This is a genomic window from Brevinema andersonii, from assembly GCF_900112165.1.
In the GTDB taxonomy this organism is placed as follows: Bacteria; Spirochaetota; Brevinematia; order Brevinematales; family Brevinemataceae; genus Brevinema; species Brevinema andersonii.
Window position 1 is genome coordinate 1 of record NZ_FOKY01000003.1, and the last position, 87200, is coordinate 87200.

Consider the following 87200-nt stretch of genomic DNA (forward strand, 5'->3'; position numbering starts at 1 on the left):
TCTTTAAATTTCCGAGGGTATTAGGAGGATTTTGGAAGCCTAAACCTCCTTTCTTATAACTATAAGTATTGATAAATACAGTAGTTAAACATTTTCTAAACATTTTCAGAAAGGAGAAAATCTATGTCGTCGGTTATGAAGTTAAATTTTCATAAAATTTCTCTTCGTGTATAGGTATATTCTACTCTTAGAGTATTTAAGAAGAATAAGAGGGATGAAAATATCCTATGTCGTCGGTTTCTATCTTGTTTTTCCCTCCTAATACTGTTATATATTATATCCTTTAAGTCTCAAACTAAACTTTAAATAATCTCATACTAAACTTTACATAACAACCAGGAAAAATTAAATATAATCCTTTTAGAATTGTTTTGTTGCTTTAAAATTTTTCATAAAATTATTTTTTGGAATAATTAGAACGATAGCTTCTAATATGTTATTTATATTAGTCTTTATTAAAACAAACTTTATCCCACTACCCTAATAAACAATATCCTTACCCATACCTTTATACAAAACAATATTTCTTCTCAAAAACAAGAACACAGATATAATATCTTATTGACAATAAAAATTTTTAGAAATATCTTATATATAAAGGAGGCAAATATGAAACCTAAATTAAAAGTAGCTCAATACGGATGTGGAAAAATGTCTGTTTATTCTATGAGATATGTCATAGAAAAAGGTGGAGAAATTGTTTGTGCTTTCGACAGAAATCCTGAAATTATTGGAAAAGATATTGGTGATATTTGCGGGATGCCTAAAACAGGAGTATATGTATCTGATATTAAAGATATCAATAATATTTTTCAACAAACAAAACCACAAATCTGTATGATCATGACTATGAGTTTAATGCAAGATGTTAAAGATACATTTTTAGCTTGTGCAAAAAATGGAATTAATGCTATTTCAACATGCGAAGAAGCAATTTATCCATGGAATTCTTCGTATCAAATTACCAAAGAACTCGATGAAATTGCTAAAAAAAATAATTGTACACTATGTGGTTCAGGATATCAAGATGTATTTTGGGGCAACTTAATTACAATATTGACAGGGGCTACTCACAAAATTAACAAAATCAAAGGTTCTTCTAGTTATAATGTTGAAGATTATGGTATTGCTTTAGCTAAAGCTCATGGAGCAGGATTGTCATTAGAACAATTTGCAAAAGAAATTGCTGCTGCAGACAATATTTCTGATGCAGAAAGAGAAATGTTGATTCAAAAAGGAGAGTTTTTGCCTTCGTATATGTGGAACCAAAACGGCTGGCTTTGTTCTCAACTAGGACTTACAGTCAAACGGCAAACACAAAAATGCATTCCTCAAATCTACCCTAAAGAATTAAAATCAGCAACCTTGCACATGAATATTCCTGCAGGATTTGCTACAGGAATGTCTGCCGTAGTGACAACAGAAACAGAAGAAGGAATCATTATCAAATCGGAATGCATTGGAAAAGTTTATGCTCCGGAAGAATTTGACAAAAACGAATGGACTGTTTACGGAGAGCCTGATACACATGTTGTAATTTCGAAACCTGCAACTGTAGAACTTACTTGTGCAACCATAGTAAATAGGCTTCCTGATGTAATTAACGCACCTGCTGGTTACTATACAACAGAAAAAATGCCTCCTGTACATTATAAAATTAAAGACTTACCAGAATATATTAAATAACAAATATTTTTTAGATATTTTTGAAATCTTGGGGAATCAAAAGCTATATCAACAGAATTAAGAATATCTATTAACTGATGTAATTCTGCATATTTTTGTGCTTCCTACATACGGGGGCCAGTTAGAACAAGCATAGTAACAGATCTCACATTCCCTAACAAAATTTTCCATTTGTTCAATCAAATTCACCAACAGGAATTAAAAGATAGTTTAGATGGTAAAAATAAATATCAATATAATCAGTTCCTATTTTGGATAAACTGTTATTTAAATCTTTTTGCATTTCTTGTTTAGACATGAGGTTTATATTCATGGTATTAAGATTCGGATACCCACCTTTTGTCATAAAGGATCAGTTGGTCTCTTTTCCTATGTAGAGAAAAAGCCAACCACCAATAAAACGTTCCACTTCTATTGAGTTCTGAACTAGTCCAATTAGAATATACACTAGCCGTATCAATACAATTTCCACCAGCATCAATAAATGGATCCAGCAATCTAAAGTCTTCTTGACCATTCTATGATAATCCCGTATTACGGTACCTAAAATTTAAAGAAGAAATTTTCAAATAGTACTCCACCATACGTCTATTTCACTATAACAATATAAAATACATTAGGATTATTTTTAAAAGTATTTTGAATAAATAAAAACTCTTTTTGAAGAGATTTTTTATCATAATGGAGCCAAACAGTATCATCTTCTTTAAAAATAGTATTGATAAGGTGGATTACTAATTCAAAATTCTGGTAAGCATGTACCATCCAAACATTTTTCATAAAAATCTCACTATTTGCTTATTTAATCTGAAGCTTCAAAGAAATTTTATTTTATTATATTTTTTCGCTGTGTCAATCCATCAAAAGGTCTGGATAACTTAAATAAAATTTTAAAAACGTTTATCAAGATCAATTAGTAAGAAATTTGCAAAATAATATTTAATATGATATATTATACAAAATTATGAAAGAGAATTTATGCCCAATATTATTCATCGTGAAAATATACTATCATCCTTTGCTGTTGATGCTTATAAAGCAGGTCATTATCTTCAGCTACCTGCTAATGCTCAAGCAGCACGTTTATATTTGGCTCCGCGGTGTGCATTGTCTGATTATTCAGCTCAGTATATTGTATTTGGAGTTAAATATTTCATAGAAAAATATCTACTTACCCCTATCACAAAAAAAGATATTATAAATTCCTTAAAAATATGGAATCACTTTAATATCAATAATACAACATATCCCTTTCCTGAAGACGGTTTTGAACATATTATAGAACATTATAATGGATATTTACCGATCACTATCCATGGCGTAAAAGAAGGACAAATTTTGGATCAGTATAATATACCGCTATTTACGATCAGTATAGATGATTCCCGATTAGTTTGGCTTCCTGGCTTCATTGAAACGGCATTTCAAAGGGCTATCTGGTATCCTTCAACTGTAGCTAGTATTTCTTTTACTGTAAGAAATCTTATATATAAAGCATACAAAAAAAGTGTTGATCCAGAAGTTTATGGAAGTCTAGATTATAGTCTTCATGATTTTGGAGCACGAGGAGCTTCTTCAGGAGAAAGTGCATCTATCGGTGGTTTGGCCCACCTACTGAATTTTAATGGTACCGATACTATGGAAGCTATCTTATTAGGACATTATTTATATAATATTCCGGTAGAGGAATTAGCATGCTCTATTCCTGCTTCCGAACATAGTACGGTAACCAGTTGGGGAAATGATATCCATGCCGAAAAAAAATCTCTGCTCAACCTTATTGACGTATGTCATCACTCTCAAAGCAAAGTATTTTCTTTTGTCTCTGATTCCTACAATTTTTATGAACTTATCGATCAAGTTTGGGGGGATCCTTACATTATCTCTTTGATTCAAAATTATGGCTTAACACCAGTTGTTCGTCCGGATTCCGGAGATCCTCAAGATGTTATACTATATGCACTAGAATCTCTGAGTAAAAGCTGGGGATACAGTATTAACAGTAAAGGTTACAAAGTATTAAACCATATCCGCATTATTCAAGGTGATGGAATGAATCTTGATAAAATAAATAAATTAATTAATGCTATCTTAACATATGGATTCTCTATAGAAAATCTAACCTTTGGTATGGGAGGTGGCTTGTTGCAAAAACATGATCGTGATACTATGAGCTGGTCAATGAAGATGTATAAAATAAAAATCGATAATGTTTGGCATGATGTTCAAAAAAGGCCATTGACTCAAGATAATAAAAAAGCTTTCAATCCTGCTAATATTGTTGATGATCAAGATTGGGTTATCCATTATAAATATGATTCTATATCTGCTCAACCAAAAATATATCAAGAATCATTTCAGCAGATTCGTTTGAGAGCAAGAAAAAACAGCCTCTTAAATTAGTAAGGACTATTTTTCTATTTTTAAAGTACTAATTTACGTTTGAACTTTATATATGATCACAAATACTTAATGTAGAATGTCGGTGTGATACCAAAATAATAGTTTTATCCTTACAATGTTCCTTTAAAGACCAAAGAATAACACTTTCATTCAAACTGTCTAAATTACTCGTTGGTTCATCAAGTAATAAAATCTCACTGCTATGTAAAAATGCACGAGCAATCCCTAATCCTTGTTGTTCGCCTCCAGAAAGCATTTCACCTAGTTCTCCTACTTTACTCTGATAAGCATTAAATAAATAAGTATCTTGGAGTTACATAAGCAATATGTTGCCTTAAAGAATTAGTATTAATATCTTTTACAGGTATCGTTCCTATTGAAACTTTACCCAGCTGTGGATCATAAAAACGCATAATCAATTTAAGTAATGTCGATTTGCCACTACCACTTTTACCTTCAACTCCAAAAACCCTAGCTTGTTGTATTTTCAAATTGAAATTCTCTAAACATTTTCAGTATTATAGGCAAAATACATATTCTCAATATCGATATCAAACGAACCCAAATTTAATCCATTGGATTTTTCTGCAATCAAAGGTTTTTCTTCAATAAGATCAAAAACACGTTCCCCACTGGCAAATATTTGTAGAAGATTGTTGGATAAATTGCTTAAAAGTAACTACCATACAAAAAGAACTAATCAAACACACTAAGAATACCAAAAATCCTGTCAATGATAATTGATCAGATATATTAAGATAAACACCACTAAATAACATAACCATCGAGAAAAATAATACTGCAGTTTATGGAAATGCTTTAGTTAAACCTTGATGTTCTTTTATTTTTTCGACGCTTTTATTAGCAATCTTACCTTCTGCCTATTAGCAGCTTGGCCAAAAAGAATAATTTCACTCAACCATATAAACTTTCAAGAAAAGCAGAATTAATATCTCCGATATTTTCCTGATATTTTCTCCCAAAACCACGGGATGCTTTTGCAGTAAAATAAGCGATAATAGGCTTTAAAGGAGCTACAAATTTTAATAAACTAATCATTATATTTAAGCCATTTCGTTTAATAGGGGTGAACTGAAATTGGTAATTCCCCTTTGAATAGATAATTCTTATGCTTGACAATAGAAAAATGCTTCATCATTAATTCCTTATCCATAGATTTTAATTCATAGTCATTGACTAAAATAGACCCATCTTTATAAGGATAAAATCCCATAACAAGAGAAGCAATTGTTGATCTTCCGCAGCGGGTTCCCCAACAAGTGAAATAAATAACCCATTAGGAATTGTCAAATTAATATCCTTAAGAATAGAACGGTCTTCTGTATATGAAAAATTAATATTTTTAAGATTGATATTTATCTTCCCGAGAGAGCATGATATATTTTGTTTTTCTTCTACAGGCATATCAATAACTTGATAAATTTTACTAGCTGCTGGTAACTCCATTCATTGCCACATGAAAATATATTAACCTAACAAACGTAAAGGAATAAAAAATTTCCCCTGATAATAGTATAAATTACTGCTTGAGACAAACTGATATGTCCAGCTTGGAACTCTAGAAGAGCAAAAATAATACCTATTGCCGTACCTAAATCAGAAATTAAATCCATGACAGTAAATGAATTAAGTTGCATAGTTAACTTTTATAGTAATTCTTCGGAAATGTTCTGCATCTTGATTTATTTCTTGATTTTTGTAGGCATCATCTTGATATATCTTAAGTGTTGTTAATGCCTTCAGATATTTAGCTAGTAAACGCTTGGCAATTTTGTTTACTGCAATAATAGATAAAGGGATAAAGGAACACAAATAAGTAAAATAATCAATACCTTAATACTGAAAAACGAAAGAAAAATAAATAAAATAATAGACGCTAATAAACTATAAAAAAGCTGAGGTAGGTATAAACTGAAATAAATTTCAATTTGTTCGATACCTTCGCTGGCTATCTGAGTAATTTGTGAAGTAGACACTTTACTATTATGTCCAAGACCAAAATTCAATAACTTTTCGTAAATTTGATACCTGAGCAATGTTTTGATTTCTATACTAGCATGATAGGAATATTTTGTTCCTTTTATACTCATCATATAACGTACCGCAATAGACAAACAGATAAGAGTTAACGTCAAAAGAATATCTTTTTCCGTGATTGTTCTCATATATAATTTTTTGAATGAGAAAACATATGGAAAATACCACAGTAATATTAAATACCAAACTAACACAACTCATCAAAACTGATAAACAGACACATTTCATAACTTGCGGTGATGATTTATCAAACGTCTGTCCATCATAAAAAACTCCTTTAAATAATTTTCTTTATTTAACAACTAAATAATATTTGTATGATTTGGTTATAATATATTGTAAAAAATATATTTTTTCGAAATCAAGAAAAAAATAAAAATATTTACCTGTAAGTAATTAAAATAAATTCGAATAGTAAAAATATTATTTTATGCTTAAACTGCCTATTAAGACTAATCTATACTTCTATAAGCATCAGCCATTAGAGAGTCTTTATGATTCAGATTTTATTTATTATATTAAGGTACTTTATCTTTAGAATTAGGAATTTTAGGGATTTTTCTACCTATTTTACCGACAACTCCTTTCTTGCTATTGACTGCATATTGCTATGCTTGCAGTTCAATGAGATTTTATCATTGGTTCATTAAAACCAAAATTTGAATATATTGCAATTTACATATTAGCAAAAAAAAAGATATAGAACATTTAAAAAACTAGTTTCAAGACTTTATAAAAAATACCCCTTTTGGGGTATTCTAATTAATGATGATTACAACCACAACCGCAAGATCCATTCATCCTAGAAGATACAATATCCCAATCAATAATATTCCAGAACTCTTTAATATAATCGGGTCGACGATTTTGATATTTCAAATAATAAGCATGTTCCCAAACATCCAGTCCTAAAAGGGGGAAAAATCCATCCATAATAGGAGAATCCTGATTAGGTGTACTAATAATACTTAATTTCCCATTTTTGTCCATCATAAGCCATGCCCAACCTGATCCAAATCTAGTTTTAGCTGCAGTTTCAAACATTTCTTGAAATTTTTCAAAAGAACCAAAATCTCTTTCAATTAATTTTAAAAGTTCACCTGTAGGTTTAGCTCCGTTATTTTTTTTAAGAAGCTTCCAAAATAAAGTATGATTATGGTGACCTCCAGCATTATTGCGCACTGCCATCCGAATATCTTCAGGAACACTTTCTATATTAGCCAATATCTCTTTAAGAGATTTATCTGCCCATTCAGGATGCTTCTCCAAGGCCGCATTTAAATTATCTATATAACCTTTATGATGCTTCGTATGATGTATTTCCATAGTTTTTGCATCAATATACGGTTCAAGAGCATCATAAGAATAACCTAATTCTGGTAATGTAAACATAAAATATCCTCCAATATTTTAATATATCCTTATTATAATAGAAATAAATAAATGAATCAAGATTTTTCTATTATTTTCTATATTTTTGAAAAAAATATTTTATCAGCTATAATATACAATTATGGAGATAACATGATTAATTATCAACAAAAACTTATTAATTATTTTTTTGAATACCTGCAGTTCAACACCCAAAGCAATGAAACAGCAAAAACTATACCCTCAACAAGTGGGCAAATGGAATTAGCACGTTATATTTTCAAGCAGCTGCGTGATTTCGGTATACAGGATGTGTCTTTAGATGATCAAGCAGTACTAATTGTAAGAATAGATGGTTCTATTCCAGGACCTACTATTGCCTTTTTATCCCACTTGGACACAGCTGATATTGGTATGAATCCAGAAATACAAGCTCAAAAAATTCATTTTACAGGTAATGAAATTATCCTTAACTCTGAAAAAAATATTATTATGTCTCCTGAACTTTTTCCTGAATTATTGCAATATTTAGGAGAAGATATCATTTTCAGTACCGGCACAAGTATATTAGGATGCGACAATAAAGCTGGTTTAGCTGTACTGACCACACTAGGAGAATACCTTATTCGAGAAAAACCTGAACATAGTACTGTTATTTTGATCTATGTGCCCGATGAAGAAATAGGATTATTAGGATCTCAATTATTAGATACAAAAAAAATTAATGCTGATTTTGCTTACACTATTGATGGCGGACCTTTGGGAGAATTTGGATACGAAACATTTAATGCAGCAAGTGCAGAAATTACGATACAAGGCATCTCTATACATCCTGGATCAGGAAAAGATAAATTAGTAAATCCTATTCTTATTGCTAATGATCTTATTAATCAGTTTGATCCTTTGAATACACCAGAGCATTCGGAAGGCAGAGAAGGTTTTTTTTGGATTCATGATATTACAGGCAATCCCACACAAGCAAAAATCGAACTGATTATCAGAGATTTTGATCTGAAAGAATTTGAAAATAAAAAACAATGGCTTCGATCTGCCATCAAAGATATATCTCTCCGCTATCCTAAAGCAAAAATTGATTATCAAATTACAGACAATTATGCTAATATTGCTAACACGCTACCGTCAGACCGTCGATGCATTGACTTGGCGATGCAAGCCATGGAAAATCTAGGAATAACAGTTTATACTGAACCTATTCGAGGAGGTACAGATGGCTCTATTCTATCAGCAAATGGTTTAATTACTCCTAATCTTTTCACGGGTGGGCACAATTTTCATTCTATCTATGAATTTCTGCCTATTCGATCGTTTCAACAATCTTTTGAAACAGCAGTGGAAATTGTCAAACTGGCAAAATACTATACAAAGGTAGAAAATGATCCAAATTTCAAAACTCAGTAAAAGTTACGCCCATCAAGAAATTTTATCGGATATATCTTTTACAATACATAAAGGGGAAAAAATCGGATTAATCGGACGTAATGGGCATGGAAAAACTACATTAATCCGTCTTCTAACCGGTATAGAATCTCCGGATTCAGGAAATATTCTATTTCCAAAAGATTATAAAATATCCTATTTGAAACAAGAGCTTAATTTTACAGAAGATACAATTCTCAATGAAGTATTATCCGCAATGCCTGATAATGAATCTAAAGAAATCTGGAAAGCAGAAAAACTCTTATTCGGATTGGATTTTTCCGAAGATTTGTTATTCCAACCACCTAAAGTTTTGTCAGGCGGTTGGATGAATCGTTTAAATCTTGCTAAAGTTCTAATCAGCAATGCAGATATGCTTTTACTAGATGAGCCTACAAATCATCTGGATATTGTGACTTTGCATTGGCTGATTGATTTCCTCAAGTCTTGGCGAAAAGAACTCATTATCATTTCCCATGACAAATCTTTCATCAATGCCGTCACCAACCATACTCTTGCAATTCATCGAAAAAAAATAAAAAAAATGAAAGGCAGTGTCGAAAAAATGTATGAACAAATCACTTTGGAAGAGGAAGTACACGAAAAAACACGACTGAATAATGAAAAAAAACGTCAGAGTATGGAAGATTTCATTGATCGCTTTCGAGCAAATTCCAATATGAGCGGCAGAGTTCAATCACGTATAAAATCATTGAAAAAACAAGAAAATATCAAACAATTAGAAAAAATACACAATTTGGAATTCAAATTTAATTTCCAACCGTTTGAATATAAAAACATAGGCAAAGTTACCGATTTAACATTCGGTTATGATGATACCTTGCTTATTAAAGATTTATCGTTTGAAATCGAAAAAGGAGATAAAATTGCCATCATAGGTAAAAATGGAAAAGGAAAATCCACTTTATTAAAACTATTAGCTGGACACTTACAGCCGATTTCAGGAGCTATTAAGCTTCATCCTAAATTACTATCAGGATATTACGGACAATTGGGAGAACTAGAACTTCATTCTGGCAACACGATTGAAGAAGAAATTTTATTATCCATGAAGTCAGGGGATAAAAAAATAGCACGATCTCTAGCAGGTATTATGCAGTTTGAAGGGCCTCTTGCTTTAAAAAAAATTCATGTACTATCAGGTGGAGAAAAAAGCTCGTGTCCTCCTAGCGAAACTTATAGCTACACCAGTTCAATGTTTATTTTTAGATGAGCCTTCGAATCATCTGGATATGCAGTCAATAGATTCATTAATTGAAGCGTTAGAGATTTTTCCAGGAACTTCTATTTTCGTATCTCATAATAGATCAATCCTCAATATAGCAACAAAATTAATCGTATTTGATAATAATATGCCTTATGTTTATCGAGGAACATATCCTGATTTTTTAGCAAATCATGGATTTGAATCAGAAAAATCTAGTAATAAAATAAAAGACAAGAAAAAAAAGAAAATACCACAAAATTCTAAAGAATCAAAAAAAATATTAAAACAAGAAATTCAAGCATTAGAAATGGATATTCATCAAAAAGAAATAGAAACTGGAATTCTCCAAACACAATTAGTTGAAGCCAGTGTAACAAATAAAAGTGAAATGATCAAAACTATTACTAATAAAATAAATATAATTAATGCAGAATTAGAAAAAAATTATATTTTATTATCTCAAAAATATGATACCTTAGAAAAATTTCAAGAATAAAATTTATTCTAACAAAAAAATACCAATTTTCTCTAACGACAAAGAAGGGGTTTTTTTTATTTCTTCAAAAGAACCAGCCATATGAATTGCTAGTAAATTAGGCATGACCAGTCGAATATACATAAATGATAGAGTTCCTTGATAATCATAAGAAAATATTGCCTCATTAGGATTGAGAGCTTGTATAAGGGTAAGACGATAAGTATAATGTTTTTCATTTTGAGTATTTTTATTATAAGGATATATTGAAATAGAAATATTATTGCTAATAAATGAAGCAGTAATTTTTTCAATAACTCCCTTACCTGTATGTTTATAAAATTTCAAACGCCAAAATGTATTATTGAGATTGGATAAAAGACTAATAGAATTTACTAAGTCAGGAATATGAGAAGATTTATATGTAGTAATGAAACTAATATTATTGGTAGTATCTATTTCTGGATTATTATTTTGAACAGTAGCCTCATACCCCATACTATATCCATATAACGGTAATATACTTAATAAAAAAAAGCATTGTATCTTCATTGTTATTCCAAGTTTAAAATTCTATTTTATATTATATATTATTTTTAATTTTTAAGCTAATATTTTATTATTGCCTACAAAATCAGGCTACTTATAAAAAATTAAAATGTACCTCCTAAATTGAAACCATAGTATAATGCTTGTTTAGAGGCTCTTGTATAAAAAGTTCCAAAATTAAAACTGAGCGAAATAGAATTTTCAAACTTATAATGATATCGAAATCCCATATTCGCCTCGAAAGAATATCCAAAATGATTTCTCAAAAAGGCAGAAGTATCGGTATTATTTTTGAGAGGATCTGTATAACTGTCTACATGAATACTACTGATGACTATCCCTGAAGCTATATTCATATTGCCCGTCCAGCCCATACCGATATGATCTTTACGCTTATCGAACATATAAAAACCGAATCCTACTTGGGAAAGATATGCAAAAGATGAATCTTGAAATCCAGAAATCGGCATATCGAGTTTCATAGATAACAGCATTTTATTTCTGAAATAAAAATATACAGAGCTACCGGCAAAAGTTTCAATATCCAATACTAAAACTGGAATAGTCCCGCCTCCTAAAGAAGTAATCCCACCTACTCCCATAGTCAACGCCATTTTCGGCATAGGCTTGTACGCCCCTATGGAGTAACCCATCGTAGGTATTAATAAAAATAACCATACTCTTTTCATGCAGCCTCCTTAAGTCTAGACTTTATAAAAACAGCATTAAGAAGGGATATCTTAATGCTGTTTTATGAAAAGTGCATTAAATTATGCTCATTATACTAAAAATAAAGTTCAATGTCAACCCTATTTTAATAGCAAAGCTATCTTGCACTTAATCAAGGCATTGGCAAAATTTAAATGAGATGTTATAATTTTAAGCATAAATTTTCAAGCTCAAGGAGCTTAATAATGTTCCAAAAACTCAAAAATATGACAATTGGAGCTGTAGCTACTTCTTTAGGAGCTGCTACCCTAGCACAAGTTTATTACTTAACAGGCGGATTTTCCTGGTTACGTCATTTTTTTATGTGTTTTGCCGGTTTTATGGCATCTCTTGCAATGTTAAGAGTATTACTTTTTTTTCCCAGTTAAAGAAGAGAATATAAAAATCCTATTTTAGCCAGTCTATATGCAACAATTACTATGTGTTTGATGTTGTTTGCATCCTATCTACAACTTTATTTCCCATGGTTTTCTACGTTGTTATTTTTTTTGCTGTATGTGTCTATATCATGCTAATTATTATTTTTATTTTTTATCATTTTATCCATAATTTTAATATAGATAAATTTTTGCCAAGTACTTATGTAACTCCCTTAGGGCTTCTTGTATCAACAGTAGTAGGGTATGCCTTTTTTCCCGATTTTTGGTACGCTCCATATTCATCTATGGTATTATTATGTATTTTTTTATGTTGATGCTCTTAATTTACAGACTTGTAACAAGACCTGTTCCTGTATCACTTATCCACACCAAAACTATATTATTAGCACCATGTTCACTTTGTGTTCTTACTTATCTTAATTTTATTTCCATTGATAATCTAAAAAATGCAGTTAATTCAGAATTTGTTCTCATTCTATACGGTCTCGTATTTTTATCTCTTGTTTATATTTTGACCCATCTTTTCGATTTTTTTCTATTGCGTTTACTCCAGGATTTGCAGGATTAACATTTCCTATGGCTATTGGCACTTTAGCTTCAAGAAATGTTGCTTTATATTTTATGAACATTGAAAACAGTTCAACCTTGGGAAACATTATCATGAACATTATGGGAATTCAAATGTTTATTTCAACAGCTTTCATTGGCATAGTACTTTTCAATTTCAAAAAGATTTTTCTTGATTCTTTAAAATCCTAAAGCAGTATATTATTTTACTGGATTAATTGACAAAAATAAAATAATATATTATATTATATTAATAAGTACCCTTACTTAAGGAGCATTTAATGCTTAGAATATTAATATTGCTATTTTTTGCTATGCCAATCTATTCTCAAGCTGATTTATCAGGATATATATTCAGCAATCAGACTGTGACTTATGAGATTTCAAATACTACTTGGAAATTAAGTATTCATGATCCAGTTACTAGGTCCATTAGTAATGTCAGAATGGTTATAGGATATCGTGATTCTAAGCTTACAAATATTAACAATATAGAGTTTACTATATTGACGCCTAGTAATCAGGTATGTCCTTATTTGTTAGTGTTTAATACAACAAACGGAACAAAATCATTTGTAAATGTTGTTGGTAGTAGTAGATTACAAAGTAAGTTTTTAGTTTTTGAATTAATGACAATGATGTCTAATACTAATAATTATCTAGATTACATTAATACTAAGATAACAAATACAGATATTGCTGATTTAACTACTCAAGAAGAATATGCTACAGAATATTAATTATAAAAACTACAAAGAAATATGTCCCATTTTCTCTTTTTTAGTTTTCAAATATTTTTTATTATGTTCATTTATTGTGCTATGCAGAGCTATTGGAACCACAGGAATTTTCATATTTTTTATATATTCAATTTTCTTAGGATTATTACTGAGTAAACGAATAGAATTAATATTAAAATATTTTAAAAACTGATAAGCTATCTCATAAGATCTCAAATCATCAGAATAGCCAACAATATGATTAGCTTCAATTGTATCAAATCCTTTTTCTTGTTCTGCATAAGCTTTTATTTTATTGAATAATCCAATACCTCTGCCTTCCTGGCGTAAATAAATTAACAAACCCTCACCCTCTTCTTGAATTTTCTGTAAAGCATGATGCAACTGCTCTTTACAATCACAGCGTAAAGAATGCATAATATCACCTGTAAAACACTCCGAATGAATGCGCACAAGAAGATTTTCTTTATTTTGAATATTGCCCTTACTTAATATGATATGTTCTCTATTATCTATGGCATTACTAAAAGCCCAAATTTTAAAATCTCCAAACTCCGTTGGAAGTTTTGCTAGAGATTCTAATGTAATTAATGTCTCATTTTCTACTCTATATTTAACTAAATCTTCAATAGAAATAAGCGGTATTTCCAAATCCCGTGACAAAATTTCCAGTTGAGGCAATCGTGACATTGTTCCATCAGCATTAATAATTTCACAAATAACTCCAACTTCACTAAACCCACAAATACGACATAAATCAATAACAGCCTCAGTATGCCCGCGCCGTTCTAAAACCCCATTCTCTTTAGCAATCAAAGGGAAAACATGCCCCGGACTATAAAAATCAGATGCTTGAGAAGAAGCAGAAACCATTTTTTTTATGGTTGCTGTCCTTTCAAAAGCACTAATGCCTGTCGTAGAACCAATCATATCAATACTTTGGGTAAATGCGGTCATATGGGGATCTGTATTTGACAATAATGTCAGTCCTAATTGTTCTGCCTTATTTTTAGACACAGGAGTACATACTAAGCCTTTCCCTTTTGTGATAAACAAATTCATAATTTCCGGAGTTAATATATCCGCAGGAATAACAAAATCCCCTTCATTTTCACGATTTTCATCATCTACAATAATAATCGGACGACCTAATTTAAGAGCACTAAGAGCACTTTCTATTGTATCCATAATTATTTCCTTAATTTATATAAATCCATGTTTTATTAATGACTCCTTAGTTAAAGAAGTATTATTGTAAGATATTAATTTTTCTAACTGCTTGGCAATGATATCTGTTTCAATATTTACTGAATCACCTATTTTTTTCAATCCTAAAGTAATATTCTTTAATGTATGTGGAATAACAGATATCGAAAATAAATTTTTTTCTTCTGAAATCACCGTTAAACTCGCTCCATCGACAGCAATTCGCCCTTTTTCAGTGATATATTTTCCATAGGGGCTAGGAACAGAAATCTGAAACACAGACGCTATACCATGTATTTCCATTTTTTGAATAATACCCGTACAATCTACATCTCCAAGTACTAGATGCCCTCCTAAAAAGTCTTCCATAGTTAATGATTTTTCTAAATTTACCCAATCACCTGTACAAGCATTCTTAAAAGTGCTGCGGTTGAGGGTTTCAAACATCAAATCTGCAGAAAATGAAACATTATCAAACGAAATAACAGTTAAGCAGACACCAGATGTAGAAATACTATCTCCTATTTGGATTCGCTCCAAAATTTTAGATGCAGTAATAGTTAATTGTAATCCTTGATTAAGATGCTGAATTTGAGTAATTTGACCCATTTCTTGAACTAATCCGGTAAACATAGTTTCTCTCCAAAAAATAATGCCATATTATCTTCATCGCCAGGAAATAGTTTCCATAGAACATTATTCAGTTTTAAACTCTGATTCATTTCAGAACAATTTTGTCCAGACATCAAAGTATATGCTTTATTATCGCCTAGAATTCGGGGAGCAATAAAAAATACACCACCATCCGCATAATTACCTCTTAAAATCCTCGATATTAACCCTGTACCAGCTTCAACCAGCAAGGAATCAATACCTAGTTCTGCACATTTCGCAAGAATAAAATCAACAGGAATTTCTTGATCATGATAACGGATAACTTGAGCCCCTGCATTTATACACTGAACAATATTGATATTATTTGTATATTTTTCACAGATAAAAAGAATAATCTTATCAGGATTTTCCTGAAAAACCCTGTATTCTATGGAACATTCACCTAATGGATCAATAATAACCTTAAAAGGTTGATTAATAGCAGTTTTTGATGGCAAACGCACATTCAATTGAGGATTGTCATACTTTATCGTACCGATTGCAGTAAGAATCCCACTCATACGGTAACGGAGTTTATGCACATACTCCTGAGCCATTTTATTACTAATCCACTGCGAATGTCCAGTTTTGCATGCTATTTTACCATCTATTGTAATAGCATTTTTTACATACAAAAATGATTTTTGTTCCGTAACATATTTAAAAAAAGGAGCATTTAACGACCTACATTTGTCATTAAGAATTCCTATTTCCACCTCTATGTTAGCATCACGTAATTTTTGTACACTTTGACCTGCAACTAAGGGATTAGGATCCAGACAAGCAATAAATACCTTTTTTATTTTATTCTCTATAATCAAATCAACACAAGGTGGAGTTTTACCATAATGAGTACAAGGTTCTAAAGTGACATAGAGATCCGCTCCGGTTATACTTTGATTGGCACTAGCAATTGCATGAACTTCGGCATGAGGACCACCAAATTTTTGATGATATCCTTCACCAATTATGTTGTTATTCTTAACAAGAACAGCACCAACTAAAGGATTAGGAGAAGTTTTATTAATTCCCTTAAGAGCTAAATCAAAAGCTTTTTGCATATAATAAGAGCAAGAAAAAGATGTCATAATTATTTTATTTTACTAAGCAAAGACATCATTTCTAATAAACCTAATGCCGTATCAAATCCTTTATTTCCTGCTTTGGTGCCGGCACGTTCTACAGCTTGTTCGATTGTATTTGTAGTTAACACACCAAACATAATAGGCATTTGATGTTCCAAAGAAAGCGATGCAATCCCTTTAGAAACTTCAGCACATACATAGTCGAAATGCGGTGTACTGCCACGAATAACAGCACCTAACGTAATAATTCCATCATACTTTTTAGTTTGTGCTAAACATTTAGCAGCTAAAGGAATTTCAAATGCGCCTGGTACCCAGACAATATCAATATTTTCTTTAGAAACATCATGACGAATTAAAGCATCTTTTGCACCCTCAAGAAGCTTTGTACCAATAAAATCATTGAAACGTGATACAATAATGCCTATTTTTACTGTTTTACTTACTACAAATTCACCCGAAAATACCATATCATTCCTCATAAATTAATAATATGATATTATATATTAATACAAAATAAATAGCAAATAATTTGACAAAACTACCATAAATCTATCATAATATACAATGCGATATACAAATCTCGTTTTTTTAAATATTTTCATTTTTACTGTATTTTGGGCACAAAATAATATGGATCATTTTTCTCAGATAAGAAGAAATTTACTGGGAACAAAATATCAATATATTTTATCTTTCGAAAAAAAACAAAATGAATATTTTTTAGATGAAAAGGCAAGTACAGAAGATCGATTGGTATATAGAGGAAATGTCTTAGATGAAAATGCAAAAATTATTTATTTATTTCGTTTTCAGCGACTAATCGGGTTTATGTACATATGGGAAATTAACAAACAAAACAATTTTTTTATAGAACAACTGCAAATACTATTAAAAAGTAAATATCAAAATAATGGATCGAAAACTATAAAAACTAGTCAAGGTGAAATTTTTTATTACTTTTATTCCACTGCTGAACAGAAAGAAAAACACGAAATGATACACATTAATTTAGAACACATTTTATTTTCTGATGCGAATAATAAAAAAATTATTATTTTAGAATTCCAACCTTATGATGCAGATTCACTATTAAAAAATAAAATTTTAAATGAAGATATATAGGAGTTAATCAATGACTTTTTATTTAAAATCATACCCAGATGCATTACATCAATTATTTGTTTCAACAACTGTAGAGGAAACAAATAATGCTTTTTCCAAAGCTATCCAAAAGATTCAAAAAAATTTTCAATTGCCAGGTTATCGAAAAGGAAAAGTTCCAGCGGAAATTATTATTAAGCATAATCCTCCGGAATTGCCTTCCTTAGTTTCAGAAGTATTTACAGAAAATGCAGTTGAACATCTACAAAAAAACGGAACGAAATTTTATGGACGTCCTCGTTTTACACCGCTAAGCGGTTTAGATCGCAATAAAGAATTTATGTTCAGCCTCGTTTACGAAATATATCCTCATATCATTTCTTATCCAGATATTAACAATGAAATCTTCGAATACGAAGAGTGTACGGTCAGTAAAGAATTTATAGAAAAAACTATTTGCAAGCAAGCAGGCCTTACTCAAAAAACAACAGGAATTATTTTAGAAGATGATTTAATAACTGTCGAAATAAAAAATCCTGAATATACAGGAGATAAAAAAATTGCTATCTTTGATGTTCAGAAACTTTCTATACTAGCCGGTCACAAAACAGGAGATACTATAGAAATACCATTCGATGAATTGAGCGGTTATCTACCTGAATTTTTAGGAAAATTAAATGATCCATTAAAGGTAGAATTAAAAGACATTTCCCGTGTCAAAGCATGGGATCAAGTAACAGATACAGAAATCGGAGAAAAAAGTCCCTTTAAAACCAAAAATGAATATTTCAATACAGCAAAAGAACAATTAGAAAATATTGCTAAGCAATATAATAACACTCAGAAAACCGAATCATTATCAAAAAAAATCAGTGAAAAAATAACTATAGACCTACCCAAAAGCTTGTGGCTGAACAATTTAAAAGAATTAACCATTAAATTAGCAGAACAAGAAGTTATCAGAAAAGATATGCCATTGAATTTTATTTACCAAGATAAAGAAATCCAACAAAAATTTCAAAATTTACCTATTCAAGCAGAGCAAGGATTAGCATTTATACTTTGGTTGGATGAAATGATCATAAAAGAAAAAATTTCTCTTAATAATGAAGAATTAAATTATTACTTTTATCGTCATGCTCAAAATCAAAATCTATCCATTGAAGAATTTAAGAAAAAATTACACTTTGAAGATAAAAAATCAATAGAATTAGAAGCTTTACGCGAAAAAATGGTTAGTTATTTGTTAAAAAAACTGAAATTTCAAAGATCATCTTCAATAGAACTATCAGAAATATGGAAAAAAGAAAAAAACTATAGATAAATAATCATTAATTATTACTTTTTTCCATTTCTAATAAAAATGATTTTATTTCGAGACCGCCACGATACCCTACAAGACCACCATCATTACCAATGACACGATGACATGGTAAGAAAATAGGTAGAGGATTGCAGTTATTTGCAGCACCCACAGCACGATATGCTTGTTTTTTTCCAATCTGATAAGCTATGTCTTTATAACTTCTTGTTTCTCCATATGGGATCTCAGTTAAAGCAAACCATACATCTTTCATGAAGCTTGACCCATGAAAGTATAAAGGCAAAGAAAAATTCTTAAGTTTTTTATCTAAGAATTCATTTAGTTGAACACTAGCTTGCCATAGTAATTCTGTTTCCTGAACATCACAATCTAATGAAGGCAGATCATTATGAAAATTCAAATTGATGATCATACCATTATTTTCTACGATGCCTATCTTTCCAATTAATGTATTATAATACCATAATTTTTTCATTTTATTCAACTTACAGAATTTTCATGCGAAAATCATTGGCCATAGTAAGCATTTTTACCATGCTTTCTTAAATAATGCTTGTCAAGAATATACTCGGGAAGTTTAATATTACGATTCAATAACAGAGTAGAAAAGCCCATTTTTGCTACTGTTTCTAACACTATAGCATTTTCAACGGCTTTATCTATATTTCCCCCCCAAGTAAACGGGCCATGACCTGCTAATAAGCACGCCCCCATTTTTAAGGGATCAATTTTTTTCTTTTCAAACTCTGAAACAATTTTTACTCCTGTATAATATTCATAATTTTCTTCTACTTCTTTTTTAGTTAAGAAGCTCAAACAGGGAATATCTCCATAAAAATAATCCGCATGCGTAGTGCCTTGAACAGGTATATCCAAACCTGATTGAGCCCATGCTGTGGCATATATCGAATGTGTATGCACTACCCCTTGCACTTTATTTCCCCACTTTTTGTAGATTTCTAAATGAGTAGGCATATCTGAGGAAGGTTTTAATTTTCCTTCGACAACCTTTCCATCCAGGCCTACAATTACCATATCTTCACTTTTCATGGTATCATAAGGGATACCGCTGGGTTTAATGACAAGGAGTTCGGATTTCTGATCAAAAGCGCTCGCATTCCCCCAGGTGAGAATAACCAAATTCTCCTGTACTATTTTTTTGTTTGCCAAATAGACTCTTTCTTTTAATTCTTTAAGCATAAAGGTTCCTCCCAGAGAAAATTTTTCACATTATAACTTTACTTTTCAAAAATTTCAACGATAAATAATAAATAAAACATAATTATATAAACAGCATAAAATTAAAAAAATAATATCAAAATAAAAGAAATCACTTTTAATTTTTGAGATTCAAGATATAATTACTAATTAATATGAAAAATAGTATCATTGGAGGACAAAATGGCCAAAATAGATGAAATCACAAGAGAATCTTGGATTTTAAATACATTTCCCGAATGGGGTACATGGCTCAATGAAGAAATTGAGCAGGAAAAAGTCATGCCTAATACTTTCGCTATGTGGTGGCTAGGGTGCACAGGAATATGGATAAAATCTGAACATAATACAAATTTATGTATAGATTTTTGGTGCGGAACAGGCAAACAAAGTCATGATGGTGGAAAAATGAAAAAAAGACATCAAATGCAACGTATGTCCGGATGCCAAGAAATTCAACCTAACCTTAGGAATCAGCCTTTTGTTTTGGATCCCTTTGCTATCAAAGAACTTGATGCTGTTTTAGCTACACATATCCATTCAGATCATATTGATCCTAACTTAGCAGCAGCAGTAATGCAAAATTGTGATTCTTCCGTAAAATTTATTGGGCCAAAAGGATGTGTGGAATTATGGACTAGTTGGGGAGTACCTGCAGAACGTTGTATTACTGTCAAACCTGGAGATACAATAAAAATAAAAGACATTGAAATCATGGCTCTTGATGCTTTTGATCGCACATGCCTTGTTACTGCTCCCGCTAATGTAGAATTGGCAGGCAAACCTGTGTTGGAAATGGATGATATGGCTGTTAATTATTTGATTAAAACAACAGGTGGCAATATTTATCATTCTGGAGATTCACATTATTCCAACTTTTTTGCAAAACATGGAAATGAACATAAAATTCATGTTGCATTAGGAGCATTTGGAGAAAATCCAAGAGGCATCACAGATAAAATGACCTCATCAGATATTCTTCGCATGGGAGAAAGCTTAAATACGGATGTTATTATTCCTGTTCACCATGATATTTGGACTAATTTCCAAGCAGATACCGAAGAAATTGTTGTTCTTTGGAAGATGAAAAAAGATCGATTACAATATAAATTTCATCCCTTTATATGGCAAGTTGGAGGCAAGTTTGTTTACCCGAATGACAAAGATAAAATATATTTTCAGTATTACAGAGGCTTTAGGGATGTATTTTCTGTAGATACAGATGTTCCCTTTACATCCTTTTTATAAAAGGAGGTTATTATGAATATAATATTAAATATTTTTTCATTTTTTACTAACAATATCCTTACGAAACCTGAATTCTTTATTGGCTTGATTGTACTTATTGGTTATATATTATTAGACAAACCCTGGTACGAGTCATTAAGCGGTTTTATTAAAGCAACAGTTGGTTACATGATTTTAAATGTAGGAGCTGGAGGTTTAGTAGTAACATTTCGACCTATTCTTGCAGGATTAAACGACCGTTTCAATCTAAATGCTGCTGTTATCGACCCATATTTTGGTTTAAATGCCGTTAACGCAGCTTTAGAAAGTGTTGGGGTCGTTACTTCGTATACTCTTATTGCTTTACTTTTTGGATTTTTTTGGAATATTTTCCTAGTTGCTATGAGAAAATATACTAAATTAAGAGTCCTTTTTGTAACAGGGCATATTATGGTCCAGCAAGCAACTACAATAACTTGGTTAGTATTTTTTGCTGCTCCATCCCTTAGAAACACAACAGGCGCTGCTCTTGTAGGTTTATTAGTAGGAACTTATTGGGCTGTATTTTCAAATCTTACAGTAGAACCAACCGAAAATTTAACTGATAATGCTGGATTTGCGCTAGGTCATCAACAAATGCTGGCAGTCTGGGTAACAGACAGAATTGCTGCAAAAATGGGAAATCCCGAAAAAAATCTCGAGAATATAAAATTACCTGGCTGGCTGCATATTTTTAATGACAGTATAGTTTCTTCAAGCATTATTATGGTACTTTTCTTTGGAGTTATTATGAGTATTCTTGGTGAAGATTATATGCGACAGCTAGATAAAAATTTTGCTAACACAGTTTCTTTCCCTATTTACATTCTATCCAAATCTCTCCTATTTGCTGTATATTTGCATATTCTGAGGGAGGGAGTACGAATGTTTGTTGCTGAAATGACTGAATCATTCCATGGTATTTCTAGTAAACTGCTTCCTGGTGTTATGCCTGGTGTTGATTGTGCTGCTACTTATGGTTTTACAACACCAAATACCATTTTATGGGGATTCATCTTAGGAGCTTCTGGTCAATTTATTGCAATTGCTGGTCTTTTAATATTCAAATCTCCTATCATGATCATACCAGGATTTGTACCGTTATTTTTTGACAATGCAACCATTGCCGTGTATGCTAATAAAAGAGGAGGAATCCGTGCAGCAACTTTATTACCTTTATTTACAGGGATTTTCCAAGTTTTAGGAGGAGCATTTTGTGCTTGGTATTTCGAGCTCTATAAATATGGAGGTTGGCATGGTAATATTGACTTTTCAACTCTTTGGCTCGTTGCAGGAATATTTATTAAAGTAGCTCCCATAGCCGGATCTGTTACTTTAATTCTACTAATGCTTATTATTCCTCAGATTCAATACAAAATTTATAAAAACACTTACTGGAAACATGGAGAATAAACCATTTAAGGAGTATGTTATGAAAATTTTAGTTTCTTGTATTAGTGGTATGGGATCAAGTCAAATGATTAAAATGAAAATTAACAATGTGTTAAAAAAATTAAACTTAACTGCCTCTGTGGATCACATGGCAATCGGAGAAGCTAAATCTGCAGCCAATAATTATGATGCTGTTTTTTGTTCACAGGCTTTAGTGGATAATTTTAAAGTATCAGGAAAAACTAAAATTGTAGGGCTTAAAAATCTACTTTCAGAAACAGAAATTGAAGAAGCTTTTAATAAAGCCGGATTAATACAGGGAGAATAACATGTCTATACCATTATTACAATTAGCTTTAGATAATACATCTCTTGAAGATGCATTAACAAGTACCCGAATTCTTGCTACAGAATTAGATATTATCGAAGCTGGTACGGTACTTATGACTACTGCAGGAACTCAAGCATTAAAAGCTTTACGTGCATTATATCCGGACCATATTATTGTTTCGGATATTAAAGTAGCAGATGCTGGAGCTTTGTTGTCAAAAGTTATGATTGGAGAATCGGGAGCAAATTGGATGACGGTTATTTGTGCTGCACCATTAGCCACCTTTGAGACAGCACTAAAAGAAGCTAAAAAATATCCTAAAGGTGATATTCAAGCTGAATTATTTGGCAATTGGACATTTGAAGAGGCTGCAGAATGGAGAAAAATAGGCATTAAACAGGCTATTTATCACAGAGGAAGAGACGCCCAAGCAGCAGGTCAAACATGGGGAGAAGATGATATCAAAAAAGTTTCCCAGTTGGCGGATATGGGATTTGAAATGTCCATAACAGGAGGCTTAGAAATAACTGACTTAAAATTATTTAAAGGAATACCAATTAAAGCATTCATTGCCGGAAGAACTCTAAGAGATGCACCTGATCCCATAAAGGCAGCCCAGAGTTTTAAAGAAGAAATGCATAAATGGTGGTCTTAAATGTCTTGGATTGGATTATATGAAAAAGCTCTTCCTGATGAATTTTCATGGAAAGAAAAATTATTAAAAACAAAAGAATTAGGATTCGATTTTATCGAGATATCAATTGATGAAAGTGATGAACGTTTAAGCAGATTAGATTGGTCTCTTGAGCAAAAAAGAGACTTAGTTTATTTATCTCAAGATATTGGAATTCCCATAATTTCTATGTGTCTTAGTGGCCATCGACGTTTTCCTTTTGGCTCAAAAAATCCTGATATTGTTGCTAAAGCTCGTGAAATTATGAATAAAGCATTTGATTTTTCTTTACATTGTGGAATTAGAAATATCCAAATGGCAGGATACGATGTATATTATGAAGAAAGTACTATTCAATCCAAACAGCAATTTAAAGACGAATTAGCTCTTGCAGCAATAAAGGCTGCAGAACGGCAAATAATGATTTCTATCGAAATTATGGATTATCCGTTCATGAATTCCATTACAAAATTTGATGAAATTACAGAACACATTCACTCACCTTGGCTCACTGTTTATCCCGATGTAGGAAATTTAACAGCATGGTGGAATAATGTAGCTAAAGAATTAAAAACTTACATTTCAAGAATTTCTGCAATTCATCTGAAAGATACATTACCAATCGGACCAAATAATTTAGGTCAATTTAGAGATTTAGCTTTAGGTCAAGGAAAAGTAGATTTTATAGAAGTATTTCAAATTTTAAAAGAAGTAAATTATCAGGGAGCTTTTGTCATCGAACTATGGGCAAACGATGCTACACAATATCAAAAACAAATCATTGACTCTTTGAATCTCATCAAAAAAGCTATGCAAAATGCCGATTATGTTCCTTATAGCTCGAAAAATTAAATTTTATATCATACTTTTTTTGAAAAACTTAATAAAAAAATCAATCTTAATAAATTCAGATGATGAGATAGAGACGTAATTTTACTGGGCACACTATCCTTCGGATACGCTCTTACGGTAGGAATTTCAATAATTTTATATCCTAAATGTTTAGCTTGTACAAGAGGATAATAACAATATTCATAACTCTGATAAAAATCACTAAACCAGTTCATTTTAGGATCAAGAATAAATCTCCTTGAAAATGCTTTATAACCATTACAAGGATCTGAATACCATCGCTTAGCACCTAAACTCACCATAGGGGAAGCAACAAATTTAATAGCTAATTCACGAAGAATAGGAGTATTAATCCCATACCCTCCTTTACGATAACGCGTACCTTGGACCAAATCAAATCCTTGGCTAAGAGCATCTAAAAATAACGCCAAAGTATCTGTTATATTATCTTTATCATTACCATCAACCATAATAACACCATGATATTTTTCCTTCATTGTTTCATAAAACCCAATTTTTAATTGAACAGCTTGACCTTGTTTTTTCTCATCTTTTTTAATAATCAAACCACGCGCACCATAAGATTTGACAATTTCAGGATTTGAAGAATCATCAATACTATTACCATCACAAATAAAAACATCACATAATTCAAAAATATTGGCTTCTTTCATCTTTCTCATTTGAGAATGAAATCTCTCTGCTTCATTAAGCACAGGAATAATACAAGCATATATATTTCTTTTAGGAAAAAATATATGTTTTTCATAATTTGCTAAAAATACATTCATCATGACACCCTTTTATTCTGCATTAGTGTGAGTGGAATGGATATTACACCTAAAAAAATACCCATCCAAAAATAACGATAATCGGTAGAAGGAGATACCCAAAATAACAAAAAATTATTTACTACCCAAGGAAATAAAATAATAAGATTTTTCCAATCACCATAAATAATCCAATAAATACTACAAAAAATAAGAAATAAAGTGTTCATCCAGAGAGGAAAAATTATTAAATTAATATCATTTAATCTACCAAAAATATTTCTTATTTTATTTATAATAGGATTATCAAAACGAGAAATTATACCAGCACTTTTAGGCATTCCTATAAAAGGTGTTAAAAACATTTGAGTTTGACTGTTCCAAAAAGGATCCCAAAAATTCAATCTTGTTCTAAAATGTATCAGAGGAGATCCTGCCCATAATTGCCAATAATATTCAAAATACTGCTTTTTGGAAGCAACTCCTTTTTCTAAAGTAGCTAAAGATTCAGGGGATGCTTCCCTGACTTCCCAAAAAAAATTATTCACAAAAGATGTTCCATAATTTTTCCATATACCTTCATTAATAGTTTGAGCAAATTTTCTTACATTCGGATGCAAATGATCTTGCACGCCATACAAATATGCTGTATTAATAGGCATAAAAATCATATTATTTCTGTTATTCGTTACAGAACTCTTATGAACATTTAATACCCTATAAAGCATGCCATAATTTAGTAACAGCACCAACATACAAGCAAACAGCGGAAGCCAAAAAATTTTAAAAGACCGATGAACAAAAGCAAAACATAAAAGTATTAGAATTCCTATGAAGCTTATTACAATACCATTAATTCTAAAAACCGTAGATAATCCAAATAAAATTCCTATATTTACAAGTATATAAGTTTTTGTACGGTATCTCGGATAAAGTATAAAATTTAACATAAAATAAACAAGCCCAAGAATAACAATAGTAAAAGGAATGTCCTTCCAAAGCGTTACAATCATAATACCAGTATTGGGCATGGCAACTATCGCCCCAAACAGACTTTTAATGAATTTACCAGACAGTCCTTGCTGATAGAAAAAATTCATCCAAACAGCCATAATCCATGAAAACATAATAAGTTGAACCAGACTAATAATAGCAGGAGTATCCCATATTTTTATTAATATTTTCTGAATAAAAGTGTAGGCAATACTATGATAATCTGTTATATAATTATTCTTTATTTCTTCCCATGTCTCAAAAGAATCAGCAGACATATTTGCCGGAAAAAAAATGATCCAATAGACAAGTCCAATCATCAGTATCAAAAAAAATGATTGCCAAAAGAACTTAGGAGATGGTGATATACGAGGACTATAAAAAAATTGAGTCAGCAACTGATGTGTCACAATGAAAAGTCCAATATAAGGAATAATTAATGACGACCATAACATAATAAACAAAATGAGATTCTTAATGGAAAATATAACAAGTTTATTTACAGGAAAAAATAGTTCCGTCAAGCTCAATGAACATGCTGTACAAAAAGATAAAAAAACTACTAACCAAAATACATACTTAGAAGGATCATAAATATTTACATAAGTTTGAAGAGAATGATATTTTATTAATAAAAAAATAGTGATAGAAATAATACTAAAAATAGTAATTAATAGATATATCATAAAAATTTTTCCTACTATTAGTTTTTTTTATTATGAATAAAAACCATACCTACCATGATAATAAGCATTGGCAACCCGATCCAAATATACCTATATTGAACCGCTGTTGAAGCAGCAAAAAGTGATAAAAAATTACAAAACCATGGCACTAATAGCCATAATTTTTGTTTATTTTGATAACACAAAATGTATAAAATGATGATCAATAACAAGAATGTATAAAATCCACCTCCTATAAAGTATAAGATCGATTTTGTTTGTAAAAAATGATGAATTTTCATGATAAAATCAGGACGTCTGAAATGTATGTTAATATTAGGAGTTTCATAATTATTTGTTTTATCCAAAGTAGATACTAAATATAAACCAATTGCAGAATCAGGAATATTAATACTCCAAAAGTTGGCTATAAGATTCAAACGTGTTCTTAAATTCAATTTAAAATCATAGCGCCATAACGAAAAATATGTTAACATGATATCCTTTTTACTCATCTCATGATAAACTACAGAATTCCATCGTTCATTGGTTGAATTAAGTAAAAATAATGGTACATTATGAAAAGGATTAACAGGGCAGGATTCATTCGAAGTACTTATCCATTGGACTGTATTACCACTCTTTTCCACCCAATCCCGAGCAGCTGGAGAATGCAATCCTGATCGATAAATATAAGAATTACTAATAGCCGTTACCACAAGAGAAGGCAAATTTTTACTTCTATCTGGCCCTGTTTTTGTTAAAGTCCATATTGTCTGATAAGCGGTATAAGATATAATCAATCCTAAAAAAAAGTATAAAATTTTACGTTTAGTTGGACGGTAAAATAAAATAAAAATAATGATCCCTACAACAACTATTATGCCGTTTTGCCTGAAAAAATGTACTAATGGTGTCACTAGGCCAAATATAAAAATTAATCTTCGATCGTAACGGTCATTAAAAACAATCTGATAAATAAAATATACTAACCAAACAATAACAAGGCTATAAGGAACATCACGGAAAAGATTGACTATAAAAATCGCTACAGGAGGATATAAAGCAAATAATCCTGATGTAATCCATATAATTTTTCTTGAAATTTTTTTTCGATAAAACTCAGTAGTCCATAAACTAAATACCCAAGCGGCAAATAATACTTGACTTAAAATAGGGAAAAAAGGATTAGGAATAATTTTATAAAATATATTTAAAATCCATAAGAAAAAAGCAGAAAAATAATTATTAAATTTTTTATATACAATAGAATGCAATAAGAAGAAAGAATCAACATTAAAAATTCCCGGAAATACAAGAATCAAAAAAACAGTCCAAATAATCGCAAACATTATAAAAGATTGACAAAAAAAAATTTTTATGTGTATCGAATCTATTTTTTCTTTACCCTGAATCAAACGGCTTTTTAGTAAATCAATTAAAATAAAAATACTAATAATAAATGCAGACATTAATATTGTCATGATAACAAAAACTAAAATTCCTAGCGGACTAACCATAAAAATTGCATCTTTTGGTAGAAAAAAATTATATCCTAAAACAGAGAATGATCCATACATCCCTAACAACAATATCCATAAAATTTGACGACGATAATTTAATATAGCATCTTTATTCAACAATAGGATAAAACCAGAAAATAATATAATATATAATATAAATACTTCCATTAATTTTTTTCCTCTACATTGAGATAAGCATAACGACGTTGTTCAAAAGTATTCCGTTGAATATAGTGGATCATCAATCCTGTAGTTAATAAAAGTAAAGATAACAAAAGAAAAGTCACAGCAAAAATCAATGTAGGAAAACGAGGAACAGCTGATATCTTAAGAAATTCAATCCAAATATCTATAATCCAATATAGTCCTAATATCCCAAATATTGAAGCAATACCTCCGAAAAAGGTGATTGGTTTTTCGTTTGTGAAGAGATAAATTATTGTTAATAGGATTCTTATCCCATCTTTTATTGTATGAAGCTTGGATACAGAACCTATCGGTCTCGCTCGATAAGGTATTTGAATTTCACTTGTGGGCAACCTCATTTGATAAGCAAAAATACTCAATTCAATTTCTATTTCAAATCCTTTTGAATGTCCCGGAAAACTTTTCGCATATCGTTTTGAAAATAAACGATATCCGCCAAGAATATCCGAACATTTATTTTGAAACAAAAAATTTGCCAAACCAGTAAGAATTTTATTTCCCCAAGCATGCCCATATCGATACGAACTTTGCGAATCCGCCACTCTTATTAAATTTAACATATCTAAATCTTCAGAAATAAATTTTTTCAGTGCATCAGGAATAACTTTCATATCACATTGATCATCCCCATCAGCAATAATATAAATGTCCGCATCAATTTTTGTAAAAGCATAACGAATTACATTCCCTTTGCCTTGATAAGTACAATTATAAACCGTTGCTCCAGCCTTTTCAGCCAACTCAGCTGAATTATCCGTACTATTATTATTAATAACATAAATAACAGCATTAGGAATAGTAGATTTACAATCTTTTACCACCTTTACAATTGTCAATTCCTCATTATAACACGGAATAATAACAGCAATACGCCTTGGTTGCACACTGCAGCCCCCTTTTGCCTTTTTGTCAAATTTTTATGCTATCTTTTTTACATGATCTTATCGAAGATCACTGAGAAAAATAACATTTTCACCTAATAGTCCTCTTTCATACATTTCTGGTAACGGAGCATACATTTCATTAACATCATTATAGAAAAAAAACTTTTTTAAATTAGTTGAAGTCGTCATGTATAATGATGAAGCGTAGCCACCTATTACAGATATTTTATCAGAATAAAACCATAATATTGCTTCCATAGGAAGAACACCAGGCAATGTAATAACGTCAGGAGGGCTTTGGTTATACGCTGGATGAGGTTTGAAAAAATAAGCATATGTGGGACCATAATATTTTTTCACCAAAGCTACATATTGATCTGTTTCATCTCCATAAGGATTTTTCCCAGTAATAATAACATTACTTCGACCGGTATCAGTAAAAGCCTGGTCTATTGTTTTCCCGCCTAGTTGCTGATAGGTTTGAGTTAGTTTAAGCATATTCTTTAAAGAATTCTGTTCTGCCACAGGTAAAGCTGTATATAACTTATAAGGATTTAATTTCCAAATATTTTTATTATGCTGAACGGAAAGATTTTTAAAAAGAGACAAACTTTTTGTACCCAATAACTCAGGCCACTGCAGAACTAAAACTGCATTTTGTGAAACAAAAGGAACAACCGGAAAACTATAGCACCAAGAATCGATAAAGGAGCTCCCCCCTATTTTTTTATATTGTTGGTAGATATTACTAATAGCTTTTACATCACGGTTCCAAACTGTTTCGCCATTAGCAGCTCCATAAGAATTTTTAAAAGTCACATATGTTTGTGTCCCATCAGATAATAATCTTAAAAATACATTATCTTCACTTACTCCATTTTCAAAAAATAAAGAAACAATAAGATCCGCACGTATATCATCAACAAAAAACGTATAAGTCGCATCAGGATGACTCGCTTGAAGCTCCTTAACTTTATTTTTAAATATTTGAATAGCGTCTTCATACGAAGATCCTAAAGCCAACATTTGTACATGTGCAGGAAGATAATTAGTATCATAAGTAGCTTTGCGTTCTGAATATAGAAATGATTCTTGAGTATGAGAAAACATATTAAGAGCTATATAAAGTGCTGGAAGTGTTGCTCTCGTAAAATAGAAAACATAATCAGAATTTGGAACCCATGCGGATCTTTCAGGTTCAATACCAGTAATAGGATAATATGTCTTTATATTACCTTTATTAGGATTATTTACTTCATTTTTTGCCGAGCATCCAGATAAAAATAACAATAATATACTATATGCGATATAACGTTTTAACATATACCATTCTCAAATTATTTTTTATATTATATATTATTTTTCATTGTTTGTCTACAGTATATTAACCATTGACACATTATTTTTTCTATGATATAATAAAAAATAGTTTGGAAACTTGATAAAATAGAGGGGTATGTTATGATATTACTTACTGACCTGGCCGGTTAAAATCAATGTTAAGTATTGTAGTTCCGGTTTATAACACACAAAAATATCTTCGAGAATGTTTAAATAGTTTGGTCAATCAGACTTTAAAAGATATCAAAATCATTATTGTGAATGACTGTACTTTGGATAATAGTGAAAAAATAATTCTAGAATATGCTTATAAAGATTCTAGAATCACTTATATCAAACATAAAGTAAATCTCGGGTTAGGAGGAGCTAGAAATACTGGTATTAAAGCAACAAAAACACCCTATATCACATTTGTTGATAGTGATGATTTCTTGTCTCTTGACTGCTATCAAAATATGATAGATCTAATAAAAAGCAATAATGCCGATTGCGGCGTATTTTCTGCAGAGAATTTTGACGATGAAACAGGAGAAATATTAGATAATCCTTATTTCGACCTAGCTGACAAAGTAGAATACTGCACAGAAAGGAATATTTTTTCTTTTACTTCTACCGCTTGGAATAAAATTTTCAAAACAGATGATATCACAAAAAATAATATATGGTTTCCTAACCACCTCTACCATGAAGATGAAGAATTTTGGTTTAAATATGCAGTAAAAGTACAACCACTTATTGTTTCTAGCAATACACCTTATTACTATTATCGTAAACGCAGCAATTCAATTACCAGTAATAATCTTGTTTCGTGGAAAGACCTTCCTGAAATTTTATCGAACACTTATAATTTTTTGATAGAAGAAAATTTATTTCAGCAATATAAATATGCATTTTTAGTAATGCTTCAAGGATTTTATTTGCACAAAGCCTGTTTCAAAAAAAGTGATTTAAAAAAATTCGAACATAAGTTTCATTTTTTGCTCAAAGAATTGAATTTAAAAGAAGAGAAAAGTACAAAAGAAAAATTAATCATTACCATGAAAAAACTTAAAATCTATCCTATCATTCATGCAGCATATCACATACTGAAAAAATGCAAGGATTAGATTATGGCTCCGATTATTTCTGTTATTATTCCTTTATATAATAAAGAACAAGATCTACCAAGATGCATAGAAAGTATTCTTTCATACACCAGACATCCGATAGAAATCATTATTATTGATGACGATTCAACCGATAAAAGTTGGAATCTGGCACAGACTTATTGTCAACAGGATCCTAGAGTCCGAGCTTTAAAACACCAGTATAATAAAGGTACATATGCTACACGCGAAACCGGTATCAGAGCAGCATCCGGACAATATATATTTTGCGTAGATCCTGATGATTGGATTAATAATAAAAGTTTTGATGCAGCTATACCTTATATCAAGAAAAATATCGATATTATTGTTACTGAATGCGTCTTTCTCTATCCCTATCACAAAAAATATTATAAACATGAGGACCAATTTCTCAAAAATGAAGAAATTCTTAACGCTTACACTTCACTTCGAATAGAATTATGGAATATGATACCAAAATTTATCAAAACAGAACTAGCTTTGCACGCACTTAATGAGTTAAATATTAATAAATATTTAACCATGAGTGAAGATTTGTTATTATTCTTAACAATTTGTATTTTTGCCAAAACATGGTGTAGTATTAAGATTAAAGCTTATTACTATTGGATTAAAGGTGAAGACAGCGCTACTACAGGCAAGAAAAAAATGGATAAAATATTACAATATATCGAACAAACTAAATATATACTATGCTGTTTGGAAGAAATTTTTGAAAAATATGGACATCCAGCGGATCAGCTTATCCCTATAAAGATGGCACTATTTAATTTTTACCGTAATCAAATGGAAACATCAGAATTAGATGATAAATCACAAACTATTATTATAAAACATATGTTTGATTGTGTAGGAATACTGAATGCATATAAATCGATGCTCACCTATGGAGTCAATACAGATTTTACAAGCTCCATCCGAATGCTCAATCAATTATTACCTGCTGGTTCTATAAGAAGAAAAATCATAAAAACAATTACAAAAAAAATATGGTCTTTTTGTCGTTTTTTAAACTCATTCAAGAATTAATCAAAAGCAATTAAAATCTACTCTATATTTATACCCTAAGGAGATTAAATAATAAAAAAAAATTTTTTCCCATTAATAAGATATTTTGTGCTTTTTATTGAGATGCTCTATTCAGAAAACAATACCAATAATACTAACAATATCGAAATTGGAGATGCTGTTTTTTCGACATTTCCAAAACAGAAAAAGCTACAACCGGAATTGTACAGGAAATCGGTAGCAGAGATTTGAGTGTTTTGTATGCTGATAAAACAGATATTCTACACGTTATTATGAAATACCCAAGGAAGTTGTTATTCTCAAGAAACATAAGGAGTAAAAAGGTTCAAACAATAAAAATACGAAAATGTTAGAGGCAGCAATGATATTTATCACGGAAAATCGGCACAAATTTCTGTTGATCATTAAGAAAATAAATTTATTGGGCAAAAATAAGAAATTACAAAGTTTAATGCATTTTTGGCAAAGGACTATTCATATGAGATTAAACTTTAGATATGGACATTTAGGTAAAAGAAATAGCATCTTACCTATGGTTTCGTTTTTTAACTATCCTTTAAACTAAAAGATTTTAGCTTTAGAATCGTATCAAGTTAATCTTTTTTGAATAAATACTAATCTAATTATCAATATCATTTTATTAAAAATAAAAATATATTTTGACAATAAATTGCAAATATGCTATAATTTTAAAGGATATAAAATCAATATTAAGGAGAGTGTAATGTCAGAAGATATTTTCTCAAAGTCTTGTGATATTTGTGGAATACAGCCAGCAGTTCTCCTTTTTAGAGTTTTTGATGGTAAAGAAGTATTTCATCAAGGACTATGCCCTCAATGCGCATTAAAAAAATTTTCATCTACAGATATTTCTGAATTGAATGCTAATTATCCCAATATGTTACAAGCAATAAACGAAATGAAAAATATCCTATCCGCTATAGTAGGACATATTGGAAAATTAACAGAAAATGAAGAACCTACTACAAAAGTATGCCGTGTATGTGGACATCCTGCAGAAGAAATTAAACGTTTTGGAAATGTTGGTTGTTCTATATGTTATGATGAGTTTCATGATATCATTAAAGAACGTCTTATCAAAAATAGTTATGGATCAAAACATAAGGGACATATTCCACAAAGATATCGCAAGCAACATTTTGAAATGTTGGAATTAGAAAAATTACAATTAAAACTTCAAGCTCTTTTAAGAAAAGAAAATTATGAAGAAGCTGCAAAAATTAGAAATCGCATAAAAAAAATACAAAAAATAAAATAGAACATGGAAAAAATTATCCTTCCAAAAATACGTTCTCATGCATTCTCAGCATTAGATAATATAGTATTTTCTACACGTGTGCGGCTTGCTAGGAATATAGAGGCGTTACCTTTTCCTGCTTATCTTCCACAGGCACAAAAAATACAAATCGAAGATCAGTTTTCTGATATCCTATCAAAAACAGATTCTTATACGTCTATTAATAGCATAAATATATCAAAATATAATAAAAAACAAATCCTTAATATGGAAAAGGATTTGATTATTACAGAAGAATTTACTGAATTTGGAGACATTTTTTTCTTCGACAAAAATGCTGAATGGATCTTTCTACCTAATGAGAAAGATCATATTAGAATTTTCGGTATTGATTTTGGCTCCAAGGCAAAACCCATCTATAAAAGAATATCTGAAATAGTTAATTCAATAGAAGAAGAAATTCATTTTTCCTATCATTCGGAATTCGGTTATACAACTGCTTATGCTAATAACGCAGGAAATGCATTATCTGTTTCGTATTTACTAAATTTAGCGGCATTAGAAATGGCTAATCTTACATCATCACTAGCAACTTTATGCCAGGAAAGCGGTTATCAACTTCAACCTTTCCATGGACTAAAAAATTCCCAACTTTATTTTTTTAAAAATATAAGTAGCTTTGGTATCAGTGAGCTAGAATTAATCGATAAAATGCAAGAATTTTTGAATAAAATACATTATAAAGAGCAGGAAGTAAAAGAAGAATTACTTTCTAAAAATGGAGATCATGAATTCCTGATTGAACATTTACTCCATATGATCAATCAAAAAAATATCAATCAAACAGAAGTTATAGAAGTTATTGCTTTGGCAGAAATGTTATGCGGGGTTTCTACCAAAATATCCAACCGTGACGAATGGAGAGCATTAATATTTCGCCTTCATTCAAATAGCAGTATTTTTAATTCACTCTCTTCCAATATTGAAGAAATAGCTGAATACAGAGCTCAGTTATTACAACAAAATTTTAAAAAGTTAATTAAAATAACAACATAGCTTAAAATGAGGAAACAAAATATGCAAGATATTTCTCAAATTTTGAAAACGCGATTAACCATGTTTGCAGTTATTATCTATACATTACTGTCTATATTCACAGTAAGATTGATATATCTTCAATTGTTCAAAGGTTCTATTTTTAAAGATAGAGCAGAAAAAAATCAAACCCGCAGTTTACGTATACCTTCTTACCGCAGTATTCTTTATGACAGAACCAAAGAATTAAAATTGGCATACAATGAGCGATCATTAGCACTAACAGTGATTGAAGCTAATTTACCAAAAGATCCGATCGAACGCACTGTATTATTCACTAAAATGAGCCAAATATTAAACGAACCTGTTGAAAAAATTACTGCTACAATTCATGATGAATTTATTGATCCTTACACTCCTATTGTGATAAAAACACAAATTTCACCGGATATTATTTCACGTTTTGCCGAAAAAATTGACGAATTTCCCGGAATCTTCTGGGAAAATCGTCCTAAAAGAGTCTACCCATTCAATATGTCAAGTTTTCATGTGATTGGATATACTGGAATTATTAATAAAAACGAGTACAGCTCGTTAAATGCTGTAGACGAATATTATTTAGGTAGCATCATAGGCAAAAGAGGTATTGAAAAACAATATGACAAAAATATTCGTGGCAATTCGGGGACTTTATTGAGATCCGTAGATGTTCGAGGCAATGTTTTACAACAAGATGTTTTCAAAGAACCTATACAAGGAGATCATCTAGTTTTAACCATCGATGCCAAATTACAAGCTAAAGCTCAGGAATTACTGCAAGAAAAAGTTGGTGTTGTAGTCATTAGTCGTGTTACTACTGGAGAAATCTTGGTACTATTAAGTACTCCTTCCGTAGATCCTAGTATTTTTGCTCCTGATTCCATAGAAGGTAAAAAGCGTTTTCAAGAACTATCGATTGATACACAATATCCATTTTTAAACAGAGCAATACAAGGAACTTATTCACCAGCTTCTACTTTCAAATTGATATCAGCAGCGGCATTTATCAAAGCAGGAATTGATCCTTATAGAAAGCATGTATGCACTGGATCTTACCAAATAGGAAACCGTGTATTTCGTTGCACTGGCGTACATGGAGCTGTAGATATGCGTAGTGCTATTGCTTATTCATGCAATAGTTATTTTTATTATTTTTCGCAAATTGTCGGACATAAACCAATCTTAGAGATGGCCAAAGAATTTGGCATTACAGAAAAAACTTATATTGATCTGCCTGATGAAAAAAATGGCTTTCTACCAAATGATGCTTGGTTCAAAAAAATACATAAAAGAAACTGGTCACAAGGCGATTCAGCAAATATCGTAATTGGTCAAGGAGATGTTCTCGTAACACCTTTAGCACTCAATCAAATGACTGCTATCATTGCCAATGGAGGCACTATTTTTCGTCCTTATATCCTTAAAGAACAGCTAAATTTACGTGATCGCAGTGTTATTTGGTCGCAAACTCCAGAAGCACGAAAAACGGTAAATATTCCCCCAGAAACAATTAATATCCTTCAAGAAGGAATGGCTCGAGTCACTAAAAGCGGTGGGACAGCAGGTTGGATCAATACTCCTTATCTGCAAGTTCCTATTGCTGGAAAAACTGGAACAGCTCAAACAGGTAATATAAAAAATAATGGTCTTTTCACAGCTTATGGACCCTATGGTCAAGAAAATGTATCTAATGCTATTGCAATTACAGTACTGTTAGAGCAAGATCGAACAGGAGCCGCGGTTTCTATTGCTGCAAATCTATTTAACTACTATTTTGGAACTCTTTACCCTGAATTAAAAAGCAAGATCAACAGGAGAATATCTTGAAAAATATTTTAAAAAAAGGTAGTATCTTATATGTTATTATACCTTTGATCCTTTCTTTTATTGGTATTTTGTTTATTTTTAGTACAGGGCAATTGGAGCACGGAAATAATACTAATTTATATCTAAAACAGCTTTTGTGGGTAGGTTTAGGAATTATCTTTGCACTCTTCATTGTATCTATTGACTATTATTATATTGTAGAAACATCGTTTATCTATTATATTTTAGGCATTATTCTATTGGTTTTCACGTTGTTAGTCGGCAAAGAAATAAAAGGAGCAAAAAGCTGGTTGGGTATGGCTGGATTAGGGATCCAAGCATCAGAAGTCATGAAAATTTGTTATATTCTTTTCTATGCTAAATTTTTAAGTAGTAAATCGAATACCGAATCTAACTTCCGCACTTTAATTTTTGCCTTAGGGATTTTAATCATTCCTCTAAGTTTGGTATTATTACAACCTGATTTAGGTACTAGTATTGTTTTCATATCTATTTTTATAACAATGACAATGGTAAGCACTAAAAATATTTCAATTATTCTTCAAGGATTAATTACAGGTTTATTAATGGTAATTCTTACATTATGTTATGCCTATTATCAATTCTATTACTTAGCTAATTCTAACAATTCTCCTATTGCTATCCTTGATATTTTATTATTACCTAATACTTTTTTTGCTATAGCTACTATTTTATTGGTTTATACTATTATTACTTTTGTTATAGAATTATTTCAACCTATTACTTGGATCAATAAATTTACTACTGGATCATTTATTATAGGAATTAGTTTTCTTATGTCAGGAATTGCTACAAAAATTCTCAAACCTTACCAATGGAGCAGATTATTGGTCTTTATCAATCCTGAATTTGATCGTTTAGGAGCTGGATATAATATTATTCAAGCACAAATAGCTATTGGATCTGGAGGTTTTTCCGGACAAGGATTTTTTAATGGAACACAAAATTTAAGACGTTTCCTGCCGGAAAAACATACAGATTTTATCTATGCTATTATCGCAGAAGAAACAGGCTTTATAGGAAGCTTTTTAGTGGTATTTCTTTATATTATTTATTTTAGCATGATGATTAAAATTATTTTTTCTGCCAAAGATATAGAAGGATCTTTTATCGCTACCGGTATTTTTACAATGTTTGCTATCCATACTATTATCAATATTGGTATGAATTTAGGAATTGCACCTGTTACGGGATTACCATTACCTTTTATCAGTTATGGAGGTTCTTCATATATTACTTTTATTATTGCTGCAGCATTATTACTAAATATTTATAATAGGAGATTTATCCATTAATATATTACAAATATTACAACTTTTCTCCTATTGCTTTTCCAAACTCTTTTAATATAGTTTTAGCTTTATTATTAATATTTTTGGGAACTTCAATAGTTGCTTCATAAAATAAATTTCCTCGTTTATGAGCACGTAAATCAGGTAACCCTTCTCCTTCTAGCTTTATTTTTTGACCTGGTTGAACACCTTCTGGAAGTTTTACTTTTTTCTTTGATTCTAATGTATGGACTTCTACTTCTCCTCCCAACACAGCTTTAGCGAAACTTAAAGGTAATTTTGCATACAAATTAGAACCTTCACGCACAAATTGCGTATTGTTACGAACATTCAAATGTATATATAAATCTCCACGTGGACCATTTAAAGGAGCAGCACTTCCTTCCCCACTAACACGCAATCTCATACCATCTTCTACACCTGCAGGGATAACTACTGATACTTTACTATTTTTTTGTTGAATACCCTCACCATGACACACAGGACAAGGATCTTTTACTGTCTTACCTAAACCATGACATGTTGGACATGGCTGCGTAATCGCAAAAAAACCTTGGCTTACTTGAATACGTCCTGACCCATGACATGCAGCACATATTTCTGGCTGGCTCTTAGATTTCGAGCCAGTACCATCACATGTAGAACATATTTCCATTCTTTTAATTTTTAAATCGACCGTTTGTTTACGTAATATATCTTTCAATTCTAGGGATACAGAAGCTTCCAGATCTGCACCTCGAACTTCTGGAGTTTGATGAGAAGCCCGTCCTCCAAAAAAACTTTCAAAAATATCTTCAAATCCGCCACCAAAACCACCACTGCCTGTAAAACCACGAAAAATATCTTCAAATCCACCAGGACCGGCTCCTCCTGTTTGAAATGCAGCTTCTCCGAATTGATCATACATTTTTTTCTTTTCCGGATCGGACAATACTTCATAAGCTTTTCCGATTTCTTTAAACCTTTCTTCCGCATCTTTATTACCCGGATTTCTATCAGGATGATACTTCATTGCTTGTTTACGGAATGCTTTTTTTATTTCTTCCTGACTGGCACCACGGCTAATCCCTAATAATTCATAATAATCTGCCATACACACCTTTTTATTTTATTATTTTATATGTATCATGCACAACAATATTTCGATGGTCAAGTTTAAAAATCAAGGAGTAGTTATTTTACTCCTTGGTGTTAGAAAAAATAAATCATTATTCCTTATCTTTATCAATTACCTCTGCATCGATAACATCATCTTCTCGTTCATCTGATTTATGGGAAGAATTTTGTTGAGCTGCTGCCGCCATTTGCTGATATACTCTAGCTGAAACCGGTTCTAACGCTTTCATAGCCGCTTCAATAGTATTCATATCATCGCCTTCGATTGCTTTTTTCAAATCTGCATTCTTTTCTTCCAACTCTTTTTTATCTGTATCTGAAATTTTATCTCCTTCTTCTCTGAGAAGTTTTTCAATTCCATAAGAAACAGAATTAGCCTGATTTTTTAATTCAATATTCTCTCGCACTTTTTTATCATCTTCTGCATTGACTTCTGCTTCTTTTTGCATGCGTTCAATTTCATCTGCCGATAACGTGCCCGTAGATTCAATTCTGATTTTCTGTTCCTTGCCAGATCCACTGTCTTTAGCAGAAACATGCAGAATTCCGTTAGCATCGATATCAAATGTTACTTCAATTTGAGGAATTCCTCGAGGAGCAGGTTGTATACCTTCCAAATTAAAGTTGCCTAAGGTACGATTATCTTTAGCCATAGGGCGTTCGCCTTGCAACACTTGAATTGTAACTGCAGTTTGATTATCTGCAGCAGTAGAAAAAATTTGAGACTTAGATGCCGGAATAGTCGTATTTCTCGGAATTAAAACAGTATTTACATCTCCTAATGTCACAATACCTAAAGAAAGAGGTGTAACATCAAGCAATAAAATATCATTTACTTCTTTATTTAAAACACCAGCTTGAATAGCTGCCCCCAAAGAAACAACTTCATCAGGATTGACACCTTTAGATGGTTCTTTTCCAAAGAAATTCTTAACTAAATCAACGATCAAAGGCATTCTTGTTTGTCCGCCAACCAAAATGATCTCATTAATATCTGATTTGGAAATACCAGCATCTTTTAAAACCTGCTCACAAGGAGAAATAGAACGTTCTACAATAGGACGAACAATATTCTCTAGTTCGCCGCGAGTCATATTCATTTGAAGGTGTTTGGGACCAGATGCATCAGCTGTAATAAATGGTAAATTTATTTGTGTATCAGCTTTGCTGGAAAGTTCTATTTTTGCTTTTTCTGCAGCTTCCTTCAACCGCTGCATTGCCATAGGATCTTTGGATAAATCAATTCCCGACTCTTTTTGATATGTAGTAATAATATGTTTAATTATAGCATTATCAAGATCATCGCCTCCCAAATGCGTATCACCATTGGTTGCTTTTACTTCAAAAACGCCATCACCGATCTCTAAGATAGAGATATCAAACGTTCCACCACCAAAATCATATACAGCAACAATTCCTTCCTTATTTTTGTCAAGACCGTAAGCCAAAGCTGCTGCAGTAGGTTCGTTAATAATACGTTCTACTTCTAAACCAGCGATTGTCCCAGCATCCTTGGTGGATTGGCGTTGTGAATCATTAAAATATGCCGGCACTGTAATCACAGCCTTATGGATTTTGCCACCAAGATAAGATTCTGCAGCCTCTTTCAATTTAGTCAAAATGAAAGCACTGATTTGTTCAGGAGTCTGATCACCAATACGTGTTTGAAATACCACATTATCATGAGGTCCCTTTTTGATTACATAAGGCATATGTTCGTTACTTACTTCTTCAAAACGATGACCAATAAATCGTTTTGCAGAATAAATAGTATTTTCAGGATTTGTAACCATTTGATTTTTCGCAGGAGCACCAACTAAAATATCTCCTTTCTCGGTAAAAGCCACAATAGAAGGCATTGTACGAGCACCTTCTTGGTTTGCAATCACTACAGGTTTACCGTTCTCTATCACAGAAACAACAGAATTTGTTGTTCCCAAATCGATCCCTATAATTTTTCCAGACATGATTTCATCTCCTTGATAAATTTTTATTATTGTTGTTTTTTCTTAGCAACTTTTACTTTAGCGCTTCTCAGGACAACGCCACCTAATTTTCTTCCTGTTTCGAAAACTTCAGTTACAGTCATTGGATGTTGTCCATCATCCGTTTCTTCGATCATTAGTGCCTCGCTTACTTGAGGATCAAATTCATCTCCCACTTGAATTTCTATTTTTTCTAGTCCAGTATTCTTAAGTATATCTTCAAACTGAGCTAACACTATAGAAATGCCTTGCTTTAAGGATTCAAGATTATCAGATGAATCAGCAGCTTTCAAGCTTCGTTCTAAATTATCAACTACAGGAAGTAAATTTTCTATCAAACCGCGGACAGCATACTTTTGGAATTCTTCTTTTTCTTTTTGTATACGTTTTCTATAATTATCAGTTTCTGCAGAAAGACGCAAATATGCTTCTTTAAGCTCTTGTTTTTCCTTCTCTAAAATACTTAAAAGATCTGTATCTTCTTGTTCTGAAATACTTTCTGATGTTTGTTCTTCTGGTTGTGCTGATGATCCGTTATTTTCTTCAATAATATTTTCTTGTTCGGGCACAAATGCCTCCTCAAAAATTTTCCTTTCATCAAAAATATAGCAATTCTTATGCCAATTGACAAATTTATTTATAATATCATCACCTTAATGAAAAATATTCCGATATTTCTATTAAGATTTCTATTGAGGTGAATAAGATGATACAAATTATTTTTATTTTTTTGCTATTTCCAATAACAATTTTTACACAAACTAATGCTGACAATACTACCGCAACAAATAATAGTAAACAAACTCAGCTAGACCAATGGAAAGAAACATTAAACTTTGGAATTTCTACTCAAAGATTAAACACCGTTAAACAGATCCGTTCCTCTAAAGCGACAAATAGTATAGAAATATTACAAGAACAATTTCTCAAAGACGATAATCGGACCGTAAAGGAAGAAATAATCTATACATTCATCGATTTAACTAACGATAATTCTGAATTTTGGAAAAAAGTTTTCAGTAAGGAAAAAGATTTAATTGTACTTCAACGCGCAGCTTTTGCGATAGAAAAATTAAAAATTGGATCAGCAGGACCTGAAATTTTTTCTAATTTAAGTATCCAACTCTCTAACACTGAAGCAATACGCTTCAATGCTTCAGCTGTAAGAGCTCTAGGAGAAATAAAATTTCAAGAAGCATTGCCAATTATCATTGAAATAGCAACAAATAAAGATCTTCATCAAGATCTAAGAGGTTCGGCTGTTGTAGCTGTTGGTATGTATCAAGATGCAGCACAAATCCCATTACTTGAAAGCATTCTTACAGATAGTTTTGAATCTCAATTCATCAGACGTTATGCCGCCTTAGGTATAGGACGTACAGAAAGCACAAATGCTGTTGCTATTCTTAGTCCTATTGCCGTGAATGAAAAAGAAGCTCAATCGGTTCGCTTGAATGCTGTTTCCGGATTAGGATATATTGCTAACGATGAAACCATTACCATTATGGAACAACTCACCAAAAGTGATGACACAGCTTTAAGAACTGAAGCTATTAAAAGTTTAGGAAAAATGAAAGCAACAAATGCACAAGAAATACTAAAATATAAAGCAATGAAAGATCCCGAAGCTATTGTACGCAGAGAAGCCAAAAAAGCTCTTCAGGAAATGGGAATTAATTTATAGTATCATTTAAAAATTCTTTACAAAAAGGCAACAGTATAGTATACTATTTATATTTTATATATAGGTATTATTATGCAGTCATCTGTTTTACGACATAATTTAAAAGAGCTTCAAGATATATTAATTGCTTTATCCTACCCTCGTCATAAAGCTGGAAGTATTTTCAAATGGATTTACAAGAAAAGCATTTTTGATTTTGAACAAATGACAGATCTTTCTAAATCAGAACGTCAAAATCTCAAAGAACAATTCAATATTCTTGTACTTCAAACAATTGTTATTAATGAATCTCAAGATGGCACTTTAAAATTTCTTTTCAAAGCTCAAGATGGAGCTCGAATCGAAAGTGTCATGATTCATAATGAAGGTGATTCTCGTTATACTATTTGCGTTTCTTCCCAAGTTGGATGTGCACTTCGTTGTTCTTTTTGTGCAACAGGTCAATTAGGATTTTCACGACACCTCTCAAGAGAAGAAATAATTTCACAAGTTCTATTAGTAGATGCTGAAATAAAAAAACGTTATAAACTTGATCCTTACTCGCGAGCCCTTGATAATATTGTATTTATGGGCATGGGAGAACCAATGCTGAATTACGAGGAAGTTCTCAAGTCTATTGAAATTCTTAATAATCAAGCTGGTTTTGATATTGGTACAAGAAGAATCACTATATCAACTGCAGGAATTATCAACGGTATAGAAAAATTTATTCAAGCTCCTGGTCAAATTAGATTAGCATTATCTCTACACGCTGCAAATCACGAAAAACGAAAAAATATTATGCCGATTGCTCGTAAAGAAAATACAAGACAAGTACTTGATATTATAAGATTATATCAAAAAGAAACAGGTCGGCGTATTACTATTGAATATATCTTAATCGAAGGATTTAATGATTCTGAAAAGGATGTCCTTGCACTTAAACATGAGTTAACAAATATAAAATATAATCTAAATGTTATTCCGTTAAACCCAGTTGACAATCTTCCTTATGACGCCCCTAGTTTTAGGGGAATTCAAGAATTTACCAAAAAATTGAAACATCATTCTATTCCTTTTGTGCTAAGAACTCCAAAAGGTCAAGATATTAATGCAGCTTGTGGTCAACTAGCCTTGAAAAATATATCTATGAGGTAATCATGAATAAAAAACGTGCATTATCAGGTATCAAGCCTACCGGTGATATTCATTTAGGTAATTATTTTGGCGCTTTTCAAGAATTCTTAGCATTACAAAACAATAAAAATATTGAAAATTTATATTTTATTGCCGATTATCATGCTTTAAATGAAATTCCGGATCCTAAATTATTAAAAGAACGAACTATTAATATTTTTAAAGCATTTATAGCATTAGGATTAGATCCAGAAAAAAGTATTATTTTTGTTCAGAGTGATGTTCCTGAACATACAGAACTTTGCTGGCTTCTATCAGGAGTGACCCCCATGGGACTTTTAGAACGCGCCCATGCATACAAAGATGCTATCACTAAACAAAAAAACGTTAATATGGGATTATTTAATTACCCTTTGCTGCAAGCTGCAGATATTCTGATTTATGATGCTGATTTAGTACCGGTTGGTGCCGATCAAAAGCAACATGTAGAAATCACACGAGATATTGCGGAAAAATTCAATCGGGAATATGGTGATATTTTTACTATACCTGAACCTTTAATACAAAATGCTGTTGCTATTGTACCAGGTACCGATGGACAAAAAATGAGTAAATCAAAAAATAATACTATTCCAATTTTTGCTTCAGAAAAAGAAATAAAAAAAAGTATTATGAATATTACTACAGATTCTACTCCTCTAGAAAATCCCAAAGATCCTAATAATTGCTCCATTTTTCTTTTATACAAAATGTTTGCCTCTTCAGAGCAAATAGAAAAAATGAGGCAGAATTATTTAAATGGTGGATATGGGTATGGGCATGCAAAAACAGAGTTATTCGAAATTATTATGCATTGCTTCGAATCAGCACGAAAAAAAATGTTGGAATTAAACTCTTCTCCTGATGAAGTTTTTCATTTAATGAAATTAGGAGCCGAAAAAGCTAGAATTATCGCCCACTCTAAGATAGACAAAGTTAAAAAAGTTATGGGACTAGGATAGAATTATGGTTAATTCTTCTCACTCTTCACTACAAAAAATCAGTTCTTTTCTATCACTAGCTATACCAATATGTACTGCTTTATGGTTTACTTTACTATGTTATGCTGGTTACCTATCACCCAATAATACAGGACAACTTCCTCAGAATATTCGAATATTGCATTTAATAAGCCTAATTTTTAGGCAAGACTATTTTTATTTTCCTTTGTCTCTCACTAGGTTAATTGCTCCTCCTTATGGAATTCCACTATCATTAACTGATACCATACCATTAGGAGCCCTTATTTTTAAAATCTTCGAGATGAATGATATGCAATATTTTGGCATATGGATTATTCTATCAGTATTACTTACTACTTTTTTTGCGTACCGCATTTGTCGTGAAATTTGTTCTGACCTTTTATCCACAACACTAACTACACTTTTATTTATTTCTATGCCATTTTTTTGGTATCATACTTTTTTTCATCCATGGCTTGCAGGACAATGGACAATTCTTTGGGGATTATCATTATTTTTTCAAAAACGCAGTTACTTATCCATTGAATGGTATGGAATTATCGTTATTTCAGCTTTTATTCATCCCTATTTTATTTTTATTAACTTTTTTATCATGATAGCAGATACCGTACGTCTTTATCTTTACGAACATCAAATTTCTGTAATGCAAGCTGCTAATTTTTTTGCTTATTCATTAGGGATTTGTATCGGATCATTAAGCATCATTGGGATGTTTTACCTTCCTAGTTTTTCCGTTCCTAAATTGCCTATTGCACCTATACAACCAAGTTTATTTATCATGCCCAATATTATTAATATAACACAACAATATAATATTTCGTACATTTATCCCGGATTAGGAATTATAATTGGTTTGTTAGTATTTTTGATTACATTTTCTATTTATCCCCAGATTAATCATATAAAAAAGTATACCCCCATTTTTTTTTCAGTTTTTATATTTTTTTTATGCTCTATTGCTGGTGGTGTAAGTTCCTATAATAAAACTTTCAAGATATATAACAATGCGTGGATAGAAAATAGAATATTATTACTACTTACATCTGGTCCTCGATTTATATTTCCATTACTATGGATGATACCTATCATGATTGCTCATACAGCAGAATTTTTATATCTAAGAAAAAAATTTTTATGTATTATTTATTTATTTTGTTTACTTAGTATACAATTTTTTACTGTCAAACTATCATTTAATTACGAATACTCTGTTTATGTGCCTCTTTCTCAAGAAATTGAACAGTTTTTAAATGAAACATCTCATATTATATGGATTGGTACAGAATCACTAGATGATATCCCACAATTTGAACAAATTGCGTCCTATGCATTACACTACAAAAAAACAATCAATTTATCCCCTGTTTTAAGATATCCTAGTTATTATTTAGAATCTCTAGAAAAAGAAACTATGCAATTTTTATCACAAAGTTTTATGGACAATACTACTTATATTATTCCCCAAAATTTAACTATACCTTTCAATTTATCTCAATTTGGAAAACTTATTCCCTTTGAAGATGTGATTTTTTTTAAACCAGATAATTAGTTGATTATTTAAATATAATATTCTATACTAAATTATAAACTCTTATAAAAAGTTACAATTTTATATCCATATTCACAGAGTTATAACTTATCAGTTTTATTTTTATGCTATTATTTGCGATACTAACTTATTAGTTATAATACTTTCTCACACTTCCTTAAATTAGAAAAAAGCAAAAGAATTTAAAAAAATATCCGACTAATAGAATAAACTTGTTCCCTAATAAATAAAAATAATAAAATAAGAAGGAAGAATTTATGTATGATTTTACAGGCTTTACTCATAGGGCTCAACGTGTTGTATCTATCCTAGCTCAACAAGAAGCACGACGTTTATTTGGTGAAGAACTTACTCCGGAACATATATTTTTAGGCATCCTGAGGGAATCAGAAGGTTCAGCGGTACGTACCTTGCAAAATCTGGGTCTCAATATCGAAGAACTGCAAATGGCTGTAGAATTTGCTTTAAGAGGCCAAGGTAGTGATACTCTAACATTAGGTGGTATTCCTATTTCAAAAAGAGTCCATCAAGTAATTGAAATTGCACGACAAGAAGCTAAATTAATTGGACATAATTATATTGGTACAGAACACCTCCTTTTAGGGATTTACAATGAAAATAATTCAAATGCTATTGTACCTTTTATCATTGAAAATCATGGAATTGATATCCATCAGTTAAGAAATGCCGTTATTAGCATTGTTGGTTATGGAGAATTGCGCACTTGGAACAAAAAGAAAAAACAAATCAAAACCCCTTTTTTGGACAAGTTTTGTCGAAATGTAACTAATGAAGCAGCAGAAGGTAAATTAGATCCTGTTGTAGGCCGTAAAAAAGAAATTAACCGCGTAATGCAAATTCTATGCCGCCGCACAAAAAATAATCCAATTCTTATCGGAGAACCAGGAGTTGGAAAAACATCGATTATTGAAGGAATTTCTCAACTAATTGTATCGAATTCCGTTCCAGAAATGCTCATTGGAAAGAAAATTCTACTTTTAGACATGGGAGCTTTAGTTGCGGGAACAAAATACCGAGGCGAATTTGAGGAACGTTTAAAAAATCTTATGCAAGAAGCTGAAAAAGATAAAGATGTAATTCTTTTTATTGATGAAATCCATACTATTTTAGGAGCAGGTAATGCAGAAGGTGCTCTAGACGCTTCCAATATGCTTAAACCAGCCTTGGCACGTGGATTAATTCGAACAATAGGAGCAACAACATTTGACGAATATAAAAAGCGTATTGAAAAAGATAAAGCCTTAGTAAGAAGATTTCAAGTTGTTCGTATTGATGAACCTTCCTTAGAAGAAACAATTACTATTCTAACACGCCTAAAAAATAAATATGAAGAATTCCATAATGTCAATTTTACACCACAAGCTCTTAAAACCATCGTACAGTTAGCTTCACGTTACATGATGGATCGGTATTTTCCAGATAAGGCTATTGATATTATGGATGAAGCAGGTGCTCAAGCATCAAGTATTTTATCCGATAAGCCAGATCAACTAGCAGAATTAGAATTGGAATTATCTCGCTTGGAAAATTTAAAAAACGATTTAGTAAAAAAACAGCAATATGAAAATGCAGCAGAACTAAGAGATACTCTAAGAGAAAAACGTGAAGAATTAGCATCCTTACGTGAGCAGTGGCTATCAGACACTAAAAAAGAAGAAATTATTATCGATAGCAATGAAATCTATAAAGTAATTTCTAAAATGACAGATATTCCCATACAGCAATTACACGTTGATGGCGAATATACGCGTTTTCTGGAGTTAGAAAACATACTGACTGAAAGTGTAAAAGGACAGCCGCATGCTATTAAAGCTATTAGTCAAGCTGTTAAGAAAAATATTGTTGGAATTAGAGATTTTAATAAACCATTAGGTAGTTTTATATTTTTAGGACCGACTGGGGTAGGAAAAACTGAATTAGCAAAAGCAATTACTAAATTTTTATTTGGCACAGAAGATGCTCTAGTACGCATTGATATGAGTGAATTTATGGAAAAGCATAACTCATCAAGATTATTAGGAGCACCTCCAGGATATGTAGGCTATGAAAATGGAGGCGAACTTACCGAAAAAATTAAACGTCACCCCTATTCTGTTGTACTTTTTGATGAAATAGAAAAAGCCAATCCCGATATATTCAATATGTTTCTTCAAATACTAGATGAAGGACACATTACAGATTCACTAGGTGAAAAAATTAGTTTCAAAAATACATTGATTATCTTTACTTCTAATTTAGGCACACAGCGTTTAACTCAGAAATCCTCCTTGGGCTTTTCTGAATTCCAAACAGAATATGAAAAACGAAAAGAAATGGTATTATCTGATCTAAAAAATTATTTTCGTCCTGAATTTTTAAACCGCATTGATGAAACTATTATTTTTAATCCTCTCGATGAAGATATGTTAATTTCAATTTGTGAACGTATGATTTATGAATTAAACGAACAAATTAAACCTCAAGGCATTAAATTTGATATAACAAAAGATGTGATTCATTACCTCACGAAACAAGGATTTGATAAAAAATATGGAGCTCGTTCACTACGTAGAAGTATTACAAAATATATTGAAATTCCAGCATCGGAACTGATTTTACAAAATGGAAAACCTCACAATCCAGAAATAGAAATCTTGACAATTAGGGTTAATCTGGATAAAGATCAGCTAAATTTTCAAATAAAACATCATCCACTAATAGAATTAACAAATAATTCTGCAAAAAAAAGAAATTCTAGAAAAATAATACAAAACAATTAATAGCTCCTATTAAGGAGCTATTTTCCGTTATCTAATTATTAGATTCTATGGTGGTGCTAGATAATACTATCTCATCTTTTTCTTCGACAATAATACTTTGATGATCAGTATATTCAGAACTACTAACATTAGATAATACTTCATTTGTTTCTAATACTGCTTTATTGTCTATTTTGGTATCTGATTTGAAGATAGGATCAACAATTTCTGGCACAACAACTTTAATAGAAGAGGGTTTAGGATAATCATGAATCATTATAAGACCATTGTTTTGATTACTAACTATAATTTTTTCGGATCCTATATTGATAGAAAACATTGTTGGCTTATTCTCATTGTCATTTTTCCCATAAAACCGAGCTTCATAATGATTCCCTAAATAATTAGGCAATGTTCCATTTTTATTAGGATATTCTGATACTGGATAACCTAATGCAGATGAAAATAAAAAAAATGCTTCATTTAATTTCATAAATGGAATAACATAAGTATCTTGAATCATATTTTTATTAATTATACGAGTCATCACTACCCCATTAAAAAATGCAGCATTTATGCTTGTTGTGAAAGTATAGGGAGAGCCAGTTTCCGAAATAATCCCAAAATGATCTCGAAAATAGGGATAAATTCCCATTCCAGGTTTAGGAGGAGGGTAGAAAGAAACCGCTTCTGAAAATACAAAACCTGGTCTAGAATAAAATTTCGCAGTATACAACAATCCAGATAGTCCATGTCCAATAACAGGTACTGCAGTTCTTTGAAAAGTTTTTTCTAATTCTGCCCCATAATCCATTCTTATAATAACACGAGAAGCTGGATCACTCTCTTTATAAAATGGAATACTAGGATAAGCAATAACATATAAAATATCCCGATCTTGCGGGACTGGCTTAGAAACTATATTCCATGATTTCACAGGAATTCCTTGCTTATTGATATAAGCAGTCCTAAATCCACCAGGAATTGCTGATAATGTTATTGCCAATTCACCTTTAAAATCAGAAGCTTGTAAAAAAGAGGGCTTGATGACTACTTTTGCCAAATTATCAAAATAACCTATATATTTATCCACTTTCATTCTAGCTCTGTTATAAAAAAAGGATCCTATGGATGATATTTTATCAGTCAAATTATATTTACCCTCTGCATTCATAAATCCATGTTGATTATTTTGAGAAACACGTGCAAAAGTACCATCAAAACGAGCGGCACGAGTAAAAATAAACGGTGCAATTAGCTCGCCTTGTGTATTAATATAGCCAAATAAATTATTTTGAGAAACAATAGCAAGACCATGATAGAAATCATCAGCATTTTTATAAATGGTAGGAATTACTAATTCACCATTTTTATTGATATAACCCCATGAATTTCCACGCTTTACTCTAGCTAATCCATTTTTAAAATCTCCGATATAATCATAAGATTTCGTTGTAATCACTGTTCCTGATTTATCAATCACAAACCATGATCTTCCATCTGATACTGCTGCAATGTTTTCTGAAAAGGAGCGAGCATTTTTATATTGTGGATCTATTGTAAAAATACCTTTTTTATCAATGTATCCATATAAAGCATTTCGACCAACCAATGTCTTTACTAATGCTAGGCCATTTTGAAAATCATAAGCATCTAAAAAAGCAGCAGGAATTATTTCTTTTCCTTGAGAAGAAGCATATCCAAATAAATCATCTCTCTTAAATCTTGATACAGACTCAACTATAGGAAAAATAGCATCATATACTGCACTACTAGCAATAGTCCCTGAAGGCAAAAGATAAGCAAATTTCCCACGGATATTGACCTGTGCAACACCACCATTAAAATCAGAAACAGATAAAAATTTAGGAGGAATAATTTCTCGTCCCTGTATATTAATAAATCCATATAATAGTTCACGTTTATCATCATAAGTACTAATTTTTGCAAGCCCTTCAGAAAAATCTGTAGCAGATTCATACTTCGGAGGAACAATGATTTTTCCTGCAGAATTTATATATCCCCATTTCCCATTTTGAGGAAAAGGATATAATTTACTATCCTCCTGCCCAAAAATATTAATAGAAATAAATAAAATCATCATATTAACTTTCAAAAACAAGTGCATAAAATCCTCTTCTCCTTTAGAAAATATATATAAGTATAACATAAAATAAGGAAAAATCAATAATTTAATACAAATTTCTAGTACTAAAAAGTAAAGCATTTACTAAAGACTCCGAAAATTTATTATATGATACAGAAGAAATTTTATGGAAACCTATTTATCTAAAAAACAATTAGGCCAAAAAGCAGAAATCGAAGCTAAACAGTTTTTATTGGAACAAAACTGGCAATTTATTACACAAAATTATTTTACAAAATTCGGAGAAATTGATTTAATTTTTATCAATAATACCACTTTAGTATTCATAGAAGTTAAAATGCGTACCCCAAAAAGTGATTTTGATATTTCGATAAATCCCAAAAAGGTGAAAAATATTAGAAAGACAGCAGAAATTTTTTTAGAAAAAGAAAATATTAATTTTACAGAAATTCGTTTTGATGTGATTTTTGTAAATTATAATAAAAGAGGAGATGTTGTGGAGATTGGGCACAGACCAAATTTTTTTTAATGAGGTTAACCGTGTCCGAACTATCTTTCGACCGAAAACGTAATTTCCGGCGTCTTATTGTTAAGACCAATTCAGGTTCCTTAACCCCGGAAAGAACTGAATCTCTAAGACGAAAAATTAATGATCCGACCTATTTATCCTTTACAATTGATCGCTTAGCAGATAATCTCAGCAAAGTCTTTACAGAAAGCTATTCTGCTACTGGTAAAGACTAAAAATATCAAAATAAAAACTGGTTCCGTTTTTATTTTGATCAACACTCCTACTTTAAATAATCCCCTAATTTAGGGGATTATTTTTATGAGCAGATAAAACTTATACTCTTTTATTCCCATAAAGGAGGTACAAATTCTTCTTGAACCCAAGCTTCTCTTTTATCAAGAGTTTTTACAAGTAAAAATTCACCTATTTGATCTACCACCCTCAATTCCGATCCTGCCGGTAAAGTAATATTTTTTTTACTTTTCACATCAGGTTCCTCATAAAGGTCAATAATATGTGTTGCTATCCTATCCGGCACATTAAAAAAAATATAATAACGAATTAAGCCAACACTTAAAAGAACAACAGAAGTGCTAAACATACCTATTATATACAAAATATATTTTTTCTTTTTTACTGGCAAAAATACTATTAAAGAAACAATTAATAACAAAAAGGATCCTAAAATTGCATTCCATTGAGGAGGAACCGCATTAAAAAAAACAGCAAACATCCTACTAATCACATTATCTTGAGTAAATACTACCGGTAATCCTATTTCTCTTCTTAATTGATAAAATAAAGTTCTAATTTGTTTATTATTGGGAGCAAGAAGCATAGCTTTTTTGATACATTTCATTGCTGGCCCATATTCACTATTATAATAAAATTGTAAACCATTATTATAAAGATTATTCGGATGAGTAAATTGATCTACTCTATCTTTTGCCATAATAGGTGTTATTAAAAATAACATTTTAATTAAGAAAAAAGTACATTTTTTCATATTTTTGTTCCTTGAAAGTGATATTGAGCTATTATTTTTTTCAATCTGTTATATTTTCTATTATAAAGAAATTCATTATAAACTTCTCCCTTTAACAATTGAGTATATTCTGAGTAAAAATACTCATGTAATAGGCTTTTTTGATGAGAATCCAAAACAAAATTGATCCACTCAATATATAATTTTTCAAACAACACAGTCAAATTTATTATTGGATTCAAGGAAAAATCAAATATTTTATCGATATGAATATTATCATTTTTTCCTATCACTGATAATTTTTCATGACTCCAAGAATCAAAAAATGCTCCGCTTTCTGATCCGTTTATTACTCTATTATGCAGATTTTCTTCTTTACAAAATGCTATGGACATTTCAAACCAATGTCGAAATTGTTCTAATAATGGATCTACTAATACAAGTTGGTTATCTATTCCCTGAGCATAAAAATCAGGCAATTTATGCACATGAATGGTCTCTAAAGTTTTTAATCGATTGGCATTGCTTCTATATTGACGGTCGTAAGTTGTTCCTACTGCATGACCTCTATAATTCGTATAAGCAAGGTCTTGACCTATCATAATGATCTTTTCAGCTCCGTGGGACACAGCATAATGAAAAGCAGAGGTCGCAACAGAACCTCCTGTTTGCAGCTCGGGAAACTTTATCCCATAAGACATCAAAAAATTTATCAACTCAATCCGGTGAATATATAGGCCTTTTTTAGGATGATTCACTGGGTGTCCTGTAGACACAAAAGAAATTGCCTTCCACGGCTGATTGACAATAATTGGATGTACAGAAATATCAGCAATAAGTATCATTTTATTAAAAATAGAATGTTCAATAGAAACGAAATCCGTAACATTATGAATCTTCGCGTCAACAGCATGAACAAAATCAGGTACTATCCCATACTCTAATAAAGAACTCAATGCTGTATCAACTGCTATAATCACATAAGAATGATGTATTTTTTCTAAGTATGGGAGACTTTCCTTCAAGGAAGGCCCAGCAGAACAAATAATAACCTTCTTTCCGCAAAATACAGTAGTAGGAATTATACTAATACTCTGGGAATTTAATAATTGAATATTCTGTAAAATATTACAATACCAAGATTCCATAAGATGAAAATGTATATTATGAGTCGAACGTAATACATGTTTTCCTTTTTCGGTATATGAGGTCCACACTTGATCCTTGAATGTAATATTTCTCATAGACAAGTCAACAAAATTTAAAGATTGATATGCAGGAAGAGATACAATAGCATCAAAAATCTTTTGTGGATCGTCAACATCAATAAATGCATGCAATTTTTCAATAGGAAATACCATTTTAAAGATTTCTGCTATTTCTCTTCTCAATTCTACAGCAATGATAGTAAATCCTTGTTGAACCAGCAGTTCTGTATGATACCCTAATCCCACACCCCATAAAATAATTATTGTAGCAGATTGATCACAATATTTAAGAGGCTCAATAAAACGTTGAGCTTCTAAAACAGGAAACTTACTGCTATGCAAATAAAGACCGTCATATTTTATCGTATAATTATTATCTTGTGCTTTAATAAGAGAAAATTGATTAGCATATTTATTCAAACTTTCTAACAAGTTCATATCATGATTCCTGTCACAATTTGAGATAGAAACGTCCCACACTTAGCAGAAAAATATGCAAGAATGATACCTGCAAAAATATCCGAAGGATAATGCACAGCTAAATAAACCCTTGAAAATGCAATAATAAGCGCGATTATTAAAAAAAAAGGCCATGCAACTGGAAAAACCAATTTTGCCGTAAATGCCATAGTAAATGCAGCTGCTGTATGACCCGATGGAAAAGAAAAAGGATCAGGTGGAGCATACAAATAATCAAGATCTTGATATACTAAATAAGGACGTGTCCGTTTGACTAAATTCTTTAAAAATATTTGACCATAAAGCTGCAATAAAGCAGAAATATGAAAAGATACACCAATAGGCACGCTATATAGCATAATAATTAAAGAAAATAATAACCAAGCTTGTCCATTACCTAATTTTGTAAAGAGAATTGCAATCCGTGTTAGAAATTGACGCCTCGTTTTTGTAAATACCAATAATAACAAGCGATCAGGATTATATTTTTCTGATAAAGACAAAGAATGAGATGTATGTAATTTTTTAGGAGTATTATTTCTATGGCGAAATAAGTTCAAAATAACCTCTATTACATTTGTTGAAATTCAGGATGAAAATATAAAGTAAAATCAGTTAATAGTTCTTGATCAATACGCATAGGCTTTCTGAATTCAGCATTCGTAAATATATGCTTAGAAAATCCAATTACACAAAGTTCTGAGTCATTACGAAGAATTTGATAATCCAATCGAAGACGACGATTGTCTAAATGTGTAACAGCACTTAATATAGTAATTTTATCTTCAAAAAAGGTAGGAGCTTTGTAACGAAATCCTAATTCCGTTACTGGTAACACGATACCTAGAGCCTCTATTTCAGAATAAGAAATACCCATATCTCTCATTAATTGTGTTCGTGAAAATTCCGCCCAAATAGGATAAACAGCATGATGAACTATTCCCATCATATCTGTTTCTGCATATCTTACTATGACATTGCTTTCATGGATCATATTTTCCTCTTTTTATCGAAAATCGCTCTGGGGGAATTTTTTCTTTTTTTATATTTTGATAGTATATAAGATTGTTGTTTATGAATTTTCTGTCCTGCTTCCTGTCTTTTTGAAAGAAGTTCCAATGTCTCTGATTTTAATTTTCTCCAATTTTCCAAACGTCCGGAATCTAATTGGCCATTTCGTATTGCATCACGAACAGCACAATTTGGTTCATGCAAATGAACACAATTACGGAATTGACATTGCAAACTTAACTGTTGAATATCGCTAAAACTTTCTGATAATGATTCGCAATCATCCAGCCAAACATATAGTTCTCTAATGCCAGGATTATCAATAATAATCCCTCCATTTTCAAGAAAAAACATATCTCTCGAACTTGTTGTATGCTTTCCTTTATTATTTTTACCTACCGATCTGGTCATTTGAACATTCTGACCTAACAAAGTGTTCACTATTGTGGATTTTCCAACTCCAGAAGATCCTAAAAATACTGCTGTTTTTCCTGCACTTAGATATTTTAAAAGCACATCGACAATTAGCGGATCATGAGCATTAGTCAATAGAATAGGAATATTTGGAGCTAATTTCCGCGTTTCAAGAAGAAACTGTTCAGCATTTTCTATGCAATCAATTTTATTAAGTAGGATAATGAAATCAATATGATTTTCTGCAGATAATGTCAAATAACGCTCAATTTTTCTAGGATTAAAACCTTCGAGAAGAGACACCACTAAAAATATAATATCTGCATTAGCAGTAATTACTTGCTCAACTGAAGTTTTCCCAGAAGTTTTACGTGAAATTTTATTTCTTCGTGGAAGAATTACTTCAACAATAGCTTTCTCATTATTGAAACTCACCATAACCCAATCACCGACAACTGGCCATTGTTCTTTTAATAATGATTTTCTTAAAGAGCCTCTTAACCGTGCCGAAAAATGCCCTGATTCCGTTATAATATTATACCCAAAACTATGCTTTTGTGTTATTCGTGCAGGAACAAGTTCCGGATATCTGCTAGAAAAATTTTTAAAATATTCATCCCAGCCAAGATTATATAATAATTTAAGCAATTTTATACATCCTTATTCAGATTTATAGGTTTAAATAGCCTACCCGAACCCTTAAAAAACCGGACAAAAAATTCATAATATTCTAATCTTAATGTTTGAATCCCAACAATAAATCCTTCAAAGAAAATAACAAAAATATTGCCTAATAACAAAATAATATTACCAACTATCGGATTCGAAGCAAGATCTTTTAAAGCAAAAATAGCTAACATTAAAGCAGCATGCGTTAAAGCAAAAGCTCCAATACGCACAAAAGAAATAGTATTTGAAAGTAACGACAAATAAAATTCAAACATATCAAAGATACCCATCCACCATTCTGACAATTTTCCATGCCCATAGAATAAAACATCCCAAACTCTCTCAAAACCTAGAAAAATACTCAAAATAATAATAGATATCACTAGCCATAACGAAATTGTTTCACCTTTTATTATTCTATAACATACTGTTAAAAACATCAGATAAATAACAAAAGCAATAATCCCTTTATGAGAAAAAATTAACATTTGCCAATCTTTAATTTTGATCGCGTTAATAATACCTAACAAATAACCTAGAATAATCACCCCTATTCCGAAACAAACTGAATAGGTTAATAGTGTCGTAGTTTGATGCATTGGACTAAGCCATAAATGAGGAATAATATTTTCATATCCAAAAATAGAACCATAAAAAAATCCAAAAATAGTCGCTGAAATACCTACCCAAACCATTAAAGAAAAAATTAAACGAAAAGCAGATTTTTTAAACAATAGTCCAATTAAACCAACACTTAACAGCACCAATCCCTGTCCAACATCGCCAAACATCGCACCATACATCACAACATATAAAATAGCTACAAGAAGTGTTGGATCAATCTCTCGATAGCCAGGGATACCAAAAAGAGTAACAAGGGTTTCAAATGGCTTAAAAATACGAGGATTTCCTAATTTTGTAGGAACATCGGTTCCTGTAGAGAAATAATCTGTATTCGTAATATGCATTTCATATTTTTGTCCACATAATTTTTCTAATTCTATTTTAAAATTTTTAAATTCTTTTGCAGCTATCCAACCTGAAAATACAACAAAATGACCCGCTTGACGTACAGAATTATTAACTTCTGAAATTTTATTGTATAAAGATATTGAATAAAAAATCTGTCTTAATTCTTGTAAAATTTCAGGAGCTATTTTCTGACATTCATTCTCTAATAACAATTCCTTATCACATAGTATAGTAAATTCTAGACCTAATTCCATCATATTTACCACCCCCCTCCCGAAAAATTCGTCAGGAAGGCCATAATTAATAAAGTACACTTTCTCTAGCAAAGAATTTAGTTCATGCATATGCTCCCTAGATACTGCCAAAAATACAATTTCAGAATCATTAATATGCCCTTCTGTCAATATTTCGCCATTAAAACGGGCAAATTCATGTTTTAATAATTCCAAATTACCAATACTAATAACTCCCAAAACAGAATATAATTCTTCAGGATCTTTAAGTTGTTCAGCATGACGTACCGACTGATTATACATCCTAAGTCCTGCCATTTTAACAGCAACTTCTTCCTTTTTTTTTCTCACTGCCATAAATTTATCTTGGAAATAAGCAACTTTATTTTGGTCAGACCTAAGGATATCGCCAATAGCAGGGATTGAAAGTTGTGATTTATAATGAAGTAAATCCGTACTATTTTTTCTATTAGAAGCATACTTTTCAAAAAAATTTTTAATTTCTATAGCATAACGTTCATAATCAGTTATAATTTTCTTTTTATCTGAATTTTGCTCCTTCACCCATTTTTCTGGATCATTAACAAAAAATGAAAGACTTGAAGGTTCAAAGATACCTGACTCTACAACAAACTGCGATACTTTATTTTCATCTTTTTTTAACACAAGAAGATCTATCAAAAACATTTTTTGTGACGTAAACATAAATTCACCTGTAAAATTATAAAAAATCCATCACTTCTTCTTTTTCCATATGAAGTGATTTCGCTTCAATAATCGTAGATAACTGAGAAAATTGTATTTTTTTCAATTGTAAAAAGGCCAAGAACGATGAAATACTTGTCAAACTTCCATGCAGTTCTTTACGGCATATCTTTTCTATTCTCGAACGCATAGACATCCTGATTGTAGATGCATTATTATGGCAGTCAACATCTATATAACGGTCCTCTTTCAGCATATCACAAAATTCCTGACTCGTCACTACCACAATATAATGTTGCCATCGTTCTGACGATAAAATATGTGTAACATTAGGGAGATAAAGCCATGCTTCCTTAGCATCAAGTCCATAATGAAATTTATAACGGTACAAATTTAACAAACGTTCCATATCTATAGGCAACAAAACAATCTTTTTTGCATTTAACTTCCCATGAGTATCTAATCTTTTAGAAACAGTGAAAATCCGATTCGCATAAAACGTATCCAATGCCGATTCCCAATAAAAAGTATTTTTTTCTGTTTCTACTTTATCAAGAGAGTTAGTAAGCATTTCATAAGCTGTCCCAATCAAAAACTGACGTAACTCCTGAAATGTTCTAATTTCACGATATTTATTCAATGATAATTGAGGAGTAAATACATATTGGTAAAAATTATCAGAAAAACGATCAGAAACGAGCATTTGTACTAAAATTTTTAAATTTTCTATTTCAAATTCACGTAACAATTCTTTTACAAATGCTTTACCTTCACCTGATAAAGCACTAGAAGCCGTATATCCAAAATATATCAATTTCTCTTTAAGTTTTTTTAGAAAAAAATGAGAATCTAAAGGTTCTGATAAAATTATATTTTCTTTTTGTGCAATATATTGTAATATTTGCATAAGATCAAAAGAAAGTATTTTTTCCATCTCTTTTTTAGACAAAAAAGATAAGCTCCAATTTTTTACACGTACAGATAAAGGAATATACTGAGCTGATATCATCGTTATTCCAACCAAAATTCATGTGATAAAGATAACAAAATATTATCTTTCTTTTTTTCCCACAATTCTTGCAGTAGATTTTTTTTATTTTGGAATGTACTTTGCAATTCTTGATCATATAATTGAACACGATTCAGCATTTCTTCTTCTTGAAGTTTTTCATATTGTAAATATTCATCTAAAAAAGATTGTTCCATAATTTTAATTTTTTTGTCGATGGAATCGTAAATTTCTTTTATTTCTTTATTTCCGTTTTCTTTAAGCTGTGCTATATGTTCTTCGATATCATAAATTTGATCTATCATTGATTTCATATTATTCTCCAGCTATCATTATTCCTAATCCGGAACGTAACATTTTTTTTTCTAAGCTACCAAAAGAATCAATAAAATTCTCACTATTCGGTACTTTGGCAATCATAACAAATTTATGCTGTGCAGGATTTTTCTTAATAAAATTTTTAATTTCTAAAAAAGGATCTCCTTCTAACAAAACAGTCTCAATATCAATATGGTATGAGGAAGCAATTCGTTTAGCATATTCTAAATATTTTTCTGCATCACGCCTCAAATTATCTCCAAAAACTGAAGATTCTTCTTCTATAAAAATTTTATAACGTTGAAGTTTAGCTAATGATTCTTTATCCAAAACATAAATTGCCGTCACTTTGGCGTTGAGAAATACTGCTGTTTCAATAGCTTTTTCTGTTGCTATTTTACTTTCATCAGTTCCTGTAATCGGAACAAAAATTCTAGTAATCATGATTCTCACCTCTCATGATAACCACTTTTTTTCTTTCTTTTATTCGTTTCATTTGGAAAAGAGTCTCCCTATCTTTTTCTTCCATTGTATCCTTAATATACGCTAAAGTAACTGAAGTATCTGGTATCATAAAATTTTCTAAAGCATTAACTCTCCGTTGGATTTTTTTCACTTCATGAGCTAATTTCCAAGCAGCACTTTCCAAACCGGCCACTTCAACGAGCAAATTTTTAATATTTGCTACTCCTTTAAAAAGCTCATCGAAAGCAGGACTTGTATTGGAAATTCCCATAGGAATTTTTGATAAATTTTCTCCCGTATCCCTAATAATCAATTGTGGTACAGGTACTCCCATGATAGAACGGAAAATCATATCTACTACAAAATCCTGTGGCATATTCTTCATCATCAAATCAAAAGTAAACCCATAAGTTTCTAACTTCACTAAAGCAAGTTGCCGATAAATTTTCTGTAATTGCTTATCTAAAAGTGTTCGTTTTTCTTTAATATTCGCTACTAAATTAGACAAATGCATAATAAAAACTTCACGTTTTTGCTCCAGAAGGCTATGTCCTTCTTTTGCCAAAGATAATTCCGCTTTCAAGATAGAATAATTACTTTTAGTGGGAGTAACATTCCGTTTGTTAGCCATGCTATTCTTCTTTTCCTTGATAATGGCGTAATAATTCTTGAGTACTCATATTAGTTAATTCGCTTCTGGGAAGAATTGACAAAATTTTCCATGCTAAATCCAAACTTTCATCAATTGATCTGTTTTCATCAAAACGCTGATTAATAAATTCTTCTTCAAACACTTTCCCAAATTTTAAATAATCCTGATCGATAGGGGTCATTTCCTCTTCGGAAACAATAGCAGCAATAGCTCTCACTTCTAAGGCTCGCGCATATGAAGAATATAACTGCATAAATAATTTTGGATGATCCTCACGCGTCAATCCTTGACCTATCGCATCTTTCATCAAGCGTGATAATGAAGGCAATAATTCAATAGGAGGTACAATACCTTGTCCAAAAAGATGTCGCCCCAAAACTACCTGTCCTTCCGTAATAAAACCAGTCAAATCTGGTACAGGATGAGTAATATCGTCACCAGGCATTGTAAGTATAGGAATTTGAGTAACAGATCCAGGGCAACCTTTCACACGTCCTGCTCTTTCATATATTGTAGAAAAATCAGAATACATATATCCCGGAAATCCTTTTCTAGAAGGTACTTCACCTCGTGCAGCAGCAATTTCACGCAATGATTCGGCATAAGCAGTCATATCAGTGAGAATAACTAACACATCCATCCCCTTATCATAAGCAAAATATTCAGCCAACGTTAAGGCAACTCTCGGAGTAATTAATCGTTCAATTGTCGGATCATCCGCTAAATTAAGAAACAATGCTGTATTTTTTAATGCTCCTGTAGATTTAAAAGAATCAATAAAAAATGCTGCATCATCATGTCTAATACCCATGGCAGCAAAAACAACAACAAAGGGATTACCACTTTTGGAGGTCGTCTGTGACACAATTTGCGCAGCTAACTGATTATGAGGTAGCCCTGCTCCCGAAAATATAGGTAATTTTTGCCCTCGTACTAGAGTATTCATAACATCAATCGCTGAAATCCCCGTTTGGATACAATCATGAGGATATTCTCGTTCTACTGGATTTAAAACTAACCCATTAACATCTCGCTCAAATTCAGGATTAGGAGCACGAAGACCATCAATAGGACACCCTAATCCATCAAAAATTCGGCCTAACATTTCAGTAGATACACCAATATGATATGTTTCACCCCAAAATTTTACAGAAACTTTTTTAGGATCTATCCCTGCTGAACTTCCATAAAGTTGTAAAACAGTAAATTTTTCGTTTACTTCAATAACGCGAGCTAATTTAACATCGCCTGTTTGGGTTGTTAAGGATGCAATTTCACCATATGCTGCATTTGCGATAGCATTAACAATCACCAAAGGTCCAACTACAGAATAAACACCTTCATAACTTTTTTGTATCTTAATATGCATTTTTTGCTCCTATAGATTGAGGAACATTTTCATATTTTATCAACAAAGCACTCATTTCGTCATTAACAAAATTTTCTAATTTGACAAATGCAGCTTCATCATCATTTGGTATTTCAAGCCTTGCTCTTATAAGCATCGGTACCGATTCCAAACTCCTAATTTCAAAAATTGGAGCCCCCATATTAATGATTTCTTCTGCTTTATGATAAAAATTCATCATCAATTTTAACAACCACATTTGTTTCTGGGGAGAAGAATACATATCGATTGCATCATAAGCATTTTGCTTAAGAAATCCTTCTTTTATAATTCTAGCCGCTTCTAATACCAATCGCTCAACATCAGGCAGAGCATCAGGACCAATCAATCGAACAATTTTTTGTAATTTATTTTCCCTTAGTAGCAGATCATATGCTTCTCTCCTAAGCACAACAGTATCGGAATTAACATGTTTTTCCCACCATTCTGAAACTAAATCGGCATATTCACTGTAACTTTGTACCCAATTAATAGAAGGATAATGTCGTGCTGACGCCAACGCTTTATCAAGCTCCCAAAATGCACGTACAAATCTTTTTGTATTTTGCGTGACAGGTTCCGAAAAATCCCCACCTGGAGGCGAAACTGCAGCAATCATCGTCACAGAACCTTTATTGCCATTACGCAATTCAACACTTCCTGCTCTTTCATAAAACGATGCCAATTTTGACCCCAAATATGCTGGAAATCCTTCCTCAGCTGGAATTTCTTCTAAGCGACCAGATAATTCTCGCAACGCTTCTGCCCAACGTGATGACGAATCAGCCATAACAGCAATATCATATCCCATATCACGATAATATTCTGCAATAGTAATGCCTGTATATATAGATGCCTCACGAGCTGTAACAGGCATATTAGATGTATTTGCTATCATAACAGTTCTATCAAATAATGGAGCTCCCGTTTTGGGATCAATCAGATGAGGAAATTCTTCCAATACTTCAGTAATTTCATTTCCTCGTTCGCCGCACCCTACATATACCACAATTTTAGCGTCAGACCATTTTGCTAATTGATGTTGTGTTATTGTTTTACCAGTACCAAATCCTCCCGGTATAGCAATTGCGCCACCTTTAGCTGCAGGAAAAAAAATATCAATAATACGCTGACCTGTCATTAAAGGCTCTGTAGGCAGAAATCGTTCTTTATAAGGACGCGGAATTTTAACAGGCCAACGATGACTTAATCGAATTTCATGGACATTACCATATTTATCTTGCACTGTAGCAATAACATCATCAATAGTATACAATCCTTCAGGCATAATCGATAGCAACAATCCTGAAATATTAGGAGGAAGCATAATCTTATGTTGAATCAATTCTGTTTCAGGTACTGTTCCGATTTCTGCTCCTAATTGCAATTCATCATGCATTTTCACTGTAGGTGTAAATTGCCATTTTTTCTTGCGGTCCAAAGCAGGAACAGATATTCCCCTTTCCAAATATATACTATGTGTAGCATCTGCTATTTCACGAAGCGGCCGTTGAATGCCATCGAAAACATGTGCTAACAAACCAGGACCTAATTCCACAGAAAGAGGCATCCCCGTCCCAAAAACAGGATGTCCTAGGGTCAGACCATCTGTATTTTCATACACCTGAATCACAGCTTCTTGACCTTCTACACTGAGTATTTCACCAATGAGATAAAGTTCTGAAACTTTAACCATTTCCATAAGCTGGACAGGTTCAGTTAATATTGCTGTAACCAAAGGACCATTAATTTTTATAATAATACCTATAGAGTTCATAATCCTTCCTTAAGCATGCGAAGTGTAGAATTTAATAACTTCGCTTTTTGCTCTTCAAACAAATAAGCAAAACTTAAATTTATATTAACTCCATCACGCGTTTTTATGATAAAACCAGCCTCAATTGTATCATCAGCTGCAATTGTTATTGTACCAGAAATCAAGGAAACATTATCATGAATCAATTCGATATCTCTCGAATTGATATATAAATAACTATTGTTTAAGTCTGTAGAATCTGATATTTTAACAAGACATAAACGAAGAATTTCGCCATAACGATTTTTATTTAACACAAAAGTTAATAACGAAGATCGAATAAGAGGTAGAAGATTATTAATAAATTCATCTTCTTCTTTTAATTGTTTATTTCGATATAGGAAATCTTTTTCTGATTTAAGAGAAATTTCTTTTTTAGAAAGCTGAGAACGTAGAATATCTTTTTTATTATTATAAAAATCTTCTAAAATATCACCTTTTGCAAGAACTTTTTTAGTAGCCTCAATCTTGGCATGATCTCTACTTTGATTTATTTCATCTATTACTGTTTGTTCTATATCAGAAATCATATCTTTTAAGGCCATAATTGCTCCTAATTTTGACCAATAATTTTCCTAACGTATTTAATTAATTTCTCACCAGGGTGTGACTCACTCTTTGAAGATGGAACCTCCAAAATTTGAACATTACTACCAGAAAGTCTACACTGATCTAACTCTTCCTGTAAATCTTCAGTATATTTGGTAGAAATAACTAACAATCCCAACTGAGGAATCATAACGGCTTGCTGAAATTTTTGTTTTAACTCTTCTTTAGTATTAGGAGACCATACTTCCATACCCGCAAGCATATAAATAGGAGCATCATCCGTATCTACTAAAGCTAGTGCCTTCATTATGCTAATCGCCCTAGTATCATAATCGCAATAATAAGACCATAAATCGCTATTCCTTCTGAAAGACCAACAAAAAGCAAACTTTGACCTAACATCTTTGGATTATCACTAACAGCACCTATTCCAGCAGAAGTTGCCATTCCCGTTGCAATGCCAGCGCCGATACATGCCAAACCAACCGACAGGCCTGCTCCTAAAAAACCTAATCCATAAGCACTTTCAGACACTGAGTTAGTCACAGGTTCAGCAGCAAAAATAGGAGAAATTCCTAAAAATACATAAGCCGTAGCTAATGCTAATATAATAAAGAAAAAACCAACAACCCCTCCTAGAATGCTTTTTGCAGCATATACAGAAAGGAAATTCTGATTTATTTTTATATGTAACCCAAGACCAATTAAGCATACAAAACAAATAACAGCAAATAATGTAAATCCTACAATCATACTCTCTCCAAACATCTTAATATTTACACCAATATTATAAAACGATAAAATAAAAATGTCAAATAGAAAAACGCTAATTCTTTTATGCTACAAAACTAATATATGATATTCCAAAAAAAATTAATAATTCTAGCCTAAACACTCCATTTGTCAATAATACTATCAATTAAGTCAGTATATTTTGTCTTCAAAATTTATTTTTAAAATAATCAATATTCGCCAATAAAAAAAGCAGTTCTATTACTAAAATCAACATTATTCTTAGAAGAACTATCTGCCCCAATCCCATACATCTGTACATCCTGATTTATACCATCATCAAATACAGAAAAGACCCACCAGCCATAAAAGTTTTAGTGCTATCAAAAATCAAACTTACAAGTTTACTAACATTATTTTGATTGTTTCCAAAATTTGAAACTGTAACCCTATAGTATGCCTTATTGGTATTCTACAGCTCTCAAAAACGTATAAGAAACAAATCCCTGATAAGGTCGATTATTTATATTAGAATTTTTATAACTATTGATAATTTCAAAATTAAGACCATTTTTAAAATCTTATAATAACCTTCGCCAGTAGGTACTGCACCAGTACTTGGATAAGGATCAGAATATAAGATATTGAGGGCATTATTCCGTTGGAATACCAGATTTTGATGAACTATCTGATTGGTAGGAAATGCTAAAGCAAAATTAAAAAATTGTTGGTCACTAGAAGATCTAGTATAACAAAACCTCATTCTTCTAGCACATTGTCTGTTAAAATTAGTAGCATAAGATTGTTGAATTTTATTCGTATTATCTTTATTTGTATATATTTTATTCTCTTCGAAAGACTGGGCTAATGTGTTTGGAACTGTATTCGTAACATTCAAGAGTAATGTATTTTGACCTTCATTATTTAAATTGAGTTTCATAAAGATCATGATTATATTGCGCTACACTATAATTGCTGACATTATTTGTTATAATTTCTCATAGAGAATAATTAGTATACCTACCAATAGGATAGTTTGTTTCTGTTTGAATATATGATGGTGAAGTTATATTATTTGAATACTAAACAGTTTAATAAAATGAATTAGATAGCAATTGCCCTCTGAATACCATGAAACAGTAATAATAGGAACCAGAATTTGAAACTCACTAGTGATACCAGAACTTGTCAATTGAACAAGATAATTATAAGTACCAGTTACATTAGTAACAGCAGATATTCCGGATCTATTATCTATCTGAGAACATCCATACACAATAAAAAGACATATAAAAAGTTTTTCATTTAATCCTCCTATAACCATTTAGTCAAAACAAAATATTTTTTATATGAACGTTTACTAAAATATAGCATAAGTCTACATGATTTTATAAAATCAACTTAATTTTATTGAAGTGAAGTATAATATGGAAATGAATATTAACAAACAGTACTAAATAGAAAAAACAAAGTTTTAACACTTAACATCTTATTTTAATTTAATAATATTGTGTCAATCAATTAAGAAATACAGAGAATCCTTAATTAACAACTATGCATTTTATTAATATAAAACTGCCTACTTTTTTATAATTTCTTAGAATTTTAAGATTATAAAATCTTAAATCAACTCATCTAATACTTGATTCCATTTTGTTCTTTTTACAATATCTTCTACAACCTGTTTATATTTTAATAATACCCCCTTTTGCCTTGGTACCAGTTGTATTTTGAATATAAGATAAGAATTTTTTTGAGACCCAACAGGCACGTAATAAGCCGTATTTTCTGATTTTTGCCATAAATATCGTTCGACATTCTGATTATTCGTAAAGCTAATCAATTCCATATCACTATTAGAATCTAAAAAAATCGATGCCCCCTGAATAAAAGAAAAATAATATTCCGCTTCTTCTTGAGAATAAACAAGAGTGTTCATAACATCAAAGCACGCACCATAGCGAAAACTATATTCAATCAACGCTTCATAATGAATTCTCCCATTAATACTGTCAAAAGAATAGGAAATATTACTAGATATAACATTTTTCCCTACAGCAAAAGGCAGCATCTTTGCAGTAGCTTGAAGTGACTTTTTGAAATTACCGTCTAAAACTTTCAATTCTTGACCGATCATTGTTTCTGCATAAGAAATTTGACAAACAAATAACAAAAGAAAAAGCAGTTTGTATAATATCAATTGCTCCATTGTTTTTTCCGATCTTTCAGAAGTTCGGAAGCACCCGTATATTCAAGATATGCTTCCATTACTTCTTTAGGATCCCCAAACATCCTTCCTTCGCCTTTATGTAGCCACAATACCCGGTCGCAATTATCAATAATATTTTTTGTATTATGCGAGATTAACACAACAGTTTTATCAGAATGGATCATTTCCTGCATACGTTCTTCGCTTTTCTGAACAAAATGGGCATCACCAACACTGAAAACTTCATCAATAAGGAGCAGATCAGGCTGAATACATGCCGAAATAGAAAACATCAACCGAGATTTCATACCGCTTGAATATGTATTTATAGGAAGATCAATAAAATATCCAATTTCGGAAAAAGCAATAATTTCTTGAGCTAAACCCTTATCCAATTCTTGCTTACTAATACCGAGCAATAACGCACTGAGATATAAATTATCACGTCCTGTCAGTTCCCCCATAAAGCCAGCCCCTAAAGTCAGCAAATTAATAGAGTCCGTATGAATCTTCAAAGATCCTTTATCAGGCATATAAGTATGGGATAAAACCCGTAGCAATGTTGATTTCCCAGAACCGTTTGTACCGATAATACCTAAATTATGCCCCTTTTCCAGCTTAAAACTAATATTCTTAAGTGCATGAATATATTTTAAATTTGCCAGCTGTTCCCTACCTGTGAAAAGGTTTTTCAAACTGAAACTCTGCAAAATTTCATAAGTCAGATCAATATTTTCCGCCTCAATAATATAAGGTTTATCCATACATATTATCCATTCACTCGATTATAAATTTTGTCATATTTATAAAGTATCATAACACTCAATATAAAAGCAATCATTGTAAAAACAACAATATAAAGCAACTGTTTGAAAGGAGGAGGAGTTCCATATGTAATGATATGACGAAAACTGGTCGTAAGAGTACCGACTGGATTGAGTTTGATAAAAAACTGATATTTCTCAGGAACTCTGTCTATACTGTAAAACACAGGGGTTGCAAACAACCCTAAAGTTAAAAGATGATTTAAAATATTGGGAGCATCAGCTATAAATACGCCAATATGTGCAGCAATCATCGAGCATGTCAACGTGAAAAAAAATAAAGTAGTCAATAGCAAAGGCAGATATATCAAATTGATAGTAAAGGGTACATGAAACATGATCATTAAAACAACTAAGATACCTATAGAAATAATCAATGGAGACAAGCCAGTAATGCACATTACCAAAGGAAATACAAATTTAGGAACATAAATATCACGGCAAACACCAATATTGGAACGGATCGAAGAAACACTTTGAGCTAAAGCCATCGAAAAATAACGCCATACTAGCATCGCAGAGAAAAAAAATACAGGAAAATTCGGATCACGCTGATTGAATACTAAACGTACAAGAATAATATAGATACCCATATTTAAAAGAGGATCTAAAAACCACCATAAATAACCCAAAGATGTATTAGTAACACGGGCTTTTTCGAATGCACGCACATAATAAATAATATAGTGCCAATATTGAATTAATTCCTTTTTAAATCGATGCATGTATAATGGCAGTTGATTCATAAAAAAACCTTTTTATATTGTGGATTGTATTATAATATATTTTATATCAGATTGCAAAAAAATCTTCTCTACTACAGACGCTAATAGATTGCTGCAAGAGATCATTTTCCTGATCAGCGTCATTGTTATAACTAAGCAGACGCGAAATACGATTTTTAGAAAATTCTATAAAACTATTATGTGTTATTAAAAACATCCAGTCAGATGCTTGAGCCAATAATAAATTACGCATGCTGCACGTCTCTGGGGAAGTATTGTAAATTTTCTCCCAAAGAAAATAAGTTTTCGCATTCAACCAAGAACCGGCATCATGATTGAGTCCCCAAGACGAATACATAGGAGAAAACTTTACAGAATCCACTTTTTGAAGGATTTCCAAAGGAAATGTCAGCTTGATAACATTTTGTCTGCTCAACGCACGGCATAGATAATATAAAAAATCAACACCTTCATACCACCAGTGCCCAAAAAGTTCCGCATCGAAGAAAATAGAACAACAATTTCCAGACAATTTTTTAAATTTACAAGCCAAATAAGAACAAAAATCTTGAGCATCTAGTTCTGCTTGTTTGTGAGCGGCAACAGGACAGTAGATATCTTTTCTATTAGAATTTTTATTTGTCACTGCCCTTATAGAAAATCCAGCTCGTTCCGTGATACGACCACAAGATTCTGGATCTGTAAAAAAATCACTGTGAAAATCGCGGTACAAAGGATGTCCAGGATACCCTTCATCTGAATCCCAGATTTTCATACTAATATCAATGTCTCGGACAAAATAATACACTCCGCGATCGGTAAAAGGTTGGAATATATGCTCGGTATTAACAGCGGCTGGATCAGCAAAAAAATAAGAAAATTCGAATTCTTTTAAAATTGAAGTAAGATCGGGAAAAACACCACATTCAGGGCTCCAAAATCCATTCAAATCACCAAAATAAAATGAACTCATCACCTTTCCTACAGCAATCTGCCGATAAACCGACTCAATATCAGCTTCCCACAAAGGCAAATATGCATGTGTTGCAGAGCTGGTCGTGACATTAATATAACCAAGATCAACAAATTTTTTGAACTGCCCGACAATATCTCTGTTCCATTCGTTTAAGAATAAAGTTTTCAACCGGCATAATTTTTGAAGATCGTTCTGCAGAATTTCAGAAACTTCTGGATTCAGAGCTTGTATACTTAAATTTTGTTCTCTTTGCTGCAAATATTCCAAAAAATTTTCAACAAAATCACTGTGAGTCAACTGATTCAGTAAAATAGGAGACATATTCAGAGTAATACAGACAGAGAGTTCTTCGCGAAGACACCGCTCTAACATCTCCAGCAAAGGAAGATAACTATGCAACACCGCTTCATGCAACCAATATTCGACAGAAGTCCCCATCACATAAGGCATATGAGCATGCAAAACCAACATAAAATAAAAAGAATTCATCTCTCTCCTACCTAAAAATAAGAAATATTTGTACAATACGACAAAATATAGTATAATAAAAATCGGTATGAAAAATAAATAATAAAGAGGTAAATTATGTTTTCAAAAGTTTTTCATCCGTCAGCCCGCTTTCTGACAGAAGAAGAATTTTTCAAACTTCCCCAAGATTCAATTTTAGTTATTGATGTACGAACACCATTTGAATTTGCAGGGGATCATCTAGAGATTGCCCGAAATATTCCTTATGCGGGCATTATGTCTGACAACCATAATCTTCCCAAGGATAAGATAATTGTTTGCTACTGCAACCACGGCAACAGAGCTGGAAATTCTGCAGAACATTTGAGCAAGCAGGGGTATCAAGCATATCTCATCAGCGGAATGGCTCATTTTTCCGATTCGTTCATCAAAAAATGTAAAAAAATAGGTAAAAACTATGAATAATCCCATTATAACTTTAGGATGCGATCATGCAGGCTTTTTACTTAAAGAAGAAATAAAAAAATGGCTTCTCAACAACAATTACACAGTTGTTGATTGCGGTACTTACTCTACAGAAAGTGTTGATTATGTTGATTATGTTTATCCTGCCGTAAAAAAAATTATCGAAAAAGAAGCTGATTTTTCTATCGTGATATGCGGAACAGGCTTGGGAGCAAGCTATGCAGCCAATAAAGTACATGGCATTAGAGCTGCATTATGTCAGGACGAGTTTTCTGCAAAATTATCACGTCTTCATAATAATGCAAATGTTTTGGCGCTTGGAGGCAGAATTCTTGCACCTGCAAAAGCAATTGATCTAGTAGACATATGGTTGAATACACCTTTTGAAGGGGGAAGGCATCAAGCACGGATCCAAAAATTACACGAAATAGAAGAATATGAATGTACCAATCCCTTCAAGAATAAGTCCAACTGAGGTTTCTATGGATGAAAATATTTACTTAGAGCTATTTATTCCTAACAGTTCCAGTCAAGAAATATGGAATAGAATGATTCAATTCCCTGAATGGTTGTTGTTATTTGTAACACCAGAAAAAATTCAGTATCAGGAAAATGCTAAAGGTGAATGGATTTTGAAAAAAAACATTTTTTTCAAAACAGTCGCCCAATACCGGATTATTTCGTGCCAAGCACCTGATCATTTACTACTTGATATTCATATGCAAGATTTTTCTTCTTCTATCCTATTGACTCTTGAAGAAAAAGCAAATGGTACCTGTTTACATTTAGATCATCGGAGCTTTACTGGAAAATACAAAAACGCATTTCGCAAACAATTTCTAAAACGTTGGCAAAAACTATTAAAACGGTTCTCTAAAGACCAGAAATAGCGCTTATTTCTATTCTATTGCTAATAAAAAATAAATAAAATCCGATATTTAATGAAGGACTTTCTATTTTGGAATTTTTATATGAAAAAAATATTAATAATAGCTATTATTTTTTTATCAAATACTCTTATACACGCACAACGTATGCAATTATCAAGTATTCCGGGAGTAGATAGCGGTATGGATATCGATTCAATGCTCAAGCAAATAATGGCACCATACCATAATCAAATCACTAATCTCAACAACCAAAGACGCAATAAAGAAATCGAAACTGCATTATGGACAGATTTCCGTACAAATATTGATAATTTTGATAGAATTAACCGGTATATTTTTAGTTATGAATCAGCTTTTAGGGACAAAACCAACAAAACATCAGTACCAGATTTATTAGATATTTCCACGGACAGAACAGCCAAAAACAGCATTTACAATATTAAAATCAAAAAATTAGCACAAGCAGATGTATTTTCTTCTGGACCAGTTCCACAAGATCTTTGTTTGTCAGAATCTATATTTTCTGTAAAATCAGGAAGCGCAGAACAAACTATCGCTTTCAAAGGAGGCAATATAAGTGATTTAATGGAACTTCTTCGAGACTCATTACAAAATACAATCGATGTTGAATTAATTAATACATCACCCAATACACGTTCTATTTTACTGCGCAGCAAAAAAACCGGGAAAAACAATAAAATTACTTTCAATGGCGATTTGACATCATTAAAAGAAGCAAAATTACTTTCAGACGGCACAAATTACAATATTGATCTTTATTGGCAGGAAAGTCAAGAGAAAACAACAATTAAGGATCAAACTTTAGACAAGATTTTTAATACTACGATACCTGATAACGCTGTCCTTACATTCAAAGCAGATGTTACCATATATCAAACCCCAAAAACACTTGAGCTCACTGAACGACCCTCATTACAAAGTCTGTCTGTAACAAACATTAATACTGTCAGCAATGAAATAATTATTTTGCCAAGCGTAGCCCCTATTCTTCGAGATTTCAGCATAGAAGAAACACAACAAACACATCAAGAAAAAATACCAGAACAACTTCTAATTCTGCACTTCGATGATGGAAACAACGAAAAAATAATTCTAAATACAAATATTTATAATATTTCACTAGAACAGCATGCAGGCAAAACCTTAACAAAAGCATCAGTTGTCAGTGAAAATGCAGATACTACAATATATAACATGAAGATTAGTTGTTCACATGAAGGATCCCTGACTCCATATAATATTATCAGCGAAGGTCGTGATGCTCTTTTTTCTTTTAATGGTGTAGAATTGGAACGTCCAGAAAATAGTATTTCAGATATTCTGGAAGGAGTAACATTCGATTTACTGCAAGAATCCGATACAAATATTATTGTCAGTATTGGCCCGAATTTGGAGCTTATAGAAGAAACCATTATTCAGTGGGTGTTGGCATATAATACTTTGATGGAAGAAATCAATATTTTTACGACTATTCCCATAGAAAAAATCGGTAAAATCAAACCTTTATACAAACGCGAACAAGACGGTGATGATCTGAAAGAAGGATCGTTTTACGGCAATGGTAGTTTACTATCATATAGAGATGCATTAAGGCGCTTATCAGGAGTTCCCCATAACAATGACCCGAATTCATTATCACTGCTGGATCAAATCGGCATTTATGTTAAGCGTTTGCAAAGTAATGCTTCTATTGATAGAGATGCTGTTCGAAAAGGTATTTTAACAGTTGATTCGGCACAATTAAAAAAAGCATTAAACGAAAATTTCGATGCGGTAAAGAAAATGTTTGCATATGACAGCAATGGAGATAATATTGCTGATATGGGATTATCTGTATCCGCTGCCAAAGCTGATGAATTAATGATTGGAGGTAATGGTTACTTGGCACGGATGAATCGCGAAAGCATTGATAAATTGAAAGAATTAGATCAAAAAATAGCAAAAAAACAAGACGAACTTGAAACAACAGAACGTAAAGAACGTCAGGCACTACTGAAAATGAGCCAAGCCATAGCAGCTAGCAAAGCTCAAAATGAATCTCTAAAACAAAGGTTTGGAAATTAAAACAAGTTCTTGACAAATAGAGTAAAATTGTAATAGTATTATATAAAATTGCAGGGAGAAAATGATATGAACTACAGACATCTGGGAAAAACAGGCTTGCAAGTGAGCGAAATAAGCTTAGGTGGATGGCTTACATATGGCAACACAACAGAAAAAGAAACGACTTTCGATATAATCGATAAAGCTTATGAATTAGGGATCAATTTTTTTGATTGTGCAAACGTATATGCTTATGGCGAGTCAGAAAAAGTGATGGGAAAGATTTTAAATCGCTACCCTCGGGACACTTATGTTATTACTACCAAAGCATTTTGGCCAATGAACGAACTTCCTAATGGTAGAGGTTTGTCACGGAAACATGTTTTCGAACAAGTACATGCATCGTTAGAACGCATGAATATGGATTATATTGATATTTTCTACTGCCACCGTTTTGATTCTGAATCAGATCTTTATGAAACTTTACGCACTATCGATGACTTCATCCGTCAAGGAAAAATTTTATACATGGGGGTCAGTGAGTGGACTGCTAGTCAAATTATTGAGGGCTTAAAAGTTCAAGATCAATATCTTTTAGACCGTATGGTTGTCAATCAGCCTGTTTATAATCTTATTAATAGATCTATCGAACCGGAAATTGTTTCTGCATGCATCAATAATGGTTTGGGGATTGTTGCTTTTTCCCCTATTGCGCAAGGATTTTTGTCTGGCAAATATCGAAAAGGCAAAGAAATACCTAAAGATTCGAGAGCAGCAAACGAGAAAACAAATACATTTATTGAAAAATACTTAACACCAAATAACTTAGATCGAATTCAGCAATTTATCACTATAGCAGAGAATAAATCGTGTACCCCGTCACAACTGGCTATTGCATGGATTTTACATAAACCTGGTATTAGTTCTGCATTAATGGGAGCATCTCATGTAGAACAAATTGAGGAAAACGTGAAAGCTACGGATATCGAACTTACAGAACAAGATATGATCGAAATTGAAAAAATATTTGCTTAAATATTGACAAAACTTCAAAAAAATATTATAATATAAACTCGTTAGAAATAAGGAGTCTTAAAGACTCCTTATTTCTATTATGAAGAGGTATTATGAAACAAAATGAATTATTTGATTTTATAAAAAATATTATTATTGAATTAGATTATATTCCTTTGGAAATAAATTTAACGCATATAAAAAATAAAACTATTCTTAAAATAGTTATTCATCATTTGAAGCACCCTGTTAGTCTTGATGATTGTACAGAAATTGCCAATATAGTATCACGTCAATTAGATATTGAAAATCCTTTTGATAAAGCGTATGATCTTGTTGTTGAGTCACCTGGGCTGCAACGTGAAATTAAATCTCTCGAAGAATATCAATACTTTATCGGACGCGAACTTTGCATATTTCCCAAAACTACTGATAAATTTCCTACAAAAGATAGGTTTTTTATTGCATTTTTAGAAAATATATGCGATAATACCCTAACTGTAAAAAATAATCAGCATATATTTAATATATCTTGCGACGAAATACAAAAAGCACATTTATTTTTTGATTTTTCTAAGGCATTGAAAAACAATAAAAAGAAAAATCATAAAATACACGGAGGATAGAGTGGCCTTTTCTGATCTTATTACAGCTTTTGCAAAAGAACACAATATTTCTGAAGAATTAGCAGAAACTGTTCTGAAAGAAACTTTTGTTACACTATACAAAAGAGAATTTGGTAAAGATTATAATAATATTGATGTAGAATTGGAAAAAAACGGTATTTCTCTTTGGCAGCTCAAAACTGTAGCAAATGAAATTACTGATCCGGTACTTCAAATTTCATTAAAGGATGCAAAACAATTCTCTACTGTTGATCAGATCGATATGGGTGACGAAATTCGTATCCCTATACCAGTAGAACATTATGGGCGTCAAGCAGTCCAAATTATGAAACAAGTTCTTAAACAAAAAATTTCTGATGTCCAAAAAGATATTATTTATAATGAATTTCATGATAAAGTAGGAACTTTATTTTCTGGACGAGTCAAATCAAGGTCAGAAAGCAAATATGGCGGCTATTATATTGCTTTAGAGCGGAAAGATACAGAAGCTTTTTTGCCTTACAGCGAAGCACTTCCTGATGAAATATTAGAACCAGGAGATGTGGTTAAAGTTTATCTAAAGGATGTGTTACAGGTAACAAAAAGAGGCGAAAGTCAAATTATTCTTACTCGTATTAATCCTGCTATAGTCCAAGAATTACTTAAATTGCATATTCCTGAAATTGCTGATGGCACTTTCATTATCAAAGCTGTTGCGCGGAAACCTGGAGAAGTCACAAAAATAGTTCTGCACTCGACAGTAGAGAACTTAGATCCTATCAGCATTACTGTAGGAAAAGCCGGTGCAAATATCAAGCCTATTCGTCAAGAGTTAGGAAGTGAACGCATTGAAATTATACGCTATAAACCAGAAATAAAAGAACTCATTGCTAACGCTATCCGAGCAAGCCGCGTTCTTAAAAATCGTATTGCAGAAGTTTTTAATATTGATCTCAATTACGAAACAAATGAGGCTTTTATTGTTGTAGCAGACGAATTTTTAGCACCTCTCATTGGAAAAGGAGGATCACATCAACGCATGCTGGAAGAAATCCTTGGATGGAAAATTCGATTTAGAACTTATTCTGAATTCGAAGAAGTACTCAAAGAAAAACAAAAAGAAGTCGATAATATATTAGGAATTACCGACTCACATGATTTTGAAATTGTTGAAGATGAAGTAATTTCTCTTGATATGCTTCCTTTTACTCCTGAACAAATTCAGGCACTAGAAGATGCTGGTTTTCATAGTATAACTGAAATTATTGAACTGACAGTAGAGGATTTAACCCAGGAAACTGGACTGAGCCTTAACGAAGCATTAGAAATTTGGAAAATTATAGAAGATAATATCGAAATTGAAGAAGACCATGAATGAAACAGACTGATACAATAAGGAGACTCCATGTCTAAAGAAGAAATCAAAAAAAAAGTACTAAAATTAAAAATAAAAAGTAAATCTGTTGCAGAAGATATTAAAAAAAATAATCAAGATATTTCTTCAAATACTGATCTGACTTCAGCCCCTAAGATCACGAATACACAAGGAGTCCGTAAAAATCATTTAGAAAAATCTAATAACCGTCCTTATCCTCATAGGAAACCAAACGAAAAAATATCTCATAATAAAACATCCAGTGATAAACCACAATCAAGACAAACGTCTGAATTTCGTAAAAATGAAAGACGCACTGCTTTTACTCCTGCACCATCTATTAATAGCAAAACAACAACTCATCGTAGAGAAATTCATTACAAAGATAAACATGTTTTCGATCGTAATAATAAAAAACTTCAAGAAGACATTGCTTTAACAAAATTACAGCCTCCGAACAAAAAGAAAAAAGGTGAAGCTGTTATTCCTGAAGAAATTACCATTGGTCCTATTGTAAAATTATCAGATTTAGCGCGTAAGATGAATCTCAAATCTGCAGAACTAATATCAACACTATTTAAATTAGGTCAAAAAGCTACTATTAATGATGATTTAGATGCTGATACAGCTATTCTCTTAGCTGATGAATTTAATTGTCGTGTTATTGTAAAAGATGAACATGAAGAAGTACAAATTAAAATAGAAGAAGATAAATTAGAAGATACAGCCATTAGACCTCCTATTGTTACCATTATGGGGCATGTGGATCATGGTAAAACTAAATTGTTGGATACCATTCGAAAAACAAATGTCATTGCTCATGAGTCTGGTGGAATTACTCAACATATCGGCGCATATTCTGTTTCGATTCCTCAAGGTAAACTGTCCTTTCTAGATACTCCCGGACATGCTGCATTTACAGCAATGAGAGCACGAGGTGCTGAAATTACTGATATTGTTGTTTTAGTAGTATCCGCTGAAGAAGGTCCCAAACCTCAAACATTAGAAGCTATTAGTCATGCGAAATCAGCAAAAGTACCAATTATTGTCGCTATTAATAAAATGGATCTTCCTAATGCTAATCCCGAAAAAATTAAACAAATGTTAGTAGAACATGGCCTTTTACCTGAAGAATGGGGTGGAGATACAATGTTTTTACCTGTTTCGGCAATGACAGGCGAAGGTATTCCTGAATTACTGGAAGCAATATTATTACAAGCTGAAATTATGGAGCTCAAAGCCAATCCAAACAGAACAGGAATTGGGTATGTCATAGAGTCCAAAATGGATATTGGTCGTGGTGCTGTTGCTACTGTTATGATCAAAAATGGAACCGTAAAAATTGGAGATTCTTTTGTTTCAGGAACTACTTTTGGCAGAATTCGCGCAATGTTCGATGATAAAGGAAATAAAATTACTGCTGCAGGACCATCCACACCAATAGAAATTATGGGATATAATTCTCTTCCGGATGCTGGAGATGATTTTCATATCATGAGTAATGAAGATGAAGCCAGATCTCTTGCGGAACGCCGCTCTATTCTAAAAAGAAATGAAGATATCGTGCGTCAGAGAAAAGCTACTATGTTCAACGCAATGGAAAAAATACAAAATCCTAACTTAAAAGAATATAAAGTTGTTATTAAAGCTGATGTTAACGGGTCTTTAGAAGCAATATTATACTCTTTATCTAAACTAAAAAATACGGAAGTAAAAGTTACTGTTGTTCATTCCGGTATTGGAGCTGTTGGGGATAATGATATTATGCTAGCCCAAACATTAGTAGACTCATCTGCAAATTCTGCTGCTATTTTAGCGTTTCGTGTACGGGTTGATAGTGTTGCTAAAACAAGGGCAGAAAATGCTAATATTCCTATTCGAAGATTTAATGTTATCTACGATTTAGTAGAACACGTTCATAGTGTTATTGAAGGCATGTTAGATCCTGATATTTCGGAAACCAAGATTGGGGAAGCAGAAATTAAAGCAATCATCAAAATTTCCAATGTAGGAAAAATAGCTGGTTCGATTGTTACTGAAGGATTTCTTCGTAAGAATAATACTGTACGAATTTATCGTGATGGAATACAAATCTGGAGTGGAAAATTTAAAACTTTACGTCGATTTAAAGATGATGTTAACGAAGTAGAACAAGGATTTGAATGTGGTATTTCTTTTGAAAATTATGAGGATTTCAAAGTTGGTGACATTATTGAAACATACAACATCGAGACAAAAGAAAGAAAATTTGAAGCTTCTAATTCTGTTTCTTAGGAAAAAATCTATGATAAAAAAAATAAATACGAATAATATTAAATCAAGAAAAATAGAACGTTTAAAAAAAATTTTCATGAAAGAAATCACAAATATTATTTCAAAAGAGGTTAAAGATCCAGGTATACAAGCTTTATCAAGTATACTTGATGTCCATTTATCTAAAGATTTAAGAATAGTATATGTAAAAATTCGTATTTTCAGTACCAATAAAAGAAATATCAACAAAACATTACAAGCATTAAGACGTTCATCAGGATATATTTCTTCTTTGGTTGGTTCCAATTTAGGATTAAGATATTCTCCCGAAATTCGTTTTGATCCTATAAACGATGATGAATATTATAATATTTGGCTTAACCAGCTTATTGACGATGAGACATGCTAAGTAGACTATATAATGAAGTAACTCATCTAAAAAAAATTTTATTAAGTGCTTCGAGAGTTCGAATTACTACTCATCAAAATCCAGATGGAGATGCAATAGGTAGTTTATTAGCATTTTCATTTATATGTTCTTATTTTAATATAGAATATGATCTTATTATCCATGATTTCCCTCCTCCGAATCTACATTTTTTACCAAAATTTAAAGAAATCCAGCTTTGGAATAACTCTACCATGCAAAAATTACATAATGAAAACACCAATGTTGTATGTTTTCTAGATTGTGGCCAAATAGATCGAGCAGGATCTGTCAGTCAAGATATTTTAAGCAACCAAATAATTATCAATATTGACCATCACATCACAAATCCTCTATTTGGAGACATTAATATTGTTCATGATATATCTAGTACATCAGAATTATTAGTCCATATATACCACATTCTTAACATTCCCATCACTAAAGAAATTGCAGAAAATTTATACTTAGGCATATTGACCGATACAGGATGTTTTCAGTATGATAAAGTAACATCTAATACCCACATTATTGCAGCAGAATTGATAAATTGTGGTATATTGCCTACGAAAATATTTCAATATGTTTATCAATCTTATCCGGAATCTTGGCTAACATTACTTCAAATCTCCATAACACATCTTGAAATTTATCAAGATATTGCTATTACCTACATTATGTTAGAAGATATTAAAAAAGCTGATGGATTTGATGATACTAATGTTCTTTTACCCATTTTTGCCAGTCTCAAAAATATACAAGTCTATATTTTTCTTAAAGAAAAAGAAAATAATATTATTACAGCATCACTGCGCAGTAAAAACAACACTAACGTAGCACAAATTGCAGAATTATTTGGAGGCGGAGGCCATAGACAAGCAGCAGCTTGTAGGACATCTCGATATTCACTTGTAGAATTCAAAGAAAAGATTTTACTAGCAATACAAAATTATAAGGTTTGATATGAAAAAAAAATCAAAAATAAGTGAGTTGGTCTTAGAACGCTTAGCATTATATCACCGCCTTTTGACTAAAATGCACTTTAAAAACGGTGATATTATTGACTCAGAAACATTTGCCCAATATTTATCACTTGATGCATCCTTAATAAGAAGAGATCTTAGTATCTTAGGGTCTATTGGTAGACGCGGCAAAGGTTATGAAACAACACGCTTAATTGAGTGTATTCAAGATTTTTTAGGAAAAGATATTCGTAAAAATGTAGCTGTTATCGGGTTGGGAAATATTGGAAAAGCTATCGTCCGATTTTTGTGTTCAGAAGATGCTCCTTACAGTGTAAACTATATTTTTGATGTTAATCCAGAATTAGTAGGAAATTCCTTCAAAGGAATAAAAATATATCATATCAATGAATTTACTCCTCTTACCTCAACTGATACTATTGACTTTGTTATCCTAACATTACCGGTATATGCCATACAAAATGTGAACAATATCATTATAAACAGTAACATCAAAGGAATTCTTAATTTTGCTCCTATTCATCTTAACCTGCCACAAAATATTGCCTATAGGGAAATCGACGTTATTAAAGAATTAGATACGTTATCAGGTCTAATAAAACATAATAACAGCAAATAATTTATCATTTTAATATTATAAGCTTATTATTGAATCCATGGTAATTTTTTCTGGCCTAATGAAATCGGTAACAAAATACAAAAAGAAGCACCACCTAAAATACTGGATTTCACTATAATATCCCCCCCTATTTCCTGAGTCATTTTTTTCGCTAATGTTAACCCCAATCCCGTTCCATTTTTTTTTGTTGTATAATACGGTTCAAAAATACGTTTCTTCACAGATAGTGAAATCCCTGGACCAGAATCTTCAATACTGATAATAATAGCATTTTTCCATTTATTCTCCCTCATAGTAATTTTAATGATTTTTTCCATTTGATGAAATTCCAAAACATCAATAGCATTGCGGATGATATCACTTAATATTTGCTGTAAAAATGCAGGTACAGTAAAAATTCTAGGCACCTCATCTAAGGAAATAATAATCTTAATTTGCTTTTGCTCTAATTCTATCTGAAACAATGCAATTGTTTGTTCGATAATATCTTTTACTTCAGAAAATTCTAAAATAGGCTTTTGTTTACGTGCTCTACTCAGAAAATGATCCACAACCAACAACAAACGTTCACTTTCTTTTTTTACCACGCCGATATAATCAAAAAACTCTTTAGGTAAGGTTATAATTTCATTTTTTATTTTTTTTTCAATAACTTGAGTATGAATATCAATAGCAGAAAGTGGATTTTTAATTTCATGAGCAATGCCAGCAGCAAGCATTTCTAAGGCATTAAGGCTATTTTGTGTTTTCATTTTTACATCCTGCTCTTGAATAATTCCAATATCTTGAAGACAGAATATTCGAAATCTTCCAGATATAAAATATTTTATATCTAAAATTCTTTCTTTATGATAAATATCTTGAATAGTAATTATCATATTTTTAGGTAGTAATTCTAATTGTGGAATCTCTGCTAGAATAGCACTGAAATTATCATAAATAACTTCATGATCTCTGTAAATCAGCAACTTTAAACCAGAAGACTCAATAATATCAAACCATAATTGCCGTTCTTCAAACAACAATTTTATAATATCAACACACTCTTTTTTTTCTAATTTTTCTAATTTTTCCAAAATTTTAATAAAAAATTTTTGGCGTTTATCATTCATAAACTTTCCTTTTTATAAAATTATACCGATAAATAAAATAGCAAATGAAAGGGAAAAACATGTCCGCTAATTCAGAATATATCAAGAAAGCACGTTTCATCGAAGATATTCAATTGGAATCGTCACAAATAAAAACTATTTTAGAACAAATCCAAATTCTAGAAACTAACCCCTTAAGCAAACAAGATATTGAATCATGTTACATTGCTATTGCATTAATCACCCAATATCTAAAATTAATTCGTTTATATATCAGCATCAACAATAAATATCAATCCGTATTCAACAGAAACAGCGAAGAATATTTAGATCAAATGAGAAAATATTTTATATTTATTACGCAAAAAATGAAAGCTAGTTTTGGTGCACAAGTCAGTATTTCCCTTACACAAAATACAAAATTTCTTCAGCAACTAAAAAAACTGACACCAACCAGATTATTACATTTACTGCAACAGTTGGATTTCAGTTTACTTTCAGTTAAAAAACTCTATCACAAAACTTCAAAATATAATGTTGTACATGTCAATACATACAATGATATTATAGGCTTTACATTAAACGCATCAAATTTTAAGGAATACTTCTCTATTATAAGAAATTTACAACATCCTCAATATGAGGAAATAAGAGAATTATTAAATTTTATCATTAAATTATTAGACAAATGTTCCAATATGTGGATGGAACTTTATACTCTTAATCACTCTAAAGAAGCAATCCAATATGGCATCAAAGTATTAGAACAACTAGAAAATATTATGCGCTTATCAAATCATGAAGATCTATCTGAAATTACCCGCAAAAAAAACAGTTGGAACCGCTATCTATAAAGCATAACATTATGAGTAGCTATAGCTACTTCCTCTTCGAGCTTGACTTTAAAAGCATGCCAATTCTGAATAACCTTCATTTCATATTTTGGATTTAATTCCAAAACATACTGAATGTTACTGGTTTTTGAAACAATACTGCGAGAATCATAAGGAACAGGGCGATGGAGTTCGACAATATTAAAATTACTATCCAGATAAAGCATAATAAGATTCAAATAAGTATTTTTCATCCAAAAAGATACTTGTTTAGGAGCTTTGTTGATAAAAAGCATACCCTGAAAAGAATCATCCCATTGCAGACGGTACATTAAACCTGTTGCCTGTTCGACCGGATTGATTGCCAACTCTATATTAAAAGTCTGCCCTAAAAATAAAAATGAAATCATTAAAGCTGTTTTCATAATAAATACTCCTAAAACTTGATTTTCCCGCATAAAAATTTTATCATAAATAGGGTGAATTTTCAATTTTTCGGAGGAAACATGATTTACCATCAAGAACAAAATATGTTAGTGCCTATGGTCATTGAACAGACAGGAAGAGGAGAACGGGCTTATGACATCTATTCTCGACTTCTTAAAGAACGAATAATTCTACTCGGAACTCCTATTAATGATGATGTTGCTAATTTAATTATAGCTCAACTGCTATTTTTAGCAGCAGAAGATCCTGATAAAGATATAGAATTATATATTAATTCTCCTGGAGGCGTTGTTACTGCTGGATTAGCTATTTACGATACCATGCAGTTTATCAAGCCAGATGTATCTACAATTTGTATGGGACAAGCAGCTTCTATGGGAGCCTTTCTACTTGCAGCCGGAGCTAAAGGCAAACGTTTTTCTCTGCCTAATTCGCGGATAATGATCCACCAGCCTAGCGGAGGCGCTCAAGGTCAGGCTACAGATATTGAGATTCAAGCTAAAGAAATTCTGAGATTACGAGAAATGCTCAATGCTATGCTGGCTAAAAATACCGGAAAAAGCCTAAAAACAATAGAAAAAGATGTAGAACGCGATAATTTTATGTCTCCCGAACAAGCCTTAAAGTATGGATTAATCGACAGCATTATCGAAAAAAAATAGTACAAGCAGGTTAGCAAGATGAAATCTAAAGATACAAACGAACATTTGGTTCATTGCGACATTTGCAATGCTCCCTCAACAACAGTAAAATTATACCGTAGCAAAAACAGAACCCTAGTATGCCAAGAATGTTTGGCAAAAGCAGCAGAATTCGCAGAAAATAAACACCTTGATTACCAAAAAGAAAGTATTAAAAAATTGCCTAAACCGATAGAAATGAAAGAATTTTTAGATCAATATGTTATAGGGCAAGACCATGCCAAAAAAGTTCTTTCAGTAGCTGTTTACAATCATTACAAGCGTATTTTAAGCACTCCTAGTTTGGATGATTCAACTGAGCTTGAAAAAAGCAACGTTCTATTAATAGGACCAACAGGATCGGGGAAAACTCTTTTAGCTAAGACATTAGCCCGTTTGTTGGATGTTCCTTTTGCAATTGCAGATGCTACCACGTTAACAGAAGCTGGTTATGTGGGCGACGATGTTGAAAATGTTCTTTTAAGACTCCTTCAAAACTCTGCCGGTCAAAACTTGGATGAGATCCGCAATTGGGATCCTATTATTAGAAAAGCTCAGACAGGTATTATCTACATTGATGAGATTGATAAAATTGCCCGAAAAAGTGAAAATCTTTCCATTACACGCGATGTATCCGGAGAAGGTGTTCAGCAAGCATTATTAAAATTAATTGAAGGCACTATTGTTGGTGTTCCTCCGATGGGTGGCCGAAAACACCCTCAACAACAGCAAATAATGATAGATACTACTAATATTTTATTTATTGTAGGAGGAGCATTTGTCGGATTAGAAGAGATCACTAAACATCGTATTGGAAAAAACAGCATGGGATTTAAAAAATCACATGAAAATCTTAATAATAAGAATATTTTCTCTCAACTTGAGACTCAAGATTTAATAAAATTTGGTTTAATTCCGGAATTTATTGGAAGAATTCCTGTTTTTTCGGTGCTTTCAGAACTAAGTGAAAAAGAATTATTACAAATTCTCACTCAACCAAAAAATGCGTTAACTAAACAATACAAAAAATTATTATCATTTGATGATATTGACCTACAATTCTCAGATTCTGCATTACAAGCTATTATAGCAAAAGCTTTAGAACGTAAAAGTGGTGCCCGTGGCTTGAGATCTATTATTGAAGAAGCAATGCTGGATATTATGTTTCAAGCCCCATCGATGGACACCGACAGTATCATTATTGAAAAAAAACACATAAAAAATAGCCTTTAGGGCTATTTTTTATTTATCGAAATTATAAAGAATAATTTTAGGAAACCTATTTTGAGATAAATAACGATCTCTTAAGCTATCAGGCATTTTCACTAAAATAGCACCTTGAGAAAGAACATGTGCAGAATAAGTTTTTCCATCATATTGAAATACCAACTTAGTCGTGGTATCTTCCTGGACAGTAATATTTTTAAATTCTTGTGGAGAAATACCTTGAGTTTTATATAATATTTGATAGTAAACATAATAATTAAAACGAAATGGAGTCATAATAAGTTCTAGAGAAAAATTAGGCGTAATAAGTATAAACATTAAGAAAAAAACGTTAAAAAAATATTTCCGCATCTTAAGCTCCTAAGAATTAATGATTTAAATATATATCGTCATATAAAAAAAAATCTAAACAATAAAATAGAAAATATATCAAAATATGCTGGAATAATAGCCCATCAAAGACAAATATATTATATTATTTTGAGAAATATTTTAACAATACTAGAAAAGCAAGATGTTTTTATATTTAAGAATGAGTAGTTTAAGAAAAAATTGACTCCTTTTTAATTTTGATTTATAATAATCATGCAACATCTTAGCTGGCAAGATGCTTATCCGGTTTCTGGATTTTTAGTAGACAGCATTTCCGTACCCCTATTATTAGTATAGCAGCCTGCAGAGGCTCGTACGTTTCTGGGCGGTGCGATAATTTTGCCATATAGCCAAGATGTTGCAGCGTGCGGCTCTGCAGGTTTTTCTATCCCAGGCAAGCGCGCTGGCAAATTGGCACTATCTCAGGTTATTTGGGGCAAACTTCTAGAGAACAACGTGCAGTAGTCCTAGATTATTGTAC

General features: G+C 31.6%; 91 protein-coding genes and 1 pseudogene. 42 read left to right on the forward strand and 50 right to left on the reverse strand.

What is annotated here, in order from left to right; genetic code table 11:
• Nucleotides 1-609 precede the first annotated feature (609 nt).
• Nucleotides 610-1686, forward strand: a complete 1077-nt coding sequence (locus BM018_RS03315) for an NAD(P)H-dependent amine dehydrogenase family protein (RefSeq protein ID WP_092318602.1) — start codon at nucleotides 610-612, stop codon at nucleotides 1684-1686.
• A gap of 175 nt (nucleotides 1687-1861) precedes the next feature.
• Here BM018_RS03315 and BM018_RS07585 read toward each other — a convergent pair whose 3' ends face one another.
• Nucleotides 1862-2032 (reverse strand): aldo/keto reductase, encoded by a 171-nt coding sequence (locus BM018_RS07585; protein WP_143280394.1) that lies wholly within the window; start codon nucleotides 2030-2032, stop codon nucleotides 1862-1864.
• 242 nt (nucleotides 2033-2274) lie between these two features.
• Entirely contained in the window at nucleotides 2275-2466 is a 192-nt protein-coding gene (locus BM018_RS03320) for a hypothetical protein (protein ID WP_092318604.1), read from the reverse strand.
• Nucleotides 2467-2664: 198 nt separating this feature from the next.
• On the opposite strand from BM018_RS03320, the gene BM018_RS03325 reads away from it, so the two are divergent.
• Complete coding sequence (locus tag BM018_RS03325) at nucleotides 2665-4089, forward strand: nicotinate phosphoribosyltransferase (protein WP_092318606.1); 1425 nt, start codon at nucleotides 2665-2667, stop codon at nucleotides 4087-4089.
• 46 nt (nucleotides 4090-4135) lie between these two features.
• Here the strand turns inward: BM018_RS03325 and BM018_RS08140 are convergent, their stop codons facing one another.
• From BM018_RS08140 to BM018_RS03345, 6 genes are all read right to left on the reverse strand, one after another.
• The gene (locus tag BM018_RS08140; RefSeq protein ID WP_092318608.1) at nucleotides 4136-4345 is read right to left on the reverse strand and encodes an ATP-binding cassette domain-containing protein; all 210 of its coding nucleotides are present in this window, start codon (nucleotides 4343-4345) and stop codon (nucleotides 4136-4138) included.
• A 34-nt stretch (nucleotides 4346-4379) separates the two neighbouring features.
• On the reverse strand, nucleotides 4380-4580 hold the full coding sequence (locus BM018_RS08145; protein WP_092318610.1) for an ATP-binding cassette domain-containing protein: 201 nt from the start codon (nucleotides 4578-4580) through the stop codon (nucleotides 4380-4382).
• A gap of 424 nt (nucleotides 4581-5004) precedes the next feature.
• The gene (locus BM018_RS07785; protein ID WP_159428150.1) at nucleotides 5005-5148 is read right to left on the reverse strand and encodes a hypothetical protein; all 144 of its coding nucleotides are present in this window, start codon (nucleotides 5146-5148) and stop codon (nucleotides 5005-5007) included.
• A gap of 138 nt (nucleotides 5149-5286) precedes the next feature.
• Entirely contained in the window at nucleotides 5287-5556 is a 270-nt protein-coding gene (locus BM018_RS03340) for a hypothetical protein (RefSeq protein ID WP_092318612.1), read from the reverse strand.
• A gap of 26 nt (nucleotides 5557-5582) precedes the next feature.
• Entirely contained in the window at nucleotides 5583-5747 is a 165-nt protein-coding gene (locus BM018_RS07790) for a hypothetical protein (protein ID WP_159428151.1), read from the reverse strand.
• 138 nt (nucleotides 5748-5885) lie between these two features.
• Complete coding sequence (locus BM018_RS03345; protein ID WP_143280396.1) at nucleotides 5886-6275, reverse strand: ABC transporter transmembrane domain-containing protein; 390 nt, start codon at nucleotides 6273-6275, stop codon at nucleotides 5886-5888.
• A 394-nt stretch (nucleotides 6276-6669) separates the two neighbouring features.
• On the opposite strand from BM018_RS03345, the pseudogene BM018_RS08275 reads away from it, so the two are divergent.
• Nucleotides 6670-6798: pseudogene (locus tag BM018_RS08275) on the forward strand (DUF454 family protein); the annotation flags it as partial.
• A gap of 111 nt (nucleotides 6799-6909) precedes the next feature.
• Here BM018_RS08275 and BM018_RS03355 read toward each other — a convergent pair.
• A complete protein-coding gene (locus tag BM018_RS03355; protein ID WP_092318616.1) occupies nucleotides 6910-7539 on the reverse strand; it encodes a superoxide dismutase in 630 nt (209 codons plus the stop codon).
• Nucleotides 7540-7671: 132 nt separating this feature from the next.
• On the opposite strand from BM018_RS03355, the gene pepT reads away from it, so the two are divergent.
• Genes pepT through BM018_RS07795 form a run of 3 tightly spaced genes read left to right on the forward strand, consistent with a single transcriptional unit; the run spans nucleotide 7672 to nucleotide 10679 of the window.
• The gene (gene pepT / locus BM018_RS03360; RefSeq protein WP_159428152.1) at nucleotides 7672-8937 is read left to right on the forward strand and encodes a peptidase T; all 1266 of its coding nucleotides are present in this window, start codon (nucleotides 7672-7674) and stop codon (nucleotides 8935-8937) included.
• Nucleotides 8912-10189: an ABC-F family ATP-binding cassette domain-containing protein gene (locus BM018_RS03365; protein ID WP_159428153.1), complete on the forward strand. Its 1278-nt coding sequence runs from the start codon at nucleotides 8912-8914 to the stop codon at nucleotides 10187-10189. The genes pepT and BM018_RS03365 overlap by 26 nt, the downstream gene beginning before the upstream one ends.
• Entirely contained in the window at nucleotides 10119-10679 is a 561-nt protein-coding gene (locus BM018_RS07795; RefSeq protein ID WP_159428154.1) for an ATP-binding cassette domain-containing protein, read from the forward strand. Before BM018_RS03365 ends, BM018_RS07795 begins: the two co-directional genes overlap by 71 nt.
• A 3-nt stretch (nucleotides 10680-10682) precedes the next feature.
• Here the strand turns inward: BM018_RS07795 and BM018_RS03370 are convergent, their stop codons facing one another.
• Entirely contained in the window at nucleotides 10683-11156 is a 474-nt protein-coding gene (locus tag BM018_RS03370) for a hypothetical protein (protein WP_092318620.1), read from the reverse strand.
• 155 nt (nucleotides 11157-11311) lie between these two features.
• Complete coding sequence (locus tag BM018_RS03375; RefSeq protein ID WP_092318622.1) at nucleotides 11312-11896, reverse strand: hypothetical protein; 585 nt, start codon at nucleotides 11894-11896, stop codon at nucleotides 11312-11314.
• 225 nt (nucleotides 11897-12121) lie between these two features.
• On the opposite strand from BM018_RS03375, the gene BM018_RS03380 reads away from it, so the two are divergent.
• Both BM018_RS03380 and BM018_RS03390 read left to right on the forward strand, forming a co-directional pair.
• Nucleotides 12122-12304: a hypothetical protein gene (locus BM018_RS03380; RefSeq protein WP_092318625.1), complete on the forward strand. Its 183-nt coding sequence runs from the start codon at nucleotides 12122-12124 to the stop codon at nucleotides 12302-12304.
• Between the two features lie 860 nt (nucleotides 12305-13164).
• A complete protein-coding gene (locus BM018_RS03390) occupies nucleotides 13165-13623 on the forward strand; it encodes a hypothetical protein (protein ID WP_092318629.1) in 459 nt (152 codons plus the stop codon).
• Between the two features lie 9 nt (nucleotides 13624-13632).
• Here BM018_RS03390 and ribA read toward each other — a convergent pair whose 3' ends face one another.
• The 4 genes from ribA to ribH are packed head-to-tail and all read right to left on the reverse strand — an operon-like array spanning nucleotide 13633 to nucleotide 17038.
• On the reverse strand, nucleotides 13633-14811 hold the full coding sequence (gene ribA, locus BM018_RS03395) for a GTP cyclohydrolase II (RefSeq protein WP_234945095.1): 1179 nt from the start codon (nucleotides 14809-14811) through the stop codon (nucleotides 13633-13635).
• Between the two features lie 15 nt (nucleotides 14812-14826).
• Nucleotides 14827-15462 carry a riboflavin synthase gene (locus BM018_RS03400; RefSeq protein ID WP_092318633.1) on the reverse strand — a complete coding sequence of 212 codons (636 nt, stop codon included), beginning with the start codon at nucleotides 15460-15462 and terminating at the stop codon, nucleotides 14827-14829.
• Nucleotides 15447-16571 (reverse strand): bifunctional diaminohydroxyphosphoribosylaminopyrimidine deaminase/5-amino-6-(5-phosphoribosylamino)uracil reductase RibD, encoded by a 1125-nt coding sequence (ribD, locus tag BM018_RS03405; RefSeq protein WP_092318635.1) that lies wholly within the window; start codon nucleotides 16569-16571, stop codon nucleotides 15447-15449. Before ribD ends, BM018_RS03400 begins: the two co-directional genes overlap by 16 nt.
• A 2-nt stretch (nucleotides 16572-16573) precedes the next feature.
• Nucleotides 16574-17038 carry a 6,7-dimethyl-8-ribityllumazine synthase gene (gene ribH / locus BM018_RS03410; protein WP_143280398.1) on the reverse strand — a complete coding sequence of 155 codons (465 nt, stop codon included), beginning with the start codon at nucleotides 17036-17038 and terminating at the stop codon, nucleotides 16574-16576.
• A gap of 163 nt (nucleotides 17039-17201) precedes the next feature.
• Here ribH and BM018_RS03415 point away from each other — a divergent pair, with 163 nt between their 5' ends.
• On the forward strand, nucleotides 17202-17693 hold the full coding sequence (locus BM018_RS03415) for a hypothetical protein (protein WP_143280399.1): 492 nt from the start codon (nucleotides 17202-17204) through the stop codon (nucleotides 17691-17693).
• Nucleotides 17694-17703: 10 nt separating this feature from the next.
• On the forward strand, nucleotides 17704-18996 hold the full coding sequence (locus tag BM018_RS03420) for a trigger factor (RefSeq protein WP_092318641.1): 1293 nt from the start codon (nucleotides 17704-17706) through the stop codon (nucleotides 18994-18996).
• A 7-nt stretch (nucleotides 18997-19003) separates the two neighbouring features.
• On the opposite strand, the gene BM018_RS08235 is transcribed toward BM018_RS03420, so the two are convergent.
• Both BM018_RS08235 and araD read right to left on the reverse strand, forming a co-directional pair.
• On the reverse strand, nucleotides 19004-19471 hold the full coding sequence (locus BM018_RS08235) for a methylated-DNA--[protein]-cysteine S-methyltransferase (RefSeq protein ID WP_092318643.1): 468 nt from the start codon (nucleotides 19469-19471) through the stop codon (nucleotides 19004-19006).
• A gap of 32 nt (nucleotides 19472-19503) precedes the next feature.
• A complete protein-coding gene (gene araD, locus BM018_RS03430) occupies nucleotides 19504-20196 on the reverse strand; it encodes an L-ribulose-5-phosphate 4-epimerase AraD (protein ID WP_092318645.1) in 693 nt (230 codons plus the stop codon).
• Between the two features lie 201 nt (nucleotides 20197-20397).
• Here araD and ulaG point away from each other — a divergent pair, with 201 nt between their 5' ends.
• Genes ulaG through BM018_RS03455 form a run of 5 tightly spaced genes read left to right on the forward strand, consistent with a single transcriptional unit; the run spans nucleotide 20398 to nucleotide 24728 of the window.
• Nucleotides 20398-21462 (forward strand): L-ascorbate 6-phosphate lactonase, encoded by a 1065-nt coding sequence (ulaG, locus tag BM018_RS03435; RefSeq protein WP_092318647.1) that lies wholly within the window; start codon nucleotides 20398-20400, stop codon nucleotides 21460-21462.
• A gap of 12 nt (nucleotides 21463-21474) precedes the next feature.
• Nucleotides 21475-22893, forward strand: coding sequence for a PTS ascorbate transporter subunit IIC (locus BM018_RS03440; protein ID WP_092318649.1), 1419 nt, complete (start codon nucleotides 21475-21477; stop codon nucleotides 22891-22893).
• 19 nt (nucleotides 22894-22912) lie between these two features.
• Nucleotides 22913-23200, forward strand: a complete 288-nt coding sequence (locus BM018_RS03445) for a PTS sugar transporter subunit IIB (protein ID WP_200778560.1) — start codon at nucleotides 22913-22915, stop codon at nucleotides 23198-23200.
• A 1-nt stretch (nucleotide 23201) separates the two neighbouring features.
• Nucleotides 23202-23858 carry a 3-keto-L-gulonate-6-phosphate decarboxylase UlaD gene (gene ulaD / locus BM018_RS03450; RefSeq protein WP_092318653.1) on the forward strand — a complete coding sequence of 219 codons (657 nt, stop codon included), beginning with the start codon at nucleotides 23202-23204 and terminating at the stop codon, nucleotides 23856-23858.
• Nucleotides 23859-24728 carry an L-ribulose-5-phosphate 3-epimerase gene (locus tag BM018_RS03455; protein ID WP_092318654.1) on the forward strand — a complete coding sequence of 290 codons (870 nt, stop codon included), beginning with the start codon at nucleotides 23859-23861 and terminating at the stop codon, nucleotides 24726-24728. It abuts the gene before it with no gap.
• Nucleotides 24729-24736: 8 nt separating this feature from the next.
• Here the strand turns inward: BM018_RS03455 and BM018_RS03460 are convergent, their stop codons facing one another.
• Genes BM018_RS03460 through BM018_RS03480 form a run of 5 tightly spaced genes read right to left on the reverse strand, consistent with a single transcriptional unit; the run spans nucleotide 24737 to nucleotide 31093 of the window.
• Nucleotides 24737-25522: a glycosyltransferase family protein gene (locus tag BM018_RS03460; RefSeq protein WP_092318655.1), complete on the reverse strand. Its 786-nt coding sequence runs from the start codon at nucleotides 25520-25522 to the stop codon at nucleotides 24737-24739.
• Nucleotides 25519-27177, reverse strand: a complete 1659-nt coding sequence (locus BM018_RS03465; protein WP_092318657.1) for a hypothetical protein — start codon at nucleotides 27175-27177, stop codon at nucleotides 25519-25521. Before BM018_RS03465 ends, BM018_RS03460 begins: the two co-directional genes overlap by 4 nt.
• Nucleotides 27178-27194: 17 nt before the next feature.
• A complete protein-coding gene (locus BM018_RS03470) occupies nucleotides 27195-28847 on the reverse strand; it encodes a hypothetical protein (RefSeq protein WP_092318659.1) in 1653 nt (550 codons plus the stop codon).
• Nucleotides 28847-29770 (reverse strand): glycosyltransferase family 2 protein, encoded by a 924-nt coding sequence (locus BM018_RS03475; protein WP_092318661.1) that lies wholly within the window; start codon nucleotides 29768-29770, stop codon nucleotides 28847-28849. Before BM018_RS03475 ends, BM018_RS03470 begins: the two co-directional genes overlap by 1 nt.
• Nucleotides 29771-29827: 57 nt before the next feature.
• A complete protein-coding gene (locus tag BM018_RS03480) occupies nucleotides 29828-31093 on the reverse strand; it encodes a hypothetical protein (RefSeq protein ID WP_092318663.1) in 1266 nt (421 codons plus the stop codon).
• Between the two features lie 173 nt (nucleotides 31094-31266).
• On the opposite strand from BM018_RS03480, the gene BM018_RS03485 reads away from it, so the two are divergent.
• The 6 genes from BM018_RS03485 (at nucleotide 31267) to rodA (ending at nucleotide 38742) form a co-directional block, all read left to right on the forward strand.
• Nucleotides 31267-32217 (forward strand): glycosyltransferase family 2 protein, encoded by a 951-nt coding sequence (locus BM018_RS03485; RefSeq protein ID WP_092318665.1) that lies wholly within the window; start codon nucleotides 31267-31269, stop codon nucleotides 32215-32217.
• Between the two features lie 3 nt (nucleotides 32218-32220).
• Nucleotides 32221-33267, forward strand: coding sequence for a glycosyltransferase family 2 protein (locus BM018_RS03490; RefSeq protein WP_092318667.1), 1047 nt, complete (start codon nucleotides 32221-32223; stop codon nucleotides 33265-33267).
• Between the two features lie 724 nt (nucleotides 33268-33991).
• Nucleotides 33992-34546, forward strand: coding sequence for a UvrB/UvrC motif-containing protein (locus BM018_RS03495; protein ID WP_092318669.1), 555 nt, complete (start codon nucleotides 33992-33994; stop codon nucleotides 34544-34546).
• 3 nt (nucleotides 34547-34549) lie between these two features.
• Nucleotides 34550-35581: an ATP--guanido phosphotransferase gene (locus tag BM018_RS03500; RefSeq protein ID WP_092318671.1), complete on the forward strand. Its 1032-nt coding sequence runs from the start codon at nucleotides 34550-34552 to the stop codon at nucleotides 35579-35581.
• Between the two features lie 21 nt (nucleotides 35582-35602).
• Entirely contained in the window at nucleotides 35603-37426 is a 1824-nt protein-coding gene (mrdA, locus tag BM018_RS03505) for a penicillin-binding protein 2 (protein ID WP_159428155.1), read from the forward strand.
• Nucleotides 37423-38742, forward strand: a complete 1320-nt coding sequence (rodA, locus tag BM018_RS03510; protein ID WP_159428156.1) for a rod shape-determining protein RodA — start codon at nucleotides 37423-37425, stop codon at nucleotides 38740-38742. The genes mrdA and rodA overlap by 4 nt, the downstream gene beginning before the upstream one ends.
• A 13-nt stretch (nucleotides 38743-38755) precedes the next feature.
• Here rodA and dnaJ read toward each other — a convergent pair whose 3' ends face one another.
• From dnaJ to BM018_RS03525, 3 genes are all read right to left on the reverse strand, one after another.
• The gene (dnaJ, locus tag BM018_RS03515; protein WP_092318677.1) at nucleotides 38756-39832 is read right to left on the reverse strand and encodes a molecular chaperone DnaJ; all 1077 of its coding nucleotides are present in this window, start codon (nucleotides 39830-39832) and stop codon (nucleotides 38756-38758) included.
• Between the two features lie 115 nt (nucleotides 39833-39947).
• Complete coding sequence (dnaK, locus tag BM018_RS03520; RefSeq protein WP_092318679.1) at nucleotides 39948-41822, reverse strand: molecular chaperone DnaK; 1875 nt, start codon at nucleotides 41820-41822, stop codon at nucleotides 39948-39950.
• Between the two features lie 26 nt (nucleotides 41823-41848).
• On the reverse strand, nucleotides 41849-42409 hold the full coding sequence (locus tag BM018_RS03525) for a nucleotide exchange factor GrpE (protein WP_159428157.1): 561 nt from the start codon (nucleotides 42407-42409) through the stop codon (nucleotides 41849-41851).
• 137 nt (nucleotides 42410-42546) lie between these two features.
• Between BM018_RS03525 and BM018_RS03530 the strand changes: the two genes are divergently transcribed.
• The 5 genes from BM018_RS03530 (at nucleotide 42547) to BM018_RS03550 (ending at nucleotide 49991) form a co-directional block, all read left to right on the forward strand.
• Complete coding sequence (locus tag BM018_RS03530) at nucleotides 42547-43524, forward strand: HEAT repeat domain-containing protein (protein ID WP_092318683.1); 978 nt, start codon at nucleotides 42547-42549, stop codon at nucleotides 43522-43524.
• Nucleotides 43525-43596: 72 nt separating this feature from the next.
• Nucleotides 43597-44661 carry a dual-specificity RNA methyltransferase RlmN gene (rlmN, locus tag BM018_RS03535; protein WP_092318685.1) on the forward strand — a complete coding sequence of 355 codons (1065 nt, stop codon included), beginning with the start codon at nucleotides 43597-43599 and terminating at the stop codon, nucleotides 44659-44661.
• 2 nt (nucleotides 44662-44663) lie between these two features.
• Entirely contained in the window at nucleotides 44664-45641 is a 978-nt protein-coding gene (gene trpS, locus BM018_RS03540) for a tryptophan--tRNA ligase (RefSeq protein ID WP_092318687.1), read from the forward strand.
• Nucleotides 45642-45645: 4 nt separating this feature from the next.
• Entirely contained in the window at nucleotides 45646-47211 is a 1566-nt protein-coding gene (locus BM018_RS03545; protein WP_092318689.1) for a DUF6311 domain-containing protein, read from the forward strand.
• A 257-nt stretch (nucleotides 47212-47468) separates the two neighbouring features.
• Nucleotides 47469-49991, forward strand: coding sequence for an ATP-dependent Clp protease ATP-binding subunit (locus BM018_RS03550; protein ID WP_092318691.1), 2523 nt, complete (start codon nucleotides 47469-47471; stop codon nucleotides 49989-49991).
• Nucleotides 49992-50022: 31 nt separating this feature from the next.
• Here BM018_RS03550 and BM018_RS03555 read toward each other — a convergent pair whose 3' ends face one another.
• On the reverse strand, nucleotides 50023-52098 hold the full coding sequence (locus BM018_RS03555; protein WP_159428158.1) for a WG repeat-containing protein: 2076 nt from the start codon (nucleotides 52096-52098) through the stop codon (nucleotides 50023-50025).
• 145 nt (nucleotides 52099-52243) lie between these two features.
• Between BM018_RS03555 and BM018_RS03560 the strand changes: the two genes are divergently transcribed.
• Both BM018_RS03560 and BM018_RS03565 read left to right on the forward strand, forming a co-directional pair.
• On the forward strand, nucleotides 52244-52606 hold the full coding sequence (locus BM018_RS03560) for a YraN family protein (RefSeq protein WP_092318695.1): 363 nt from the start codon (nucleotides 52244-52246) through the stop codon (nucleotides 52604-52606).
• Between the two features lie 11 nt (nucleotides 52607-52617).
• A complete protein-coding gene (locus tag BM018_RS03565) occupies nucleotides 52618-52821 on the forward strand; it encodes a hypothetical protein (protein WP_092318697.1) in 204 nt (67 codons plus the stop codon).
• A gap of 110 nt (nucleotides 52822-52931) precedes the next feature.
• Here BM018_RS03565 and BM018_RS03570 read toward each other — a convergent pair whose 3' ends face one another.
• The 20 genes from BM018_RS03570 to BM018_RS03670 all read right to left on the reverse strand — a co-directional run bounded on the left by BM018_RS03570 (nucleotide 52932) and on the right by BM018_RS03670 (nucleotide 71395).
• Nucleotides 52932-53594 (reverse strand): SH3 domain-containing protein, encoded by a 663-nt coding sequence (locus BM018_RS03570; protein ID WP_092318699.1) that lies wholly within the window; start codon nucleotides 53592-53594, stop codon nucleotides 52932-52934.
• Nucleotides 53591-55219 carry a 6-hydroxymethylpterin diphosphokinase MptE-like protein gene (locus tag BM018_RS03575; RefSeq protein ID WP_092318701.1) on the reverse strand — a complete coding sequence of 543 codons (1629 nt, stop codon included), beginning with the start codon at nucleotides 55217-55219 and terminating at the stop codon, nucleotides 53591-53593. The genes BM018_RS03570 and BM018_RS03575 overlap by 4 nt, the downstream gene beginning before the upstream one ends.
• Nucleotides 55216-55800: a phosphatase PAP2 family protein gene (locus BM018_RS03580; RefSeq protein ID WP_092318703.1), complete on the reverse strand. Its 585-nt coding sequence runs from the start codon at nucleotides 55798-55800 to the stop codon at nucleotides 55216-55218. The genes BM018_RS03575 and BM018_RS03580 overlap by 4 nt, the downstream gene beginning before the upstream one ends.
• A gap of 11 nt (nucleotides 55801-55811) precedes the next feature.
• A complete protein-coding gene (locus BM018_RS03585; protein WP_092318705.1) occupies nucleotides 55812-56234 on the reverse strand; it encodes an acyl-CoA thioesterase in 423 nt (140 codons plus the stop codon).
• Entirely contained in the window at nucleotides 56231-57313 is a 1083-nt protein-coding gene (gene rsgA / locus BM018_RS03590) for a ribosome small subunit-dependent GTPase A (protein ID WP_092318707.1), read from the reverse strand. The genes BM018_RS03585 and rsgA overlap by 4 nt, the downstream gene beginning before the upstream one ends.
• A gap of 2 nt (nucleotides 57314-57315) precedes the next feature.
• Nucleotides 57316-59244: a V-type ATP synthase subunit I gene (locus BM018_RS03595; protein WP_092318709.1), complete on the reverse strand. Its 1929-nt coding sequence runs from the start codon at nucleotides 59242-59244 to the stop codon at nucleotides 57316-57318.
• Between the two features lie 16 nt (nucleotides 59245-59260).
• On the reverse strand, nucleotides 59261-60253 hold the full coding sequence (locus BM018_RS03600; RefSeq protein ID WP_092318711.1) for a V0D/AC39 family V-type ATPase subunit: 993 nt from the start codon (nucleotides 60251-60253) through the stop codon (nucleotides 59261-59263).
• 2 nt (nucleotides 60254-60255) lie between these two features.
• On the reverse strand, nucleotides 60256-60567 hold the full coding sequence (locus tag BM018_RS03605; RefSeq protein ID WP_092318713.1) for a hypothetical protein: 312 nt from the start codon (nucleotides 60565-60567) through the stop codon (nucleotides 60256-60258).
• 1 nt (nucleotide 60568) lies between these two features.
• On the reverse strand, nucleotides 60569-61015 hold the full coding sequence (locus tag BM018_RS03610) for a universal stress protein (RefSeq protein WP_092318715.1): 447 nt from the start codon (nucleotides 61013-61015) through the stop codon (nucleotides 60569-60571).
• Nucleotides 61005-61667 (reverse strand): V-type ATP synthase subunit D, encoded by a 663-nt coding sequence (locus tag BM018_RS03615; protein WP_092318717.1) that lies wholly within the window; start codon nucleotides 61665-61667, stop codon nucleotides 61005-61007. Before BM018_RS03615 ends, BM018_RS03610 begins: the two co-directional genes overlap by 11 nt.
• Nucleotide 61668: 1 nt before the next feature.
• Nucleotides 61669-63057: a V-type ATP synthase subunit B gene (locus tag BM018_RS03620; RefSeq protein WP_092318719.1), complete on the reverse strand. Its 1389-nt coding sequence runs from the start codon at nucleotides 63055-63057 to the stop codon at nucleotides 61669-61671.
• Entirely contained in the window at nucleotides 63047-64852 is a 1806-nt protein-coding gene (locus BM018_RS03625) for a V-type ATP synthase subunit A (protein ID WP_200778561.1), read from the reverse strand. Before BM018_RS03625 ends, BM018_RS03620 begins: the two co-directional genes overlap by 11 nt.
• Nucleotides 64849-65436, reverse strand: a complete 588-nt coding sequence (locus BM018_RS03630; RefSeq protein ID WP_092318721.1) for a hypothetical protein — start codon at nucleotides 65434-65436, stop codon at nucleotides 64849-64851. Before BM018_RS03630 ends, BM018_RS03625 begins: the two co-directional genes overlap by 4 nt.
• A gap of 8 nt (nucleotides 65437-65444) precedes the next feature.
• The gene (locus BM018_RS03635) at nucleotides 65445-65747 is read right to left on the reverse strand and encodes a V-type ATP synthase subunit F (RefSeq protein ID WP_092318723.1); all 303 of its coding nucleotides are present in this window, start codon (nucleotides 65745-65747) and stop codon (nucleotides 65445-65447) included.
• Nucleotides 65747-66193, reverse strand: coding sequence for an ATP synthase subunit C (locus tag BM018_RS03640; protein ID WP_092318724.1), 447 nt, complete (start codon nucleotides 66191-66193; stop codon nucleotides 65747-65749). Before BM018_RS03640 ends, BM018_RS03635 begins: the two co-directional genes overlap by 1 nt.
• 502 nt (nucleotides 66194-66695) lie before the next feature.
• Nucleotides 66696-67112, reverse strand: a complete 417-nt coding sequence (locus BM018_RS03645; protein ID WP_092318726.1) for a hypothetical protein — start codon at nucleotides 67110-67112, stop codon at nucleotides 66696-66698.
• Between the two features lie 681 nt (nucleotides 67113-67793).
• Nucleotides 67794-68381, reverse strand: coding sequence for a hypothetical protein (locus BM018_RS03655; protein WP_092318730.1), 588 nt, complete (start codon nucleotides 68379-68381; stop codon nucleotides 67794-67796).
• Nucleotides 68369-69145 carry an ABC transporter ATP-binding protein gene (locus tag BM018_RS03660; RefSeq protein WP_092318732.1) on the reverse strand — a complete coding sequence of 259 codons (777 nt, stop codon included), beginning with the start codon at nucleotides 69143-69145 and terminating at the stop codon, nucleotides 68369-68371. The genes BM018_RS03655 and BM018_RS03660 overlap by 13 nt, the downstream gene beginning before the upstream one ends.
• A 5-nt stretch (nucleotides 69146-69150) precedes the next feature.
• Entirely contained in the window at nucleotides 69151-69951 is an 801-nt protein-coding gene (locus BM018_RS03665) for an ABC transporter permease (protein ID WP_092318734.1), read from the reverse strand.
• Between the two features lie 46 nt (nucleotides 69952-69997).
• Nucleotides 69998-71395, reverse strand: coding sequence for a 1,4-alpha-glucan branching protein domain-containing protein (locus BM018_RS03670; protein ID WP_092318736.1), 1398 nt, complete (start codon nucleotides 71393-71395; stop codon nucleotides 69998-70000).
• A 96-nt stretch (nucleotides 71396-71491) separates the two neighbouring features.
• Here BM018_RS03670 and BM018_RS03675 point away from each other — a divergent pair, with 96 nt between their 5' ends.
• The 11 genes from BM018_RS03675 (at nucleotide 71492) to BM018_RS03725 (ending at nucleotide 82069) form a co-directional block, all read left to right on the forward strand.
• On the forward strand, nucleotides 71492-71839 hold the full coding sequence (locus BM018_RS03675) for a rhodanese-like domain-containing protein (RefSeq protein ID WP_092318738.1): 348 nt from the start codon (nucleotides 71492-71494) through the stop codon (nucleotides 71837-71839).
• On the forward strand, nucleotides 71832-72314 hold the full coding sequence (rpiB, locus tag BM018_RS03680) for a ribose 5-phosphate isomerase B (protein WP_092318741.1): 483 nt from the start codon (nucleotides 71832-71834) through the stop codon (nucleotides 72312-72314). The genes BM018_RS03675 and rpiB overlap by 8 nt, the downstream gene beginning before the upstream one ends.
• Before the next feature lie 7 nt (nucleotides 72315-72321).
• Nucleotides 72322-72729, forward strand: coding sequence for a hypothetical protein (locus BM018_RS03685; protein ID WP_092318743.1), 408 nt, complete (start codon nucleotides 72322-72324; stop codon nucleotides 72727-72729).
• A gap of 81 nt (nucleotides 72730-72810) precedes the next feature.
• Nucleotides 72811-74814 (forward strand): flagellar filament capping protein FliD, encoded by a 2004-nt coding sequence (gene fliD, locus BM018_RS03690; RefSeq protein ID WP_159428160.1) that lies wholly within the window; start codon nucleotides 72811-72813, stop codon nucleotides 74812-74814.
• A gap of 66 nt (nucleotides 74815-74880) precedes the next feature.
• Entirely contained in the window at nucleotides 74881-75828 is a 948-nt protein-coding gene (locus BM018_RS03695) for an aldo/keto reductase family protein (protein ID WP_092318748.1), read from the forward strand.
• Nucleotides 75829-75920: 92 nt separating this feature from the next.
• Nucleotides 75921-76433 (forward strand): ribosome maturation factor RimP, encoded by a 513-nt coding sequence (locus BM018_RS03700; protein ID WP_092318750.1) that lies wholly within the window; start codon nucleotides 75921-75923, stop codon nucleotides 76431-76433.
• A gap of 1 nt (nucleotide 76434) precedes the next feature.
• Complete coding sequence (gene nusA / locus BM018_RS03705) at nucleotides 76435-77790, forward strand: transcription termination/antitermination protein NusA (RefSeq protein WP_092318752.1); 1356 nt, start codon at nucleotides 76435-76437, stop codon at nucleotides 77788-77790.
• 27 nt (nucleotides 77791-77817) lie between these two features.
• Nucleotides 77818-80061, forward strand: a complete 2244-nt coding sequence (gene infB / locus BM018_RS03710; RefSeq protein ID WP_092318754.1) for a translation initiation factor IF-2 — start codon at nucleotides 77818-77820, stop codon at nucleotides 80059-80061.
• A gap of 10 nt (nucleotides 80062-80071) precedes the next feature.
• Nucleotides 80072-80449 (forward strand): 30S ribosome-binding factor RbfA, encoded by a 378-nt coding sequence (rbfA, locus tag BM018_RS03715; protein WP_159428161.1) that lies wholly within the window; start codon nucleotides 80072-80074, stop codon nucleotides 80447-80449.
• Entirely contained in the window at nucleotides 80443-81429 is a 987-nt protein-coding gene (locus BM018_RS03720; RefSeq protein WP_092318758.1) for a DHH family phosphoesterase, read from the forward strand. The genes rbfA and BM018_RS03720 overlap by 7 nt, the downstream gene beginning before the upstream one ends.
• Nucleotide 81430: 1 nt before the next feature.
• On the forward strand, nucleotides 81431-82069 hold the full coding sequence (locus BM018_RS03725) for a redox-sensing transcriptional repressor Rex (RefSeq protein WP_092318760.1): 639 nt from the start codon (nucleotides 81431-81433) through the stop codon (nucleotides 82067-82069).
• A 26-nt stretch (nucleotides 82070-82095) separates the two neighbouring features.
• On the opposite strand, the gene BM018_RS03730 is transcribed toward BM018_RS03725, so the two are convergent.
• Nucleotides 82096-83181, reverse strand: coding sequence for a sensor histidine kinase (locus BM018_RS03730; protein WP_092318762.1), 1086 nt, complete (start codon nucleotides 83179-83181; stop codon nucleotides 82096-82098).
• A gap of 59 nt (nucleotides 83182-83240) precedes the next feature.
• Between BM018_RS03730 and BM018_RS03735 the strand changes: the two genes are divergently transcribed.
• On the forward strand, nucleotides 83241-84014 hold the full coding sequence (locus BM018_RS03735) for a hypothetical protein (RefSeq protein ID WP_092318764.1): 774 nt from the start codon (nucleotides 83241-83243) through the stop codon (nucleotides 84012-84014).
• On the opposite strand, the gene BM018_RS03740 is transcribed toward BM018_RS03735, so the two are convergent.
• Nucleotides 84005-84418: a DUF192 domain-containing protein gene (locus BM018_RS03740; protein ID WP_159428162.1), complete on the reverse strand. Its 414-nt coding sequence runs from the start codon at nucleotides 84416-84418 to the stop codon at nucleotides 84005-84007. The two genes, BM018_RS03735 and BM018_RS03740, sit on opposite strands and share 10 nt — an antisense overlap.
• Nucleotides 84419-84499: 81 nt before the next feature.
• Here BM018_RS03740 and clpP point away from each other — a divergent pair, with 81 nt between their 5' ends.
• Nucleotides 84500-85102: an ATP-dependent Clp endopeptidase proteolytic subunit ClpP gene (clpP, locus tag BM018_RS03745; protein WP_200778562.1), complete on the forward strand. Its 603-nt coding sequence runs from the start codon at nucleotides 84500-84502 to the stop codon at nucleotides 85100-85102.
• A gap of 18 nt (nucleotides 85103-85120) precedes the next feature.
• Entirely contained in the window at nucleotides 85121-86353 is a 1233-nt protein-coding gene (gene clpX, locus BM018_RS03750) for an ATP-dependent Clp protease ATP-binding subunit ClpX (RefSeq protein WP_092318768.1), read from the forward strand.
• A 9-nt stretch (nucleotides 86354-86362) separates the two neighbouring features.
• Here the strand turns inward: clpX and BM018_RS03755 are convergent, their stop codons facing one another.
• Together BM018_RS03755 and BM018_RS07800 are read right to left on the reverse strand one after the other, a co-directional pair.
• Nucleotides 86363-86698 carry a hypothetical protein gene (locus BM018_RS03755; protein ID WP_092318770.1) on the reverse strand — a complete coding sequence of 112 codons (336 nt, stop codon included), beginning with the start codon at nucleotides 86696-86698 and terminating at the stop codon, nucleotides 86363-86365.
• Between the two features lie 260 nt (nucleotides 86699-86958).
• On the reverse strand, nucleotides 86959-87117 hold the full coding sequence (locus BM018_RS07800; RefSeq protein ID WP_159428163.1) for a hypothetical protein: 159 nt from the start codon (nucleotides 87115-87117) through the stop codon (nucleotides 86959-86961).
• Between the last annotated feature and the right edge of the window lie 83 nt (nucleotides 87118-87200).

Coding starts and splice junctions, on each gene's coding strand:
- BM018_RS03315 (WP_092318602.1), top strand. CDS start 610: ATGAAACCTAAATTAAAAGTAGCTCAATACGGATGTGGAAAAATGTCT.
- BM018_RS07585 (WP_143280394.1), bottom strand. CDS start 2,032: ATGACAAAAGGTGGGTATCCGAATCTTAATACCATGAATATAAACCTC.
- BM018_RS03320 (WP_092318604.1), bottom strand. CDS start 2,466: ATGAAAAATGTTTGGATGGTACATGCTTACCAGAATTTTGAATTAGTA.
- BM018_RS03325 (WP_092318606.1), top strand. CDS start 2,665: ATGCCCAATATTATTCATCGTGAAAATATACTATCATCCTTTGCTGTT.
- BM018_RS08140 (WP_092318608.1), bottom strand. CDS start 4,345: ATGCTTTCTGGAGGCGAACAACAAGGATTAGGGATTGCTCGTGCATTT.
- BM018_RS07785 (WP_159428150.1), bottom strand. CDS start 5,148: ATGATTAGTTTATTAAAATTTGTAGCTCCTTTAAAGCCTATTATCGCT.
- BM018_RS03340 (WP_092318612.1), bottom strand. CDS start 5,556: ATGGAGTTACCAGCAGCTAGTAAAATTTATCAAGTTATTGATATGCCT.
- BM018_RS07790 (WP_159428151.1), bottom strand. CDS start 5,747: ATGCAACTTAATTCATTTACTGTCATGGATTTAATTTCTGATTTAGGT.
- BM018_RS03345 (WP_143280396.1), bottom strand. CDS start 6,275: ATGAGAACAATCACGGAAAAAGATATTCTTTTGACGTTAACTCTTATC.
- BM018_RS03355 (WP_092318616.1), bottom strand. CDS start 7,539: ATGTTTACATTACCAGAATTAGGTTATTCTTATGATGCTCTTGAACCG.
- pepT (WP_159428152.1), top strand. CDS start 7,672: ATGATTAATTATCAACAAAAACTTATTAATTATTTTTTTGAATACCTG.
- BM018_RS03365 (WP_159428153.1), top strand. CDS start 8,912: ATGATCCAAATTTCAAAACTCAGTAAAAGTTACGCCCATCAAGAAATT.
- BM018_RS03370 (WP_092318620.1), bottom strand. CDS start 11,156: ATGGGGTATGAGGCTACTGTTCAAAATAATAATCCAGAAATAGATACT.
- BM018_RS03375 (WP_092318622.1), bottom strand. CDS start 11,896: ATGAAAAGAGTATGGTTATTTTTATTAATACCTACGATGGGTTACTCC.
- BM018_RS03380 (WP_092318625.1), top strand. CDS start 12,122: ATGTTCCAAAAACTCAAAAATATGACAATTGGAGCTGTAGCTACTTCT.
- BM018_RS03390 (WP_092318629.1), top strand. CDS start 13,165: ATGCTTAGAATATTAATATTGCTATTTTTTGCTATGCCAATCTATTCT.
- ribA (WP_234945095.1), bottom strand. CDS start 14,811: ATGGATACAATAGAAAGTGCTCTTAGTGCTCTTAAATTAGGTCGTCCG.
- BM018_RS03400 (WP_092318633.1), bottom strand. CDS start 15,462: ATGTTTACCGGATTAGTTCAAGAAATGGGTCAAATTACTCAAATTCAG.
- ribD (WP_092318635.1), bottom strand. CDS start 16,571: ATGACATCTTTTTCTTGCTCTTATTATATGCAAAAAGCTTTTGATTTA.
- ribH (WP_143280398.1), bottom strand. CDS start 17,038: ATGGTATTTTCGGGTGAATTTGTAGTAAGTAAAACAGTAAAAATAGGC.
- BM018_RS03415 (WP_143280399.1), top strand. CDS start 17,202: ATGGATCATTTTTCTCAGATAAGAAGAAATTTACTGGGAACAAAATAT.
- BM018_RS03420 (WP_092318641.1), top strand. CDS start 17,704: ATGACTTTTTATTTAAAATCATACCCAGATGCATTACATCAATTATTT.
- BM018_RS08235 (WP_092318643.1), bottom strand. CDS start 19,471: ATGAAAAAATTATGGTATTATAATACATTAATTGGAAAGATAGGCATC.
- araD (WP_092318645.1), bottom strand. CDS start 20,196: ATGCTTAAAGAATTAAAAGAAAGAGTCTATTTGGCAAACAAAAAAATA.
- ulaG (WP_092318647.1), top strand. CDS start 20,398: ATGGCCAAAATAGATGAAATCACAAGAGAATCTTGGATTTTAAATACA.
- BM018_RS03440 (WP_092318649.1), top strand. CDS start 21,475: ATGAATATAATATTAAATATTTTTTCATTTTTTACTAACAATATCCTT.
- BM018_RS03445 (WP_200778560.1), top strand. CDS start 22,913: ATGAAAATTTTAGTTTCTTGTATTAGTGGTATGGGATCAAGTCAAATG.
- ulaD (WP_092318653.1), top strand. CDS start 23,202: ATGTCTATACCATTATTACAATTAGCTTTAGATAATACATCTCTTGAA.
- BM018_RS03455 (WP_092318654.1), top strand. CDS start 23,859: ATGTCTTGGATTGGATTATATGAAAAAGCTCTTCCTGATGAATTTTCA.
- BM018_RS03460 (WP_092318655.1), bottom strand. CDS start 25,522: ATGATGAATGTATTTTTAGCAAATTATGAAAAACATATATTTTTTCCT.
- BM018_RS03465 (WP_092318657.1), bottom strand. CDS start 27,177: ATGATATATCTATTAATTACTATTTTTAGTATTATTTCTATCACTATT.
- BM018_RS03470 (WP_092318659.1), bottom strand. CDS start 28,847: ATGGAAGTATTTATATTATATATTATATTATTTTCTGGTTTTATCCTA.
- BM018_RS03480 (WP_092318663.1), bottom strand. CDS start 31,093: ATGTTAAAACGTTATATCGCATATAGTATATTATTGTTATTTTTATCT.
- BM018_RS03485 (WP_092318665.1), top strand. CDS start 31,267: ATGTTAAGTATTGTAGTTCCGGTTTATAACACACAAAAATATCTTCGA.
- BM018_RS03490 (WP_092318667.1), top strand. CDS start 32,221: ATGGCTCCGATTATTTCTGTTATTATTCCTTTATATAATAAAGAACAA.
- BM018_RS03495 (WP_092318669.1), top strand. CDS start 33,992: ATGTCAGAAGATATTTTCTCAAAGTCTTGTGATATTTGTGGAATACAG.
- BM018_RS03500 (WP_092318671.1), top strand. CDS start 34,550: ATGGAAAAAATTATCCTTCCAAAAATACGTTCTCATGCATTCTCAGCA.
- mrdA (WP_159428155.1), top strand. CDS start 35,603: ATGCAAGATATTTCTCAAATTTTGAAAACGCGATTAACCATGTTTGCA.
- dnaJ (WP_092318677.1), bottom strand. CDS start 39,832: ATGGCAGATTATTATGAATTATTAGGGATTAGCCGTGGTGCCAGTCAG.
- dnaK (WP_092318679.1), bottom strand. CDS start 41,822: ATGTCTGGAAAAATTATAGGGATCGATTTGGGAACAACAAATTCTGTT.
- BM018_RS03530 (WP_092318683.1), top strand. CDS start 42,547: ATGATACAAATTATTTTTATTTTTTTGCTATTTCCAATAACAATTTTT.
- rlmN (WP_092318685.1), top strand. CDS start 43,597: ATGCAGTCATCTGTTTTACGACATAATTTAAAAGAGCTTCAAGATATA.
- trpS (WP_092318687.1), top strand. CDS start 44,664: ATGAATAAAAAACGTGCATTATCAGGTATCAAGCCTACCGGTGATATT.
- BM018_RS03545 (WP_092318689.1), top strand. CDS start 45,646: ATGGTTAATTCTTCTCACTCTTCACTACAAAAAATCAGTTCTTTTCTA.
- BM018_RS03550 (WP_092318691.1), top strand. CDS start 47,469: ATGTATGATTTTACAGGCTTTACTCATAGGGCTCAACGTGTTGTATCT.
- BM018_RS03555 (WP_159428158.1), bottom strand. CDS start 52,098: ATGCACTTGTTTTTGAAAGTTAATATGATGATTTTATTTATTTCTATT.
- BM018_RS03560 (WP_092318695.1), top strand. CDS start 52,244: ATGGAAACCTATTTATCTAAAAAACAATTAGGCCAAAAAGCAGAAATC.
- BM018_RS03570 (WP_092318699.1), bottom strand. CDS start 53,594: ATGAAAAAATGTACTTTTTTCTTAATTAAAATGTTATTTTTAATAACA.
- BM018_RS03575 (WP_092318701.1), bottom strand. CDS start 55,219: ATGAACTTGTTAGAAAGTTTGAATAAATATGCTAATCAATTTTCTCTT.
- BM018_RS03585 (WP_092318705.1), bottom strand. CDS start 56,234: ATGATCCATGAAAGCAATGTCATAGTAAGATATGCAGAAACAGATATG.
- BM018_RS03595 (WP_092318709.1), bottom strand. CDS start 59,244: ATGTTTACGTCACAAAAAATGTTTTTGATAGATCTTCTTGTGTTAAAA.
- BM018_RS03600 (WP_092318711.1), bottom strand. CDS start 60,253: ATGATATCAGCTCAGTATATTCCTTTATCTGTACGTGTAAAAAATTGG.
- BM018_RS03605 (WP_092318713.1), bottom strand. CDS start 60,567: ATGAAATCAATGATAGATCAAATTTATGATATCGAAGAACATATAGCA.
- BM018_RS03610 (WP_092318715.1), bottom strand. CDS start 61,015: ATGATTACTAGAATTTTTGTTCCGATTACAGGAACTGATGAAAGTAAA.
- BM018_RS03615 (WP_092318717.1), bottom strand. CDS start 61,667: ATGGCTAACAAACGGAATGTTACTCCCACTAAAAGTAATTATTCTATC.
- BM018_RS03620 (WP_092318719.1), bottom strand. CDS start 63,057: ATGCATATTAAGATACAAAAAAGTTATGAAGGTGTTTATTCTGTAGTT.
- BM018_RS03625 (WP_200778561.1), bottom strand. CDS start 64,852: ATGAACTCTATAGGTATTATTATAAAAATTAATGGTCCTTTGGTTACA.
- BM018_RS03630 (WP_092318721.1), bottom strand. CDS start 65,436: ATGGCCTTAAAAGATATGATTTCTGATATAGAACAAACAGTAATAGAT.
- BM018_RS03635 (WP_092318723.1), bottom strand. CDS start 65,747: ATGAAGGCACTAGCTTTAGTAGATACGGATGATGCTCCTATTTATATG.
- BM018_RS03640 (WP_092318724.1), bottom strand. CDS start 66,193: ATGATTGTAGGATTTACATTATTTGCTGTTATTTGTTTTGTATGCTTA.
- BM018_RS03645 (WP_092318726.1), bottom strand. CDS start 67,112: ATGAAACTCAATTTAAATAATGAAGGTCAAAATACATTACTCTTGAAT.
- BM018_RS03655 (WP_092318730.1), bottom strand. CDS start 68,381: ATGGAGCAATTGATATTATACAAACTGCTTTTTCTTTTGTTATTTGTT.
- BM018_RS03660 (WP_092318732.1), bottom strand. CDS start 69,145: ATGGATAAACCTTATATTATTGAGGCGGAAAATATTGATCTGACTTAT.
- BM018_RS03665 (WP_092318734.1), bottom strand. CDS start 69,951: ATGAATCAACTGCCATTATACATGCATCGATTTAAAAAGGAATTAATT.
- BM018_RS03670 (WP_092318736.1), bottom strand. CDS start 71,395: ATGAATTCTTTTTATTTTATGTTGGTTTTGCATGCTCATATGCCTTAT.
- BM018_RS03675 (WP_092318738.1), top strand. CDS start 71,492: ATGTTTTCAAAAGTTTTTCATCCGTCAGCCCGCTTTCTGACAGAAGAA.
- rpiB (WP_092318741.1), top strand. CDS start 71,832: ATGAATAATCCCATTATAACTTTAGGATGCGATCATGCAGGCTTTTTA.
- BM018_RS03685 (WP_092318743.1), top strand. CDS start 72,322: ATGGATGAAAATATTTACTTAGAGCTATTTATTCCTAACAGTTCCAGT.
- fliD (WP_159428160.1), top strand. CDS start 72,811: ATGAAAAAAATATTAATAATAGCTATTATTTTTTTATCAAATACTCTT.
- BM018_RS03695 (WP_092318748.1), top strand. CDS start 74,881: ATGAACTACAGACATCTGGGAAAAACAGGCTTGCAAGTGAGCGAAATA.
- BM018_RS03700 (WP_092318750.1), top strand. CDS start 75,921: ATGAAACAAAATGAATTATTTGATTTTATAAAAAATATTATTATTGAA.
- infB (WP_092318754.1), top strand. CDS start 77,818: ATGTCTAAAGAAGAAATCAAAAAAAAAGTACTAAAATTAAAAATAAAA.
- rbfA (WP_159428161.1), top strand. CDS start 80,072: ATGATAAAAAAAATAAATACGAATAATATTAAATCAAGAAAAATAGAA.
- BM018_RS03720 (WP_092318758.1), top strand. CDS start 80,443: ATGCTAAGTAGACTATATAATGAAGTAACTCATCTAAAAAAAATTTTA.
- BM018_RS03725 (WP_092318760.1), top strand. CDS start 81,431: ATGAAAAAAAAATCAAAAATAAGTGAGTTGGTCTTAGAACGCTTAGCA.
- BM018_RS03730 (WP_092318762.1), bottom strand. CDS start 83,181: ATGAATGATAAACGCCAAAAATTTTTTATTAAAATTTTGGAAAAATTA.
- BM018_RS03735 (WP_092318764.1), top strand. CDS start 83,241: ATGTCCGCTAATTCAGAATATATCAAGAAAGCACGTTTCATCGAAGAT.
- BM018_RS03740 (WP_159428162.1), bottom strand. CDS start 84,418: ATGAAAACAGCTTTAATGATTTCATTTTTATTTTTAGGGCAGACTTTT.
- clpP (WP_200778562.1), top strand. CDS start 84,500: ATGATTTACCATCAAGAACAAAATATGTTAGTGCCTATGGTCATTGAA.
- clpX (WP_092318768.1), top strand. CDS start 85,121: ATGAAATCTAAAGATACAAACGAACATTTGGTTCATTGCGACATTTGC.
- BM018_RS03755 (WP_092318770.1), bottom strand. CDS start 86,698: ATGCGGAAATATTTTTTTAACGTTTTTTTCTTAATGTTTATACTTATT.